The organism is Hymenobacter monticola (genome assembly GCF_022811645.1).
GTDB lineage: Bacteria > Bacteroidota > Bacteroidia > Cytophagales > Hymenobacteraceae > Hymenobacter > Hymenobacter monticola.
The window spans coordinates 1,947,182-2,062,524 of sequence record NZ_CP094534.1; the positions used below are offsets into that span (position 1 = coordinate 1,947,182).

General features: G+C 61.6%; 82 protein-coding genes and 1 tRNA gene (2 of these 83 running past the window's edge). 45 read left to right on the forward strand and 38 right to left on the reverse strand.

Annotated elements, in window-relative coordinates:
- Positions 1-849: the start of a DNA helicase RecQ gene (gene recQ, locus MTP16_RS08170; protein ID WP_243518001.1), read on the reverse strand. 1,356 nt of this gene lie to the left of the window's left edge; the window shows 849 of its 2,205 coding nt (coding positions 1-849); it begins with the start codon at positions 847-849; the stop codon falls past the left edge of the window.
- Positions 850-1,346: 497 nt separating this feature from the next.
- On the opposite strand from recQ, the gene MTP16_RS08175 reads away from it, so the two are divergent.
- Positions 1,347-2,282: a KpsF/GutQ family sugar-phosphate isomerase gene (locus MTP16_RS08175; protein ID WP_243520007.1), complete on the forward strand. Its 936-nt coding sequence runs from the start codon at positions 1,347-1,349 to the stop codon at positions 2,280-2,282.
- Positions 2,283-2,447: 165 nt separating this feature from the next.
- Complete coding sequence (locus MTP16_RS08180; protein WP_243518013.1) at positions 2,448-3,530, forward strand: mannose-1-phosphate guanylyltransferase; 1,083 nt, start codon at positions 2,448-2,450, stop codon at positions 3,528-3,530.
- Positions 3,531-3,757: 227 nt separating this feature from the next.
- Here MTP16_RS08180 and rlmB read toward each other — a convergent pair whose 3' ends face one another.
- Together rlmB and MTP16_RS08190 are read right to left on the reverse strand one after the other, a co-directional pair.
- Positions 3,758-4,831, reverse strand: a complete 1,074-nt coding sequence (gene rlmB, locus MTP16_RS08185) for a 23S rRNA (guanosine(2251)-2'-O)-methyltransferase RlmB (RefSeq protein WP_243518023.1) — start codon at positions 4,829-4,831, stop codon at positions 3,758-3,760.
- A complete protein-coding gene (locus MTP16_RS08190; RefSeq protein WP_243518024.1) occupies positions 4,768-6,063 on the reverse strand; it encodes a GWxTD domain-containing protein in 1,296 nt (431 codons plus the stop codon). Before MTP16_RS08190 ends, rlmB begins: the two co-directional genes overlap by 64 nt.
- A 273-nt stretch (positions 6,064-6,336) precedes the next feature.
- On the opposite strand from MTP16_RS08190, the gene MTP16_RS08195 reads away from it, so the two are divergent.
- The 4 genes from MTP16_RS08195 to MTP16_RS08210 all read left to right on the forward strand — a co-directional run bounded on the left by MTP16_RS08195 (position 6,337) and on the right by MTP16_RS08210 (position 8,713).
- Entirely contained in the window at positions 6,337-6,897 is a 561-nt protein-coding gene (locus MTP16_RS08195) for a DUF6252 family protein (RefSeq protein ID WP_243518026.1), read from the forward strand.
- Between the two features lie 187 nt (positions 6,898-7,084).
- Entirely contained in the window at positions 7,085-7,456 is a 372-nt protein-coding gene (locus MTP16_RS08200) for a hypothetical protein (protein ID WP_243518028.1), read from the forward strand.
- Positions 7,453-7,791, forward strand: a complete 339-nt coding sequence (locus tag MTP16_RS08205; protein WP_243518030.1) for a hypothetical protein — start codon at positions 7,453-7,455, stop codon at positions 7,789-7,791. The genes MTP16_RS08200 and MTP16_RS08205 overlap by 4 nt, the downstream gene beginning before the upstream one ends.
- A 430-nt stretch (positions 7,792-8,221) precedes the next feature.
- Positions 8,222-8,713, forward strand: a complete 492-nt coding sequence (locus MTP16_RS08210) for an REP-associated tyrosine transposase (protein ID WP_243518032.1) — start codon at positions 8,222-8,224, stop codon at positions 8,711-8,713.
- A 175-nt stretch (positions 8,714-8,888) separates the two neighbouring features.
- On the opposite strand, the gene MTP16_RS08215 is transcribed toward MTP16_RS08210, so the two are convergent.
- The 3 genes from MTP16_RS08215 to MTP16_RS08225 form a co-directional block, all read right to left on the reverse strand.
- Positions 8,889-11,897: a glycosyltransferase family 117 protein gene (locus MTP16_RS08215; protein ID WP_243518034.1), complete on the reverse strand. Its 3,009-nt coding sequence runs from the start codon at positions 11,895-11,897 to the stop codon at positions 8,889-8,891.
- 318 nt (positions 11,898-12,215) lie between these two features.
- On the reverse strand, positions 12,216-12,869 hold the full coding sequence (locus tag MTP16_RS08220; protein ID WP_243518038.1) for a T9SS type A sorting domain-containing protein: 654 nt from the start codon (positions 12,867-12,869) through the stop codon (positions 12,216-12,218).
- A gap of 250 nt (positions 12,870-13,119) precedes the next feature.
- Positions 13,120-13,929: a biotin--[acetyl-CoA-carboxylase] ligase gene (locus MTP16_RS08225; protein ID WP_262922666.1), complete on the reverse strand. Its 810-nt coding sequence runs from the start codon at positions 13,927-13,929 to the stop codon at positions 13,120-13,122.
- A 15-nt stretch (positions 13,930-13,944) separates the two neighbouring features.
- Between MTP16_RS08225 and rsfS the strand changes: the two genes are divergently transcribed.
- The 8 genes from rsfS (at position 13,945) to MTP16_RS08265 (ending at position 25,363) form a co-directional block, all read left to right on the forward strand.
- A complete protein-coding gene (gene rsfS, locus MTP16_RS08230) occupies positions 13,945-14,325 on the forward strand; it encodes a ribosome silencing factor (protein WP_243518041.1) in 381 nt (126 codons plus the stop codon).
- A 239-nt stretch (positions 14,326-14,564) separates the two neighbouring features.
- Complete coding sequence (gene ftsH, locus MTP16_RS08235; RefSeq protein ID WP_243518043.1) at positions 14,565-16,682, forward strand: ATP-dependent zinc metalloprotease FtsH; 2,118 nt, start codon at positions 14,565-14,567, stop codon at positions 16,680-16,682.
- An 82-nt stretch (positions 16,683-16,764) separates the two neighbouring features.
- Positions 16,765-17,415 carry a LutC/YkgG family protein gene (locus tag MTP16_RS08240; protein WP_243518046.1) on the forward strand — a complete coding sequence of 217 codons (651 nt, stop codon included), beginning with the start codon at positions 16,765-16,767 and terminating at the stop codon, positions 17,413-17,415.
- Positions 17,416-17,576: 161 nt separating this feature from the next.
- Positions 17,577-18,359 (forward strand): UDP-2,3-diacylglucosamine diphosphatase, encoded by a 783-nt coding sequence (locus tag MTP16_RS08245; RefSeq protein ID WP_243518049.1) that lies wholly within the window; start codon positions 17,577-17,579, stop codon positions 18,357-18,359.
- Positions 18,360-18,477: 118 nt separating this feature from the next.
- Positions 18,478-19,371 carry a hypothetical protein gene (locus tag MTP16_RS08250; RefSeq protein ID WP_243518051.1) on the forward strand — a complete coding sequence of 298 codons (894 nt, stop codon included), beginning with the start codon at positions 18,478-18,480 and terminating at the stop codon, positions 19,369-19,371.
- Positions 19,372-19,485: 114 nt separating this feature from the next.
- Positions 19,486-20,652 (forward strand): zinc-dependent alcohol dehydrogenase, encoded by a 1,167-nt coding sequence (locus MTP16_RS08255; RefSeq protein WP_243518053.1) that lies wholly within the window; start codon positions 19,486-19,488, stop codon positions 20,650-20,652.
- A gap of 148 nt (positions 20,653-20,800) precedes the next feature.
- Positions 20,801-21,910: an NHL repeat-containing protein gene (locus MTP16_RS08260; protein ID WP_243518055.1), complete on the forward strand. Its 1,110-nt coding sequence runs from the start codon at positions 20,801-20,803 to the stop codon at positions 21,908-21,910.
- A 927-nt stretch (positions 21,911-22,837) separates the two neighbouring features.
- Complete coding sequence (locus MTP16_RS08265; RefSeq protein ID WP_243518057.1) at positions 22,838-25,363, forward strand: S8 family serine peptidase; 2,526 nt, start codon at positions 22,838-22,840, stop codon at positions 25,361-25,363.
- 132 nt (positions 25,364-25,495) lie between these two features.
- Here MTP16_RS08265 and MTP16_RS08270 read toward each other — a convergent pair whose 3' ends face one another.
- Both MTP16_RS08270 and MTP16_RS08275 read right to left on the reverse strand, forming a co-directional pair.
- Complete coding sequence (locus tag MTP16_RS08270; RefSeq protein WP_243518059.1) at positions 25,496-26,305, reverse strand: M57 family metalloprotease; 810 nt, start codon at positions 26,303-26,305, stop codon at positions 25,496-25,498.
- Positions 26,306-26,464: 159 nt separating this feature from the next.
- Positions 26,465-27,274, reverse strand: coding sequence for a M57 family metalloprotease (locus MTP16_RS08275; RefSeq protein WP_243518061.1), 810 nt, complete (start codon positions 27,272-27,274; stop codon positions 26,465-26,467).
- A 387-nt stretch (positions 27,275-27,661) separates the two neighbouring features.
- Between MTP16_RS08275 and ricT the strand changes: the two genes are divergently transcribed.
- Together ricT and MTP16_RS08285 are read left to right on the forward strand one after the other, a co-directional pair.
- The gene (gene ricT, locus MTP16_RS08280; RefSeq protein WP_243518063.1) at positions 27,662-29,428 is read left to right on the forward strand and encodes a regulatory iron-sulfur-containing complex subunit RicT; all 1,767 of its coding nucleotides are present in this window, start codon (positions 27,662-27,664) and stop codon (positions 29,426-29,428) included.
- A 22-nt stretch (positions 29,429-29,450) separates the two neighbouring features.
- Positions 29,451-29,957 carry a gliding motility lipoprotein GldH gene (locus tag MTP16_RS08285; RefSeq protein WP_243518066.1) on the forward strand — a complete coding sequence of 169 codons (507 nt, stop codon included), beginning with the start codon at positions 29,451-29,453 and terminating at the stop codon, positions 29,955-29,957.
- 137 nt (positions 29,958-30,094) lie between these two features.
- Here MTP16_RS08285 and MTP16_RS08290 read toward each other — a convergent pair whose 3' ends face one another.
- Positions 30,095-30,289 (reverse strand): cold-shock protein, encoded by a 195-nt coding sequence (locus tag MTP16_RS08290; RefSeq protein WP_243518069.1) that lies wholly within the window; start codon positions 30,287-30,289, stop codon positions 30,095-30,097.
- A gap of 210 nt (positions 30,290-30,499) precedes the next feature.
- Here MTP16_RS08290 and MTP16_RS08295 point away from each other — a divergent pair, with 210 nt between their 5' ends.
- Positions 30,500-31,729 carry a hypothetical protein gene (locus MTP16_RS08295; protein ID WP_243518073.1) on the forward strand — a complete coding sequence of 410 codons (1,230 nt, stop codon included), beginning with the start codon at positions 30,500-30,502 and terminating at the stop codon, positions 31,727-31,729.
- Positions 31,730-31,813: 84 nt separating this feature from the next.
- Here the strand turns inward: MTP16_RS08295 and MTP16_RS08300 are convergent, their stop codons facing one another.
- Complete coding sequence (locus MTP16_RS08300; protein WP_243518075.1) at positions 31,814-32,791, reverse strand: hypothetical protein; 978 nt, start codon at positions 32,789-32,791, stop codon at positions 31,814-31,816.
- A 117-nt stretch (positions 32,792-32,908) separates the two neighbouring features.
- On the opposite strand from MTP16_RS08300, the gene MTP16_RS08305 reads away from it, so the two are divergent.
- On the forward strand, positions 32,909-33,505 hold the full coding sequence (locus MTP16_RS08305; RefSeq protein ID WP_243518078.1) for a DinB family protein: 597 nt from the start codon (positions 32,909-32,911) through the stop codon (positions 33,503-33,505).
- Between the two features lie 126 nt (positions 33,506-33,631).
- On the opposite strand, the gene MTP16_RS08310 is transcribed toward MTP16_RS08305, so the two are convergent.
- Positions 33,632-34,432, reverse strand: coding sequence for a porin family protein (locus MTP16_RS08310; RefSeq protein WP_243518080.1), 801 nt, complete (start codon positions 34,430-34,432; stop codon positions 33,632-33,634).
- A 196-nt stretch (positions 34,433-34,628) separates the two neighbouring features.
- Here MTP16_RS08310 and MTP16_RS08315 point away from each other — a divergent pair, with 196 nt between their 5' ends.
- Positions 34,629-40,856, forward strand: a complete 6,228-nt coding sequence (locus tag MTP16_RS08315; RefSeq protein WP_243518083.1) for an alpha-2-macroglobulin family protein — start codon at positions 34,629-34,631, stop codon at positions 40,854-40,856.
- Positions 40,857-40,985: 129 nt separating this feature from the next.
- Entirely contained in the window at positions 40,986-41,672 is a 687-nt protein-coding gene (locus tag MTP16_RS08320) for a hypothetical protein (protein ID WP_243518086.1), read from the forward strand.
- 270 nt (positions 41,673-41,942) lie between these two features.
- Here the strand turns inward: MTP16_RS08320 and MTP16_RS08325 are convergent, their stop codons facing one another.
- A complete protein-coding gene (locus tag MTP16_RS08325; protein ID WP_243518090.1) occupies positions 41,943-43,508 on the reverse strand; it encodes a family 43 glycosylhydrolase in 1,566 nt (521 codons plus the stop codon).
- Between the two features lie 760 nt (positions 43,509-44,268).
- On the opposite strand from MTP16_RS08325, the gene MTP16_RS08330 reads away from it, so the two are divergent.
- Positions 44,269-45,033 carry a hypothetical protein gene (locus tag MTP16_RS08330; RefSeq protein ID WP_243518092.1) on the forward strand — a complete coding sequence of 255 codons (765 nt, stop codon included), beginning with the start codon at positions 44,269-44,271 and terminating at the stop codon, positions 45,031-45,033.
- 56 nt (positions 45,034-45,089) lie between these two features.
- Here MTP16_RS08330 and MTP16_RS08335 read toward each other — a convergent pair whose 3' ends face one another.
- From MTP16_RS08335 to MTP16_RS08370, 8 genes are all read right to left on the reverse strand, one after another.
- Positions 45,090-45,767: a hypothetical protein gene (locus MTP16_RS08335; RefSeq protein ID WP_243518095.1), complete on the reverse strand. Its 678-nt coding sequence runs from the start codon at positions 45,765-45,767 to the stop codon at positions 45,090-45,092.
- A gap of 162 nt (positions 45,768-45,929) precedes the next feature.
- Entirely contained in the window at positions 45,930-47,255 is a 1,326-nt protein-coding gene (locus tag MTP16_RS08340) for an Ig-like domain-containing protein (protein ID WP_243518098.1), read from the reverse strand.
- Between the two features lie 73 nt (positions 47,256-47,328).
- Complete coding sequence (locus MTP16_RS08345) at positions 47,329-48,978, reverse strand: sensor histidine kinase (RefSeq protein ID WP_243518101.1); 1,650 nt, start codon at positions 48,976-48,978, stop codon at positions 47,329-47,331.
- Between the two features lie 42 nt (positions 48,979-49,020).
- Entirely contained in the window at positions 49,021-49,467 is a 447-nt protein-coding gene (locus tag MTP16_RS08350) for a hypothetical protein (protein WP_243518104.1), read from the reverse strand.
- A 12-nt stretch (positions 49,468-49,479) separates the two neighbouring features.
- Positions 49,480-50,532 (reverse strand): hypothetical protein, encoded by a 1,053-nt coding sequence (locus MTP16_RS08355; RefSeq protein ID WP_243518106.1) that lies wholly within the window; start codon positions 50,530-50,532, stop codon positions 49,480-49,482.
- A gap of 226 nt (positions 50,533-50,758) precedes the next feature.
- Positions 50,759-51,178 (reverse strand): ester cyclase, encoded by a 420-nt coding sequence (locus MTP16_RS08360; protein WP_243518108.1) that lies wholly within the window; start codon positions 51,176-51,178, stop codon positions 50,759-50,761.
- 221 nt (positions 51,179-51,399) lie between these two features.
- Positions 51,400-52,281 carry a helix-turn-helix transcriptional regulator gene (locus tag MTP16_RS08365; protein ID WP_243518110.1) on the reverse strand — a complete coding sequence of 294 codons (882 nt, stop codon included), beginning with the start codon at positions 52,279-52,281 and terminating at the stop codon, positions 51,400-51,402.
- Between the two features lie 89 nt (positions 52,282-52,370).
- Positions 52,371-52,823, reverse strand: coding sequence for a DinB family protein (locus MTP16_RS08370; RefSeq protein ID WP_243518112.1), 453 nt, complete (start codon positions 52,821-52,823; stop codon positions 52,371-52,373).
- A gap of 102 nt (positions 52,824-52,925) precedes the next feature.
- Here MTP16_RS08370 and MTP16_RS08375 point away from each other — a divergent pair, with 102 nt between their 5' ends.
- Entirely contained in the window at positions 52,926-53,348 is a 423-nt protein-coding gene (locus MTP16_RS08375) for an SRPBCC family protein (RefSeq protein ID WP_243518114.1), read from the forward strand.
- A 366-nt stretch (positions 53,349-53,714) separates the two neighbouring features.
- Positions 53,715-55,301 carry a T9SS type B sorting domain-containing protein gene (locus MTP16_RS08380; protein ID WP_243518116.1) on the forward strand — a complete coding sequence of 529 codons (1,587 nt, stop codon included), beginning with the start codon at positions 53,715-53,717 and terminating at the stop codon, positions 55,299-55,301.
- Between the two features lie 91 nt (positions 55,302-55,392).
- Here the strand turns inward: MTP16_RS08380 and MTP16_RS08385 are convergent, their stop codons facing one another.
- Positions 55,393-55,890 (reverse strand): hypothetical protein, encoded by a 498-nt coding sequence (locus MTP16_RS08385; RefSeq protein WP_243518118.1) that lies wholly within the window; start codon positions 55,888-55,890, stop codon positions 55,393-55,395.
- Between the two features lie 18 nt (positions 55,891-55,908).
- Positions 55,909-58,254, reverse strand: a complete 2,346-nt coding sequence (locus MTP16_RS08390) for a GH92 family glycosyl hydrolase (protein ID WP_243518121.1) — start codon at positions 58,252-58,254, stop codon at positions 55,909-55,911.
- A gap of 347 nt (positions 58,255-58,601) precedes the next feature.
- On the opposite strand from MTP16_RS08390, the gene MTP16_RS26085 reads away from it, so the two are divergent.
- The gene (locus tag MTP16_RS26085) at positions 58,602-58,805 is read left to right on the forward strand and encodes an HNH endonuclease (protein ID WP_394804943.1); all 204 of its coding nucleotides are present in this window, start codon (positions 58,602-58,604) and stop codon (positions 58,803-58,805) included.
- 42 nt (positions 58,806-58,847) lie between these two features.
- Here the strand turns inward: MTP16_RS26085 and MTP16_RS08395 are convergent.
- A tRNA-Arg gene (locus MTP16_RS08395) sits at positions 58,848-58,919 on the reverse strand.
- A gap of 125 nt (positions 58,920-59,044) precedes the next feature.
- Here MTP16_RS08395 and MTP16_RS08400 point away from each other — a divergent pair.
- Positions 59,045-60,478 (forward strand): site-specific integrase, encoded by a 1,434-nt coding sequence (locus MTP16_RS08400; RefSeq protein ID WP_243518123.1) that lies wholly within the window; start codon positions 59,045-59,047, stop codon positions 60,476-60,478.
- 219 nt (positions 60,479-60,697) lie between these two features.
- Positions 60,698-61,963, forward strand: a complete 1,266-nt coding sequence (locus MTP16_RS08405) for a hypothetical protein (RefSeq protein ID WP_243518126.1) — start codon at positions 60,698-60,700, stop codon at positions 61,961-61,963.
- A 765-nt stretch (positions 61,964-62,728) separates the two neighbouring features.
- Here MTP16_RS08405 and MTP16_RS08410 read toward each other — a convergent pair.
- The gene (locus tag MTP16_RS08410; RefSeq protein WP_243518129.1) at positions 62,729-63,004 is read right to left on the reverse strand and encodes a hypothetical protein; all 276 of its coding nucleotides are present in this window, start codon (positions 63,002-63,004) and stop codon (positions 62,729-62,731) included.
- A gap of 444 nt (positions 63,005-63,448) precedes the next feature.
- On the reverse strand, positions 63,449-64,789 hold the full coding sequence (locus tag MTP16_RS08415) for a Pycsar system effector family protein (protein ID WP_243518131.1): 1,341 nt from the start codon (positions 64,787-64,789) through the stop codon (positions 63,449-63,451).
- Between the two features lie 175 nt (positions 64,790-64,964).
- On the opposite strand from MTP16_RS08415, the gene MTP16_RS08420 reads away from it, so the two are divergent.
- From MTP16_RS08420 to MTP16_RS08440, 5 genes are all read left to right on the forward strand, one after another.
- Positions 64,965-69,101, forward strand: coding sequence for a metallophosphoesterase (locus MTP16_RS08420; RefSeq protein WP_243518134.1), 4,137 nt, complete (start codon positions 64,965-64,967; stop codon positions 69,099-69,101).
- Between the two features lie 330 nt (positions 69,102-69,431).
- Positions 69,432-70,751, forward strand: a complete 1,320-nt coding sequence (locus MTP16_RS08425) for a M43 family zinc metalloprotease (protein ID WP_243518137.1) — start codon at positions 69,432-69,434, stop codon at positions 70,749-70,751.
- A 715-nt stretch (positions 70,752-71,466) separates the two neighbouring features.
- Entirely contained in the window at positions 71,467-77,361 is a 5,895-nt protein-coding gene (locus tag MTP16_RS08430; RefSeq protein WP_243518139.1) for a CARDB domain-containing protein, read from the forward strand.
- Between the two features lie 203 nt (positions 77,362-77,564).
- Positions 77,565-78,128, forward strand: coding sequence for a YceI family protein (locus tag MTP16_RS08435; protein ID WP_243518141.1), 564 nt, complete (start codon positions 77,565-77,567; stop codon positions 78,126-78,128).
- 134 nt (positions 78,129-78,262) lie between these two features.
- A complete protein-coding gene (locus tag MTP16_RS08440) occupies positions 78,263-78,685 on the forward strand; it encodes a hypothetical protein (RefSeq protein WP_243518143.1) in 423 nt (140 codons plus the stop codon).
- A gap of 76 nt (positions 78,686-78,761) precedes the next feature.
- Here the strand turns inward: MTP16_RS08440 and MTP16_RS08445 are convergent, their stop codons facing one another.
- Together MTP16_RS08445 and MTP16_RS08450 are read right to left on the reverse strand one after the other, a co-directional pair.
- Positions 78,762-79,766, reverse strand: coding sequence for a fatty acid desaturase (locus MTP16_RS08445; RefSeq protein WP_243518145.1), 1,005 nt, complete (start codon positions 79,764-79,766; stop codon positions 78,762-78,764).
- A gap of 96 nt (positions 79,767-79,862) precedes the next feature.
- Positions 79,863-80,261, reverse strand: coding sequence for a hypothetical protein (locus MTP16_RS08450; RefSeq protein ID WP_243518156.1), 399 nt, complete (start codon positions 80,259-80,261; stop codon positions 79,863-79,865).
- 365 nt (positions 80,262-80,626) lie between these two features.
- On the opposite strand from MTP16_RS08450, the gene msrA reads away from it, so the two are divergent.
- Together msrA and MTP16_RS08460 are read left to right on the forward strand one after the other, a co-directional pair.
- Positions 80,627-81,301, forward strand: coding sequence for a peptide-methionine (S)-S-oxide reductase MsrA (msrA, locus tag MTP16_RS08455; RefSeq protein ID WP_243518159.1), 675 nt, complete (start codon positions 80,627-80,629; stop codon positions 81,299-81,301).
- Positions 81,302-81,453: 152 nt separating this feature from the next.
- A complete protein-coding gene (locus MTP16_RS08460; RefSeq protein WP_243518162.1) occupies positions 81,454-85,683 on the forward strand; it encodes a PAS domain-containing protein in 4,230 nt (1,409 codons plus the stop codon).
- Positions 85,684-85,857: 174 nt separating this feature from the next.
- Here the strand turns inward: MTP16_RS08460 and MTP16_RS08465 are convergent, their stop codons facing one another.
- Positions 85,858-87,036, reverse strand: coding sequence for a hypothetical protein (locus tag MTP16_RS08465; protein ID WP_243518164.1), 1,179 nt, complete (start codon positions 87,034-87,036; stop codon positions 85,858-85,860).
- A 465-nt stretch (positions 87,037-87,501) separates the two neighbouring features.
- Positions 87,502-87,693, reverse strand: coding sequence for a hypothetical protein (locus MTP16_RS08470; protein ID WP_243518167.1), 192 nt, complete (start codon positions 87,691-87,693; stop codon positions 87,502-87,504).
- 229 nt (positions 87,694-87,922) lie between these two features.
- Between MTP16_RS08470 and MTP16_RS08475 the strand changes: the two genes are divergently transcribed.
- The 3 genes from MTP16_RS08475 (at position 87,923) to MTP16_RS08485 (ending at position 91,180) form a co-directional block, all read left to right on the forward strand.
- On the forward strand, positions 87,923-89,104 hold the full coding sequence (locus tag MTP16_RS08475; protein WP_243518170.1) for a methionine aminotransferase: 1,182 nt from the start codon (positions 87,923-87,925) through the stop codon (positions 89,102-89,104).
- A gap of 168 nt (positions 89,105-89,272) precedes the next feature.
- Positions 89,273-90,355, forward strand: coding sequence for a tetratricopeptide repeat protein (locus MTP16_RS08480; protein ID WP_243518173.1), 1,083 nt, complete (start codon positions 89,273-89,275; stop codon positions 90,353-90,355).
- Between the two features lie 42 nt (positions 90,356-90,397).
- Positions 90,398-91,180, forward strand: a complete 783-nt coding sequence (locus MTP16_RS08485; RefSeq protein ID WP_243518178.1) for an amidohydrolase — start codon at positions 90,398-90,400, stop codon at positions 91,178-91,180.
- A 193-nt stretch (positions 91,181-91,373) separates the two neighbouring features.
- Here the strand turns inward: MTP16_RS08485 and MTP16_RS08490 are convergent, their stop codons facing one another.
- Positions 91,374-93,698 (reverse strand): T9SS type A sorting domain-containing protein, encoded by a 2,325-nt coding sequence (locus MTP16_RS08490; RefSeq protein WP_243518180.1) that lies wholly within the window; start codon positions 93,696-93,698, stop codon positions 91,374-91,376.
- Positions 93,699-93,799: 101 nt separating this feature from the next.
- On the opposite strand from MTP16_RS08490, the gene MTP16_RS08495 reads away from it, so the two are divergent.
- Complete coding sequence (locus MTP16_RS08495; RefSeq protein WP_243518183.1) at positions 93,800-95,107, forward strand: UDP-N-acetylmuramoyl-tripeptide--D-alanyl-D-alanine ligase; 1,308 nt, start codon at positions 93,800-93,802, stop codon at positions 95,105-95,107.
- 79 nt (positions 95,108-95,186) lie between these two features.
- Here MTP16_RS08495 and rfbC read toward each other — a convergent pair whose 3' ends face one another.
- The gene (rfbC, locus tag MTP16_RS08500) at positions 95,187-95,735 is read right to left on the reverse strand and encodes a dTDP-4-dehydrorhamnose 3,5-epimerase (RefSeq protein ID WP_243518185.1); all 549 of its coding nucleotides are present in this window, start codon (positions 95,733-95,735) and stop codon (positions 95,187-95,189) included.
- A gap of 49 nt (positions 95,736-95,784) precedes the next feature.
- Positions 95,785-96,897 carry a glycosyltransferase family 4 protein gene (locus MTP16_RS08505; protein WP_243518188.1) on the reverse strand — a complete coding sequence of 371 codons (1,113 nt, stop codon included), beginning with the start codon at positions 96,895-96,897 and terminating at the stop codon, positions 95,785-95,787.
- Positions 96,898-97,079: 182 nt separating this feature from the next.
- Between MTP16_RS08505 and MTP16_RS08510 the strand changes: the two genes are divergently transcribed.
- The 4 genes from MTP16_RS08510 (at position 97,080) to MTP16_RS08525 (ending at position 100,969) form a co-directional block, all read left to right on the forward strand.
- On the forward strand, positions 97,080-97,367 hold the full coding sequence (locus MTP16_RS08510; protein WP_243518191.1) for a c-type cytochrome: 288 nt from the start codon (positions 97,080-97,082) through the stop codon (positions 97,365-97,367).
- A gap of 175 nt (positions 97,368-97,542) precedes the next feature.
- Entirely contained in the window at positions 97,543-98,877 is a 1,335-nt protein-coding gene (hflX, locus tag MTP16_RS08515) for a GTPase HflX (RefSeq protein WP_243518194.1), read from the forward strand.
- Positions 98,878-99,072: 195 nt separating this feature from the next.
- Positions 99,073-100,194: a DUF6268 family outer membrane beta-barrel protein gene (locus tag MTP16_RS08520; RefSeq protein WP_243518197.1), complete on the forward strand. Its 1,122-nt coding sequence runs from the start codon at positions 99,073-99,075 to the stop codon at positions 100,192-100,194.
- A 31-nt stretch (positions 100,195-100,225) separates the two neighbouring features.
- Positions 100,226-100,969, forward strand: coding sequence for an REP-associated tyrosine transposase (locus MTP16_RS08525; protein WP_243518199.1), 744 nt, complete (start codon positions 100,226-100,228; stop codon positions 100,967-100,969).
- 153 nt (positions 100,970-101,122) lie between these two features.
- On the opposite strand, the gene ppk1 is transcribed toward MTP16_RS08525, so the two are convergent.
- Together ppk1 and MTP16_RS08535 are read right to left on the reverse strand one after the other, a co-directional pair.
- Positions 101,123-103,210: a polyphosphate kinase 1 gene (gene ppk1 / locus MTP16_RS08530; RefSeq protein ID WP_243518201.1), complete on the reverse strand. Its 2,088-nt coding sequence runs from the start codon at positions 103,208-103,210 to the stop codon at positions 101,123-101,125.
- A 215-nt stretch (positions 103,211-103,425) separates the two neighbouring features.
- On the reverse strand, positions 103,426-103,920 hold the full coding sequence (locus tag MTP16_RS08535; RefSeq protein ID WP_243518203.1) for a SixA phosphatase family protein: 495 nt from the start codon (positions 103,918-103,920) through the stop codon (positions 103,426-103,428).
- Positions 103,921-104,145: 225 nt separating this feature from the next.
- Here MTP16_RS08535 and MTP16_RS08540 point away from each other — a divergent pair, with 225 nt between their 5' ends.
- The 3 genes from MTP16_RS08540 (at position 104,146) to MTP16_RS08550 (ending at position 107,021) form a co-directional block, all read left to right on the forward strand.
- Complete coding sequence (locus MTP16_RS08540; protein WP_243518205.1) at positions 104,146-104,664, forward strand: hypothetical protein; 519 nt, start codon at positions 104,146-104,148, stop codon at positions 104,662-104,664.
- Positions 104,665-104,688: 24 nt separating this feature from the next.
- Positions 104,689-105,102: an HNH endonuclease gene (locus MTP16_RS08545; RefSeq protein WP_243518207.1), complete on the forward strand. Its 414-nt coding sequence runs from the start codon at positions 104,689-104,691 to the stop codon at positions 105,100-105,102.
- A 245-nt stretch (positions 105,103-105,347) separates the two neighbouring features.
- Positions 105,348-107,021 (forward strand): DUF262 domain-containing protein, encoded by a 1,674-nt coding sequence (locus tag MTP16_RS08550; RefSeq protein ID WP_243518209.1) that lies wholly within the window; start codon positions 105,348-105,350, stop codon positions 107,019-107,021.
- A gap of 223 nt (positions 107,022-107,244) precedes the next feature.
- Here MTP16_RS08550 and MTP16_RS08555 read toward each other — a convergent pair whose 3' ends face one another.
- Positions 107,245-107,811, reverse strand: a complete 567-nt coding sequence (locus MTP16_RS08555; RefSeq protein WP_243518211.1) for a hypothetical protein — start codon at positions 107,809-107,811, stop codon at positions 107,245-107,247.
- Between the two features lie 371 nt (positions 107,812-108,182).
- On the opposite strand from MTP16_RS08555, the gene MTP16_RS08560 reads away from it, so the two are divergent.
- Positions 108,183-111,092, forward strand: coding sequence for a TolB family protein (locus MTP16_RS08560; protein ID WP_243518214.1), 2,910 nt, complete (start codon positions 108,183-108,185; stop codon positions 111,090-111,092).
- A gap of 179 nt (positions 111,093-111,271) precedes the next feature.
- Here the strand turns inward: MTP16_RS08560 and MTP16_RS08565 are convergent, their stop codons facing one another.
- The 3 genes from MTP16_RS08565 to MTP16_RS08575 all read right to left on the reverse strand — a co-directional run.
- A complete protein-coding gene (locus tag MTP16_RS08565) occupies positions 111,272-112,603 on the reverse strand; it encodes a Gfo/Idh/MocA family protein (protein ID WP_243518216.1) in 1,332 nt (443 codons plus the stop codon).
- A 273-nt stretch (positions 112,604-112,876) separates the two neighbouring features.
- A complete protein-coding gene (locus MTP16_RS08570) occupies positions 112,877-113,710 on the reverse strand; it encodes an alpha/beta fold hydrolase (protein WP_243518220.1) in 834 nt (277 codons plus the stop codon).
- A gap of 524 nt (positions 113,711-114,234) precedes the next feature.
- Positions 114,235-115,343: the 3' portion of an NAD(P)/FAD-dependent oxidoreductase gene (locus tag MTP16_RS08575; protein ID WP_243518222.1), read on the reverse strand. It continues 226 nt past the right edge of the window; 1,109 of the gene's 1,335 nt are visible here — the last part of the coding sequence; its start codon lies beyond the right edge, outside the window; the stop codon is at positions 114,235-114,237.

Here is a 115,343-nt window from a genome sequence, read left to right on the forward strand (position 1 = left end):
CTGGTTGTCGATGCGGGTTTGCTGGTCGAGGCCGGCGTGGTAGGGGCGGGCGCGCACGTCGTTCACGCGCAACAGCTCGGCAATTTCCTCCACCTTCTTGCGGCTCAGGCAGTAAATGATGCCGGCCTTGCCCTTGTGCTGCTTCACGTACTGAATCAGCTGCTTTTTGGTGTTGTGCTTGGCGCGCACCTCGTAGTAGAGGTTGGTGCGGTTGAAGCTGGTTTTGAACACCGAGGCATCGTCCATGTGCAAGTTTTTCTGGATGTCCAGCTGCACTTTGGGCGTGGCCGTGGCCGTGAGGGCGATGATGGGCACGTTGCCGCCCAGGTTGTCGATGATGCCGCGAATCTTGCGGTACTCAGGCCGGAAATCGTGGCCCCACTCCGAGATGCAATGGGCCTCGTCGATGGCCACGAAACTGATGGTGCTTTTCAGCAGAAACTCAATGGTATCGTCTTTGGTGAGGCTTTCCGGGGCCACGTAGAGCAGGCGCACCTCGCCGCTCATCACGTCCTTTTGCACCCGCTTCATCTCGGTTTTGGTCAGGGTCGAATTGTACACTTGCGCATTTACCCCAAAGGCGCCGAGCTGGTCGACCTGGTTTTTCATCAGGGCGATGAGCGGCGAAATGACGATGGCCGTGCCCGGCAACACCAGCGCCGGCAGTTGGTAGCACAGGCTCTTGCCAGCGCCGGTGGGCATGATGACGAAGGTGTTGCGCCCCGCCAGAATGTTTTGAATAACAGCTTCCTGTGTCCCTCGAAACTGGCCGTAGCCAAATACTTTCTTCAGTGTGTGTTTCAAATCGGTCGTCAGGACCGGGGATTCCTGGAGGGCAGCTGTTGACATAGCTTGTAAACTCAGATGAGAGGTGCTTGAAAGCACGGTTCTTAACGAAGATAAGCAAGCCGATTGGTTTTTATCGTGAAAAATGGTGTTTTTCTTGAATTGCGGCCAACAATTTCGCAACACGAAATGCCACGCCCTACAAGCAAAAAAAGCAAATGCCAGAACAACAGTTAATTCAGGGTAGCATACGAATCAGCGCCGTTTCGGCATCAGTGCAAATTAGAACGACGTAGGGGCGGGGCCTGCCCCCGCCCGGGCGGCCGCGCCGTCTCAATGATTTCGTTTAACGATGGGCGGGGGCAGGTCCCGCCCCTACGTCGTTCGGCGAGGACACGAAACAACTTTGCTCGGGGCCTACCCCCACGGCTAAGGTTCTATGCCCGAATTTTGCGGCCTCATCCACTGGTTTGCTTATGTCCGTGTCTTCCGAACCCCTCCACTCATCAGCTCCCGCCGAAACCACACCCCCGGCCGATGTGCTGCGCATTGCGCGCCACGTGCTACACGAGGAAGCCGCTGCCCTGCACGACGTGGCCAACGCCATTGCCGCCACGCCCGATTTCGAGCGCTGCGTGCAGGCCATTCTGCAGCTGAAGGGCCGCGTGGTGGTCACGGGCATCGGCAAAAGCGCCCACGTGGCCGGCAAAATGGTGGCCACGCTCAACAGCACCGGCACGCCGGCCCTGTTCATGCACGCCGCCGACGCCATCCACGGTGACCTGGGCATGATTCAGCCCGAAGACTTTGTCATCGCCATCAGCAAGAGCGGCGACACGCCCGAAATCAAGGTACTGGTGCCGCTGCTGCGCCGCAAGGGCGTGCCGCTGGCCGCGCTGGTGAGCAACGCCGAGTCGTACCTGGGCCAGCAGGCTACCTACATTCTGCACGCCCCGGTGGCCAAAGAGGCCTGCCCTAACAACCTGGCGCCCACCACCAGCACCACCGCTGCCCTGGCCCTGGGCGATGCCCTGGCCGTGTGCCTGCTCGAAAGCCGGCAGTTCACCGCCGCCGATTTTGCTCGCCTGCACCCCGGCGGCACCCTCGGCAAGCGCCTCTACCTGAAAGTAGGCGACCTTAGCCGCCAGAACCAGCGCCCCCAGGTGCGCGAAGACGCGCCGCTGAAGGAGGTGCTGCTCGAAATCTCGGGCAAGCGCCTGGGTGCCACCGCTGTGCTGAATGCCGAGGGCGCGCTGGCCGGCATCATCACCGACGGCGACCTGCGCCGCATGCTGGGCAGCTTCTCCGACCTGGAAAACCTGCGGGCCCGCGACATTCTCACGCCCCGCCCTGCCACGATTGACATCGAAGACTTCGCCGCCGAAGCCCTGGCCCGCATGCAGCAGCGCAACATCACGCAGCTGGTGGTGACGGAAGTGGGCACGTTTGCCGGCTTCATTCACCTGCACGACTTGCTGCGCGAAGGGCTGGTATAAGAACGTGTACCGCGAAGCTCCTGCTTCGCCTCGCGTTGGAATCGTCAGGAATCGTAGGCGCGAGGCGAAGCAGGAGCTTCGCGGTACTCGTTCAACGCGAGTTCAACGCGAGGCGAAGCAGGAGCTTCGTGGTACACGTTCGGCTCCGGCCTTATCTTTGTCTTAATGAATTCCACCTACCTCGTCGTAATGGCTGGCGGCATCGGCAGCCGCTTCTGGCCTTTTAGCCGCACCCACCACCCCAAGCAGTTCCACGACGTCCTGGGCGTGGGCAAGTCCATGCTCCAGCTTACTGTGGACCGGTTTGCGGGCGTGTGCCCGCGCGAAAACGTGTTCGTCGTGACCAACCGCGACTACACGCAGCTGGTGCAGGAGCACCTGCCCGACCTGCCCGCCGACCAGATTCTGGGCGAGCCCATTGGCCGCAACACGGCCCCGTGCATTGCCTACGCCAGCTACCGCATTGCCCAGCGCGACCCCAAAGCCACCATCATCGTGACGCCCGCCGACCACGCCGTGCTGCGCGAAGACGAGTTTCGCCGCCTCATCCGCAAGGCCGTGGACGCGGCCCGCGCCAGCGACGTGCTCATCACGCTCGGCATTCAGCCCTCGCGTCCCGACACCGGCTACGGCTACATCCAGTACATGGACGAGCAGAGCCTGCCCGGCGGCGAGCTACACAAGGTGAAAACTTTCACCGAGAAGCCGAATCTGGAAATTGCGAAGATGTTCGTCGAAAGCGGCGATTTCCTCTGGAATTCGGGCCTGTTTGTGTGGCGGGCTGATGTCATCATCAACGCCTTCCACCAGTACCTGAGCGATATCTCCGAAGTATTTGAGGAAGGCGCTGCTCAGTTGGGCACCGCTGAAGAAGAAAATTTCATCAGCGAAGCCTACTCGCGCTGCCGCAACATCAGCATCGACTACGGGGTGATGGAAAAGGCCGACAACGTGTACGTGCTGCCCGCTGACTTCGGCTGGAGCGACGTGGGCACCTGGGATTCGCTGCACCGCATCGGCGAACGCGACGAGAACAACAACATGGTGAGCGGCGACGTGCTGCTCTACGACACCACCGGCTGCGTCATCAAAACGCCCTCGGAACGATTGGTGGTGGTGCAGGGCCTAGAAGACTTCATCGTGGCCGAATACGACAACGTGCTGCTCATCTGCAAGCGCACCGAGGAGCAACGCGTCAAAGAGTTCGTGGCCGACGTGAAGGCGAAGAAGGGCGCGGGGTATAACTAAGTTCGTCTGGTCCCCGGCTGTTATTGCGAGGCCGCAGGCCGTGGCAATCCGTCCTGTCAAAACCAGACACGCTCTTTTACCAGAAAGCCCCGGTACCGCAATGGTGCCGGGGCTTTCTGTTGGCTTTATCACAATTCGGGGTTGGTCGCGGTTGAGAAGACGGATTGCCGCGCTCCACTGCGTTTCGCTCGCAATGACAGACGGTGCCGCGCCCCTGCGAATGACAGCTACGCCTGCGCCACCCGTTGCCGGGCCACTTCAAACAGCATGATGCCGGCGGCCACGCCCACATTCAGGCTTTGAATTTGCCCGGTCATGGGTACTTTCAGCTTCACGTCGGCCAGGTTCAGCAGGTCGGGCGAGATGCCGTCTTCTTCCGAGCCCATGAGCACGGCCACCGGGCCGCTGAAATCGACGTCGGTGGAACCCACGGCCTCTTCGGCTTTCTCGGTACAGGCCACCACGGTGATGCCCGACTGCTGGAGGAAGCGGATGGTTTCGTGCAGGCTTACCTCGCGGCACACGGGCAGGATATTGAGCGCGCCGGCTGACGTCTTGAGGGCGTCGCCGTTTATTTGGGCGGCGCCGCGGCTGGGCACCACGATGGCTTGGACGCCCAGACATTCGGCGGTGCGGGCAATGGCGCCAAAGTTGCGCACGTCGGTGATGCGGTCGAGCAGCAGCAGGAAGGGCACTTTGCCTTCCTCAAACAGGCCGGACACGATGTTGTCGAGCGGGGCGTAGTCGATGGGCGACACGAAGGCCACGGCGCCCTGGTGGTTTTTGCGCGTCAGGTTGTCGAGCTTCTCCACGGGCACCATCTGCACCTGGATGCCGGCCTCGCGGGCGGCGGTGGAGATGTCCGTCACGAGGCTGTTTTTGGTGCCGCGCAGCAGGAAGATTTTCTCCAGCGTGCGGCCGGCGCTCAGCGCTTCCAGAATGGGGCGCAGGCCAAACAGCATGTCGATGCTGGACGCCTGGGCTGGGCGGCTTTCGTAGCGGGGCCGGTCCTGGCCGCCGCGCGGGCCGCCTTCGCTGCGCTCGCGGAAGGGCGGGCGGCTGTCGCCCCGGTCGGAGCGCGGGGCGGGGCGGTCGGCGCCGAAATCGTCGCGGTTGTCGGAGCCGCCGCGGCCGCGGGGGCGGGCGGGGCGGTCGTCAAACTCGTCGGCCCGGCGGTCGGGGCGGAACTGCTTGGGCGTCACGGGGCGGTTGGCGCCGTCGTAGAAGCGGCGGCCGGCTACCGGGCGGGCAGGGCGTTGGGGGCGTTCGGGCCGGTCAGGGCGGTCGGTGGGGTTCTCCATTTTTCAACGGCGGCATACCAGGGCAGTTCGTACTCGGGTCGGCGCACCAATTCGTAGTAATCAGGGGCAAAGGTACTCGGCCGGGACCGGAAGCTGTAAGTTATGGAGCCGCCGTCGATGTTGCCGTCGGGATAGTACCACCGTTCTTCGCCGTCGGGCAGGCGGCGCACGCTGGGCGGCGGCCCCAGCACCACGTACAGCAGGCCTCTATCGGTGAGCCAGCCGGCCTTATGAGCGGCAAATAGTTCGTTGGCCGCCATCACACGGCCGTAGTAGCGGCGGATGAGGTCTTTGCCAAGCTGCTGGTCGCCCCGCGCGATGTCGAGCCAGAACTTATCGACGGCGCGCTTGGGGTTGGGCGCGTCAGTCAGCTTCTGGCGCTCCTGGCTGGTGGTGAGGTAGCGCAGGGTCTCGATGAGCTCGGCGGCGGTGGTGAGCTCGGGGTAGAGGTTGGGGGCCACCAGCACGGCCAGCACGGGCGGCCGGGTGCTAAGCGGGCCCACGCGCAGGGCGTACAGGCCGGGTTCCGGGAAGCGCAGGGGCTGGCCGGGGCGGAAGGCAGCCGAGTCGAGCACGGGCAGGGTGCGCGGGCCGGCGGGCATGGCGGCCGGGTTGGTCATGGGCGGCAGGGCGGGGGTGGGCGTCACGGCGTAGCGCTTCCAGCGCACGGGCTGGTAGAGGCCGAAGCAGTCGACCCCAAACGACTCGCCGGCCTGCACGTAGCGCCGCAGCAGGGGCTGGCCCACCGAATCGACGAGAACGAAGGGGCGGGCCAGCACGGCCTCGGTGAGGCGTAGCCAGGCTGTGGTGGTGGGCTCCTGGTAGTCTTCCTTGGCATCGGGCGGGGCGGTGCTAAGCTGCAGCACGGTGCCCGCGGGCAGGCGCGCCGCGGCCACGCAGAAGCTCAGGCGCACGCCGTCGGGGAAGGGGATGGGGTGCTGGCGGCGGCGCGGCACGCTGTCCTGCCACAGGGGCGCGCGGGCTTCGTAGCCGGGCCAGGCCACGAGGCGCAGGGCGTGGCCGGGGCCCAGGCGGGCAGGCGGGGGCAGGCGCAGGTAGAGGCGCAGGCTGTCGCCCTCGCGGCGGGTGTCCACGTCGAGGCGGGCCACGTCGCGGTAGAGGCCGGCGAAGTCGGGGCGCGGGGCCTGGGGGCGGCGGGCCACCGTGGCCGCCAGCGTGACCCAGAGCAGCAAACCCAGGAGGTTGAGGCCGGAAATGCGTTTTAAAGTCATGAGGGGGAAGGAAGGCCCGATGAAGGTAGCCAATCTAGCGGGCAAACGCCGCCGGGCAGCCATTGTTGCGGCCGGAAAGTCCTTTTCTGCGCCGTGCGAATGCGCCGTAACAACCGAGTAAATCATCAAGCACCACTGCTAAAATCAGCTTTGCAGTGATTCTAAATGTCTGATTTGTATGAATGTTTATTTGCTTATCCCCAACGACCCGCTTACGTTTGAGCAGTGCCCACTTGGCACCTGCGGTACCCCGGATTCTAACCTTCCCCAGCCATGAAAAAACAATGCTTACTCCTTGCCCTGCCTGCCTTCTTGCTGGCCGTAGGCTGCAAAAAAGACGACCCCAACGATGGCTTGCCCCCGGCCACGCAGGAGGGCAAGAACACAGGCGGCTGCTTCGTCAACGGCGAGCGGTTCATCGCCACCGAAACGCCGGGTAATATCCTGACCAACCCCATTCCTCCTTTAGGAGGTGGCTTTGCGTTTGACAGCGTCTACTATGTTACACTGAAAGGGATGTACCAAGGGCAACGGGCTACCTTGATGCTCTTTCTAAGGCGTCGTATAACTGGCACTTACCAGTTCAATCAAAATACACCTTATTTCCCTCAGGCAGTTTCATCGCAAGTGTTGAATCACGCGACACTCACGACTGCTGGCTCAAGCGGCGAAACATACGGTACTAGCGCCCAACACACAGGCCAAGTTGTACTGACTAGAATGGATTATCAAGCAGGTATCTCGGCCGGCACTTTCGATTTCACAGCGGCCAGCACCTTCGACCCGAGCAAAACCGTCACCGTCACCAAAGGCCGCTTCGACCGCAAGCAGTAGCCAGAATGACCTTTAGCCGCAGCCGCCCGACGTGCGTTGGGGCGGCTCTTTTATGCGCAATTCACGCTGTCGGCAAAGCACCCCAACCCGCCCCTTGTAAGCCCAACTTTTCCCGCTACTTTGCCCCGGCATTGGCCGGCGCGTGCCGGCTGAAAATCATTTCCTTACTCATTTCATTGTTTACCCCATGAAAGACTACCAGACCGACAAGTACGAGAACTTTTTCCTCCACCTGAAGGTGAGCCACGAGGGCCTGGTGAAGTTCGCCGATTTCACGGCCACGGCCGTGGCCGCGCCGGGCACCGATGCCCTCATTGCCGGCCACGGCGCGGCCCTGACCACCGCCGTGGCCGGCCTGCGCACCGAACTGGTGACGCGCAAGGGCCAGGGCGGCGGCAGCCAAACCAGCACCGGGGCCGAGGGCACGGCCTACGCCGCGTTCAAAACCTTCGTGCAGGCCACCGACAAGAAGGTGCTGGCCGGCTACCACTACGACCACCCCGCCGAGCGCAGCACCTACTACCCCGACGGCCTGGGCGGCCTCACCGATGCCCCGTGAAGGAGCGCCTCACCCGCCTCACGGCCTACACCGAGGCCCTCGAAGCCAGCCCCGACGCCGCCGTGAAGGCCCAGGGCACCCCGGCCCGCGCCCTGCTCAAAAAGTACGAGAAAGCCAGCACCGCCAAAACCCAGGCCCGCACCGCCCTGCAAGGCACCCTCGACGAGCTGGGCCCCGCCGCTGTGGCGGTGGCCGAGGCCCTGTGGGACGTGCACCTCGCCGCCCTCTACGCCCACCGCCGCCAGCCCCTCACAGCCCGCAAGTACTTCGACTACGCCAGCCTGCCCAACCGGGTGTATCCCAAAAAGCAAACCGCCGCTGCCAAAACGGCCTGAGTTGCCCACAATAGGCCCGGCAGTGCTGCCCGGTGCTTAGCGGACTTCCGGAATAGGCCCGGCAGTGCTGCCCGGTGCGTGTCGGGTAGCCGAAATGAGTAAGGCAGCGCTGCCGGGTGCTTGGCGAATAGCCGGAATGAGTATGGCAGCGCTGCAGGGTACTGGGCGGCCTGCCGGCGCGCACCCGGCAGCGCTGCCGTAGCACGGTAGTAGCGCGAACTTTGTAGTTCGCGTGCCCCGCGCCGTTCGCATATCGTTCGATTATCGTTCAGCCACGCGAACTACAAAGTTCGCGCTACTACCGTGCTGCTAGCACGCTACTACCGCCATGAAAAACCCGGCTTACTACGAGCGCAACCTGCCGCATCGCCTTCCGCCGGGGGCCGCCGTATTCCTCACGTTTCGCTTGGCCGACTCGCTGCCCGGCTAGGTGCTGACACGCTTGCAGATGCAATTCAGCGCGAAAGAAACCGAGAGCGCCGAAAGCAGCTATGCCCAGCAGCGCCGCTATTTTGGCCGGTTTGACGCGCTGCTGGACCAAGCCGTTCAGGGCCCCACGTGGCTGCGGCAGCCCTTGGTGGCGGAGCTGGTGGGGGCCTCCCTGCGCTACTGCCACGGCAAGGCGTACCAACTGGTATGCCATTGCCTCATGCCGAACCACGTCCACGCGGTGGTTTTGCTGCTCGATGAAGCCGTACCCCTGGCCGAAACCCTGCAACGCCTGAAAGGATACACTGCCCTGCACGCCAACCGGCTACTGGGCCGCACCGGCCAGTTCTGGCAGCGCGAAACCTACGACCACATCATTCGCAGTTCAGAAGAAATGGCCCGCGTCATTGCCTACGTGGTAAACAACCCGGTGAAAGCGGGCCTGGTCGAGAGTTGGGAGCAGTGGCCCTACACGTACTGGCCCGAAGAGTAGCACGGTAGTAGCGCGGTAGTAGCGCGAACTTTGTGGTTCGCGTGGCTGAACTATAAGCGAACGATATGCGAACGGCGCGGGGCACACGAACTACAAAGTTCGCGCTACTACGTACCACGAAAAAGGCCGGCCCGCACTGCGCGAACCGGCCTTTACTCATTCACTCATTCACCGCCTACCGCGGGTAGTACTGGCTCATAAGCGTGTAGGCCTTCTCGGCGCGGGCCTTGTCGCCGGCCGCGTCGGCGGCGCGGTACACGCTTTGCAGGCCCAGCAGGTAGCCGCGCATGTCGTCTTCGAAGAGGCTGCCGTCGGGCTTGGTGCTGTAGTAGGCCAACATTTGCTCCGAGCGGCGCGTCATGGTGTCGAGCAGGTCGTCGGCCTTCTTCTTCTCGCCGCCGGCTACCAGGGCGGGCACCAGCTGCGGCGAGTAGTAGTCGTAGGGAATGGCCGCGTCGGGCATCAGGGCCAGGCACTTGTCGGCTACCTCCTTGGCTTTGGCGGTGTTGCCATCGGCCAGGTATGCGTTGGCCAGGCGGGCGAATTTGTCGCGGTAGTTGGCCGGGAAGCGCAGGTTGTTCTCGTCGTAGAAGATGCTGGCGTCGGTCAGGCCGCGGTAGCTGAACTGCTTCATCAGGCGGTCGTAGGTCAGGTCTTTCTCCACGTAGCCCTCATCGGCGCCGCGCGGGTCGTAGTTCGGGTCTTTCAGCGGCAGCAGGCGGTAGGCCATGCCCTCCAGCTGAAAGTAGGGCTGCAGGTTCATGTAGTCCTGCGGGGCCACGGTGCTGCTGAAGTAGATGGGCCGCTGCCAGTTGTTGGTGGCAATCATGTCGAGAATCACCAGGTTCTTCTTCTCGATGGCGCGCTTGCCCATGCTCCATTCCATTTGGCCCACCAGCTGCTTCTCCCGGTCTTTGGGGATGATGCCCAGGCGTTTCACCGCCGCCGTATCGATGGGCAGGAAGAAGTTGGGAGTGGGGAACGAGTTCATGCTCGGGCCGCCCTCCTGGTACTGCACCTGCAGCAGCGGGTTGTTGGAGGCGATGAGCTGCAGAAACTGCTTCAGGTTCACGCTCTGCACGGCCGGGTTGGCGGCGTAGGGCAGCATGTCGTTGGTGCCCTGGGCGTAGGCCTCCGGCCCCATGCTGATGGGGAAGGGCTGCGACTTGTAGGCGCGGCGCTTCATCTGGGCAATGTACCAGTCGGTGTTCAGGTACGAGAGCACGGCCACGCGCACGTCGGTGCGCACGCCCTCCACCTCCTGGGCGTACCACAGCGGGAAGGTATCGTTGTCGCCGTTGGTGAACAGGATGGCGTTCGGGGCGCAGGAGTTCAGCAGGTTCTTGGCCGAATCCACCGAGTTGTAGCGGTCGGAACGGTCGTGGTCGTCCCAGCCCTGCGCCGCCATGATGCCCGGAATGAGCAGGCCCGCCGCCAGGGCCAGACCGGCGCGCAGCCCGTCGTTTTTTACCACCTTGCCAAACAGCTCGGCCAGCCCCAGCACCCCGAGGCCTATCCAAATGCAGAAGGCAAACGTGGCCCCCGTGAAGGTGTAGTCCCGCTCGCGCGGCTCGCGCGGCGGCTGGTTGAGGTAGAACACGATGGCCAGGCCGGTCATGATGAAGAGCAGGCCCGTCACCCAGGCGTCCTTGCTGTCGCGGCGGCTCTGGAAAAACAGCCCGATGAGGCCCAGGATGAGCGGCAGCGCCAGGAAGTTGTTGTGCGCCGGGCTCTCGCCGATGCGAGCTGGCAGTGTGCCCTTGCCCGGGCTAAACGGCGTGACCACGCCCGCCTGCTGAATGTCGGACTCGCGGCCCACGAAGTTCCACATGAAGTAGCGCCAGAACATGTGCCCCATCTGGTAACGGAACAGGAAGCCCAGGTTCTGGCCCATGGTGGGCTTCACGCCGTCCTGGATATCCACCCACTTCTTGTAGTGGGCAATCTGGTCGGGCTCGTAGCTGTAGAGGCGCGGAATCAGCATCTTGTCCTCGTCGGCGTAGGTGTACTCGGGCTGCGGGGGCAGCTCCTTGTACTTGCCGGTCTTGGCGTCACGGGCGTAGCGGGGCGCGCCCGGCTCCGAGCCGTTGGGCTGGGCGTTGAACTGCGGGCCGTAGAGCAGCGGGCGCGAGCCGTACTGCTCCCGCTTGAGGTAGCTCACGAAGGAGAGCACATCCTCGGGGTCGTTTTCGTTGATAGTGGGCTTAAACGAGCTGCGAATCGGCACAATCAGGTAGGACGAGTACCCAATCAGAATGAACACGAAGCAGAGCATCGACGTGTTCAGCAGCTGGCTGCGGCGCTGGTAGGAGAGGCGGAAGCCAAACCAAATCAGCCCGATAAACACAATCAGGAAGATGAACAAACCCGAGTTGAAGGGCAGGCCGATGGTGTTCACGAAGAACACCTCGAAGCTGCCCGCCAGCGTGGGCAGGCCCGGGATAATGCCCACCAGAATGGACCCCACGATAATCATGCTCACCACCATCACGATGATGCCGCCCGTGAACGACGGGTTGGCCGTGCGGCGGTAGTAGTAGATGAAGCCCAGCGCGGGCAGCGTCAGCAGGTTCAGCAAGTGAACGCCGATGCTGAGGCCGATGACGTAGGCAATGAGCACAATCCACTTGTCGGAATCGGGCTCGTCGGCGTGGCCTTCCCACTTCAGCATCAGCCACACCACGGCCGCCGTGCACAGCGCCGACATGGCGTAAACTTCCCCTTCCACCGCGTTGAACCAGAACGAATCGGAGAAGGCAAAGGCCAGCGCGCCCACCACGCCCGCGCTCAGAATGAGGAAGCTCTGGCCTTGGCTGGGCTCAATGCTTTCGGCCTTGAGGTTGCTGTTGCCCACGGCCTCGCGCAGCACCAGCTTGCGGGCCATGCGGGTGATAATCCAGAACAAAAACAGCACGGTAAAGGCGCTGCTCAACCCCGACAGGGCGTTGATGAGCACGGCCACCTTGGTCACGTCTCCAAACGAGAACAGCGAGAACAAGCGACCCAGCAGCAGGAACGTGGGCGCCCCCGGAGGGTGCGGCACCAGCAGCTTGAAGGAGCAGGCAATGAACTCGCCGCAGTCCCAGAACGAGGCCGTGGGCTCCAGGGTGAGCAGGTAGGTGACGGCGGCAATGGCAAAAACCAGCCAGCCCACGAGGTTATTCAGGCTTTTAAAAGAACGCATACAATCGAATGAGGCACGCAACGCCGGCCGTCGGCAGCAAGCCACGACCGGAAAAAGGGTAGGGATTTAATATGGAGCAGCACGTCATGCAGAGCGCAGCGAAGCATCTTGCCCGCAGTCACCATCCAATCAGCAGAATTGCTTGCGCAGTAAAGATGCTGCGCTGCGCTCCGCATGACGTTCTAGGGTATTCACTTAAAGGGCAAAAGTAGGCAACACGAGGTTGCACTTGGCACGAATCCGGGAACCGATTCAGCCCAGAAACACAAAAAGCAGCCATTGGCTGCTTTTCGGTTCTCGATTTCAGCAAGGAAACCGCTAGTTCTGCAAGACGAGTCGTTTCGTGCTCACCACTTTGCCGTCCACGAGCAAGCTGTATACATACAGTCCGGCGTGCAGGTCGCTCAGGTCGAGGGGCAGGCCGGCGGCGGTCAGGTCGGGCTTGAGGGCCACGGTGCGGATTTCCTGGCCGATGATGTTGCTCAGGCGCAGCTTGTAGTCAGCGCCGGGCTTCTGGTCCAGCTTCACCGTCACGAGGCCGCGGCTGGGGTTGGGGTACACGCTCAGGCCGATGCCGGCCGCGGCGGGGTCGAGGGTGGCCGTAGTGGTACGGGCCACCACCGTCAGGACGCCGTACTGGCCCTGGCCGGGGGCGCCGTGGGACGTGCAGTGGTAGGGATAAATACCTACTGTGTTGAAGGCCGGGAGCGTGACCGAGCGGCTGGTAGCATTCATCTGGAAGGTAGCCCAGGCGCCGTTGTCCGACATGGTGGGGTGGCTGGACTGGCCCGCGTACGTGAACGTCACCACATCGCCCTGGGTGATGGTGCGGATGTCTGAGTCACCGTTGGTGTTGCCCGGGCCGCGGTACCAGTTGTCGCCCACCACAATGGTGATGTTGGCGGCCAGCACCGGCGCCAGCGGCATAGCCAAAATGGCGGCAACGGCTAAAACACGAGTAAAGAGTTTCATCAGAGAAGCAGAAAAAGAGTAAGGTGAAGCGTAAGATACGAGTCAAAAACCAGAAGACAAGCACCGTGCCGGGTTTGGCAACCAACGCCGGGCCAGTCGTTTCGGTCTGAGAGACTTCCGAAAAAGCCCAAAGTTGCTTGCGTCGGCAAAAACAACTCGGCAAAAAAGGCAGGCCGGTTGCCTCCATTCAAAATTATTTATCAATAAATTTGAATATACCCACCCGATACCAAAACGGCCGCCGGGGTTGCTACACGTGCCGAATTTCCTGCAAGCCAAACCGGCGCAGCTCGTTGCCAATAGCCACGGCCAGCCGTCCATCTTCCTCCACGCCCACAATTTGGCCCTGCACTTCCCGCTCTTCTACCAGAAACAAATGCGTTTCCTGGTACCGGTACAGCGCCTGCAGGTAGGCCTGCCGCACGGCGCCCACCTGGCCGGCCCGCAACTGCAGGTAGCGCCGCTCCAGGCATTCGAGCAGGCGGGCCGTCACGGCGGCGCGGTCGTAGACGCGGCCGGTAATCTGGCTCAGCGAGGTAGCCGTGGGCACGGCAAAGGCTTGTTGGTTGACATTCAAGCCAATTCCAATGATGCTATATTGAATCTTTGGGCCGCTGAGGGTGTTTTCAATCAAGATACCGCCGAATTTCTGGTCGCCGTAGTACAGGTCGTTCGGCCATTTCAGCTTCAGTTTCGGGTCGGGGCCCAGCAGGGTAGCGGCCCAGTCGTGCACCCCCAGTGCCACGGCCTGGCTGAGTTGAAATTGCTGCGCGGCCGCCAGAAACGTAGGCTGCCACACCACCGAGAGCATCAGGTTTTCGGCGGGGGCGCCTTCCCACTGGTTGCCGCGCTGGCCCCGGCCGGCCGACTGAAAGTCCGTAACGACGGTACAGCCCTCACTGGCCCGGTTTTGGACTATCATGGCTTGCGCCTCCGAATTGGTGGAGGGGCAGGCCGGCAACCAAACCAGTTGCTGGCCCGTGAACAGGGTTTGCGGGGTGACAACCACGGCCTTCTTTCGCGTTTCGTAACTTCGTAGACTTTCGGCTGCAAAGCTCATACCTAATACCACAATATGAAAAGCACGTTGGTCCGGCAGGATTCGGACACATTGGCAGATTTGGTCATCCGCGGGATGCAAGACAAAAAAGCATCCGACATCGTGGTGCTGAATCTGAAAGAATTAAAAAACGCCGTTGCTGATTATTTCATCATCTGCTCGGCCAATTCCGATACCCAAATCGAAGCCGTGGCGCGCTCGGTGGAGGAGGAGATTGAAAAGGTAACCGGCGAAAGCCCCTGGCAAACCGAAGGCCGCACCAACCGCGAGTGGGTGCTGCTCGACTACGTGGACGTGGTGGTGCACGTGTTTCTGCGCGACCGCCGCCAGTTCTACGCCCTCGAAGAGCTGTGGGGCGACGCCGACATCCGCTACGTGGAGGCCGAGCCGGCGTAAGGAAAACGCCTGTCATCCTCATCTGGCGTCCGCGCAGCGAAGGACTTTATCACGTTACAACAAATCGTTTCAACGTGATAAGGTCCTTCGCTGCGCGGACGCCAGATGAGGATGACAGGCGTTAAAAATCCTCCTGCCTAAAATAAAACCGCCGCTGCTACGTCTTCTGCCTGGCCGAACATTTGCTTCTGAGGCGGTGTTAGGCCAGTAGTTAAACCTGATTCTAATTAGCTATTTTCATGTCGGATAAAAATCCCAATAACAGCAAGAAAAAGAAGCCCCTGACCCCGGCGCCCAACCCGCGCCCAGGGTTGCAGCTGTGGGTGCTGGCCGGCTTGCTGGTGTTTGTGTTCGGGGTGTTCGTGATGAACAGCCTGAATGCGCCGGCCAAAATCAACCAGCAGCGCTTCGAAACCATGCTTGCGGCCGGCGAGGTGAAGGACATCACCATCGTCAACGAAAAAGTGGTGGAGGTGACCCTCAAGCCCGAAGCACTGGCCAAGCCGGAGTATCGCCAGGAGCTCACGCGCCGCACGCCGTTTGCCGCGGCCGGCACGGGCGCTCAATACTTCTTTCCCATCGTCGACGCCAAGCTGTTTCAGGAAAACCTGGACAAGCTGCAGTCCAACCTGGCGCCCGCTCAGCGCCTGCCGCTCAACATCGACTCCCGCTCTAACCCAGCCGAATACTTCTGGAACGGCGGCTTTATTGTGTTGATGATTCTGGGCTTCTGGTTCCTGATGCGCCGCATGGGCAGCGCCGGCGGACCCGGTGGCCAGATTTTCAACATCGGCAAAAGCAAAGCCGCGCTGTTTGAGGGCGGCGACAAGGTGAAAGTCACCTTCAAAGACGTAGCCGGCCTCGAAGAAGCCAAGGAGGAAGTGCAGGAGATTGTGGAGTTCTTGAAGAACCCCAGCAAGTTCACCATCCTCGGCGGCAAGATTCCGAAAGGCGCACTGCTGGTGGGCCCTCCCGGCACCGGCAAAACCCTGCTGGCTAAAGCCGTAGCCGGTGAGGCCGACGTGCCCTTCTTCTCCCTGTCGGGCTCCGACTTCGTGGAAATGTTCGTAGGGGTAGGCGCGGCCCGCGTGCGCGACTTGTTCAAGCAAGCCAAAGCCAAGGCGCCCTGCATCATCTTCATCGACGAGATTGACGCCGTGGGTCGGAGCCGTTCGCGCGGTTCGGTGCCCGGCGGCAACGACGAGCGTGAGAACACCCTGAACTCGCTGCTGGTGGAAATGGACGGTTTTGGCACTGATTCCGGTGTCATCATCCTCGCCGCCACCAACCGCCCCGATACCCTGGACTCTGCCCTGCTGCGTCCGGGTCGTTTCGACCGCCAGATTAGCATCGACACGCCCGACATCAACGGCCGCACCCAGATTTTCCAGGTGCACCTCAAGCCGCTCACGCTGGGCCCCGATGTGGACGCCAAGCGCCTCTCGGCCCAGACGCCGGGCTTTGCCGGCGCCGAAATTGCCAACGTCTGCAACGAGGCCGCCCTCATTGCGGCCCGCCGCGACAAGAAGTTCATCACCAATCAGGACTTCACCGACGCCATCGACCGCGTGATTGGTGGCCTGGAAAAGAAGAACAAGATTATCAGCCCCGAGGAAAAGAAAATTGTGGCCTACCACGAAGCCGGCCACGCCATTGCAGGCTGGTTCCTGGAGCACGCCGACCCGCTGGTGAAGGTGAGCATTGTGCCGCGCGGTGTGGCCGCCCTGGGCTACGCGCAGTACCTGCCCAAGGAGCAGTTCCTCTACAACGTGGAGCAGATGACCGACGAGATGTGCATGACGCTGGGCGGCCGTGCCGCTGAAGAAATCGTGTTTGGCAAGATTTCGACCGGCGCGCTGAGCGACTTGGAGCGCATCACCAAAACGGCGCAGTCGATGGTGGCCATATATGGCATGAACTCCAAGCTGGGCAACATTTCTTACTATGACTCGAAAGGGCAAAACGAGTACGGTTTCTCGAAACCTTATTCCGAAGCCACGGCCCAAATTATTGATGAGGAAATCCGCCACATCATCGAGCAGGCTTACATCCGCACCAAGGAGTTGCTGACCGAGCGTCGGCACGAGCTGGAAGTGGTGGCCAAAGAGCTGCTGGAGAAGGAAGTGCTGCTGCAAGACGACCTGGAGCGTCTGGTGGGCAAACGTCCCTTTGAGTCGCAGACGACCTACCAGGCCCACATGTTGGGCACCGACCGCAGCGAAACCGCCAGCGAGGTGAAAGGCGAGCACGCCGCCGGCGGCTTGCTCAACGACCTGCCCGAGCTGAAGCTGCCGGGCATCGACGACAACCGCAGCAACGAAGCCCCCGCCGCCAGCGGCAGCGCCGTAGCGGGTTAACTGCTCCGATTGGTTTTGAGAAGAAAAGCCAGCCCTTTTGCGGGGCTGGCTTTTTTATTTTCCCCTCCGGTACTTTTGCTGCATGTCTGAATCTTCCCGCGATGCCGTGTTGGCCCGCATCCGCCAGGGCCTGGCAGCGGGGCCGGCGCCGTTGCCGCCCCGGCCCGACTTCACCACGCCCGTGCACCCGCCGCTGAACAACCTCGACCCGGTGGTGGCCTTTGCCGAAAGCTTCCAGCGGGTAGGAGGGGAGTTTTACTACTGCGAGTCGCTGCCGCACCTGGCGGCGCAGGTGGCAGGCTTCCAACAGCGGCAGCAGGTGGGCGTGCCCTACGTGTGGGAGCCGGAAATGCAGGCGCTGCTTTACAAAGCCGGGGTGGCGTTTCGGGCCGATGAAACCGAGTTTATTGAGAAAGCCGACCTGGGCCTGACTTCCTGCGAGGCGCTGGTGGCGCGCACGGGCAGCGTGCTGGTGTCGGCCGCCACGGCCAGCGGGCGCCGCCTGAGCATCTACCCCGACCAACACTTGGTGCTGGCCCGGCCCAGCCAGGTAGTGGCCGAAATCGGCGACGCGCTGCAGTTGATGCAGCGCCGCTACGGTGCGCAGCTGCCCTCTATGGTATCGCTCACCACCGGCCCCAGCCGCACGGCCGATATCGAAAAAACGCTGGTGTTGGGAGCACACGGCCCGCGCCGCATTGCGCTGTTTTTGCTGGAAGAGGAAGCAGAGTAGTCTGCCATTGCGAGGCGGAGCAAAGCAAGCCGTCCTGTCTGAGGCAGATACTTTCTTTTGTAACAAGCTTATTTTGTTGCAAAACTTTATCACATTTTAGGGCTGGTCGCTGAGAACAGGACGGATTGCTTCGCTGCGCTCGCAATGACAGTTACCATTACATGAAGCAACCCCATACCCTGCCCGACCTTGCGCTGCCGCCCGGCAAAAAGGTGTACTTCGCCTCCGATTTTCACCTGGGTGCCCCCGATGCGGCGGCATCGCTGGCGCGGGAGCGGCGCATTGTGCGCTGGCTGGATGAGGTGGCGCAGGACGCGGCGGCCATTTACCTGTTGGGCGACTTGTTCGACTTTTGGTTTGAATACAAGCACGCCGTGCCGCGGGGCTTTATCCGGCTGCAGGGCAAGCTGGCCGAGCTGACGGATGCGGGCATGCCCATCACTATTTTCACCGGCAACCACGACATGTGGATGTTTGGCTACTTCACGCAGGAAATGGGCATCCCGGTACTGCGCCGGGAAGTGTCGCAGCGCATTGGCAACCAGCTGTTCCACATCGGGCACGGCGACGGGCTGGGGCCTAAGGACTATAGCTACAAGGCTCTGAAGCAGGTGTTCACCTCCAGCATTGCGCAGTGGTTGTTTGCGCGGCTGCACCCCAATTTGGGCATCGGCCTAGCCAATAAGTGGAGCCGCCGCAGCCGCATGCAGGCCGGCAAGGACGACACCAAGTATTTCGGCGATGAAGAATGGCTGCTGCAATACTGCCGCGAGGTCGAAACCCGTTCTCACCACGACTACTACGTGTTTGGCCACCGCCACCTGCCGCTCGACGTGGAGGTGGGGCCCGGCAGCCGCTACATCAACCTCGGCGAATGGGTCAATTATTGCAGCTATGGTGTATATGATGGCAACAAGCTGGCTTTGCGGCATTTTGAACAGTGAGGTAGAGGCGCAACATGTTGCGCCTCGTCGTTCGCGCCGTTTCGGTATCGTTGTGGCGTCACCGCTCACACGTCACCGTTCAACGAAGAGGCGCAAAATATTGCGCCTTTACTTCGTATTGGCTTTACTGTTTGCCGCCACTGCTCACGCCCAGGTCACCGTTCCTTCCGCCGCTTCCACGGCTCCTGCTTCGCAGCAAGTAGTCTCGCCCATAACGCCGGCGCCAATACCTCCGGCCGACGCTAGCCCCGCCGCTACCGCTGCGCCCTGGAAGCTGCTGCGCGACATCAAGCTGCGCAACCCGGGCGCTGCCTCGCTGGACCGGCGTGGGGCGCTGTACGTGGCCGATGCCGACAACAACCTGCGCCAGTACGGCCCCGAGGGCCTGCCCCTGAACACCTACGCGCCCACCCAGCCCGGCCACGCCGCCCAGGTAGAAGCCTGGAACGTGACCACCACGCTGGTATTCAACGACGACCGGCAGCAGCTCGTGCTGCTCGATAGGTTTCTGGCGCTCATCGGCGAGGTGCGGCTGGCCGACTACCTCGAGGGCACCGTGCGGGCAGCCACGCTCGCGCCCGACAACCGCATCTGGCTGCTCGATGAAAGCAACCTTGTGCTGCGCGCCTTCGACCCCAACGCGTTGCGAATGGTGCAGAACACCCCGCTCGACTTGCTGATAGGCCGCTCCCGGCCCGACTTCCGCTTCCTGCGCCAGTACCAGAACAACATTTACCTGGTGGACCGCAGCACGGGCATCTACGTATTCGACAACCTCGGCAATTACAAGAAAAAGCTCCCTTTCACCGGGCTCAGCTTCATTGGCTTCCGGGGCGATGAGCTGTACTACCTCGATGCCGGGGCGTTGCACTTCTTCCACCTCTACAACCTGACCGAACGCCGCGTGCCGCTGCCCGCCGGCCTCGACCCGGCGGGGGTGCGGCAGGTGCTGGTGGGCGAAACGTACGGGTATATTTTCACGGCCGCCGGTGTAGCTGTCTATCAGCTATAATACCTGAGCATAAGGCTGAGATTATTTGAGGAAGGTGGCAGGCAGCGGTAACCCCTGGGAAAGTGGGGCCGTTAGGGAAGGAAGTTCTTCCTTTCCACTTCCAACCTCCTTTTCATGAAAGCTCTACGCATTCACGGTGCCCGCGACGTGCGGGTCGACAACGTTGACGACCCCGAAATTCAGGACTCGCGCGACGCCATCATCCGCGTCACCAGCACGGCCATCTGCGGGTCCGACCTGCACATCTACAACGGCAGCATTCCGCAGCCCCGGCCCATGACGCTGGGCCACGAGTTTATGGGCATTGTGGAGGAAGTGGGCAAGGGCGTGAAAAACCTGAAGCGCGGCGACCGGGTGGTGGTGCCGTTTCCCATTGCCTGCGGCCACTGCTTGTTTTGCGACCACGACCTGCCCGGCCACTGCGAAAACTCCAACCCCGAGCACTACGGTCCCGAAGGCGGCCTGATGACCGAGAAAGGCGGTGCCCTCTTCGGCTACACCGACCTCTACGGAGGCTACGACGGCGGCCAGGCCGAGTACGCCCGCGTGCCCTACGCCGACTACGGCCCCCGCAAAGTGCCCGACAACCTGACCGACGAGCAGGTGCTTTTCCTCACCGACATCTTCCCCACGGGCTACTCCGGCATCGACTGGGCCAACGTGAAGGGCGGCGAAACGGTGGCCATTTTCGGGGCCGGCCCGGTGGGCATCATGGCTGCCAAATCGGCCTGGCTGCGCGGCGCCTCGCGCGTGATGATTGTGGACACCCAACAATACCGCCTCAACCTGGCGGCCAAGGCTGCGCGCGCCGAAGGCATCCTGTGGGAAAGCCACGACCAGGTGGTGGACGAAATTCGGAGCAAAACCCGTGGCTACGGTGCCGACGTGGTGGTGGAAGCCGTGGGCTTTGAGCCCGACCGCAACCTGGCCGACCGCGCCAAGGCCGTCATCAACATTGAGAAAGGCTCCGACAAGGTGATGCTGGCTTGTTTCAGCGCCGTGCGCCGGGGCGGTTTCGTGTCGATTCTGGGCGTGTATTCCTCGCCCTACGACAACTTCCCCATCCACCAGATTTTCGACAAAGGCATCATCATCCAGGCCGGTCAGGCCCCGGCCCACAAGCACATCGACCGCCTGCTCAAGCACGTGTCGGACGGCGACGTGCGCCTCGACGACATTATTTCGCACCGCCTGCCGCTTTCGCAGGCGCCCCACGGCTACGACATCTTCCGCCACAAAAAAGACAACTGCACCAAAGTGGTGCTGAAGCCGGGAATGTAGACCCGTTGGTTTAATTGGGTTAAGTATTAGAAACGCCCCGGCCAAGACGGCCGGGGCGTTTTTGTGGGCGATAGCGCCGGTTTGTGGAGCAGTTCAAGACCTTATATTCGTCTCTGCTGCTCCGTTGCAGCCAATTATTCTTGTTGCGTTGCGTCGTTTTTCCTTTGTTTCTTCTGTCTTGGCTGCGGGGCTGTTTGGCGCCCCGGCCACCTCGTTTATAATGGCGCCGCCGGTGCCGCTGGCCCCGGCCAATGGAGGTGTGGTGACCACCCTGGCCGGTGGCACGCACAAGAACACCGACGGTTCGCCTTACTACGGCGGCTTCAGCGACGGGCGCGGCGGCGCGGCCGAGTTTCGCGTACTCAAAGGCTTGGCGTCGGATGGGCGCGGTACCCTCTACGTGGCCGACTATCGCCGCATTCGCAAGGTGACGGTGGCCACAGGCGAGGTGAGTACGCTAGCCGGCGGCAAAGACGCATTTGGCGACGCCGACGGCGTAGGCACAGCCGCCCGCTTCGGTAGTTTAACGGGTATGGTCCTGGACCGGCAGGGCAACCTTTACGTGGCCGACGAGGAAAACGGCCTTATTCGCAAAGTGGTGGTGGCCACCGGGGCCGTGACCACCCTGGCGGGCGGCAACAAGGAAGCCCACGGCGAGCAGATAAACGGCCGCGGCCGGCGCGCCAACTTTTACAAGCCCAGCGCCTTGGCTTTGGATAACAACGGGACCCTCTACGTGGCCGATGCCGAAGCCAATGCCATCCGCAAGGTGGTGGTGGCCACCGGCGAGGTAACCACCCTGGCGGGCCGCGGCTCGCACGAGAGCCGGCACCACGACGGCATTGGCGCCGACGCCACTTTCGATAAACCCAATGGCCTGGCGCTGGACGGGCAGGGCAATTTGTACGTGGCGGAGACCGAGCGGATTCGTAAAATCGTGCTCGCCACGGCCGAGGTGAGCACCCTGGCCGGCCGCGACCGTTACGACGACTTTAACCCGATGCCCGAAGTGCTGCCCCACGGCCCCATCGCCGTAGATGCAAACGGCGACGTCTATTTTGCTGCGTTCAGGGGCGTGATAAAAATCGCGCTGGCCGCCCGGTACATGGATATGTTTGTGGGCAGCAAAACCGAAGGCAATGCCGACGGCATCGGGGCCGCGGCCACCTTTGGCTATGTGAACGGAATGACCGTGGACAGCCGCGGTACCTTTTACGTGACCGACGGGAGCAACCACAGCGTGCGCATGATAAAATAGGGGCGGCCTTTGCCGCGCTCGCGGAGCTTGTTCCGTCAAAGCCTGGTGGCTATGGGCCCTAAAAAAATCCCGGCCGGTTTGGTTGTTGCGTTTTCGTGGGCAAGGGTGCGGCGCGGTTCTGGCATTCAGCCTTCTTGTAATTAGCCCGCTTGCCGCAGCGGCCGCAGATTTGGCCGGAAGCCCGGCAGCACCAGCTCGCCGCTCACGTCGCGGTTGAAGCCGGGCGCAGTCGCTGTGGTTTAGTCAGGGCGGCCCACCCAACGACGGCGACCGATGGCCCATGGACCCATGACCGGCGGCTATTGCCTTAGGGTCAGGCGACGTGCTGTTGGTCAAAAGCTTACCCAGTAACCAATTGTATAAGATAGCGCCGCCCTGCCAGTCGCTTTCTTCGACCCGGCGGGCCTGGTGGTGGCAGCCACTGGCGCCACGGGCATGGTATGTGTGAGCGAGCCCGGCAGCGGCTGCATCTGCCGCGTCACGCTGAGCGGGCGGGTCGCCATGCAGGCCGGCACTCGGGCCGTTTTCCTTATTAACTCCGACGATATGCTGGAACTGCCGTTGAATGGCCTAACCGGCGTAGCCGTCGGCCCCGATGGTGCCTTTTACGATACCGACATGGCAACCGCTGTACCCGCATCATCCATTAGCGCCGACACTGCTACGATGGGTTTCCATCACTTCCCGGGCTCAGTCAACGGCAGAAGATGGGAAGTATGCGAGGTGTTTGCTGGTTATCTTTGAGTTTAAGCATTTGAAGCTGTTTTTCTGTCCCATTTCGTTTACCGCATGAGGCCAAAAAAGGACAATTTTGTTGCCTGCCGGAAGGTTGTTGGACTGCCGCCAAGCTGCTGGACATTAGCACTGCTGCTTTTGCCGCAGCTACTCACGGCCCAAACCCCGAGCCCGATAAATCGGTCCTTGCCCTTGGCTAAACTTGCCCCCAACCTGCAAACGGCTCCCGATGTACCGCGCCCCCTGCGCGTGCGCGTGACCAACGGGCCGGCCTTCCGGCAATGGGCGCACCAGCACCAGCCCGCTGCCCGGCTAAACCAGCTGGGCCCTGACGGCAGCACGCTTACCGTGGTCGGCCTTACGGCGGCCCAACTGGCCGCCGCGCCCGGTGTGGAATTCGTGGACGTGGCCGACCGCCGCGCTCACGAGGAGCGCCGCCTCAGCAACTCCGATATATCGGTGAATGCGATTTCGGCGGTGCACGCCCGTTTTCCTGGCCTTACTGGGCAGGGCCTCACCGCTTCGGTGAAGGAAGGCGCCTTCGACCCCGACGACATTGACCTGAAAGGCCGCGCCGTGAACCCCAGCACCTTTGCCAAGCCTGCCTCCGACCATGCCACGGCCATGGCCACGCTGCTGGGCGGAGCTGGCAACTCCGACGCGCTGGGCCGGGGTGCGGCCCGGGGCGTGCGCTTGGCCACTTCCGACTTCGCCCGCCTGTTGCCCGACGATGCCACCCAGCTCACCCAAGCGGGCATATCGGTGCAAAACCATTCCTATGGCGTGGGCATCGAAAACTACTACGGGCTTGAAGCTCAAGCCTACGACCAACAAACCCAGCAGCTGCCCGGGCTGTTGCACGTGTTTTCGTCGGGCAACGTGGGCACCGCGGCCAGCGCCAGCGGCCCCTACCAGGGCTTGGCTGGTTTCGCCAACCTCAGCGGGCAGTTCAAGATGTCGAAGAACACCCTGACCGTGGGCGCCACCGACCCCAGCGGGCAGGTGGCCGCCCTCAGTTCGCGCGGCCCGGCCTACGATGGCCGCCTCAAGCCCGAGCTGGTGGCCTACGGCGAAGGCGGCTCTTCCGAAGCGGCCGCGCTGGTGTCGGGCACCAGCATCCTGCTGCAGCAGCAGTACCGCGACCAGCACGCCGGCGCCCTGCCGCCCGCCGCCCTCGTAAAGGCCGTCCTCCTGAATAGCGCCGATGACCTGGGCGCGACCGAAGTTGACTACGCCAGCGGCTTCGGCCAGCTCGATGCGCTGGGGGCGGTGGAAACCATGCGCGCCGGCCGCTTCTTCAGCGGCAGCGCCGCTCAGGGCGCCGACCAGGTGTTCCGCCTTGTGGTGCCTGCCGGCCAGCAGCAGCTAAAGGCGACACTGGTGTGGAGCGACCCCGCTGGCGCCGCCAATGCCGCCACGGCCCTCGTCAACGACCTCGACCTAGAGCTGGTGGCCGTGGGCACTGGCCAGCGCTGGCTGCCCTGGACGCTCAGCGCCTTTCCCCGGGCCGACTCGCTGGCGCGTTCCGCCCGCCGCCGCCCCGACCACCGCAACAACGCTGAGCAAATCACCCTCAGCCTGCCCGCCGCGGGCTCCTACGAGCTCCACGTGCGTGGCTACGCCGTGCCGCAAGGCCCACAGGCTTTTAGCTTGGCCTATGAGTTCAGTGCCCCCAGCCTCGTCTGGACGCGGCCCGTGCGGCCCGACAACCTGCGCCCCGGCTCCGCTGCGCTGCGCTGGCAATGGAGCGGACCCGTCGGCACCACCGCCCGCCTCGAGTACCGCCCCGTGGGCCGGCCTGGCTGGCGCGTGCTGGCTTCATCGGTAGCCCTGAACTCGCTCAGCACCACTTGGGCAGTGCCCGACACCGCCACCCTGGCCCAGTTGCGGCTGGTGAGCGGCGGCAGCGAGTTCGTGTCGGATACCTTCACCATTGCCCGCTCCCCGGCCCTGCAGGTGGGCTACGCCTGCCCCGAGGAGGCGCTGTTGCAGTGGCCGCGCCTCCCGGGCGTGGCCCGCTACCAGGTGTACCAGCTAGGCTCGGCGTATCTGGAGCCGCTGCTGCAAACGGCCGATACGGCCGTGGTGCTCGGCCGCGCGCAGCTGTCGGCGCTGTACTTCGCCGTGGCGCCCATTGTGGGCGGGCGCGTGGGCCAGCCGGGCCCTACCATCAACTACACCACACAGGGCACCGCCTGTTATTTCCGCTCGTTCCTGGCCCGGCAGCTGGTCGATGAAACCATTCGCTTCGATGTGGTGCTCGGCACGGTGTACGGGTTGAAAACGGCCACGCTGGAGCGTCAGCGGCCCGATGGTAGCTTTGAGGCCGTGCAAGCCATCAGCCCGGTCATCCGTCCCAGCTTCGCCTTCACCGACCAGCCGCCGACCGCTGCCCGTTACCGCTACCGCGTGCGCCTCGACAACCTGGCCGGTCAGCAGTTCTACAGCAACGTAGAGGAAGCCTTCCTGCTGCAAGCCGGGCGTGTGCAGGCTTACCCCAACCCCGTGGCCGCTGGCCAGCCGCTGCAGTTGGTTTCCAACGCGGCCGGCGCGGTCACGGTTCGGTTCTACGATTCGCTGGGCCGCTTCCAGCGGGAAGCCACGGTTGAGGGACAGGTTAATATGCTTGAAACCGATGGCTTGCGTCCCGGCCTCTACCTGCTGCGTGTGCAGACGGCGAGCCAGGCCACGCAAATCATTCGGGTGGTGGTGCAGTAGGGGCTCCCCGGCTGGTTGGCCGGGGGCGTGCTGCCGGCGCTGTCCCTGAAGCAGCTGTTACATAAAAACTTCCAAAGCAAAAAGCCCCGGCTCATACGAGCCGGGGCTTTAGCTTGGCGCTACTAACCGCGGTTAGTAGATGTAGTTGAGGGCCGTCAGGTCGTTGGCGGTGAAAGGGCGGTTCACGCCGTTGCCCACGCAGGCCAGCATCCAAGAGTTGGGCTCGGCCGTGGAGGGCGTGCCGGGGATGAGCACGGCGCCCACTGTGCTGGCGCCTTCGTTGGCCTTGCGCCCGCCGCAGCTGTACTGGCGGTTGTAGTAGTCGGTGTGGCGCATACCGATGCAGTGGCCCATCTCGTGCGCCATGATGGTGGCGATGTAGTTGGTGTTGGTGCTGTTAATCACGCTGGGCACCAGCGTGAAACCCGGCGCGGGGTTGCCGCCGCTGGGGAAGCCGCCCGACTGCCCGAGCACGCCCGGGCCCAGGTCGGCCGAGTACTTCACGGGCAGGTCGGCGGTGCCGGTGGTGATGCGGGTGAAGTGCAGCTGCAGGTTGGCGTTGTTGTAGCGAAGAATGGCCTCGTCGATGGCCGCTACATAGGCCGCCGGAAATTGGCTCGACAGACTCACCGTCAGGGTGCGCGGCAGGCCCGTCACCAGGTTGGTGGTGCGGTACTGCTCCTCGTCGCCCACGCGCAGGGTGCCGTAGCCGGGGGCGCTGGCCAGCATTTCTTTGGTTAGCAACATGTCGCCTTCCACCACGAAGCCGCCGTCCACGGCGCGCACGTCGTCGGTGCCGAAGCCCAGGGCTTTAATCTGGCCCAGCACCTCCGTCGAGAGGTCTTCAGCCTTAGAAACGGACTCTTTTTCTTTCGAGCAAGAGGAAAAAACAAGTGCCGAAGCGAGGCAAAGGCCAGCAGCAAACAGATTTTTTGTCATCATAAGAATGGTAAGAAGAATGTGGGTATTGTGAAAATTCAATGACAATATACAAAAATATTTGTGAAAATATCATCAATTGCCATGAAATGCTGTGGTAATTAAAAGGGGCTTGACGCGTACTGGTCAAGCCCCTTTCAAGGATGGTACTACCAGCCAGAGCTAGTAGATGTAGTTGAGGGCCGTGAGGTCGTTGGCGGTGAAGGGGCGGTTCACGCCGTTGCCCACGCAAGCCAGCATCCAGGAGTTCGGCTCAGCCGTGGAGGGCGTGCCGGGGATGAGCACCGCACCCACCGTGCTGGCGCCCTCGTTGGAAGCGCTGCCGCCGCAGCTGTAGGCGCGGTTGTAGTAGTCGGTGTGGCGCATGCCGATGCAGTGGCCCATCTCGTGCGCCATGATGGTGGCAATGTAGTTAATGTTCGAGCTGTTGATGACATTGGGCACCAGCGTGAAGCCCGGTGCGGGGTTGCCGCCGCTGGGGAAACCGCCCGACTGGCCCAGCACGCCCGGGCCCAGGTTGGAGGAGTACTTCACCGGCATCTGGGCGCCCGAGGAAACGCGGCGGAAGGTCACCCGCAGATTGGCGGCGTTGTAGCGCCGGATGGCCTCGTCGATGGCCGACACATAGGCCGCCGGAAACGAGCTGCTGATGCTCACGGTGAGCACGCGCGGCAGGCCCGTTACCAGGTTGGTGGTGCGGTACTGTTCCACGTCGCCCACGCGCAGGGTGGCGTAGCCGGGGGCGCTGGCCAACAGCTCCTTGGTCAGGAGCATGTCGCCCTCCACCACGTAGCCGCCGTCCACGGCTTTCACGTCTTGGGTGCCAAAGCCCAGGGCCTGGATTTGTGCTTTCACTTCTTGCGAAACGGCTTCGGGGGTAGCCACGGCCGCTTCTTCTTTTTTGCTGCACGATGCGACGGATAGAGCCGCGCCGGTCAGCGCAATGAGGGGGAGAAGTTTGAACTTGTTCATAGGATTTTTGTGGTGTGAAGATTTGGTGAAGGATGGGCGAATATATAGGGCGCCAATTACGAATTGTATTATATATTACAGTTGCGCTTACAAATAATTTAAGTAAAAGGCTATTTATGATGAATAGAGGCATTTATTCGATGCTTTTATTGAATAAAATGACAAAATTTTGTAAGTGTCAGTGTAATAAACTATTGTAATAATCATACGCGTTATGTTCGCGCGGTTGTTATTGAAGGCGCGCGGTGCCCGGCGGGACTGGTTTGCCCACCATCCAGTACTCGCCGGAAGAGCCCTGTACTAATTGTGTATCTTTGCTAGTAACCGAATTTTCGTGGAAAACCGGGCGCTGACGCCGTTTTCCCTCAACTATATATTCTCAGCCAGATGGCTTGTTCAACTTGTTCCACCGGTGGGGGCTGCGGCACCACCAAAGTAGGCGGCTGCGGCTCCAAGGGGGGCTGTAGCTCCGGCTGCACCCGCCTCAATGTGTTTGATTGGCTCCAAGACGTGGAGGTGCCCGACTCGTTTGCCGGGTTTGATATTGTCGAGGTGCGATTTAAAGGCGGCCGCAAGGAGTTTATGCGCAACGACTTGCGCCTGCCCCTCGTGACGGGCGACGCCGTGGTGGTGGATGCCGCCGGCTCGGGCTGGCACCTGGGCCACGTCTCGCTCAAGGGCGAGCTGGTGCGCCTGCAGATGCGCAAAAAGAAAGTGCCCACGGATTCAAAGGAAATCCGCAGCATCCTGCGCATTGCCACGCCCGACGACGAGGAGCGGTGGCAGGCCGTGCGAGACCTCGAAACCGGCACCATGTTCCGGGCCCGCGCCGTGGTGAGCGAGCTGCGCTTGCGCATGAAGCTCAGCGACGTTGAGTATCAGGCCGACCGTACCCGCGCCCTGTTCTACTACTCAGCCGAAGACCGGGTCGACTTTCGCGAGCTCATCCGCCGCTTGGCCGACGAGTTCCGGGTGCGCGTGGAGATGCGCCAGATTTCGCTGCGCCAAGAGGCGGGCCGCATCGGCGGCCTCGGCATCTGCGGGCGCGAGCTGTGCTGCTCCACCTGGCTCACCGACTTTAAAACGGTGAGTACCACCGCCGCGCGGTACCAAAACCTCAGCCTCAACCCCCAGAAGCTGGCTGGCCAGTGCGGCCGCCTCAAGTGCTGCCTCAACTACGAGCTCGACGCCTACCTCGATGCGCTCAAGGATATTCCACAGGTGCAGCGCCCCCTGAAAACCAGCAAGGGCGAGGCTTTCCTGCAGAAAACCGACATTTTCCGTCGCCGCATGTGGTTTGCCTTTAAGGGCGACAACAACTGGGTGATGCTGGACACGGCTCGCGTGCGCGAGCTGCTGGACATGAACAAACGCGGGGAGGTAATCGAAAGCCTGCTGCCCCCGCGCGAAGAAGCGCCCGAGCCCGAAGTATCGGCCATTGTGGAAGGCTCGCTCGACCGCCTCGACGACAAAATCAAATCGAGCAGCAAGCGCAGCAAGCGCAAAAAAGGCAAGGGCGAAAAAGAAGGAGCCGCCTCCAGCGAAGCCTCCGAAGCCCGCGCCCCCCGCGAAGGGCGCGAGCCCCGCGAGCCGCGGGCGCCTCGCCCCGAGCGCGAGCCACGCGCCGCCCAGGAGCCCGGCGCCGAACAGCCGCGCGAAGCCCGCGAGCCGCGTGAGGGCCGTCCGCCCCGCGAGGGCCGGGAAGGCCGCCCCGGCCGCGATGGTCGACGCCCGACCGGTGCCGCACCCGGCGGTCCGCGCCCGCCCGAGCAAATGACCAGCCCTGGCCCCGGCGACGCTGACAATCCCGTGCCCGCCCTGGGCGACGTGCCCGAGCAGCGCGGCCGCCGTGGGGCCGCCGCCCGCCCGCTCAACCGCCGCGGCGGCCGCGGGCGGGCCGACTCGCCGCGTGCCGACAACAAGGACGGTGGTGCCTCGCCTAACGCTGAGCCCCGCCCCGAAGGCGGCCGCAACCGCCGGCCCAACGCTGAAGGCGGCGAGCCCCGGCCCCGCCGCGAAGGCTCCGAGCCGCGCGCCGAGGGCAGTGGCGAGCGCCGCGAAGGCCGCGGGGGCCGCAACCGCCGCGGCGGCCGGGGCCCCGCAGGCGAAGGCGGCGCCCCTGCTCCGGCGGCACCCACGCCGGCCGGTTCTTAGCCCGCCGCCATCCCGTTATTGAATGCAAAATATCCGCATGAACCAGCGTTTTGCCCTCCATGCGGCCTTTGTGGCCGTGTCGCTCTGCGTGCTTTCAGCCTGCGACCCCAACCGGGTGTTTGAAAAGAATATCGACTTCGCAAACAACTCCTGGGACGTGCAGCAGAAGCCGTCATTTACCTTCAATATTGAGGACACAACGGCCGTCTACGACGTGCATTTTAACGTGCGCTATGCCTCGGTTTACGGGTATTACAACCTCTACGTGAAGCACTCCCTGACCGGCCCTACCGGCCCCGTAGGGCAGCCCGGCCTGCACCAGATGCTGCTGATGGACCCCAAAACCGGCGAGCCCAAAGGCAGCGGCACCGGCGATATTTACGACATCCAGTTTCTGGCCCTGCCCAAGCGGCATTTTCCCAAAACCGGCCAGTATACGCTGACCCTAGAGCAGTACATGCGCCAGGACCAGCTGCCCGGCCTCATGGCTATGGGCGTGCGCGTGAACAAGCACGTGGAGAAGAAGTAGTCCTGAAAGAGCAAACCAAAAAGCCGGCCTCGCAAAGTGCGAGGCCGGCTTTTTTTATGACTGCCAGGAAGCTGGCGCAACCTAAGGTTTCAGCTGCGCCCGACAGACTGGCGAAGCTGGTTTCGTGTTTGTTCTACTTATGCGATGCGCGTAACGTCCACGGCATTGGGGCCTTTCTTGCCGTCTTTGAGGTTGAACTGCACCCGGTCGCCCTCCTGGATTTCGTGGATGAGGCCGGTTTGGTGGACGAAGATTTCTTCCTGGGAATCGTCGGCGATGATGAAGCCGAAGCCTTTGGTGTCGTTGAAAAACTTAACGGTGCCGGTGAGCATGTGCGTGGGGTGTTGAAAATGAAGAGAAGGGCTCAGGGCCCGACGCTGGGCTGGGGCCTAGGCCAGGCAAAGATAAAAAGGGGAGGGCATCGGGCCGAAGCGGCGTGGCCTGATGAAGGGCCCGCGCGGCCATTGGCCCTCGAAAACAACCAAGTGCCCGGCGCGTATAGACGAGCAGTTTATTCCTCACCGATTCCCGCCCCGCTTCTTATGGACAACGAACAATTGAACCTGAACACCGAGCCCAACGACATCGCCGGCAACCGCATCGACGGGCCGGTGGGCAACACCGCTGCGCACCACACCGCCCCCGGCGCCGGGGTGGGCCAGCCCGGCGGGCCGCCCAAGCCCCAGCCGGCGCCCGGCGCTACCCCCGACGTGAGCAGCCCCGCCGCGCCGGCGTCGAGCGAGTCGTTGGCCGCTTCCGAAACCAGCGTGGGCCAGGGCGCTGTGGAAGCCGACCCGCAGCCGCAGGAAAACAAAGAAGCCAACCCTGAAGACCTGGCCCCGGAAGGCGCCTATGGCGGCAACTTCAGCAACAGCACCCAGGGCAGCTACCACGACCAGGCCCGCCGCGACAACCAGGACAGCGACGCCAGCCGCGGCGAGTTTGGCGCGCAAAACTTGGGCGGCACCACCCACGGCGGCTTCGGCAACCAAAACCGGCTGGCCGACTACGAGCCCTACAACTCGGCCGAAGACCAGTATTACGGTGGCCCCGGTGCCCCCGGCCCGCAGGACAACGCCTACCGCAGCTACGACGGCCGCGACGAACGGCCCGACCCGCGTACCCAATACGGCTTCGAAGCGGGTACTTCAATGGACCAGAATTTTGGTGCCGGCCGTGCTTTGCCTAACGATAACGGCTCGCCGCAAGGCACCGACAGCGCTTACGCCGATAACTACGGCACTACGTCGCTCCGCGGACAAGGCACGGTTACCGCCGCGCCGCAAGCAGGCGCTACCGTGCAGCCCGACCAGCGCAACCAAACCGAGAACTACATGCCCACGCCCGGCGCGCCGGCCGACAAGCAGCAGGTAGCCCCTCCGGCCGGCAATGCACCCACCGACCCAGAAATCAGCGGCCAGCGGCCCATTAGCAGCCAAGGGTACGGCGACCGGGGCAGTGAGCACCTGCGCGAAACACCCGATTTTGCTACCGGCGACGCGCGCAACGGCTACGCCCAAAACCCGGAAGCCAACAAAGGCGACTCCGGCCAGGGTATTGGCTCGCGCGGTGGTTCTTACAACGACGCCTACGACGACAGCCAGCCCGGCAGCAAAGCCGGCTCGCCGGCTCAGGGCGAGCAGCGCAGCGAAGACCGCGCCCAGAATTACGGCCAGGAAGCCCGGCAGGAAAACCGCACCGGCGATGCCAACGACGCCGACCACGGCTCGCCCCGCCGCAACGCTGGCCGCGACGGCGAAAAGGACGAGTAGGGAAGAAGGGAGTAAGGGAGTAAGGAGAAGCTTTGCTTTTGATGTAAGCAGAATCCCTTTCTTCCTTCTTCCCTTCTCTCCCTCTTACCGATGCACCTTCACCTTGATATCGTATTGATAGCGGGGCGGGCCGCCTAGCGGGATGGCGAAGAAGGGAAGGGCGGTGTCGTACTGGTCGGTCACGTACATCACCATGTCGTTGGGGGCGGGTTTGGTGGACGTGAGGCGGAAGTCGAGGCTGAGGCCGTGCTCTTTGTCGGCAATGGGCAGGGTGCTGCTGGCCCACACGCCGTCGCCGCTCATGGTGCCGGGTTGGCCATTTTTGGCAATGCTGAACACGTGCAGCGTAGCAGCGTTGTCCACGTCGAAGTTGCTTTGCTTGATGCTCACCACCTTGTCGTTCACGAAAGGGTAGAGGTGCACTGTGGTTTTGCTGGCCGTGGCTGGTAGGCGGAAGCAGTACTCGTAAGTAAACGCGTTGCCGCCCTCTACCGACACATTGGCCGTGGGGCTGGTGCTGAAGAAATAGCGGTACAGGTTGCCGTCGTTGCCGCTCAGGCCGCGGGCCACCAGCTTGAACACGCGCCCTTTGAACTCGTCCACCTGCTCACCCTCCAACGGGTTGAGCGGGCCGAAGGTGTACCACTTGCCGTCGTACTTGGCGTCGGCCCCGAAGGTCTGGCTTTTGAGCAGGCGGCCGGGGGGCGTGGGGGCGGTGGGGCGCGGGTCGCGGGCCTGCGGGCCGCTGAAGGTGCCGGGGCCCCCGTACAGGCTGAACGACGTGGTGGTGTTGGCCGGGCCCTTCAGGTCGTCGTTTTTGCCGCCGCAGTCGGGGTCCCACACCCGAATGTAGACGGGCGTGCGCTGGTTTTCGGGCACCAGGAAAAAGAACGTTTGGCTGAAATCGTCGTCGCCCCACTGCTTGTCCGATTGGGCGCCGAAGGTGACGAGGCTCTCCACCCGCTCACCGGGATTGGGCACGGCCTGGGCCGCGGCCCCACCTGCCGGGGCTGCCAGCAGCGCCACCACGGCACTCTGAAGAAAGAAACGGTGTTTTCCCATGCAGCCAAGATACCGGATGCTCGCCAATTGCCCGCCGCCAAAGCGGAGGTATTGCGGCGGCCATAGGCGGAATCGGTTGCTAAATTGTATGTTTACGGCTCGTTAGTCCCTGCGCCCATGCCTGCTGCCGTCCGCGCCACCGCTGATTTCTTTGACCAATTGACCAACGACCTGCTGGTGCTGCGTGTCGTGGCGCAGCAGCGTTTCCGCCCGTTGAGCGCCGAGGAGCTCAACCGCCGTCCCAGCCCCAGCCGCTGGAGCGCCGGCCAGTGCCTGGAGCACCTCAACATCGTGGGCGGCTACTACTTGCCCAGCATTGCGGCCCGCATTGCCAAGGCCCAGGCCCGCGGCTCCAAGCCCGCGCCCGTGGTGAAATCGGGCTACTTTGGCCGTCGGTTTATCGAGGCCATGCGTGCGCCGGCCAGCGTGAAAACCTACGAGTCGCCGCAGCGCTACGCGCCCACCGGCACCCGCCTGCCGCGCACGGTGGCCGAGGTGTTCAGCCGCCAGATTGACGAGCTGCTGCGCTTGGTGCTGCTGGCCCGTCAGGTAAATGCCAATGCCATCCGGATTCCGAACGCTATTTTCCCGCTGCTCATGTTCCGCCTCACCGACCAACTCGAATTCATGGTGGTGCACATTCAGCGGCACGTGGCCCAGGCCGAGGCCGTGCTGGTTGGCAATGGCGTGGCCAAGAGCGCCAGTGCGGCCTAAAACAAGCCCTGCCTGTTGCTCTCCTGCGCATTTATCGAAAGCGAAAACGAAGGACCTTATCGCGTTGGCTGTTGCTGCCGCGATAAGGTCCTTCGCTATTCTGGGAAAACAGGCATTGGGGTAAGCTTACTTGCTGCCCAGAAAGTAATTGGCCGATAGCTGGAAGCTGCGGTTGTTGATTTTGCCGCCGGTGTCTTTGCCATTCGGGTCGTTGGGGAGGATGTTCACCAGGCCCAGGCCGTAGCCGAGCTGGGCCTGAAAGGGCCCGACGCGGTAGCCCACGCCGGCGTTGAGGCCGGCATCGAAGCGGCGGAAGGTGGCAATGACCGTGGGGGTACTGGCCAGCCCGTTGCCCAAGGAATTCTGCGCCTTTTGGTTGTCGTTCTGCCGGTCGCCGTATTCTACTTCCAGCCCAATGGGGAATGAATTGGCCGCGCCGGCTTGCAGCACATCGGGGTCGTTGCTGGTGATAACCAGGGTGCTGGAGCCGCTGCCCCCCACCCCAAACGCCACGTACGGCCCGGCAAATAGCTGGAAGCCGTGGTCGGTGTCAGAAGTGTAGACCAGGTTGAGCGGGATTTCCAGGTAGTTGAATTTGGGCTTGGCGGTGTAGGTGAGGGTGGTAACGTAGGGAACGTTTGTGTTGTCAACGCCCGAAAGCTTCAGCTCGGCGCCTTTCTGGCTGAAAAGCAGCGAAGGCTGGAAGGCGAGCTTGCCAAAACGCATGTTGAGCGTGCCGCCCACCTGCAGCCCCGCCAGGGAGTTGGCTTCGTTGGAGAGAGCGGGCGGGATGTTGCTGTACTTGTAGGAGAACGTTGAAAGGTTGAGCCCGAGCCGGGGGCCGAACTCGATGGTGGCTTGCGCTTGGGCGGTGGTAGCCGCGCCCGCCAGGCCTGCCAGCAGCATTGCAGAGAAAAGGTTTTTCATGGAGTGAGAAAAATTGGAAAGGGTAAAAAAATAGAAAAAGCCGGCCTTGTGGCCGGTACACGAAGGACAAATGTACTGCCGCCGCCGGTCAGGATGCACCAACGAACCCAGGTCCGGAAATCGTCTGAAGCGTGTGCAATAAAGCCTGACCGGGCATCTTTATGGCCTCAACCTTCCCCCGCGTTTGTGCCAGCCTATGCGTTTTCTGCTTTTTGCCTGCCTGCTCCTGGTTATGACTTTCAGCGCCGACTCTGCCTCGACCCCGCCGCCCGGCCCCTACGCCGCGCGCTGGAAAAAAATTGACGCCCTGCTGGCCAAAAGCCAGACCGCCACGGCCGCGCCGCTGGTGGAAGCCATCTACCAGCAAGCCCGGAAAGAAGGCAACAGCCCCGCCTACGTGCGGGCGCTGCTCTACAAAATTCGCCTTCTGCAAGCCAAGGAGGAAGACGCCGACGAGCAAGGCATTGCTCTGCTGGAGCGCGACGTGCAGACGGCCACCTTCCCGGCCCGGCCCATCCTGCACTCGCTGCTGGCCGAGCTATACACGCAGTACCTCAACCAGAACCGCTACCGCCTCTACCAGCGCACGGCCGGCGCCACGCCTACCGCCGACGGCCAGAAAGCGGCCGACGGCGGCACCGCCCTCGCCACCTGGGACGTGGGCCGGCTGGGCGCGGCCATTGTGCGGCACTACCACCAGTCGGTGGAAGACGAGCCCCAGCGCCAACTCAAAACCACCCTCGCGCAGCTGGGCGAGCTGGCCGCTGGCGGCGACGCCGAAGGCCGGGCCCTACGCTCCACGCTCTACGACCTGCTGGCCCAGCGCGCCATTGAGGGCCTGCAAAACCAGGAGCTGTACGTGACGCAGCCCGAGCAGCAGTTTCAGCCCACCGACCCCAGGCTGTTTGGCAGTGCCGCCGAATTCGCGGCGCTGCAGCTGACGGCGCCTGCGGGCGACTCGTTGAACGGCCCGTTTCATGCGCTGCAGGTGCTGCAGCGCCTCACGGCTTCGCGCCAGCAGCTGGCGCCGCCGAATGCGGCCGCGCTGGCCGATGTGGACCTGCAGCGCCTCAACTACCTCCACCGCCTCACCCTTCATACCGACCTCGACGACCAGTACGCGCGGGCCCTGGCCCGGATGGCGGAAACGTACAAGGCCCTGCCCATCAGCACGGAATTTACGGCGCGGCTGGCAGAATTCTCCTGGGACCTCAGCCAGGAGAAGGGGGCGGTTAATGCCGCTGTGGTGGCGTTGAAAATGGCCAAAGGTGCCGAAGCCAGTTTCCCGAAGTCGCGCGGCGCGGCGCGGGCCCGGCAGCTGCGGGAAGAGATTGAGAAGCGGGAGGTATCTTTTTCGGCAAGCGACATCGTGCTGCCCGGCCAGCCCTGGCGCCTCGACGTGACGGCCCGGAACGTGACCAGCCTGCACGCCTGGGCCTACCGCATTTCGCTGAAAGAATGGGAAAATCAGCGGAATGGGTACGACCCCCAACACCGCACCGTGGCCCAGCGCTACGCCCGCGCCCTGCGGGCTGCCCCAGCCGCTGCCTGGACGGTGGCCGTGCCCACGCATCCGCAGGACTACAAGGTGCAGCACTTTGCGGCGGCCGGCGCGGCGCTGCCCCTCGGATATTACCTGGTCATCATCAGCAACGAGGCTGCGAAGCCAACCGAGCAGCGGCCCGGGGCGGTGACGGGCTACGGCTTTGTGGGGGCCAGCGCGCTGAGCGTGGTGCATCGGGGGGAGGCGGGCAGCAAAGCAGCGCAGCTGCTGGTGCTGCACCGGCAGCGCGGCGCGCCCGTGGCCGGCGCGCGGGCGCAGGCCACCTACCGCCGCTACGGCTACGAGCGGGCTTCCGAGGCCAAAATGCGGAAGGGCGGGATTCTGACCACGAACGCGGCGGGTGAAGTGACCCTGGCCGCTCCGGACCAGGACGGCGAATTCAATGCCGAATACCTAACGGCCGCCAAGGTGTGGCAAGGCAAAGACACCCTCAGCGTTTCTCAATTGCGAGCGGGCTACGGGGGGGCTGGCGCTGGGGAACAAGCCCAGCGCCGCGCCTTTCTGTTTTCTGACCGCGCCATTTACCGGCCGGGCCAGACGCTGTATTTCAAGGGCATGCTGACCGAAACGCTGCGGGCTAAAACCAGCCTCGTTACCAACGAGTCGGTGAGTGTGCGGCTGATTGACGTGAACGGCCAGACCGTGCAGACGCTGGATTTTACTACCTCGGATTTCGGTTCGTTCAATGGCTCGCTGGTGCTGCCCACGGGCTTGCTAAACGGCGAGATGCAGCTGCAGACCGACCACGGCAGCCTCAGCTTTGCGGTAGAAGAATACAAGCGCCCCACCTTTCTGGTCACGCTCGACTCCGTACCTGGCCGGCCGCAGCTGGGCCAGCCGCTCGCCCTCAACGGCCGCGCCCGCGCCTACGCCGGGCAGGCCACCGACGGCGCCACGGTCAGCTACCGCGTCACGCGCCGCGAGCTGTGGCCGCTGTTCGACTATGGCTACGGTGGGCGCTATGTACCCGGCCGGGGCCGCGAAAGCCAGGAAATTGCCCACGGCACCACCAACACCGACGCCGAAGGCCGCTTCAGCATCACGTTCACACCGCCGCTGGCGGCCAGGCCCACCGGCCGCCGCTGGGAGCCTGGGTATCTGTTTGAAATCACTGCCGACGTGACCGATGCCGCCGGTGAAACCCGTACCGGCACCCGCACGGTATCCATTGGCCACAATCCGCTCAACCTGCGCCTCACCGGGCCCGAACAAACCGATAAGCAGCATCTGGGCGTCTTCACGCTGCTGAGCACTAATGCCACCGGCGAGCCCCTGCCCGCTGCCGGCACCTTGCGCCTGCTGGCCCGCCGCTACCGCCCCAACCCGCCCGGCGTGCCCGGCCCTACCCCTGAAACGGAGGAAAATGAAGCCAAGCCAGAGCTGGTAAAAACGCTGCCTTTTGATACCAAAGCCAGTGCTGTGCTCGACCTAAGTGCCACGCTGGCCAGTCTGCCCACCGGCCGCTACCGCCTCGAAGCCCAGGCTGCCGGGGCCGACACGGCCGCCCGCGCCAAGCACGATTTCGTGCTCTACGACTCGCAGGCGGCCACTGTGCCCTTTGCCACCCCCGATTGGTTTGTGGCCCTGGCCGATACTGTGGCGCCTGGTCAGCCCGCTACCCTGTTGCTGGGCAGCAGCGAAGCCGACGCCCGCATCTTGCTCGAAGTGGAGCGCGAGGGCCAATTGCTGCGCTCCGAGTGGCTGACGCTACGCGCTAACGAGCAGCGCCGCCTGAGCATCGAGAGTGGCCCGGCCACGGCCCTGGGCCCGCTCTACATTCACACCATCCAGGTGCGCGACAACCGCCTCTACCGCCACGATGCCACCGTGCAGGTAGCAGAGAAGCCCCAGCCGCTGAGGCTCAGCATCGCCACTTTCCGCGACAAGCTGCAGCCCGGCCAGCGGGAAACCTGGCGCGTCAGCATCCGCCAAGCCAACGGCCAGCCCGCCAATGCCGAGCTGCTGACCACGCTTTATGACCAAAGCCTAGATGTTTTCCGGCCGCACCGCCTCATGGGGCTGGAATTTGGGCAGGGATATTATCCGGCGCGGTTTGGCTGGCAGGGGCAGTTTGGGGAAATGAGGTCGGATGTGCTACTCGGTATGGGGGACGCTATTGATTTGCCATCGGTGAGCTACCCATTTTTGCATACGTGGGAGGGAATGGGCAGCGTGGATAGAGATGAGGAATTCCGTTCGGACGATGGATGGTCTGCTGGAGGCGCACCAGGTGGCGCTGCCCCAAGAATGCGTATGCAGGCAAAGGCTGCTGCCGCTCCTGCTCCAATGGTCTCAGCAGCAATGGCTAATAGGGCAGACGGGGAAGTGCAGGTTTTGGCAGGCCGCACTTATGAAGTTGCTCCACCGCCCCCAGCAGCCGCGGGCGCCGCGCCCGACCTCTCCGCCGTGCCTACCCGTTCCGACTTCCGCGAAACGGCCCTGTGGCAGTCGGCCCTGCGCACGGATAAGAACGGCGACGTGGTGCTCGAATTCCAGATGCCCGAGGCCGTGACGCGCTGGCAGCTGCTGGCCCTGGCCCACGATAAGGAGCTGCACAGCGGCCAGCTGGCCCGGCAGCTCGTCACCCAAAAGGAAATCCAGATAACGCCCAACGCGCCGCGCTTCCTGCGGCAGGGCGACACCTTCACCTTCCCCGTCAAATTCTCGAACCTGACCGACCACGCCACCAGCGGCACTGCCCAACTGTTCCTGCTCGATGCGGCCACCGGCCAAGACATTACCGGCCAGCTACTCAAGGGTCCGGCGCAGCAGGCCGTGTCGGCCGCCGCGCACCAGAGCGCCGCGCTGGGTTGGGAAATCAGCCTGCCCGCTGACTTTGCGCCGGCTGCGGTAACCTACCGGGTGGTGGCCAGTGCGCAAGGCCTGGTGGCAGGCACTGAGTCGGATGGGAACAAAAAAGCCAAGCGCAGAAGCAAAAAGCCAGGCACCAACAACCAGGCACCAAGCACCAATTTCTCCGATGGCGAGGAAAACACCCTGCCCGTACTGCCCAACCGCATTCTGCTCACCGAGAGCCTGCCGCTGCCCATTGTGGGCCCCGGCAGCCGCACCTTCGAGCTGAGCAAGCTCACCAGCACCAGCAGCCCCACGCGGCGCAACTACAGCCTCACGCTGGAAATGACGGCCAACCCCGCCTGGTACGCTGTGCAGAGCCTGCCCTACCTGATGGAGTACCCCTATGAGTGCTCCGAGCAAACCTTCAGCCGCCTCTACGCCAACCTGCTGGCAGCTCAAATTCTGAAGGCCAACCCGCGTTTCAAAACCGTGCTGGCCGAGTGGACGCGGCAAGCCCAGAGCGGCACCGCGGCTCAGAAAAATGCCCTCGAAAGCAAGCTGGCCCAAAACCAGGAGCTGAAAAATTTGCTGCTGCAGGAAACGCCCTGGGTGCGCGATGCCCAAGGCGAAACCGCTCGCCTGGCCCGCCTCACCGAGCTGTTCGACGAAGCCCGCCTCAAGGGCGAAACCAGCCGCGCCCTGCTCAAGCTGCAGCGCATGCAGCTGCCCGGCGGGGCTTTTCCGTGGTTTGAGAAAATGCCCGAGGACCGGTACATCACCCAGCTCATCGTGGCCGGCTTTGGCAAGCTGAAAAAGCTGGGCGCCTTCGATGCCAGTCAGGACGACGTGGCCCGTGGCATCCTCCAAAATGCCCTGCGCTACCTAGATGCCGGGCTGGCCGACGACTATGCTCGCCTGCGCAAAATCAAAAACGTGAAGCTGGCCGACAACCACCTCGCCGACGAGCAAATCCAAGCCCTGTATGCCCGCAGCTTCTGGCCCCAACAGCGCGAGGCCGCCACGGCCAAAACCGCCTTCGCTTACTACCGCGAACAAGCCGCTAAGTACTGGCCCGCCCAAACGCGCTACCTGCAAGCCCAAACGGCGCTGGCCCTGTTCCGCCACGACGCGAAAGCCGCGGCGGCCGCTGAGATTCTGCGCGCCCTGAGTGAGAACGCCCTGCATTCGCCCGAACTGGGCATGTACTGGAAAGAAGTGCGCGGCGGCTACTACTGGCGCGAGGCCCCCACCGAAACCCAGGCCACCCTCATCGAAGCCTTCGATGAAGTGCGCAACGACCAGAAGGCCGTTGACGGGATGAAGCTCTGGCTGCTCAAGCAGAAGCAGACGCACAGCTGGGAAAGCACCCGCGCCACTGCCGACGCCTGCTACGCCCTGCTGCTGCGCGGCTCCGACTGGCTGGCGCCCACCCAGCCGCTGCAAGTCACGGTGGGCGGCCAGGCCGTGAAGCCCGAGGCGGCGCAGGCCGGCACCGGCTACTTCAAAACCAGCTGGCCGGCTGCTGAGGTGCAGCCAGCGCAGGGCAAAGTGACGGTGAGCAAGCCCGACGCAGGCGTGGCCTGGGGCGCGCTCTACTGGCAGTATTTCGAGGATATGGACAAAGTGACGCCCGCCGCCACGCCGCTCAGCCTGGAGCGCGAGCTGTACCGCGAAACCCGCACGGCTAGTGGCCCGGTGCTGGAAAAGCTCACCTCGACTTCACCGCTGAAAATCGGCGATGCGCTGGTGGTGCGCCTCGTGCTGCGCACCGACCGCGCCCTCGAATACGTGCACCTCAAAGACCAGCGCGCCGCCGGCCTGGAGCCCATCAGCCAGACCAGCGGCTACCGCTACCAGAACGGCCTGGGCTACTACGAGTCGCCCCGCGACGCGGCCACGAACTTCTTTTTGAGTGAAGTGCCCCGCGGCACTCACGTGTTCGAGTACCGGCTGCGGGCCAGCCAAGCGGGCGACTTTTCGGGGGGGCTGAGCCAGGTGCAGTGCCTGTACGCGCCGGAGTTTGGGGCCCACGCGGCCGGGGGGCGGCTGCGGGTGGCGCGGTAGTCGCTTGAGGGGCAAAATGTTGCCCTGAGATGCCGAAACGGCTCCTACAGCGTGTAAAACCGGTTTTGGCTTGCGTCGCCACAAGGTGGGGTGTAAATTTGCTTTCCGTTGACTCTATATTATTCGTACATGAAGCATCTGTTAGTCGTCCTTTTAGCCCTGCTTACGTGGAGCAGTGCCCAAGCCCAAAACGAGAAGCAAATCCCCGTTACGAAGCTCCCCGGCGAGGAAAACCTGAGCCTCCGCGAGCGCGCCGAGCGTGATTTTCTGATGCCGGTGCGCCGCAAGAAAATCGTAACCGAGGCCTCCAAAGCCACCGACGACAACAATACCGCCGCACCCGAAACCGACGCCACCGCCCACTACTCCGAAGCCACCGACGAATCGGCCACCGTCACAGCCCGCACCGCCCGCAGCTACGAGGCCAGCCACGCCGAAGCCCGCGCCGCCTCTCGCCGGGCCGCCGCCCGCCGCGAAGAAGCTCGCGCCGAAGCCCGGGCCGAGGCCCGCGCCGAAGCCCGCCGCGCCGCCCGCCACAGCAAGTCGAAATCACACAAGTCTTCTTCGCACAGCAGCAAGTCCAGCAAGTCGAAGTCGCACAAATCTTCTTCGCACAGCAAGAGCAAATCGAGCAAGTCGAAATCCAAATCCAAATCGGAGTCGCATTCGAAGTCCAGCAAATCGAAGGCGAAGAGCAGCAAAAGCAAGTCTTCCTCCAAGAAGAGTAGCGCTAAGAAAAGCTCCTCGCACAAGTCTTCCTCGAAGAAGAGCACGCCTTCGAAATCGAAAAGCAAATCGAAGAAGCACCGCCGCTAGTCGTTTCCGGATTGAATCAAACAGCAACGCCCGACACACCTGTGTCGGGCGTTGTCGTATCAAAAGAGGCGCAAGCTGTAGCGTGGACTCTGCGAGTCCGCGCATTGTTGGGATGTCAGCCCCTCGCTCCTGCGCGGACTCACAGAGTCCACGCTACAAGTCGTCCGGTTCCTCACCGCCCGGGTGTGAACTGGGGAGCAGCAGGGCAATCAAACAAAAAGCCCAGCCATTCGAATGGCTGGGCTTTTTGCCTTAAATGATGGAATCGACTTACCGCTTGTTGCGCACGATGAAGTTGTTGAACACGGCCGTGGTATCCTCGGCGCCTTGGGCGACGAGGGCTACGCGCACGCCGCGGTCCCAGGGGGGGAGGTAGGTGCCGTTGAGGGAGAAGCTTTCGGTGGGCAGGGGCTGCCAGGTGGCGCCGTCGGTGCTGTAGGCGAAGCGGTAGCGCTGGCCGCCCCACACTTCGAGGCGCAGCGTGAGCGTGTCGCAGGGCTCGATGTACACCTGGGCTAGGCACTGCTGCTTGCCGCTCTTCACGTGCCAGATTTGCACCTGGCCGTTGCCGGCCATCAGGGCCAGGGCGTTGTAGGGGTCGCCCACGGCGGCCAGGCCGGCGTAGGTGTCGACGGGCAGGTTGGCGAAGTCGAGGGTGGTGGCGGCTTTGTAGGTGGCGGCGTGGGTGCGGCGGCCCACGATGGTGCCCAGGCGCGAGGCGCTGGCCGCGAGGTGCAGCTGGCCGTCGCGCACGGTGGCGGCGGGCTTGGGCGCCGAGATGGGCCACTGCCACTCCAGGCCGAGGGCGTCGCCTTCAAACTCGTCGGCGATGTTGAAGCGCGACATGTCGGTGAGGGCGGGGGCCTGGGGGCTGCGGTTCACAAACTCGGGCCACTCCTGGGCGTTCCAGGTGAACTCGGAGAGGAGGCCCTGGCGGCCTACGAACTCGTGGCTTTCGGCGGCGTAGGCGTGGTGGAGCAGGAACCAGCGGCCGTCCATTTCGGTCACGGTGCCGTGGCCGGGGCATTTCCACACGTCGTTGCGGTCGAGGATGGGGTTTTGCTGGTGCTTTTCCCAGGGGCCGAGCAGGGTGCGCGAGCGGGCCACGCCGGTGGCGTAGTTGCAGCCCTTGCCGCAGCAGGAATTGCCGGCGAAGAAGTGGTAGAACCAGCCGTTGTGCCGCACCAGGGCCGAGCCCTCCACGAGGGGGCCCTCCCACTTCACGTCGTTGGTGAACAGCTCGGTGGCTTCGCCGATGAGGGCGGTGCGGTCGGCGTTCAGGCGCTGGGCCCAGATGGGGGTTTCCTGCTGGCAGGAGTTGCCGTCTTCTTTCCAGACGAGGTAGAGGTCGCCGTTTTCATCGGGCATGGCAAAGCCATCGATGGAGCCGGCTTCCTGGCCCACGAGGGGGCCGTGGTCGCGGTAGGGGCCGGCCGGGTGGTCGGCGCTGGCCACGGCAACGCACAGCATGCCGCCCTGCTTGCTGCGGGCGGTGTAGTACAGATAGGTGCGGCCGTTTTCCTGGTAGAACTCGGGCGCCCAGAAGTTGGAGCTGGCCCAGTCGGGCTGCTTGTCGGGAAAGACGTGGCCGACCAGCTCCCAGTCGAGCAGGTTTTTCGAGGAGAAGATGGGGAAGATGGCGCCCCACTCGGCGGTGGTGGCGCTGGCCCAGTAGGTGTCGCCGATTTTGGTGACGGTGGGGTCGGGGAAGTCGCCGGGCAGCACGACGTGGTCGTAGGAGGTGCGGGCCGGAAACGTTTGGGGGGCAGTGCCCAGGGAAACGGGGGCCAGCGGGGCGGTGAATTCTAGTTCGATGGACACGGTGGGAGGGTGCAAAGAGGATAGAAAAGAAAGCCGACGAAATGGCAAATGGCTTTCCAGGTTAGAAAGGTATAGGTTTGATTTGAAAACCACTGCCGAAGTATAACTTTTTGGGACGAGCCCCCTAAAATAATCGGCGAATGAATCGTTTCGCCAGGCGAAAAATTTACGGATTTATACGGGGTTCTGACCCCTGTAAACTGCGCCTAGTAATTGCAAAGGGCTATATACTGCCGACGGCGTGGTTGGGAAGTACGTAAGCAGATTTTGGGCTAAGCTGCCTTTTTCTATGGTGTATAAGTTGGCAAGAATTACACTTTGCAAAGAATGTGCAAGTGGTTTGCTTCACGGTTGGGCTTAAAAAACAGGGGGTGATGTACAAAAAGTAAGTGTTTTAGTGAGTGAAGGGAGTCGCAGGAAAAGCAAGGGGACGTTAAAGTGCCATATTGCGCGGGGGCGGGGGTATTTCTGAATGGTCAAAGGTGTTTGGGCAGTGGGCAAAGGTATTTTGCTGAAGGGGGCGGGTGTTTTGGCAATAGTGGAGGGTGTTTTAAGAAGCGGCGAGGGTGTTTTGAAAGGGGAGGAAGGTGTTTTGACAAGCGCGGGAGGTGTTTGAGGAAGGGGAGCGGGTGTTTGAATGGAGGCTGAAGGTGTTTTGGAAAGGGCGGAGGGTGTTTGGGATTGCGGGGAGGGTGTTGGCGGAGGGGCGGGGGTGTTTGGAAAGGGGAGCGGGTGTTTCGGCACGGGGGAGCGGGTGAAACCGTAACTTTGCGTTGTGCTTAACTACCTGTGCATTGGCGGCCGTAAGCTGGGGCTTACGACGCGGGCAGAGCGGTTTCTGTCGATTATCTACCCTAATCAGATGAAGCAGGACAAAGAAGACCAACTGGTGATGTGCGGCCGCGTGGCCGACTACGTGACCGAACACGAAGCCGACATTGCCGCCAGCGAGGTGGCGGCCGAGCAAGCGGCCGAGGTGGCGACGCTCTACGGCCAGGTGGCCGGGGCGCGGGGCGGCACCGCCCAACGCACCAAAAGCCTGACCGAGGCGGCGGACACGGCCAAAAAGGAATTGCTGGACCTGTTGCCGGCGCTGCTGGGCCCGCTGGGCCGGGTAGCCGCGCGCCTCAACGACGCCCACCTGCAAGCAGCCGTGACGCTGAGCAACAAGCAGCTGCGCAAGCTGCGGCCATTGGCGTTCATCGGGGTGGTGGGGGCGGTGCTCAACAGCGCGGCCCGGGCCGACGTGGCGCCGGAGCTGGCCAAGCAGGGCCTGACGGCGAAGGCGCTGGCGCCGCTGGGTACGGCGCTGAAGGCGTTTCGGACGGCGCAACCGGCCACGCGCAAGAGCATCGACGAGCGGGTGCGCGTAGGCGCGGCCCTGGAAGACCTGCTGGCCGAGCTGCTGGCGGAGGTGCACACCCTCGACGAGGACATGAAGGCCTTCAAGCTGCTGAACCGGGAGCTGTACGAGGGCTACTTGCAGGCGCGCAAGATTCTCAACTCCGGCGGCGGCGGGAAGCCGGAGAAGCCGGCGTAGCTTTCAGTAGCTTTGGAAATGCAGCCGCCCGCTTCCGGTTGGGGAGCGGGCGGTTCTTATTTTGGTAAATAGATTATTTTCCCTTGGTCGCCATTGTAGAAAAACGTGTCATCTTTCTTCGTGAAAATAATGTCTCTGTCGTAAGTTATTTCTAATGTTTGACTGTCAATCCAACGGGCGGATATGAACTTGCCCCGCCCCTCAAAATAGAATATTGAGCCACCATTTCCTGGCCCCCAGTAGATAGCAGAACCTGTCTGACTGTACGCCCCATTGATGTAGTGCTCACTTGCCTCAAATGACTTTTTATGGTCGGGTGCAGCAAGCTTAACAAGCTCCAGAGTAGTAAAATCAAACTTGGGTTTTGCCCTGCGCTTTGGTTTCTCCTTTTCTGTTGAGATTTTAATTAAAAACTTATCAAGAGCAGCTTTCCGCTTCTCCAAATACTTTATATCACTTCCTTCCCATGCTTCTAAGTCGCTGCCAGCTTCAATGATTTCTTTTACTTGCTTATAAAGTATTGGGTCAAGTGATTTGGTCTCCCACTGGGCTAATGCTAGCCCGAATAGGGAATTGTTTCTGTCGTCATAGTCATCAAAAGATTCTTTATAGTCCTTAACAATCTGTTTAGAAACTTCAATTGGGTCTTTCCCTTGATTATACAGGTCGAAGAAGTCTTGATAAATGTCAAGAAATGTGTCGTTGCCATCAATGGCTGTATTCCATGTTCCCATAAAAATTGTTTGGTTTAAAGTGATTTAAAGTAGTAAGCAGCTATTCTAATCCTATACTGGTCTCGTTCTCTTTATAAATAACAACGTCTACCCGCCTCCGCCACCCAAGAAACCCCAGCGCCAGCCGCTGCCCGTTGAACCGGCCGCGGGGTGGTGGAAACGCTAGGGCTTGGTGGTGAATTTTACCTCGTAGGTTTTGAGGGGGCGGCCATCGGCGGAGCGGAAGCCGCCGCCGTTGATGACGAAGCCGTAGGTGTGGCCGGGTTTCAGGGCTACTTTGTAGGTGTAAGATTTCTTGTCGGCGGAGAAGGCGCCGCGCCCCGCCATGGGCCATTGGGCTGCGCCGCCGGGGCCGTAGTCGGTGCCGGTGAAGCGGGCCATGGGAGCGGAAAAGTCGACGCGGATTTCGGTGGTGGCGGCGTCGAGCAGGCCGTCGGGGCCGGGGGCGGGGGTGAGGCCGACCACGACGGGGCGGCTGGCTTCGTAGGCTTGCAGCAGCTGGGCTTTGGGGGGCAGGTGGGGGTAGTAGCCCGACCGGCGCAGGAGGGCCTCCACGGCGTCGGCGTTGGTGTAGTCCAGCTCCAGCAGGTCTTTGACGGCTTGCTTCTTATTGGGGGCGCGCTGGTAGTAGGCTTTGCAGATGGCGTAGCCCATGTAGTAGCCCAGGTCGGGCACGTGGGCGGGGTCGTCGGACACCTGGTTGTAGAACCAGTTGCCGAGGTAGGGCGCAAACATGTCGGCCTGGAACTGCGCTTTGAGGGCGGGCTCGCGCCGGGGGCCCTGGGCCACGTAGGGCAGCTGCGGCAGCCGGCCGGTCACGAGCTCGGCCACGAAGTCGCAGGTGCCTTCGTAGAGGGCCTGGCCGAGGAGGTTGTTTTCGGGCGGGCCTTTCTCCTGGGTGTGCACGTATTCGTGCACGTTGAGCACCACGAGGTTGTCGAGGGGGTGGCTCTGGAAATAGCTGGCGCGGGAGGCGCGCACGTTGGCCGGAAACTCGGAAATGTCGGTGGCCGGGTCGCCCACGGCCAGCTCGGTGCCGATGAGCACCAGGCGGCCCTGGGTGGTGCCGCCCGATTGCAGCGCGCCGATGGTGTAGTAGATGGCGGCCGGGCGCAGGGCGGGGTAGAGGGCGGCGAACTTTTGGAGGTAGGGCCCAAGGGCCTGGGCCTTGGTTTTGACTTGCAGGGTATTGGGCCGGATGGAGTTCCAGAACCGGGGGTAGCGACGGATGGCGCTCACCCAATCGGCGGGGGCGTAGCCTTTCACTTCCTGAAAGGCTTTGAGGCCGGGCGTGGCCTTGGCGAGGTAGAGCCGGTTGAGGTAGTGCAGCTGCCGGAGGCTGTCGGTGGTGGTACGGATGCTGTCGTAGGCCACCCAGAAGTTGTCGAGGTCGGAGAAAAAGACCTGGGGCTTTGGGGCAGGCTGCTGGGCGAAGGCAACAAAGCAGCGGAAAAAGCTCAGGGGCAGCAGGCAGAAGCGTAGTTTCATGGCGCAGAGTTTTCGCCAAACTTAAGCCCTCAGATACTTACCCACGGTGTGCCGCTCTGCTGCCGCCGGGGCCTCAACTCACCGACACGGTGGCGGCCGGCAGGTTGATGGTGAACGTGGTGCTCACGTCCGGCTTGGATTTGACGGTGATGTGGCCCTTGTGCGTCTTCACAATATCCTGGCTGATGAACAGGCCCAGGCCGGTGCCTTTGGAGGTGGGCTTGGTGGTGAAAAAGGGCGAAAACAGCTGCTCTTGCTCGGCGGCCGAAATGCCCGTGCCGTTATCGCGCACCTGAATTTCGACGCCTTCTTCCTGAAAAACGGTGGCCACGGTGAGCACGGGCCGAAAGTCCGGGTTGCGCAAGGCCTTCTCGTGCACGGCGTACAGGGCGTTGTTGAGCAGGCTGGACAGAACCGCAGCCATCTCCGTGGGCACCAGCCGGACGGTCACGTTTTCCGGATTCTCGCCTGGCACCAGTTCCAGCGGCACTTGCCGGTACGCCTCGTCCAGCTCCTGCCGGTACGCTTCCAGCTGCTCCGCGACAAACGCGTTGGGGTCGACTTCCACGAAATCAGTCGACTTGACTTGCAGCAGCTTGTCCATGCTGCGCACGATGCGCGTGAGGCTGGTGCCGTGCTGCTTGATTTTGCCGATGTTGCTTTCCACCAGTTCCAGCAGGGGCACCGCTTCGTCCTGCAGGTGCTCATCGGTGGCGTAGGGCGCGGCGGCGAGCAGCTCCTGGCATTCGGCCAGCAGCTCGGTCGACACGTCCGAGAAATTGTTGACGTAGCTCAGCGGGTTCAGCAAGCGGTCGACCAGGCCCTTGGTGAGCTGGCCGATGGACGCCAGCTTCTCCTGCCGGATGAGCTGCTCCTGGGTGTCGCGCAGGTCGGCCAGGGTGCGTTTGAGGCCTTCGAGCAGGTCCTCCGTTTTTCGTTTCTCAACTATTAGTTCGCTGGTGCGGGCTTCGAGCTGCTGGCGCGTGGTTTCCAGGTCGGTCACCATTTTGTTGAAGGCCGTGCCCAGCTCGCCAATCTCGTCGCGCGAGTTGCTGTCCACGCGCTGGGTGAGGTCGCCGCGGCCCACTTTGGTGGCGGCGTCGCGCAGCTTGAGCACCGGCACCGAAATGTTTTTGGCCAGCACGAAGCCGATGCCAATGCCAATGCTGAACACCACAAAGCTGAAAAACAGCGAGGTGACGCGAATCTGCCGCTTGCTTTGCACGATTTCGCGGGTCGAGAAAGCCAACATGATTTCGCCGCTCATCATGGGTGTGCGGAAGGCGGTGCGCTTCACCACCGTTGAGTCGTTGGACGTGGCGTTGACGTCGACCTTTTTCGCTTCGGGGTAGGTTTTAAACACCGTGCGCGTGATGCGGTACCGGGTGTGGGCGGCGTTCCAGGTAGTGTCGGTCTGAAGCAGGCTCACAAACTGCAGCAGCGGGTCTTTCTTCACAAAGTCCATGGCCGTTTGCACGCCCTGGAAGTTCTGCTCGGTCATGGCGATTTTCACGCCTAGCGCCACGGTGTTGGCGTGGTTTTGCACGTCCTTGTTGAAGTTGGCCAGCAGGCTGCGCTCTTGAATAACGGGCAGGTAGAACAGCACAAAGAAGGAAAACAGCAGCACGATGCTCGTCACGGCCAGCCAGATTTTGGTCTTGACCGTGAGGCGCAAGTGGCTGATGACGCGCAGGATGGACGGGTGACGGAGGCTCTTTGCCATACCAGGCAGGTGCTGACGTAAGCGGATGGAGGCGGGCAGCCCTTACAAGAACTTTTTTCCCTCAACGGTGATGGTTTTGCTGTTGGGCACGGGCTGGTTGACCACGCCGATGGCCCCGGCGGTTTGGGCCACAAACTCGGCCAGCTCCGCTTCGGAGTTGAAGAAGTTGGGCGCGTCAGCTTTGCCCTGAAACACCAGCGCCAGCCAGTACTTGTTCAGCTCGTTGGCGCTCATGTTGTAGATTTTTTTGCTGGTGCTCTGGCCGATGGGTGTGGTGGTTTTCAACAGGGCAATCACCACCTTGCTGCCGTCGGGCCAGCGCAGCTTTTCGCCGCGCATGGTGGCCCGCAGCTGGGCCAGCTTCATGTCATTGGGCACCCCCTTGCCGTTGCCAATAATGACGAGGTTCTGGTCCTGCGCATGGGCCGGGGTGCGGCCTACCACAACGAGGAAAAGCAGGAACAACGTCAGTCGATAAATCCGGGCCATCTGCATCACGAATTAAAAGCCAACGGCAATTTGAAAGGTCACCTTGTCGGCGGTCGGGTACATGTGGCTTTTGGTGCGCTGGTACTCCAGCTTCAGCACGGCCAGGTAGCTCATTTCGTAGCGCAGGCCCCCCACGAAGGACTGGGTTTTGTTGTCCATGAAGTACACCTCGCGGTTGTTGGTGTACCGGATGTCGTCGACGCGCACGTAGGGAATGATTTTGTCGGTGACGCGCAGGCCCACGTAGGCGTAGGTGGCCATGGCCCGCTGCGTGCCCAGGCTGTCGGAGCGGTTATTCACCATGCTGGTTTCGGCCAGCAGCTCAAATTTTTTGGAGAAAACGGAGTCGTTGTAGGCGATGGAGCCCGTGAGAATATCCTGGTTGACGCGGGTGAGGGCCACCGGCGTCAGGCCGTTGCCGCCGTGGTTGTGGGCGGTGCTGCCCTTCGAGATGGCGTCGTGGTAGTACGAGGCGCCCAGGCGCATGCCGTCGCGGGGCTTCACGTGCACGGCCAGCGTGAGCGACTTCACGGGGTTGTTGTCGGCCACGTCGCCCGAGCCGATGCCGTTGCCCACCATGGCGTCGTAGCCGAAGCGCAGGGCGCCCAGGTTCTGGCCCTGCAGGCTCACGCCGGTGGTGTGGAGCGGGATAATGCCCGCGGCAAAGAGCAGCGGCCGGTCGATGGTGGGGAAGAACACCCGGCCGTGGTGGTAGGTGTCGTTCCAGTAGTTGATGGGCGTGTGGTGCTTGCCCAGCAGCGCGCTGTGGTTGCCAGCGTAGTTATACTTGAGAATGACGCGCTCGATGCTGACGTTGAAATCGGTGGGCGAGTCGGGCGAGAACTTGGCCACGGTTTCGCCCAGAAACGACAGGCGCTCGGTTATCGCGGAGGTGATGAACAAGTCCTGCTCGCCGAGACCAAAATTGACTTTGCCGTTCTGGTAATAGGCCAGCGCATCCACAAAGCCCCGGACTTGGGTGCGTTGGGCCTGGGCGCACGGCACGGCTCCCAGCAGCAGTCCCAGCAGTAGAAATAAGGGTAGAGAGTAGCGGTTTATTTTCATACGCGGCGCTTTCAAAGAAGTCGGAACTTGGAGGGGGCGAACTGGCCGCCTTCCCATTTGTAAGAAAGCGCAGCGCTAGTCGCAGCAATTCTAAGCTACCAGGGCATTCTGTTGCTAAGGTGCCAAAGGTACTGCAAGAAAAAGTTCTTTTAATGCTAAATCAGGTTGAGAACAGAGCCGCCCGCCTCGGGTGGGAGGCGGGCGGCGGTTGAGGGAGTAGGCGGGGCTAGTGGGCGGCCAGTTGGGACATCACATCGGCAAGGGTGGTGAGGCCCCAGTGGCCGATGAGCTTGCCTTCGCGCAACTGGTAGATGTCGATGACGTCGATGCTGACGGGCTGTTGGGTGGGAGCCAGGCCCAGCAGCTCGCCGGTGTGCAGGCCTTTTATGGCTTTGCGGGTAGTCACTTTGTCGCCCTCGGCCACCTGGTCGTGGATTTCGACTTGCAGGTTGCTCAAGGCGGGCTGCAGAATGTGCAGGAAGAAGTAGTGCATGCCGCCGGGGCCGGCGTCCATGCCGGCGGGGGCGCTGTGGTTGAGGAAGTCGGGGGCCAGCAGCTCGTTCAGGGTGGCGACGTTGCCCTGGGCGATGCCTTCGTGGTTGAAGCGGCGGATAATGGCTTTGTTTTCTTCGGGGGTGATGCTCATGGCAGCAGCTTTTTTAGGGGTGAAAAAGAATGCTGCAAAATTGGGCGGTGGGGGAAGGGGCGGGTTAGGGCGTTTCGGTCAAAAGGTGTGGCGGGGCGGTCAATGTAATAGGACGGTCTATTTGGTTATCTGTCATCCTGAGCGTAGCGAAGGACCTTATCACGCCGGAACGAACTGCAGTTGTTCATTAGGCACAGACGTGGTAAGGTCCTTCGCTGCGCTCAGGATGACAGAGGTGAAAAAGCCACCAGCCCTTGCTGCTTGAACTCCCGGGGCGAGACGCCGAAGGTTTTTTTGAAAGCTTCGGAGAAGCTGGAGTGGCTTTCGTAGCCCACTTGCTGGTAGACGTCGCTGGGGGACTGGTGCTGTTGGTGCAGCAGGGCGGCGGCGCGCTGCATGCGCTGCTGCAACAGCCATTTTTGGGGCGGTTGGCCGTAGAGGGCGGCAAACCGGCGCTGAAACGTGGACACGCTCATGTGGCAGAGGAAGGCCAGCTCCTCCACGGTAATGGGCCGGGTGAGGTGAGTTTCGACTACCTGGCGCAGGGTGAGCTCAGGCGGGCGGGTGCGCGGGTGACGCAGGAAGGTGTGCAGGCCCTCGGGGGTGGTGTGCAGCAGGTAGAGCAGCAGTTCTTCGAGCTTAAGCTGGCTGATTTCGGGGCTGAGGGGCGTGGGAGCGGCCAGCAGCAGGCGCAGCGATTCGAGGTAGTTGCGGATGAAGTCGTCTTTGCCGAAGGTGACCAGGGGCGCGCCGGAAGCCCCGGGGCGCGGCAGGCGGGCGGCGTGGCGCAGGTAGAAGTCGTCGAGCACCTGGTTGCTGAAGTAGAGCAGGATGCTGCGAAACTGGCCCTGGTCGGAGAGCAGCTCGCTGGTGAGGATGTTGCCGGCGGCCATGAGCAGGATTTCATCCTGATACACCGTGACGGTGTCGGCGGCCTGGATGATGGTTTTGCGGCCGTCGATGAGCAGGTTGAGCATGTTCCAGCTCAGCACAATCTTGTTCTTGACGGTGGGCTGCCGCGACACGTAGCTGCGGATGAGGACGCCGGTGGGGGCGGGGCTGCCCGCCGGCAGCAGGTCGTGGGGGATGGTGTAGGTGGTCATACGGGCGCTAAAAGTACCGCAAACGCGGAGCCGGCCGGTGGTGCCAAACGGAAATTTGAGACGCTGCCTGCTGCCAGCAAACTATGGTTTCAGTCGGCCGCGTCCAGTAGCCGGCGGTGGTAATTAATCTGGCCGAGGTGGTAGGCCAGGTGGGTGGCTAGGTGCACCAGGAAATAGCCGGTAGAGGTTTTGGCTTCCAGTACCTGGATGGGGTATTCAGCCTCCAGCTGGGCATCGGACAGGCGCGCCAGCACGGAATCGACCACGCCGATGGTTTCGGCTAGCTTCTGGAGCAGCTCGGCCCGGGGAACGTCGCGCAGGGAAAACTCCAGGTCGCGGTGCCGCACGTAGCCGGTGTGGCCCAACTCGGCCCCGATGTAGGTGTTGAGGTTGCCCACTAGGTGCAGGCAGAGGTTGCCGGCCGGGTTGCTGATGCCCGGCGCCGTGCGCCACAGGGTTTCTTCGCGGTGATACGCTTCGATTTCCTGTTTTAGCTTGTTCAGGTCGCGGGCGAAGAGGGTTTGGAGGGTGGCGATGAGCATAGCGGGCGCGGAGGGGTTAGGGCCATTCAACTGTTGGGCGCGGAAAGCTGTTTAGGAATTGCTTTATAAAGCAATGAATTCGACAACCTTGACAAACCGGTAATGAGCATTCCCTTGGTGACTGAGCACGTGTATGAGGCTCCGATTGAAAAAGTTTGGCAGGCCCTGACTGATACTAAGCAGCTACAGCAGTGGTATTTTCCGCAAGTGCAGCGCTTTGAGCCGGTGGTTGGGTTCCGGTTTGAGTTTGCCGATGATGGCTCACCCTACGGTAAAGCCTGGGTAGTAACGGACGCGGTAGCCGGGCGAAAACTGGCGCACACCTGGGCTTATAAGAATTACCCCGGCAGTTCAGAAGTTACCTTTGCCTTAGCCGAGCAAGGCGACAAAACCACGCTCACGCTCACGCACACCGGCCTGGAAAGCTTCCCGCAGGACCCGCACTTTGCGCGGCGGAGGTTCGAGGACGGCTGGGCCCAGATTCTGGGCAGCAACCTGAAGGATTACCTGGAAAGGAATGGCTGACGCTGTGGAAACGGAGCTACTGGTTGTACGACGGCCATATCCAGGCCCGCAAGGTTCTCAACTCCGGCGGCGGGAGCGGCAAGGAGAAACCGGCCGCGGCCTAAGTTTCGGCCGGGTTGGAAATGAAGCCGCCCGCTTCCGGTTGGGGAGCGGGCGAGGCATGAAATTTGAGCTACTGCCTAACTGCTCATTCCAGTATTCGGCTTCCCTATGTGTTTTTTTATGCAGTTGTGCCAGAAGGCGGCCTCTTTGCTGGTACTGATGCTTGTGGGCCTAACGGCCGCTGGGCAACCGGCTCCCACCTGGGACTGGCTCACGCCACTTCGAGGTGATGGTATTAGGAGCCGCAATATAGCTATTGATGCCGTGGGCAACTCTTATGTTGCAGGCACATTCGGTGGACAAGCCGTTTTTGGAATAGCTACGCTAACTAATCGGGGATGGAGCGACGCATTTGTGGCGAAATACGATTCCCGCGGCACGTGTTTATGGGTGCGGCAGATAGGAGCAACAGTGCCGAATCCCGTTCAGTTTGGGCCAACGAATACCCCTTGGGGCATTGCTGTGGACTCCCAAGGCAATGCGTACGTAGTGGGCGACTGCAAAGGACGCACCTTGTTGGATAATATAGAAATCATCCCTGTCAATGACGGAAGAGTGCGAATGTTTTTGGCAAAGTACTCCTCACAAGGCACTGTATTATGGGCCAAATCGTACGACGCGGGCACGCCGGGAGGTGTAGCAACCGATACGGATGGCTCGTTATACGTGGCCCATACAGACGCATTGGGCAGCCCGATAGCTGCCGTTTCAAAAATTGATGAGCAGGGAAACATGCTATGGACCCGCGGAGTGCGTAACGGGGGATTAATAAATTATGGCGGGGGTGGGGGAGTGCATGTTAGGGTGGGGCCTTACCATGAAGTCTATTTGCATAGTAGTTATGTGTATGGCGCAAGCATTGACGTCGGGGCTTCGGGAAGCTCGCCTTTGTCGAATGCAGGGTTGTTAAATACAGGGATAGCCAATAAGGCCGTTTTTCTGGCTCGCTACACCACCGCTGGCACTCTCGATTGGGTTCGCACAGGGTATTCACCCGGTGAAACCTCTTACAATGCAGGGCTAGCGGTGGATAGCGCCGGCAATGCTTTCATTACTGGGTATACCATGTCGGGGGGAATGGTTTTTGGCAGCTTGGTGCTAGCGGCCCATGGGAATTGGGACACCTATGTAGTGAAATATGATGCGCGAGGGCAAGTGGTTTGGGGGCACCAGGAGGGCAGCGCACGACTCGATAGGGGAGTGGGCATAGCGGTGGATGAAGTGGGGAATGCGTATTTGCTGGGCACTTTCTACAGTGGATTGGCAGCCTTCAGCAACGTCACTCTCAACGGCGTCGCGTCGCAATACAACAACTTGGCCTTGGTGAAATATGACCCGCAAGGCCAAGCCCTGTGGGCCATTACGCAACAGGGCGCTGGCGACCTAGCGCCCTGGGGCCTGGCTGCGAACCGAAATGGCGACGTGTACGTCATTGCTGATGTGTGGAATGCTGCGCGGCTGGGAAGTCTCACAATGACCGTTTCCGGAGGGCCTTCTTCTGGTCACTTAGAAAGCTTGATTGCAAAGCTAAAAAGCAACTTGCCTGTCACTTCTTCCGGTGGTGAAACGGGTGCCCCAGGCGCTGGAATGGGGACGCCAACGGCTGAGGTGCGTATTCCCAACATCATCACGCCCAACGGCGATGGCCAAAATGACCAGTTTAAAACTCTGGGATTGGCAGCAGGCACGTGGCGTCTTTCGGTGTACAACCGCTGGGGAATGCAGGTTTTTGACACGCCGAATTACCAGCAGGACTGGCAAGCCGAGGGGATGGGAGCGGGCCTTTATTACTACGTTTTGGCAAATACCACCGGCCAAATGAGAAAGGGCTGGCTTGAGGTCAGGCGATAAGCTGCTTTGAGCTAGCCATACCCTATTGCAAGCCGCCCCAGCAACCCCTGCTGCGCCAGAAACGGCCGCGTCAACTGCTTACAGTAAGACATCAAGGGTATTTTAAACCAAGCTCATTTACTTCAATATCGACCTGCTTCCAATCTGAAGCATCAATGGTGCTTTTCGAAATATCTAATGGGTATTTGCCAAGCACTTTTACCCAGCTGATGCCCGGCATCAATTTGAACTTGTCAATAATGCGTCTATTGTAACTGCCTGGGCCAGGATTTTGCAGTTGAGACTCGATGGTTCTGTTCGCAGATTGACGGTTTTGATACATAATAGTATCCGTCGCCCAGTCGCCGCCCCAAACTAGGCCGTAGCGTAGGAGCGTGCTTATTGTAGCTAATGCCACAAAAGCGACAACTGATTTTCTATTGCTCCAACGAAGAAAAGCGCGGCCAAAATAGGTGATACCACAAGCGGCAACAGCAACGCAAAACCAGGCACTCAACTGTAAGCTGTTTAGTTCCAACGGTGTCAGCTCATCCAACAGTAGCAATGTTGTTGTTGCCAGGAATGCGGTCAAAAGCAGTTTGTTAATCATATCGTAAAAGCTCAGAACTTATTTTCTCAGCGCTTTTGCCCCCATCGTAAACACCAACGTGCCGCCTTTCGCCACGTCCTGCTGCGCCAGAAATGGCTGCGTGAGCTTTTGCCCGTTGAGGGTGACCGATTGCACGTAAACGTTTTTGGCGCTTTGGTTTTTGACCTGGATGGTGAAGGACTGGCCGTTTTCGAGGTGCAGCACGGCCCCGTGCACGAGGGGGCTGCCGAGGGCGTACTGACCCGAACCGGGGGCGACGGGGTAGAAGCCGAGGGCCGAGAAGAGGTACCAGGCGCTCATCTGGCCGCAGTCGTCGTTGCCGCCGAGGCCGTCGGGGGTGGGGTGGTACTGGCGGGCGAGGATGTTGCGGACCTGGGCCTGGGTTTTCCAGGGCTGGTCGGTATAGTTGTAGAGGTAGGCGGCGTGGTGGGCGGGCTCGTTGCCGTGCACGTAGCCCCCGATGATGCCCTCGCGGGTGATGTCCTCGGTTTCGGCGAAGAACGAGTCGGGCAGGTGCATGGTGAAGAGCGAATCGAGGTGGGGTACGAAGACGCGGTTGCCGCCCATGAGGGCGATGAGGGCCTTGGGGTCGTGGGGCACGGCGAGGCTGTAGTTCCAGGAGTTGCCCTCGATGAAGCCCTGGCCGTTGGTGCTGAGCACGTCGAATTTCTCGCGGAAATTGCCGTTGGCCAGGCGCGGGCGCATGAAGTTGTGGCGCGCATCGAACACATTTTCCCAGAAGCCAGCCCGCTTGCTGAACTCCTTTTCCAGGTCGGCGTGGCCGAGCTTGCGGGCCAGTTGGGCAATACACCAGTCGTCGTAGGCAAATTCGAGGGTGTTGGAGACGGAAGTGCCGCTGCGCTCGTTGGGCACGTAGCCCAGGTCGAGGTACTCGCCCAGGCCGTCGTACCAGCGGTGGCGGGCGGTGGCCACGCAGGCGGCCAGGGCGCGCTCGGCCAGGGCGGGCGGCACGGCGCCGTTGAGGACGGCATCGGCCACGACGGATACGCTGTGGTAGCCGCTCATGCACCAGTTTTCGTTGGCGTGGTGGCTCCACACGGGCAGCATGTGCTCGGGGCTCTGGTCGTAGTGGGCCAGCATGGACTGCACCATGTCGGCGTTGCGCTTGGGCTGGATGAGGTTGAAGAGCGGGTGCAGGGCCCGGAAGGTGTCCCAGAGCGAGAAGGTGGTGTAGTTTACACTCTTCTCTTTTTTTATTTTTGATAAGGGCGCATTGGGCGTAGGGCGGTGCGTGTTCTGGTCGACACCCTGGTATTCGCCATCTACATCCTCGTAAACAGTAGGGCCCAGAAAGGAATGATAAAGAGCCGTGTAGAAATTCTCTTTATCGGTCCGATTAGGCGTTTGGATGGTGATGCGGCTCAATTCTTCCTGCCATAGCTCTTGCGACTCGCGACGTATTTGGTCAAAATTCCAGCCCCAGATTTCATTATTAAGGTTGTAGACGGCCTTAGCCATGCTCACGGGTGAGAGGGCAAACTTGACCTTGATTTTTTCGCCCGCCACGGTGTTGAAATCGAAGTAGAGGCGCAGCTGGCGGCCGGCCTGCTCGGGCCAGTTCCTGCTTTGGTCGAAGCGGCCCCAGAAGCCGCGGTAGGTTTCCTTGGCGTCGTACTTGCGGGCGCCGTAGCTTTTGAAGGGCTTCGAGAACTGCATGGCGAAGTACTCGGTGCGGGTGCGGCCCCAGCCGGTAGTTTGGCGGTAGCCGGTCACGAGCGAGTCGTTTTCGATGCGCACGTAGCTCCACACGTTCTTGTCGGGGTAGTTATAGATGCCGGCCATCATATCGAGGATGATGTGCGCCGGCTCGGTGCCCGGAAACGTGTACTGGTGGAAGCCCACGCGGGTGGTGGCCGTAAGCTCAGCCAGGATGTTGTGGTCGTCTAGCTTCACCTTGTAGTAAGCCGGCTCGGCCACCTCGTTCTGGTGGGAGAAGCCGGAGCGGTAGCCGCTCTGGGGCCGGTCGGCGGTGCCGGGGTTGAGCTGCAGCGGGCCGGTCGTGGGCATAATGAGGAAGTCACCCAAATCGGAGTGCCCCGTGCCGCTGAAGTGCGTGTGGCTGAAGCCGACGATGGTTTTATCGTCGTAGTTGTAGCCCGCGCAGTACTTGTAGATGTCGGGGTTGTACTTGCCGTTCTGCTCGTAGCTGAGCGTATCGGTATCGGGCGAGAGCTGCACCATGCCAAAGGGCACGGTGGCGCCGGGGTAGGTATGACCCATCTTCTGCGTACCCACCATGGGATGGGCATACTGGACGAGGTTTTCGGGGGTGGCGGGAGCCTTTTGGGCGTTAGAAGTTGCGGCGAGGAGCAACAGGGGCAGGAGTTTCTTCGGCTTCTTCATGCAGGGCGCGGATGGGAGAGCAATATCCGGTAATTTCAGGCATGAATAACTGCCTGCACTGTGGCAATAGCACGGCCAACGCGAAGTACTGCTCCCGCTCGTGCGCCAACCGCGTAAATGGACATCTATTTCCCAGCCGTCGGCCCATCGCCCGCAGTTGTAAGCATTGTGGCGCGGCACTGTAAACCCGCCGCACCACCTGCGACAGTTGTAATCCCAGCTTCGTTGATTGGCAACAGGTGCCTCTACAGCAACTCAAGGCAAAGGCATTGCAGCAGTACGCGGCTCAAATTCGCAGCTTAGCGCGGGTAGCCTACCGCAAATCAAGCCGCCCCAAAGCATGTGCGGTGTGTGGCTACGACACTCACTACGAGGTTTGCCACATTAAGCCCATAAACGAGTTTATGCCTACTGACTTTGTCGCCGATGTGAACAGACTGAACAACCTCGTGGCGCTGTGCCCCAACCATCACTGGGAGTTTGACCACGGCCTGTTATCTGTCACTGTTCTGACCTCTGCAGAGGTTGGAAGCATGGGGCATGAGCAATGAAAAACCCGCTCTGCGCACTGCAAAGCGGGTTTTCAACCAATGTAGCCGCGACGAGAATCGAACTCATATCAAGCGTTTAGGAAACGCCTATTCTATCCGTTGAACTACGCAGCCATTATAAATTACTGTATTTCAACAACTTACAACGTTTTATTCTTAAACTATTGTTAACAGAATGAAGGGTAAGCGTTAACATGTTAACTTTGGTGGGCACCCCAACAAGCTCAAAATCGTTAAACATGGCAACTTTACTATCTTCCGATGTCGTTCTTTGGAAACGCAGCAAATCTGACAGCAAAGGTACGGTAAGCCTACGTGTCACGAAAGGCAAGGCACGTAGCTACAAATCCCTATCCATCACGATACCGGAAGCGGATTGGAACGAGCGGACGCAACGAGTACGTGCAAGCAACGCCGATGCCGACGAGTACAACGCCACTATCACGCGCAAGTTGGCTGAACTCGCAGCGGTGGGCAACGAAACCAAAGATGTAGCCAATGCGACGGGGGACTTTCTGAGCTACTGCGAAAGCTTCATTTCGTCGCTCAGCAGCCTTGGCACTCGCAACAAGTACACGACTATCCTGAACAAGCTGCGCGGGTTTCTACGGTCACGAAACGAACAAAGCTTGCCCTTTGCCGATGTCAACCCCGAATTGATACGCCAATTGCAGCAGTACCTATTGAAGCAAGTGACACGAAACGTAGCCAACAACTACATGAAGGTGTTCAACCGTTTCCTTAAGTCAGCAGTCAAAGAGCGTAAGTACAACTACGATGTCAACCCGTTTGTGTCCATTGACTACACCAACGCCCAAAAGAACCGGAAAACGCTGTCAGAGCGTGATATAAAGGCTTTTCGTATGGTAACCCTACCCGACCGCCTACAACGGGCACAGCGGGCGTTTATCGTGCAATTGTTGGCACAGGGAATGCGCGTATCTGACCTATTGCTACTGCGGTGGTCAGATATCACGACGGACGGTATTAACTACACGATGTTTAAGACCGGCAAGGAAATGAATGTCCATTTAAATGACATTCTCGTTGCCTTATTGGTCAAACAGGCAGAAACATTGCCGGTATTCAAGCAACATCGGTACTTACAGAAGCTTACCAAAGAGCTTGCCCACGAATACACCGCCGCTATCAATGCCATTAAGCTGAGCTATGATGCTGACTTCATCGGCAAAAACGCTCTTAACATGCGAGACTTTAAGAACGTTCCCGAAGTGGAGAATTATTTGTTAACGCTTGATACACTGCGAATTAATCAGCGTATTGCTATGTTGGACATAGCCAAAACCAAACACGCCAACGAGTTCGTGTTTTCGTTCCTGCAAACATCTGACTTCCCAACCCACGTCACCTCTATTAATATCGAAGAAAGCCAATATAAGAAAATGCACAGCGCCAAGATTGTATACAACAGACACTTGAAAGAAATTCAAGCTCTTGCAAAGATTGAGTTTCAGATAACAAGTCATGCCGCCCGACACGCCTACACCAACCTACTGCTGACAGACAAGGACGGATACGATGTTTATGACATCAGCCGGGCACTTGGTCACAGCAGCCTCAAAGTGACAGAGAGTTATATCGGCTCTTTCTCAAAATCTCACGTCGGCAAGATTAATGAAGCCATTGCCAAGCGGTTAACATTGTTGGAATAACTGACCGTATCGGTAGATAATCTGAATTAACCGAATCAATGGCAACCCTTGACGCTACGGTGTCAGGGGTTTCTTTTTGTCTGAAAAATCATTATTACTGTATATCATAATGTTAACAATTTGGTAATGTAGAAGCCAAAAACAAAGGGGAAAAATCTGATAGATACTTATAGGACATGGACGTTAAAAATTCATGCCATATAAAAATAATCTTATGATATGCCCCCGCAACCCATCAAAAACTATGTACCCGTCATTGATACGTTACATTTAAACTTAACCAAAGACCTTGCGCCAAATGCGTTCGTGTTAACGTCTCATAACCCAACTGATTTACTGTCAGTTAATCGGCACAACGCAGAAGCCTTATACCATTCCGATGGATACTCATTGGAACGGGTTGAGCAACGAAACCAACATTTTCATTTGGTGTACACTGCCAAGGTCAACGGCAACGCATTCGGTACCCTATACCTTGACCGCAAGTCACCTTTCGGCAATCAGCAGCATCTTATCCCGTTCCATCTGTATAACAGCACGTTGTACACGGAATGGGTGCCGACGTTGACCAATTTCATGGCAGCTTTTGAGCTTACCATCAGCACGTTTGCGCAGGTACATATTGCCTTGGATACGAATCAAAACGCTGTTAATCAGTTTTATAAACTTCAAGACAGCCCCGCCTTTGTAATGAATCACGGTCGGCAGTTGTCCGACAAGGTGAAGACCGCAGGAACCCGACAAGCCGGTGGGCAACGTGAAGACGGTCTTTATATCGGCTCAGCCAAATCAGCCAAGCAGACAGTCATTTACAACAAGACCAAAGAGATAGCTGACGAATCCGACAAGCACTATATCACGGCTCACCACGTCGCAAACGGTCTTGGCGGTGCCGATGTTTACCGGATAGAATTGAAGCTCAGCAACGATGTTTTGAAGGACTATAGACGCCTCTTTGTCAATGAAGACGGTGAAGCTCTCAGCAATCACTTGATGAAGCGTCAGACACTTGAAGACATGGCAGTGTCAACGTATCAACCTGTTACTGCCTTCCTCGGCACAGCATTGGACTACACCAAGTTTACCAACCCGGCTTACCTCTCGTCACTGTTTGCACTCTTTACCAATTTGGATTTCAGGCACAAAGACAACCGGCACATCAGCCGTTGCACTCGTTTTGCCTTCATTGATTTTAATAGATACCAAAAAGAAACCATTATGCAAAAGATTGAATATAAAGATAGTATGACGAACAACTTCCGTATCCAAAAGCAGAGCCTTGAAACCCAAATAGACCTGTTCAAGCGAACGGCAAACCCTGTGCTATTGGAAGCTGCTGCTGCTTATGCTGCTGAGTATCGTTTGCAGTCCCACCTTGCACACCTTATCAAGCTGTATAACATCGGCGACGTGGTGACCGCTCACTTGCCCGTTGGATACTTTGACAACACCACTATACAGCACCGCATGAATTTGGCACTATAACAACCGACGCCAAAAATTCACTGTAAGCCTTTAAATCATCTTGCTTACAACGACTTATACGATTCCGGCTGATTCCATTTTTGTACTGCTGCGGGGGCACAGTGCGGGTGGTTTCGGTCGGTTTCTTTTTGTGGGAACGTGCGACAATACCACGTCATTAACTCAGAAAACCAACCAATCAACTGCGTTTTTAAGAGGGTTGGTGAACAGTCTTATTATCAATAGATTACAACAATATGATGCAAATACTTCTGATAGTCAACTGATTATATAATGTTGAATATTGGTTTAAGTGTTCAACTGCCTCTGTCACTGAACTATAATTGTAAAACTCAATGAATGGCATGGAGTAAGCCCGCGCCGGTAGGCAGCGGCGGGCGTAACGAGCCGCAACAAGTGATACAAGGGACAGAGAGCGTAACACCGCAAGCACACAATAAACGCGTGACGAATAGCCTATTACGATTGACTTCCTTGTACTTCGTTAAATATCAAGTAATTGCCTCTTGGAAGGCTGCATGTTTGAAAAAAGCAGGCACCCAACCAAGCAAATACTGTGAACAATAACAAAGACCGATAAGATTTACTTATCAGTCCTTATATCTACGGTAACGCGGAAACGAAATGAAGTGTAATGGAAGTGGATTGGAAGTCATGCGAAACGAAAACGAGCAAGATGGAAGTGAAGACAGGCAAGACCGAAACCATTGGGCACAAAAAAACCGTCACTTGATAGTTACGGCTTTAATGTTGTGGTATAGCGGACTACTCGTCTGTCTCCACTATTTCAGCAAGTATTTCAAAGGTGTCCGTGTCGGGTTCAAAGACATATGCTGCTATATCCTGCATAAATTCCTTTGCTTCATCTTCCGAACTGAACAGGAAAGTTTGGTCAAGTTCGGGACGTGAGGTAAAGATTTTGACCGTCGTTTCCATACCGTTTTGCGTGTCATGCTGTCCAACGGTGGGCTGCATCCCAACTACATGGGCGATGTTAATCAGTATAGGCGGGTCTTGATGAATGAATCTGAGGAAAGGCATTTGTGTGAGTTTGGGTGAACACGAAAGGTACGAAGCAAGGTCGTGTATTGCCGTTGTAAAACCGCCGCCGTTAACCAAAGACCGCCTTCGCTCCCATGAGGGAGCGCAGAAACCGCGCCCACGTGCATTATGCAATATTTTACGGTGGCTCTGTCCCGGTTTCTGTCCCGGTTTTACTCAGTTTGTCCCGTTCTCGTGTCGGATACGGTCAGCCAAGCGAAGCATCTACACCCCTCAGAGTATTGTCAATCTTGAATATTGACGACGTTTGCTAACGTTCGGAACCCAAAATTACACTCGTTAACGCATATGTTAACATTGCTTTGTTAACACACTTAAACAACTGACAATCAAAGCATCAAAGAGTGACAGTATACAGTAACGCCTATTCTATCCGTTGAACTACGCAGCCGTAGCGCAAAGATAAGAACAGACGCCCGAGCCCTACATCTTATACAGCAGCGCGATGCCGAATGACAGCGCCGTCAGAATGAGCCCCACCATGAAGATGGTGTAGCTCGTGCGCAGCAGGCGGTACTTGCGGGTGAGCACCTCGCCGAGGTAGTAGATGTCCGTCACCATATTGGTGTAAAGCATGTCTTTCGTGCGCATCAGCTCGCGCATGCCGCCCTGGAAATTGTCGAGGTTGAGCTTGGTGAACTGGCCGAAAAACAGCAAGTTAACGCGGCGGTTGGTGGCGATTTCGGGGCTTTTCTTTAGCCAGGCAAAGCTTGTTACGTCGGGCTGAGCCGAGAGAATAGCCGTGATGACCGAACCCAGGGCCGTTACCAGCAGAATGCTGATGGGAATGCCCAGCACCGGGTTGCCGCTCATCATGGGGCCCAGGGCGCCGGCCTTGCCCATTTTGGCGCCCAGGTAGGTGATGATGACCGACATGAGCACGGCGTTGAGTTGTATCATCATGCTGGCCTTTTTGTCGGCCATGTCGCTCAGCTTCATGTGGTTCGAGTACATGGTGCGGAACATGGTTTCAATGCCCCGCTTGGGCTCGGCAAAGGTGTCGGTTTTTTCCTTGTTCTTTTTCTTCTCTTTCTTCTCGCGCTTTTTGAGCTCGTCGCGCTGGTCTTCGATGTTGTCTTTGAAGGCCTTTTTGTAACGGTCCTTGCCGGCATCGGAGTGGTACTTGTGGGCCAGCATGAAGTTGAGCTGCAACTCGGCCCACTCAGGGTTGGAGTAGGTTTTGCCCAGTACCAGCTCCCACTCGGTGCGCAGCAGCTCGGCGCGGGAGCGGAAGTCGTCCTGGGCCAGATTGCTCATATCGGCATCCACCAACAGCTTTTGCAGCTCGGTTTCGGGCTTTTCGTCGCGGTGCGTGGCCTTTATCATGTCCTGCACCTGCTGCACGCGGCCGGCGGGCACACCTTGCTCAGTCAGCCAGGCGCCGGCGCGCTCCATGCTGCGGAACTCGTGGCCGTCGTACACGTCGAGGTAGCCGGCATCGTGAAACCAGGCGGCCAGCAGCAGCAGCTCGGTGTCGTCGGGGCTGAGGTCCGCGGCCGGGGCCAGGGCGCGGGCTTCCTTCACCACCATTTCGGTGTGGCCAAGGGAGTGGTAGGTGAGTTTGGGCGGCAGCTCACGGCCGAAAAGGTCGGTGATAAAGGCTTCGGCTTCTTTCACCAGGGGCGAGGCCTTGGCTTTGGGCGGCTTGGCGTCGGCGGGCGTCGCGGCGGCGGGTGGCGCGGGCGCGCCCAGGGTGGCGGGGGAGGCGCCGGCGGCGGCCGGAGTGGGGATGGCCTCGACGGCTTCGGGGGCAATGTCTTTCATAAGGAGGGAAGCGACGGGCGGTTCGGTAAGCCGGCTTTCGGGCTTTCAACGCGAAGCGGCGGCCGGAAGTTGAAACCCGGCCTTAACCGCACTGCGGCGCTTTGCGTAACGGGCCCTACCGGAGGCGACTGCCCCAGGCTTTCGCGCCGCTATTCCGCTTTCAGTACCCCCTTACATGACCTCATTTCGCCGCCTTCTTTTTCTGCTTGCCTGCTGCCTGCCGTTGGGGGCATATGCTCAACCGGCTCAGCCAGCTAAGTCCAAGACCGTCAAGGAACCCAAGCCGCCCAAGGAAACCCAAAAGGAGATTCCCTCGCCCGGTGAGTCGGACCAGAACCCGCACAATAGCCGCCCCAACTACCGCAAAACCGGTGTGAACTGGGAGCGCAACACCCCACCCGATTCGAGCCGTATCCGCTACCGCGTGTTCCTCATCGGCGACGTGGGCAACCCCATTCTGCCTGAGAAAGGTGGCGAGCCCAGCCTCAACTACCTGCGCCAGCAGATTATGAAGGCCGGTAAAAATTCCACAACCATTTTCCTGGGCGACAACATCTACAACTACGGCATGCCCGAGGAGGGCGCCTACGACCGCAAGGTGGCCGAAAAGCGCCTCACCGCGCAGCTCGACATCTTTCGCGGCTACCCCGGCGAGAAGTACATGACGCCCGGCAACCACGACTGGATTCAGGGCAACCCCGGTGGCCTGGAGCAGGTGAACCGCGAGCAAGCTTTTGTGGAAAACTACATGATGAAGGATTCGACGGCGTTCAGCTACACCGGCGACTTCTTCGTGCCCCGCGACGGCTGCCCCGGCCCCTTCGAGGTACGCGTGCAGGACGACCTGGTGCTCATTGCCCTGAACTCGCAGTGGTTTGTGACGGCGCCCGCCAACCGCCCCTCGGGCCGCGACGGCGGCTGTGGCGCCGAAAACGAGGACGACGTGTACGCGGCGCTCGAAGAGGTGATTACCCGCAACAAGGACAAGCACATCATGGTGTTTGCCCACCACCCGTTGTTCAGCGACGGCATTCACGGCGGCTATTTCACGCTGGCCGACCACATCTTCCCGCTCAGCATTGTCTTCAAATACGCCTTCATTCCGCTGCCCGTCATTGGCTCCATTTACCCGTTTGCGCGCAAGTACGGCGGCATCAACCAGGATATTCCGCACCCCGCCTACCAGGCTTACCGCAAGAATCTGCTGGAGATTTTCGGCCGCCACCCCAACGTGGTGTACGCCGCCGGGCACGAGCACAACCTGCAGTACTACAAGGAAGGCAGCTCGCACTTCATCGTGAGCGGCTCGGGTTGCAAAACCCAGCACGTGAAGCCCGGAGACGGCGGCGGAGCCATTTTCTCGGACAAAGAGAAGGGCTGGGCCCAGGTGAACTACTACGACGACGGCCAGGTGTGGACCGAGTACTTCATTCCGCAGGGCAGCGGCACCACGGCCCGCCGCGTGTTCCGCACGCCCATGTACGCCAAAACCACCGGCGCCATTGCCACCAACCCGGCGCAGCCCGTGTCGGAAACCGCGCTGACGACCACCAACGGCGTGGCCGGCGGCAAGGAATTGCCCCAGACCAAGGACGAAATCAAAGAAAACGAAAAGGACAAAGAGAAGAAGAAGGAAAAGGAGGCCGAAGTCATTGCCAAAGCGCCCATCCCCACCCGGCGGCCCGACTACCGCGACAGCAGCGTGACCGTGGCCATCAAGCCCGAATACGACCGGCACGGCCGCTTCCACAACTGGCTGCTGGGCGAGCACTACCGCAAGGAGTGGGCCACGCCCGTGAAGTTCCGGACCCTGGACCTGGCCAACGACAAAGGTGGCCTGATGCCTTACAAAACCGGCGGCGGCAAGCAAACCGCTTCGCTGAAAGTGCGCAACGAGGCCGGCTACCTCTACACCCTGCGCGGCATCGACAAAGACCCCGCCGCCGTGCTGCCCGAGCAGCTGCGCACCGGCCTGGCCAAGGCCGTGCTGCAGGACCAGATTTCGGCCCAGCACCCCTACGCCTCGTTTGTGCTGCCGCCGCTGGGCACCGCGGCCGGCATTCTGCACACCAACCCCGAGCCCGTCTACATCCCGCAGGACCCGCTGCTGGGACAGTACTACGCCCAGTTTGCCAACCTGCCCGCCGCGCTGGAAGAAGACGCCAAGGACAGCCAGGACAACGTGGCCAGCCTGGGCTTCGCCAAAAACCTGGTGAGCACCGACAAGATGCTCTCCCGCCTCATCGACGACAACGACAACCAGGTAGACCAAGTGGCCTTCGCCCGCTCGCGCCTCTTCGATATGTGGATAGGCGACTGGGACCGGCACGAGGACCAGTGGCGCTGGAGCGAAAGCAAGGACAAGGACGGCGACCGCCGCTTCGTGGCCGTGCCCGAAGACCGGGACATTGCCTTTTTCAAGGGCGATGGCGTGCTGCCCTACCTGATTTCGCGCAAGTTTGCGGTGCGCAACTTCCAGAACTTCGGCTACGACTACGCCGACTTCCGCGGCCTGAACCAGACCGGCATGAGCAACGACCGGGTGTTCATGAGCGCCGTGACGCGCGAGCAGTGGATAGCCCAGGCCGAGTACATGAAGAGCCACCTCACCGATGAGGTGATTGAAAAAGCCTTCCGCGAGAAGTGGCCCCAACAGATTTTCGACCTGCACGGCAAGGAAATTATTGCCAAGCTGAAAAGCCGCCGCGACCTGCTGCCCAAGCTGGCCGGCGACTACGCCGACGTGCTGGCCGAAATAGTGGAAGTGCGCGGCTCGAAAAAGCGCGAGAAGTTCACCGTGGAGCGCCTGCCCGGCAACAAAACCCACGTGGTGATGCGCAAAATCAACAAAGAGGGCAAGCTGACCAAGGTGCTCTACGACCGCACCTTTGATGATAAGGTGACTGACGAGGTGCGCCTCTACGGCATCGACGGCAAGGATGTGTACGACGTGCGTGGCGACGTGAAGGACGGCCTGAAGCTGCGCATTATTGCCGGCAAGGGCCGCGACAGCATCCGCACGGCCGACCGCGTGGGCGGCCTGCTCCACAAAACCCAGATTTACGACGCTGACACCGGCAATGTCATCAATGCCAGCTCCGAAGCCCGCCTGCGCCTCGAGCCCGGCTACGAAGTGAGCCGCTACGACTACCCGCACCGCTTCGACCTCAAGGACTACCGCCTCGACTACGTGGGTCCGGCCCTGTACTTTGGCTACAACATCGACGACGGCGTGCTGGTGGGCGGCGGCGTGACGTACCGCCACTACGGCTTCCGCCGCGAGCCCTACTCCTGGGAGCAGACCATTGCTGCCAACTTCGCGCCGGCCCGCTCGGCCTATAACATTCGCTACACCGGTCAGTTTACACGCATTTTCAAGAAGACCGACCTGCACATTGCGGCCCAGTACTACGGCCCGCAGCTGCTCTACAACTTCTTCGGCATTGGCAACAACACGGCCAATTTGGCCAGTGAAGACGAGCGCAGAGGGCGCGTGACGGTGCGCTCGGTGAACGGTGCCTACCGCGTGCGCTTCCAGCGCCTCACCATCGCGCCCACCTTTGAGCGCAAGCTGTTTACCTTCCTCAAGTTCGGCATCGGCCCGCAGTACGACCAGTTCCGTGTCGAGCAAGACCCCATCGGCTCGGTTATCAAGGACAGCCTGACCAACCGCAACGGCGACCTGACCTACGAGAACCGCCGCTTTGGCATCCGCGCCTCCGATTTCCAGACCAACCAGTACCTCGGCGGGCTGATGTACCTCAACCTCGACGCCAGCTCCTCGGCCAAGAACCCACGCATCGGCCTGCGCTGGTACAACGAGTTCCAGTACAACTGGCAGCTCAACAGCGAGAGCCTGAGCTTCGGCCGCGTCAGCACCGAATTCCGGGCCTACCTCACGCCCAACTTCCCCTTCCACCTCACTTACGCCGGCCGCATCGGCTACCAGCACAACTTCGGCGACTACCGCTTCTACCAGGCCAACACCCTGGGCGGCACCACCAACCTGCGCGGCTACCGCCGCACGCGCTTTGCCGGCCGCACGGCCGTGTACGCCAACTTCGAGCCGCGCCTGGAGCTGTTTTCCTTCAACGCCTACCTCTTCCCCGGCAAGTTCGGCATCATGGGCCTGGCCGACGTGGGCCGCGTGTATTCCGACAACGACACCGGCACCTACAAGGGCCTCAACGCCTTCCACAGCGGCTTCGGCGGTGGCATCTACATCGACATTCTCAAGCAAGCCGTCATCAACGCCACTTACTCGGTAGGGGAGGAGAAGCTGGTTTTCGTGGGTTTCGACTTCCTGTTCTAACCCCGAAGCGGTGCGCCGCAAAAGCGCCCATCGCCGGTAGCTGCCCGTTGCAGCCGCCGGCGATGGGCGCTTTTTTTTGATAAACCGGTGTGCGAAATTTTGGCCTTTCGTTTTTCAGGATGAATGTGGCTTCACAATGCGTGCGGCCATTCTGAATTTCGACAAGTGTAATAATTAATTCGATTTTTTACAATAATATACACACAAAAGGCTACATAACCCAAGGATTTGCAATAGAAATAAATTTGCTTAATCAAAATCTTTGGCTAGTTTGGCCGCTCAGAACCCCACATTTTTCACTCCTTTCCCTAATCTATTTCCCACAGCTACATGAAAAAAACTTACCTCTCCGCGCTTGTCCTGTTGGGCAGCGCTGGTTCCCTGATGGCCCAGGGCGTGGCCAACCGCGTGGCCCCCTCGGTTAAAGACGATGTCACCCCCGTCATCCTGCGCCGCTCCTGCGCCGCTCAGGACGTGCTTCAGGCCCAGCTGGCCGCCGACCCCGGCCTGGCCAGGCGCATGGATGCCATCGAAGCCCAGACGCAACGTTTCGTAGCAGCACGGGCTGCGGCCCAGCTGCGCGGGGGCAATACCCCCGGCGGCTCTACGGGCGGCACCACGGCGCTGCTCAGCGGCACGGTCACCATCCCGGTGGTGGTGCACGTGGTGTACAACACGGCGGCCGAAAACATCAGCGACGGCCAGATTCAGTCACAGATTGACGTGCTGAACGAGGACTTCCAGAAGCTGAACGCCGACCGCAGCAATCCTTACCCCTACTCGGGCCTGGCCGCGGCGGCGCCCGTGCGGTTTACGTTGGCCAGCGTTGTGCGCAAAGCCAGCAAAACCCGTTCGTGGAGCACCAACGATGCGGTGAAGAACTCCAAGCGCGGCGGCGACGACGCCTGGGATGCCACCAAGTACCTCAACCTGTGGTCGTGCAACCTGGGCAATGGCCTGCTCGGCTACGCCCAGTTCCCCGGTGGCGCCCCCGCCACCGACGGCGTGGTGATGCTGTACTCGGCCTTCGGCAGCCGTGCCAAATGGCCCACCGGTACCTACAGCAGCCCCTACGACCTGGGCCGCACCGCCACCCACGAGGTGGGCCACTGGATGAACCTGCGCCACATCTGGGGCGACGACGGCGGCGCCTGCACCGGCTCTGACCAAGTGGGCGATACCCCCAACCAGGGCGGCGAGAACTACGGCTGCCCGGCCGCCGGCAAGTCCTCGTGCACCAATGCCTCGACGGGCGGCGACATGTTCATGAACTACATGGACTACACCGACGACCGGTGCATGTTCATGTTCTCGAAAGGCCAGGCCGACCGCATGACGGCCGTGTTTGATGCCGGCGGGGCCCGTTCCAGCTTCGCCACGGCCAGCGGCGCGCTGCGCCAGACCGCCACGGCTTCGACCATCTCCGTATTCCCGAACCCCGGCCGCGAAGCCGTGAGCCTGACCTTGCCGGCCAACGCCGACGCCGCCCGGTACTCGGTGCGCGTGTACGACATGAGCGGCCACGAGATGCGCCAGGCCCGTTACGACGGCCAGGGCCAGCTGCAAACGGAAGCCCTGCCCAAAGGCCTCTACTACATCAGCATCAGCGACGGCGCGAACACCTCGCGCCAGCGCTTCGAGAAGGAGTAGACAGCCTGGTTTTTAATTAAGCCCCAAGCTCAACGCCCTGCCCAACCGGCAGGGCGTTTTGTTTTTAAGGTTTTTTTGGTAAAAGGAATACTAGCGGGTTGAGCATGTTGGGGCTGAGCAGGGGCTACACCACCATCAGAAAAGTAGGCAGCGCCACGCAGCAGCACCATGTGTAGCCGCTGCTACTTGGTATCGTTGGCTATACCAGAAAATGCCTTAGAAGCCCTTGCCCTAATGCTGAGCTTTAGCCCCTTTGAATAGCGGCGGGAGCTCAAGCGCCTAAATAGCACCCCGCGGAGGCAAGAAGAATTTGGACGAGGGGCGAATACGGTCTAAGGCTTTTAGCGACCCTTTTTTGCTGATGCCACAAAGTTGTAGGAATTGAAAATCGAGCTGCTGATTCATCAAATATTCATCATTTTTTTAATCATAACCCCCCTTTATGGAAAATTTGCCAGATAACAGAATGAGACTATTGTTATTAAAATGGAGTTAAAAGGACAATAAATTACGCTTTTGATAAATTTTTAGTAACTATGATGTGTCGATTTATGGAAATTGCAAAACGTTGTATTGCGGTTTTATCAGCGGCATTTCTTTTCACCTACTCTCACAATTTATGAACACAAATACTTTACTGTCGACGGCAGACCCCGTGGCGCACCCGCGAACGGCCGGATTTGCAGGGAGATGCCTGACCTTATTGTTGCTGCTGTTGCTGCTCGCCCCGGCCGCTTTCGCCCAGCTCTCCGGCACCTACACCATCAACAGGAACGCGGCCACGGGCGGCACCAACTTCGCCAGCTTCACGGAAGCTGCCGCCGCGCTAAACACTTCGGGCATATCGGGTAGCGTGCGCTTCAACGTGCTGAATGGCCCTTACACCGAGCAGTTTTCGCTGGGCCAAGTGGCCGGCGTGAGCGCCACCGACACCATCGTGGTGGACGGCGGGGCCGCCAAGCAAACCTTGAGCTACACCGGTACCTCGGCCCAGCCCGGGGCGGTGTTGCTCAACGGCACCGACCGCGTGACGCTGCAAAACCTAACCATTGACGCCTCGGCCGGCGCTACCTATGGGGTGGGCGTGCTGCTGGTGGGCCAGGCCGATAACAACCGCGTGGCCAACTGCGTGGTGATGGGCCCGGCCACGTCCACGTCGACCACCGCCAACGCGGCCATCGCGGCCAGCGGCGGGGTAACCTCGGCTACTTCGGTGGGCAATGCCAACAACCTGCGCATCGAAAACAACTTGCTCAGCGGTGGCTATTACTGCGTGATTGTGAACGGGGCCAGTGCCACGGCCCGCAACACGGGCCTGCGCGTGACGGGCAACGAACTCCGCGACTTCTATGTGTATGGCCTGGACGTGGAAAACCAGGCTGGCGCGCAGCTTATCAACAACAACATTCACCGGCAGAGCCGCACTGCGGTGGGCGCCTTCTACGGCGTGTACCTGAATGGCTGCGCGGGCACGGCCGTGGAACGCAGCCGCATCCACGACAGCTTCACGGGCAACCCGGCCAGCAGCTCGATAGCCTACGGCATCTATTTCACGGCCTCGGACGGTACGGCCGGTGCGGAAAACGACGTGGTAAACAACCTGGTGTACAGTTTCAACGGCGCGGGCACTGAGTACGGCTTCTATAATAGCAGCTCGGACTTTGCCCGCTATTACTACAACACCGTTTCGCTGGACAACCAGGCGGGCACCGGTGCCACCCAGACCACCTACGGCTTCTACCAGACCACGGCCGCTACGGGCATTGACTTGCGCAACAACGTGATAAGCGTGACGCGCACCGGCGGCACGGGCAGCAAGTATGCGCTGGGCTTCATCACGACCGGTTCCACCATCACCTCGAATTACAACGACCTGTACGTGGGCACGAACGCGCTCAATTTCACCGGTCGCTACGGCACCACCGATTACGCCACGCTGGCCAACTGGCGCACGGCTAACAGTGGCGCTTTCGACCAGAACAGCGTGCAGGTGAACCCCGAGTTTGTGGGCACCACGCTGGTGCCCTCGGCCAGCCCCCTCAACGGCACGGCCACGCCGCTGGCCCGCGTGCCGCGCGACTTCACCAATGCCCTGCGCAGCGCCACGGTTCCCGATATGGGCGCCTACGAATTCACCCCCGCCAGCAACGATGTAGCGCTGGAGAGCATCGACTCGCCAGCCGCGCCGGTGGCTGTTGGGGCCCGCACCGTGACGGTGACCATCCGCAACAACGGCCAGGTGGCGCTGAATACCGTGCGCCTGGAATACACCCTGAACGGCGGCACGCCCGTGGCTCAAACCTTCACCCTGACGCCGGCCCTGGCCGCCGGCGCTACCCGCGCCCTGTCGTTCACGACGCAGGGCGCCGTGGTGGCTGGCTCCAACACGCTGACCGTGACGGCCAGCCTGCCCAACGGCAGCGCCGACGCCAACCCCGGCAACAACACCCAGACGGTGACTTTTTACCCGGCGCTGGCGGGCACCTACACCATCAACAAGAACGCGGCCACGGCCGGCACCAACTTCGCCAGCTTTGCAGAGGCGGCAACGGTGCTGAACGCGGGCGGCATATCGGCCAGTGTGCGCTTCAACGTACTCAACGGGCCCTACAATGAGCAGTTTTCGCTGGGCCAGGTGGCCGGCGTGAACGCCACCGACACCATTGTGGTGGACGGCGGCGCCAGCAAACAAACCCTGAGCTATACCGGCGTGGTGGCCCAGCCGGCGGCCGTGCTGCTCAACGGCACGGACTACGTGACGCTGCAAAACCTGACCATTGACGCCTCGGCGGGCGCCACCTACGGCGTGGGCGTGCTGCTGGTGGGCCAGGCCAACAACAACCGCGTGGCCAACTGCGTGGTGATGGGGTCCAGCGCGGCCACTTCCAGTACCGCCAACGCGGCCATTGCCGCCAGCGGCAGCGTCACTTCGGCTTCGACCGCCGGTGATGCCAACAACCTGCGCATCGAGAACAACGTGCTCAGCGGCGGCTACTACTCTGTGGTGGTGACCGGCTCCAGCGCCACGGCCCGCAACACCGGTCTGCGCGTGACCGGCAATGAAATGCGTGACTTCTACGTGTATGGAGTGGACGTGGAAAACCACAGCGGGGCACAAATCATCAACAACAACATCCACCGCACCACCCGCGCCGGGGTGAGTACCTTCTACGGGGTGTACCTGGTGGGCGTGACGGGCACGGCCGTGGAGCGCAACCGCATCCACGATTCCTTTACGGGCAACACGGCCAGCACCTCCACGGGCTACGGCCTGTACATTTCGGCCGACGGCACGGCCGGGGCGGAGAATGACATGGTGAACAACCTGGTCTACAACTTCAACGGCTCGGGCACCGAGTACGGCATTTATAACGTGGGCTCAGACTATGCCCGCTACTACTACAACACGATTTCGCTGGACAACCAAGCCGCCACGGGCACTACCCAGACCACCTACGGCTTCTACCAGACGACGCTGGCCACGGGCATTGATTTCCGCAACAACATCGTGAGCGTGACGCGTACCGGCGGCACGGGCAGCAAGTACGCGCTGTACTATGTCACCGCCACCTCCACCATTACTTCTAACTACAACGACCTGTACGTGGGTACCGGTGCGCTTTACTTCACCGGTCGCTACGGTACCACCGACTACGCCACGCTGGCCAACTGGCAAACCGCCAACGGCAATGCCTACGACCAGAACAGCGTGCAGGCCGACCCGCAGTTCCTGAACCCCGCCAGCAACCTGCAGCCCACGGCCAGCTCCCTCAACGGCGCGGCCACGCCGCTGGCCCGCGTGCCGCGCGACTTTACCAACGCCCTGCGCAGCGCCACGGCTCCCGATATGGGCGCCTACGAATTTACCCCGGCTACCAACGACGTGGCCGTGGAAACCATCACCTCGCCCGCTGCCCCGGCCACGGTCGGCGCCCGCACCGTGACGGTGACCATCCGCAACAACGGCCAGGTGGCGCTGAACTCCGTACGCTTGGCGTTCACGCTGAACGGCGGCACGCCCGTCACCCAAACCTTCACCCTGACGCCGGCCCTGGCCGCCGGGGCCACCCGCAGCCTGTCGTTCACCACTCAGGCGACGCTGGTGAGCGGCGCCAACCAGATTTCGGTGACGGCCAGCCTGCCCAACGGCGGCGCCGACGGCAACGCCACCAACGACACCCAGACCGTGACTCTGTACACGGCACTGGCCGGTACCTACACCATCAACAAGAACGCGGCCACGGGCGGCACCAACTTCGCCAGCTTCACGGAAGCCGCCACCGCGCTGAATAGCTCCGGCATCACCGCTTCGGTGCGCTTCAACGTGCTGAATGGGCCCTACACCGAGCAGTTCTCGCTGGGCCAGGTAACCGGCGTAAGCGCCACGGATACCATTGTGGTGGACGGCGGCGCGGCCAAGCAAACCCTGCGCTATACCGGCGTGGTGGCCCAGCCGGCGGCCGTGCTGCTCAACGGCACGGACTACGTGACCTTGCAGAACTTGACCATTGACGCCTCGGCGGGCGCCACCTACGGTATCGGCGTGCACCTGGTGGGCCAGGCCAACAACAACCGCGTGGCCAACTGCGTGGTAATGGCTTCGGGCACGGCCACCTCCAGCACGGCCAACGCGGCCATTACGGCCAGCGGCAGCGTCACTTCGGCTTCGACCGCCGGTGATGCCAACAACCTGCGCATTGAAAACAACGTGCTCAGCGGCGGCTACTACTGCCTCATCTTGACGGGCACCAGCGCCACGGCCCGCAACACCGGCCTGCGCGTGACGGGCAATGAAGTGCGCGACTTCTACCTCTACGGCATGGATGTGGAAAATCAGGCTGGCCCCCAGATTCTGGGCAACGACGTGCACCGCACCACCCGCGCCGTGGTGAGCACCTTCTACGGCATCTACCTGAACAGCGTGGTGGGCGCGGCTATCGAGCGCAACCGCATTCACGACCCCTTCACGGGCGACCCCACCGATACGGGCACGGCCTACGGCCTGTACTACACGGCATCGGACGGCGCGGCCGGCACCGAGAACGATGCGGTGAACAACCTGCTCTACAACTTCACGGGCTCGGGCACGCAGTACGGCATCTACAACAGCAGCTCGGACTTCGCCCGCTACTACCACAACACGATTTCGCTGGACAACGCCTCGGGCGGTTCCACCCAGACCACGTATGGTTTCTACCAGACGACGCTGGCCACGGGCATTGATTTCCGCAACAACATCGTGAGCGTGACGCGCACCGGTGGCTCGGGCAGCAAGTACGCGCTGTACTTCGTGACGACGACCTCGACTATCACCTCCAACTACAATGACCTGTACGTGGGCGCGACCGGCTCTTACTTCACCGGCCGCTACGGTACCATCAACTACGCCACCCTCAGCGACTGGCGCCTGGCCAACGGCGGGGCCTACGACCAGAACAGCGTGGCCGCCGAGCCCCGCTTCGTGAACCCCGCGCAGGGCAACTACCGCCCCAGCACGGCCCCGCTCGACGGCGCCGGCACGCCGCTGGCCCGCGTGCCGCGCGACTTTGCCGGCGTGCTGCGCACCAGCCCGCCCGACCTGGGTGCCTACGAGTTTGTTCCCATCTCCGACGACGTGGCCCTGGTCAGCATCGACTCGCCCAACACCACGGCCGTGCCCGGCGTGAACCCGCTGCAGGTAACCATCCGCAACAACGGCGCCACCCCGCTCACCTCGGTGGTGCTCACCTACTCGCTGAACGGCGGCACGCCGGTGTCGCAAACATTCACGGGCCTCACGCTGGGGCTCAACGCCACCCAGCAGCTCAGCTTCACGCCGGGCCTGAGCGTGCCCCAGCAGGGCACCAATACCCTGACCGTGACGGCCAGCCTGCCCAACGGCAACCCCGACGGCAACGCTACCAACAACACCCTCACCATCACCTTCGACCAGCCCACGCCGCTCAACGACGAGCCCTGCAACGCCGTGGTCCTCACCAACGGTGTCACCACCACGTCGAGCAATACCGGAGCCAGCACCAGCGCCCAGAACGGCATCAACTTCCCGAACTGCGGCGGCGGCCAGCTGCCCCGCGACGTGTGGTTTACGTTCACGCCCACTGCCACGAACATGACGCTCACGCTCACCGGTGCCCCCGCCGGCACGGTGCGCGTATACAGCAGCCCGAGCTGCTCGGCCGGGCCGTTCAACCTGGTGCAGTGCCAGGGCAGCGGCACCGCCAACACCAGCGTGGGTGCCGTGGCCGTCACGGGCCTGACGGTGGGCCAAGCCTACTACGTGGCCGTGAGCGGCTTCGGCTCCTCCGATACGCCGGGCACGTTCACCATCACGTCTTCCGTACTGACGAGCACCCGCGCTTCGCTCAGCACGGCTCTCTCGGTGTATCCTAACCCCAGCGCTACCGGCCAGCTCACGCTGCGCCTGGCCGCCGGCACGGCCGGCACCGGCACTGTGGAGCTGCTGAACGCCCTGGGCCAGGTAGTGAAGCGCCAGCCGCTGGCCGGCACCGCCGAGCAGCAAGTACTGACCCGCGGCCTGGCCACTGGCCTCTACACGCTCCGTGTGCAAGCCGGTACCGAAGTGCTGACCCGTAAGGTGGTGCTGCAATAGCCGTTTGCCCAGCACAGTTACAGAAATCCCCGACCAGTTGGTCGGGGCTTTTTTGTGCCGAATAGCGAAAAGAGTATCGACGGCCTTTGAACTTAAAGCAAGGAAAAGCGTTGGGGAAAAAAGATAATTGATGTACATACATTTTATGTACAAACATTCATTATCTTTGTAGCATCAACCCCAACTTAAAAACCCCAAACGCCATGTCTGAAATCACCGCTCCCGCCGCCACTGCCACCGCCACCAAATGGACGCTGGACCCCACGCACTCCGAAGTGCAGTTCAAAATCAAACACTTGGTTATTTCCACCGTCACGGGTTCGTTCAAGTCCTTCCAGGGCACCATGGAATCGGCCGGCGAAAACAACTTTGAGAATGCCCAGGTAGAGTTTTCGCTCGACGTGGACAGCATCGACACCAACCAGGAGATGCGCGACGGCCACCTGAAAGGCGAGGAGTTCTTCGACGCAGCCAAATTCCCGACCATCAAATTTGTGTCGACCTCGATGGTGAAAGACGGCGACGGCTACAAGCTGACCGGCAACCTCACCATGAAGGACGTGACCAAGCCCGTGACCCTGGAAGCCGAATACGGCGGCTCGGCCGTGGACTTTTACGGCAACACCAAGGCCGGCTTTGAAGTGACCGGCAAAATCAACCGCAAGGAGTTTGGCCTCACTTGGGGCGGCATCACCGAAGCCGGCGCCATTGTGCTGGGCGACGACGTGAAGCTGATTGCCAACGTGCAGTTTGCCAAGCAGGCGTAATTGCAGCTTACTAGCGCATAATAAAGCGGCGGCTTCCTCGGAGGCCGCCGCTTTTTTTGTGGGCCGTGCAACGCCGGGCGGCAGCTGGCGGTCAGGGCCATGATTCCGAGTTGTCCTCTTTAACAATATTTCTCATGTTTCGACTTTCTTCCGCGCTCGGCTTGGCGGCGCTGCTGGCCTGTTCATTTACCGGTTGCAAAAACAGCGCGGAAGACGAGGTGCCGCCCATGCCCACCTGCTTTTCGGGGGTGGTGCTGGGCGACCGGTGCTGGGACGGCGTCCTGATTCAGGTCGACGGCCGGTTTCCGATTGGCAAGTCCATTCAGTCGTTCACGGCCCCGGACAGCCTGGGCAATACCAACGTCATTGCCGCCACCAACCCCGCCAGCTTCGGCACCCTGCTCAAGCGGGGCCAGCGCGTGTACTTCACCAGTGACCCCAACGCCGCCGACCAGCCCATTCCGCGCTTTTGCCCCGCCATCGGTGCCCCCTTTCCCATTCCGCACATAGTGCTGACCAGCGTTTACGGCGTGCCCTGCGATATTCCCAATCGTTAGGCGGCCGCGCTCTGGCATCGGGCACAAAACGAAAAAGGCGCCCCGCTGGGGGCGCCTTTTTCGTTGAGAAAAGGGGCTAGGCCGAGAGCAACTCCTTATCGGGCACGCTCTGGTCTTTGAGGGTGGCGGTGCCGCGCTCCTTGCGCATGATGCGCGAGTAGAGGCTGATTTCCTGGTCGAAGAGGAAGCGGAAGAAGAGCCTGGTGTAGCTGGTGTGGGCCAGCAGCGGCTCGTAAAATTCGGGAGCCACGCTTTTGAGCTTGGGCAGGTTGTTCCACGGAATGCTGGGCATGTCGTGGTGCTCGTTGTGGTAACCCACGTTCATGTTGATGCCGTTCAGGCGGCCGTAGTAGGAGTAGGTTTCCTGCTCGGGGCTGAGGGTGAGGTAGTGCTCCTGAATCCAGCGGGCGCCCAAGGGGTGCAGGCCCACCGAAAACCAGAAGCTCAGAAACAAGTACAGCAGGGCCGTCCAGCCGAAGAAATACACAATGGCCACGTCAAAAGCAATTTGGGCCACGATGTTGGCCGCCACGTACTTGTCGATGGTGGCCACCTCGCGGCAGCGCGCCGTGCGGATGACCTGAAACACGGGGAAGAAAAACAGCCAGATGGCCTTGCCGACGCTGTAGTTGCGAATCAGCTTGGCCTCGTACCAGTCGGGCAGGTCGGCGTCGAGCTCGTGTACGCCCTGAAAGACGTGGTGCTTGATGTGGAAATTCTTGAAGCTGATGGCCGTGGGAAACACCGACGGGAAATTGGCCAGAATGCCCGTGGCCACGTTCTTCCACAGCCCTTTGAACACCAGATTATGAGCCGCCTCGTGAATGACCACAAACAGCGTGTGCGAGAAAAACGCGCCCACCAGGTAGGCCACCGGAAGGGTCCAGTACCACGCTTTGTCGCGCAGGAAATACGCCAGGCCCACCTGCGCCAGCACGCAGCCCAGGCCGATGAGGAAGGTGACGGGGTTGCGCGTCATCAGCTGCTTCACCTCGGGGTGGGCCTTGATGATTTGGCGGGTGCGCACGCGGTGCGGCTCGGTGGCCGTGACGAGGGTGAAAGCAGTGGGAGCGGAAACCATAGGAGCAGGGCAAACGGGCGCGGCGGAAGGCTGCCGCGCTTGGGCCTATCGACAAAAATACGCCAAATAGGTTCCGCTCCGTACGCGGCGCGGCACTTACATCTGCCGCAGCCAGACCTTGGCGGTTTCGAGGTCGTCGAAGGTCGAAACGACCGGGTAGGCACCGGTGAATTGCAGCGTGAGGTCGGTGGAGAGGCGGCTGTACACATTGGGCGAATACACCCAGGCGAAGTGCTGCAGCCCCGCCGCCGCCATGGCCGGAAACCACACCTTGCCGCCCCATTCGGCGGCCTCGCTCCACATGCTCGTCACTCGCGTGTTGTCGTTCAGTACTTTGTGGCAGCGCTGCTGGCTCATCAGGCGCAGCATTTCGGTGGCGCCGTGCTGCACGCTGGCCAGGTCCTGGTCGCCGTTCCAGTCGGCAAACAGCCACTCTTCCAGATGGTCGTAACTAATGCTGATATGAGGGAGTTCAAGTAACGTTTGCAAAGACATAGCGGAAACAGGAGGGCAGTGCCGCCTGCTACGGTAAATACGTAGTAAAGGATGCCAACTAAGCGCGAATTTAGGCGCATGGGCTTCCCAGGGGTTGCCTACCAAACGCTTTCACTTGCGGCCGTAGGCCGGAATAAATACGCAGCCCGCCGCCGGCTGCTGCTCAGGGCCAACTGAAATTCGCTGCTTTCCAGCCACCCTTTTTAACTTTCGGTTTAGCTTATTTCAGGCGCGCTCAAAAGCCGCCGACAGCTCCATTTCGTATAGCCTGAAGCCGAGCGGCAGCCCGGTGTAAGGACGAGGCCGCTCGGGCGTCTACCCGGCCGAAACCCGTCGCTCCGACCTTATTGAGTTTATTCATTGCCATGAACAACCGACTGAAATCTTTCGCCAGCGTCAGTTTGCTGGCTTTTGCCGCGGCCTGTGGCACGCCGCAGCCGGCCGATGCCCAGAACCCGCCGCGCTCCACGGCCGGCTATGCGCCCACCAACCTCACGGGCTTGGCCGTGGCCACCTTCGCCGGCGGCTGTTTCTGGGCCCAGGAAGAGGCATTTGAGCAGATTAAGGGCGTGAAGCAAGTGGTGAGCGGCTACGCCGGCGGCACCAAGGCCAACCCCACCTACGAGGAAGTGGCCGACAAAACCACCGGCCACACCGAAACGGTGCAGATTTATTACGACCCCAAAGTCATCGGCTACCAGAAGCTGGCCGACATCTTCTTCACCGCCTCGCACGACCCCACCCAGCTCAACCGCCAGGGCAACGACGTGGGCCCGGAGTACCGCTCGGCCGCTTTCTACCGCACGCCGGAGGAAAAGAAAATTCTGGAAGCCACCATTGCCCGCGTCAACGCCTCGAAGGAGTATTCCGGCAAAATCGTGACCGAAGTGGTGCCGTTCCAAAAGTTCTGGCCCGCCGAGGACTACCACCAGGGCTACTACCGCCTGCACCCCGAAAACCCCTACATCACCCACGTGTCGGCGGCCAAGGTGGAGCACGTGCAACGGGCTTTCCGCAAGGATTTGAAAAGCCCGCTGTAGCCGTTGGCGCTACCTGTTTTCTGGTTTTTGCCTCACGCCCCGGCTTTCTTTGGCCGGGGCTTTTTGGTGGGCAGCGGGATGGGCCTCCGGGGCCTTATCTTTGAAGGTGGAAGCGGCATATACCGGCTTCGTATGCCGAGTTTCGCCTTCTTATGTCCTCCCCCGCTGTTCTGCCCGCCCTGGATTTTGAGCTGCTGTTTGCCGCGCTGCCTGCCCCGCAAGCCGTGCTGGCCCCCGACGGCACGGTGCTGGGCTTGAACACGGCCTTGGCCCATCTGCTGCCACCTGAAGCCGCCGCGGCGCTGCCCGGCCAGCCCCTGGCGGCCCTGCGCACTGCCGCTGAAGCCACCGGCGCGGTGCTGGCCGCTGCCCCGGCGTGGGAGGCCGGTCTGGCGGCCGCCCGGGCCGGCGCGCTCCAAACGCTGCCGCCTGCCACGCTGCCCGCCGCTGCCGGTGGGTACTGGGAAGCCGTGCTGCAGCCCGTGCCGGCCAGCGGCGAGCCGCGCTACCTGCTCTTGCGCCTGCTTGATGTGACGGACCAGGTGCGCGGCCAGCAGGCCGCGGGGTCGGAGCACGAGCAATTCCGGTTTCTGGCCGAAAACCTGCCGCAGTTGGTGTGGATTACTTCCGGCAACGGGGAAGTGGAGTACACCAACCAGCGCTTCATCGACTACACGGGCCAGGATGTGCTGCTGCTGGACGATGCGGGGCGCACGGCCTTATGGGATGAAATCATTCACCCCGAGGACTTGCCCAGCATGTACGCGCGCTGGGGCGAAGCCCTGGCCTCCGGCGAGCCGTTCGACATCGAGTTCCGGCTGCGCGGGACCGACGGCAAGTACCGTTGGTTTCTATCGCACGTCATGGCGCAGTTTGGGGCCCACGGGCAGGTGCGGCGCTGGTTTGGGGCCTGCACCGACGTGGACGCCCGGCACCGCGCCCAATCGCAGGTGGAGCAGCAGCAGGCCCACATGCAGCGCATTCTCGACCATTTGCCGCTCACCATCAGCACCATGTCGGGGCCGGAGCTGACCTTCAGCTTTCTCTCGGCCAAGGCCAAAGAAAGCATGGGCACGCGCGCCGGAGTGGGCCGCAGCGTGGCCGACAGCCTGCCCGAAGTGGCCGCCCAGGGCTACGTGCAGCTGCTGAACCAGGTGCGCGAAAGCGGCCAGCCCCACTTCGGCTTCGAAGAACCCACCGAACTGCTCGACCCGGCCACCGGCGTGCCGCAAACGCACTACAACGACTACGGCTACGTGCCGCTGCGCGACGAGGACGGCGGCACCAGCGTGCTGGCTTACGGCATCGACGTGACCGAGCAGGTGCTGGCCCGCCAGCGAAGCCAGGCCCTGCAGGCCGACGCCCGGGCCGCCGACCAGCGCCTGCGCCGCGTGACCGAAAGCCTGCCCTCCATCACCTTTATCAGCGACCAGGAAGGGCAGGTGCTCTACCTCAGCCCGCAGTGGTACGCCTACACCGGCACCACCGCCGACGACGACTTGGACCGCGCCTGGCAGGCCTGCCTGCACCCCGCCGACCAAGCGCGTGTGGCCGCGGAATACGCGGCGGCGCTGGCGGCCGGCACGCCCTGGCGCTACGAGCTGCGCCTGCGCCGCCACGACGGGCAGTACCGCTGGTTTGTGAGCCAAGGCGTGCCCGAGCCGCTGGAAGAAGCCCAGGCCGCTGGCCGCCTGCGCCAGTGGTTCGGCTCCGACCTCGACATTCACGAGCTGCACGAAACCCAAGAGCGGCTGGAAGCCAAGGACCAGCAGCTCAGCCAGATTCTGGAGCAGCTGCCGGCTTTTGTGGCCACGCTGGCCGGGCCCGAGCACCGCTACTCGTTCTTCAACCCGGCCTACGCCCGGCTGGTGGGCCAGCGCGCCCGTCTGGGCCAGCCCGTGGCCGAGCTGCTGCCCGACCTGGCGGAGCAAGGCCTGGCCAAGCTGTTGGACCACGTGTACCAAACCGGCGAAACCCAGGTGCGCCAGGAGTTGCCCTTGCGCCTGCGCAACCCCGGCCAGCCCGAAACCGTCATCTATGTCGACCTGACTTACCTGGCCCTGCGCAACGAGTACGGCGAGGTAGAAAGTGTGCTGAGTTTTTCGAAAGACGTAACGGTGCGCGTGCAGGCCCGCCAGCAGGCCGAGCTATTGACCGCCGAAATGCAGCGGCGCGACGAGCAGGTGCGCGCCCTCACGGCGGCCGTGCCCGTCTTTATCTTCAATTTCGACCCGCAGGGCGGCATCACCTACACCAACCCCTACTTCTACGAATACACCGGCCTGGACCCGGCCACCCCGCCCAACGATGCCTGGCAGGTACTGCCCGCCCCCGACCGGGCCCGGGTGGGGGCGCTGGCCCAGGCCGCCATGGCCCAGGGCCAGCCCTGGCAGGCCACCTTCCGGGTGCGGCGGCGCGACGGGGAGCCCCGCTGGTTCCAGACCAAGGCCCAGCCTTACGTCGATGCCGACGGGCAGCTGGCGGGCTTCAGCGCCGCCACGGTAGAGGTGCACGAGCTGCAGGAACGCACCGAGCAGCTGGCCCGCAGCCGCACCGATTTTGCCACCCTGGCCGACAACATGGCCCAGCTGGCCTGGATGGCCGACGCCACGGGCTACATCTTCTGGTACAACCAGCAGTGGTACGACTACACGGGCTCCGACTTTGCGGCCATGCAGGGCTGGGGCTGGCAGCAGGTGCACGACCCGGCGCTGGTAGACGGCATCAAGGCCCGCTACGAGGCCGCCGTGGCATCGGGCCAGCCCTGGGAAGACACCTTCCCGCTGCGGCGGCACGACGGCGAGATGCGCTGGTTCCTGAGCCGGGCGCGGCCCATCCGCGACGAAGCTACCGGTGCGGTGGTGCGCTGGTTTGGCACCAACACCGACGTGACCGAGCTGCGCGGCCTGCAAACCCGCCTCAGCGACAGTGAAGAGGAACTGCGCATTCAGGCCGAGAGCATTCCGCAGCAGGTGTGGACGGCCCGGCCCGACGGCACGGTAGACTTTTACAACCACCGCACCGCGGCTTACGTGGGCCAGTCGATGGAGAAAGACGGCGCGGCACACTGGCTGGAGTTTGTGCACCCCGATGACCGCGCCCTCATGCAGCAGCGCTGGGCGCAGGCCATTGCCAGCCAGCGCTACTACGAGGCCGAGTTTCGCCTGCGCCGCTACGATGGCGAGTACCGCTGGTTTCTGGGGCAGGCGCAGGCCCGCCGCGCGCCCGGCGGCCAGCTGCTGAAGTGGTACGGCACCAACACCGACGTGCACCAGCTGCGCCTGCTGCAGGAGCAGGTGCTGGCCAGCCAGACGCGCTTCCAGCAGCTGCTCGAAACCCTGCCCCAGATGGCCTGGACCTCGCGCCCCGACGGCAGCGTGAGCTACTACAACAAGCGCTGGTACGACTTCACGGGCGGCACCTTTGATGAGCTGCAGGACTGGGGCTGGGAGCGGTTCATTCACCCCGACGACCTGCCCGGCACCCTGCGCCGCTGGCAGCACAGCCTCAGCACCGGTGAGCCTTTCGAGGCCGAGCACCGCTGGCGCGACCTGCAGGGCGTGTACCGCTGGTTTCTGGCCCGGGCTGAGCCCATCCGCGACCAGTCGGGGGCCATTGCCGTGTGGGTGGGCGCCAACACCGACGTGCACGAGTTCAAGCAGATACAGCACCAGCTGGAGGAGCAGAATGCCCGCCTGCTGCGCACCAACGAGGACCTCGACAACTTCGTGTACACTGCCTCGCACGACCTCAAGCAGCCCATCAACAACATGGCGGGCATCTTCGAGGAGCTCACCCGTACGGCCTACTTCCGCGACCCCGATGCCATCAAGCTCATCAGCTATTTCGAGCGGGCGCTGGGCCAGATTTTTGGCACCATCGACGACCTGACCGCCATTGTGCGCGGGCAGCGCCAGCAGCAGGAGGTGCCCGCCGAAGCCGTGGCCCTGGCCCCGCTGGCCGCCGAAATCATCAACAGTCTCCAAGACCAGGTGACGCAGCTCGGCGCCACCTTCGAGCTCGACTTCGACACCTGCCCCTCCATCACCTTCGTGCGGCCCAACCTGCAAAGCCTGCTCTACAACCTCATCAGCAACTCCCTGAAGTACGCCGACCCCGAGCGGGCGCCCGTCATCCGCCTCAGCTGCACCCCCGATGCCGTGAGCGGCCGCCCCATCCTCACCGTGGCCGACAACGGCCTGGGCATCGACATGGAGCGCTACGGCGACCAGTTGTTTCAGCTCTTCCGTCGCTTCCACACCCACGTGGAGGGCACGGGCATGGGCCTGTACCTGGTGAACCGCATCGTGCAAATCCACGGCGGCCGGCTGGAGGTGAGCAGCGCGGTGGGGGAGGGCACCACGTTCCGCATTCATTTGTAGGCACCGGGGCGGGCCTAATGGGTCTGTCATCCTGAGCGCAGCGAAGGACCTTATCACGCCTGAAGGTTCTGAAGTAACAAGGTCCTTCGTTGCGCTTAGGATGATGAGTATGCGCCAATCAAAAGGCCGCCCCGCAATGCCGGGCGGCCTTTTTTAATAGTCGGTTGCGGCCGCCTACGGCCCCTGCACCAGCAGGCGGGCCGTGGCCGCGGGCTGGCCGGGCGCCTGCACGCGCACCGCGTAAAGCCCGGGCGGCAGCCCCGCTGGCAGGGTGAACTGCCACTCGCCCCCGGCGGCGCTGGCGGCCAGTGCGGCCACCGGGCGGCCCAGCGCGTCGAGCAGCTGCACCGGTGCCGTGCCACGGGCAGGCCCGGCCGGCACCAGCCGCACCGCGCTACCCGGCGTTGCCGGCTGCGGGTAGAGCGCCAGCGCGGGCCCCGCGCCCGCGCCGGCGCGGGCGGCCGCGACGACGGGGATGACCTGGCTGCGGCAGGGCCGCTCGAAGTAGGCCAGCCAGGCCGGTTGGGCCAGTAGTCGCCCGCTCCCGTCGCGCTGCGCTCCTTGGCCAGCAACTAGAATGGTGCTGTCGCCGGGCAGCAGCTGCCAGGTCCGGGGAAAGGCTTGGGTCAGCACCTGCGAGCAGTAGGTGTCGCGGCGGGTGAGGCGGCCTTGAGCGCTTAGGTGCAGCACCTCGAACTCGTTGGGCGCCGGGCGGGGCGGGTCGACCAGGTAGGTGAGCACGCGCAGGCTGCCGTCGGCCGCTTCCTGCACGGCACTGGTGTAGCGGACGGGGGCGAGCACGGGGCCGGTCGGGGCCGGGGTTTCGATGAGCGTGCGCCAGACCACGTTCAGGGCCGTGTCGAGCCGGGCCACGAAGCCGTGGGTGCGGGCCCGGCCCAGCGAGTCGAGCAGCACCTGCCCGGAAACGGCGTAGCCGCTGCCGTCGCGCAGGCGCAAGGCGCCGGCCGAGCCGAACATCTTCGTGTCGGCAGCGCGGCCGAAGGGCTCGACCCAGCGGGCGCGGCGGAACCGGCCGCCGGAGTCGACCTCGATGGCGTAGAGCTGGAAGTTGGCCGAGTCGCGCTGGGCGTCGCCCAGCAGCCACCAGCCCCGGCGCGGCGCCTCCACGATGCGCCGCAGGTAGGCGTAGCCGGTGGTGGCGGGAAACTGGGCCCCGATGCGGATGACGGGGTTCGGGTAATTGCGCTGCCAGCGCAGGTTGCCGGCCGTGTCGAGGCACGCCAGCGAGTAGTGCAGCACGACGAGCGGCTGTCCCGTGCCGCTGTTGTCGCCGAGTCCGGCAATGTAGTAGCGCCCGTCCCGTGTGGCGGCACTCGTTGGCAGTTGGTCCACGCGCGCCCGTGGGCTCTTGCGCGTGCGAACCGTGTCGCCGTTACCGGTTGCCCAACTGTAGAGTCCAGTGTAGCCAATCCGATTATTAGCGGTTTGGGCCCCGTAGGAAAAAAAGCCGCTACGCCAAGGAAAACCTACTCGTCCTCCTGCTGCGTTGTTGAAGCCACGTTGCCAGAGCAATTGGCCCTGCGAAGTGTACTTCGCCCAATACCCTGTTACCGAGCCGTATGCGCCAACGGTTATTGTTTCGTTCTGAACTAGGAAATTGACGTACTGGCTGCTCACGTTGAGTGAGTTGGGGTTTCCGTAGAGGTCGGTCCGCTCCCAGCTTCCGGCTCCTTGTCCGTGGACCAAACACGGCGTCACCGCTGCCACTAACAGCAGGACACAAAATAGCAATTGTCGCATAATGATGTAGTTCAAACCCTACTTCTTGCATTAAACGAGAAGCCGGGGTTTCTTGCCTTAACGGTTAATCAGAACCTTGCGCGTGGTGGCGGGTACGCCATCGACTAGCAGCGTGGCGACGTACTGCCCAGGCTGCAAGGCTAGTACATTGATATTAGACTGATAACGGCCCTTCCTATCAGCCGACAACGTTTTCTCCAGCACCACCCGGCCGCTGAGCAGGTCGTTTTGAGTAATAGCATGTTCCATAGAGACAGAGAAAAGTGGTGGTAATTTGTTGAGTTCGAAGTAGCAAAATTCAATCCATTACCTGCCTGCTTTCTTGCTGATGAAGCAGGTAGGTAATGGATTGTTAACAGCTAATGTCCAGAAAACACAGCGCGTTGCTTCTGCTTTCACTTTCAGCTAAACCGTCGGGTTCTCCGGCGAACGGCCACCGGTGCTTTCTTTGCCAAACCCCACCCGTCTTCCCGCGCCCATGACCAACGCTTCCCCAATCGCAACCGTGGCCCTGCAATCCAAGCTGCCCGATGTCGGCGTCAGCATCTTCTCCCAGATGACGGCACTGGCCCAGGAAACCGGCGCCATCAACCTGGCCCAGGGTTTCCCCGACTACGACCCGCCGCAGGCGCTGCTGGAGGCCCTGGCCCGCCACGCCCGCACGCCTGGCTACCACCAGTACGCGCCCATGCCCGGCCTGCCGCGCCTGCGCGAAGCCATTGCCGCCCAAGTAGCCCGCCTGCAGCCCGACGCGCCCGCGCCCGACGCGGCCACTGAAATCACCATCACGGCCGGCGCCACCGAGGCGCTGTACGCCGTGCTGGCGGCCGTGGTGCGCCCCGGCGACGAGGTGCTGGTGTTCGAGCCGGCGTATGATTTGTACGGGCCGGCCATCCGGCTGCAGGGCGGGGTGCCGCGCTACGTGCGCCTGCCCGCCCCGCACTTCCGGCCCGACTGGGACGCCGTGCGCCGGGTGGTGTCGGCCCGCACCCGGCTGGTGATGGTGAACACGCCCCACAACCCCAGCGGCTCCGTGTTCACGGCCGAGGACTGGGACGCCCTGGCCAAATTGCTCGACGGCACCAACGCCCTCGTACTGAGCGACGAAGTGTACGAGCACCTGGTATTCGACGGCGCCCCGCGCTTGAGCGCCCGCCAGCACCCGGCCCTGCGCGAGCGCAGCTTCGTGCTCTCGTCCTTCGGCAAAACCTACCATGCCACCGGCTGGAAGGTGGGCTACTGCATTGCCCCGCCGGCCCTCAGCACCGAGGTGCGGCGGGTGCACCAGTTTCTCACGTTCTCGGTGAGCACGCCCACCCAGCACGCCCTGGCCGACGCCCTCGAAGCCGACCCCACCGACGCGCACGCCCGCGGCCTGGCGGGCTTCTATCAGGAAAAGCGCGACCTGTTCCGCAGCCTGTTGCTCGACGGCGGCTGGAACCTGCTGCCCGTGCCCGGTGGCTACTTCCAGCTGGCCCGCTACGACGCCTTCTCGCCCGCCGGCGACCTGGCCTTTGCCCAGTACCTGGCCCGCGAGAAGGGCGTGGCTGTGGTGCCAGTGTCGGCCTTCTACCACGATGGTTTCGACGAAGGGCTCGTTCGGTTTTGCTTCGCGAAGGAGGCGGCTACGCTGGAAGCGGCCGCGGCCCGGCTGCGGTAGACAAGAAGGGTTAAGGTGTGGTTTAGCCACGCTGTGCACAAGACAGCGGCGAAGCATCTTTACCACGCAGCGTTTTTCTAACGGTAGCTCATTTCAGAACAGCTTCAACAGAAAGTAGGTGGCTGAAGGCTGCGGCGCTGTACTTTGGCGCACTCATTTTCCTTCCTTATGTCGAAACGCTTACGCTTGGCCAGCCTGGTGCTGGCCCTTGGTACCAGCCTAGCCGCCTTTGCCCAAACCCCGAAACAGGATGCGGAAGTCAAGGGCGTGAATGCCATTCGGCTCATGGATGAGGGCAAGCTCGATGAAGCCATCAGCCTGCTTCAGCAGGCGCAAAAGCTCGACCCGGCCCGCTCCGACTACGCCTATGAGCTGGGCTACGCCTACTATCAGCAGAAGAAATATCCTCAGGCACTGGAGATGCTCGCACCGCTGATAAAGCGGCCCGATGCCAGCGACCGCACGTTTGAGCTGCTCGGCAATGCTTACGACGACAATGGCAACCCCCAAAAAGCCATTGAAGCCTACGAAGCCGGAATGCGCAAATTCCCAGCTTCGGGGCGGCTGCCGTTGGAGCTGGGAATTGTGTATATGGGGCAAAAAGACTACGACAAAGCCATCGGCTATTTCGAGAGCGGCATCCGGGTAGCGCCTCAATTTTCCTCTAATTACTACTGGGCCTCCAAGCTCTTCTGCAGCTCGTCGGAGGAGGTGTGGGGCATGATTTACGGCGAGCTGTTTATCAATTTAGAGCCCGACAGCAAACGCACCTTCGAAATTAGCCAACTGCTGTACGACACCTACAAAAGCGAGATTAAATTCGCCGGGGCCGACACGGTGAAAGTGAGTTTCAGCAAGAACAGCATGATTGTGCCGGCGAAGGGGGAAAAGCTGAAGCTGCCGTACGGGAGCATGGTGTACGAGCCGGTGATGCTGATGTCAACTATTGGAGAAAAAAGCGTGAACTTGGACGCGCTGGACCGCATTCGAACCAAGTTTGTAGAGAATTACTACCGCCTGCCGGCAAGCAAAGACGCCCCCAACGCATTGTTCGATTACCAGCGCCAAATCAAGCAAGCCGGGCACCTTGAAGCCTACAACCACTGGCTGCTGCTGGCGGGCGACGAAACGGGATTTTCCCAGTGGAAAAAAGCTAATCCGGAGAAATGGAACGGCTTTCTCGGATGGTTTGAGGGCCATCCTCTGCAACTCGACAGCAAACACCTATTTTATCGGGCGCAGTACCAGTGATGCGTCGTTTATAGTATCCGCGGTTACGCTCCGCATTTCCCCATGTCCGACCTCACCGTCTCCTTTCTGCAAACTGAGCTGCACTGGCACGATGCCGCCGCCAACCGCGCAGCCATAGCCCAGCAATTGGCCGGCCTCGCCCGAGCTACTGACCTGATTGTGCTGCCTGAAACGTTCACCACGGGCTTCAGTATGGAAGCCCGTGCACAGGCCGAAACCATGGCCGGCCCCACCGTGGCCTGGCTGCGGGAGCGCGCCGCCGCCCACAATGCCGTCATCACCGGCAGCGTCATCATTGAGGAAGACGGGGCTTACTACAACCGCCTGCTGTGGGTGCGGCCCGACGGCAGCCTGAGCTACTACAACAAGCGCCACCTCTTCACGCTGGCCGGCGAGCAGCACACCTACACACCCGGCCAGGCACGGCTGGTGGAAGAATGGCGCGGCTGGCGCATCTGCCCGCTGGTGTGCTACGACCTGCGCTTTCCCGTGTGGAGCCGCAACCTGCCCGCCGCGCCCTACGACCTGCTGCTGTATGTGGCCAACTGGCCCGCCGTGCGCCGCACCGCCTGGCGCACCCTGCTGCGCGCCCGGGCCATCGAGAACGTGGCCTGTGCCCTCGGCGTGAACCGCACCGGCCACGACGGCTCCGGCCACGAATACAGCGGCGACTCCGCCCTCCTCGATGCCAAGGGCACTTACTTGGTGGAAGCGCACAGCCAGAACGGCCTCTTCACCCACACCCTCAGCCGGGCCGAGTTGGATGACTTCCGCAACAAGTTCACCGCCTTGCAGGACGGAGATGCGTTTGAGCTGCTGGGGTGAGTTGACGCCGACTGTCATTGCGAGGGCGCAGCCCGTGGCAATCCGTCCTGTCAAAACCAGACACGCTCTTTTACCAGAAAGCCCCGGCACCGCAGTGGTACCAGGGCTTTTTAGTGAGCTTGTCACATTATCGGGCTGGTCGCTGAGAACAGGACGGATTGCCACGGGCTGCGCCCTCGCAATGACAGTTATCTTACTGCACGGCCAGGCGCTGCACGGCGGCAGCACCGTCGGCACCCACGGCGCGCACCAGGTACACGCCAGGGGCGAGGCCGCTCAGGTTTAGCACATGGCGGCGCTGGGCGGTGGCGAGGGTCTGCACCGCGCGGCCGCTGAGGTCGAACACGGCGAGGCGGGTGGGCTGGGCCGTTTCGACGGTGGCCGTGGCGGTGGCCGGGTTGGGGTAGATGCTCAGGGCCAGGGCCGCGGCAGCTTCGGCGCGGGTGGCCGTGGTGGTGCGGTTGATGGTGCCGAAGCCGAGCAGGCCCCCGGCCTGCGTGCCCACCAGCAGCTCAGGGGCGCCGTCGCCGTTCAGGTCGGCGGCGGCTAGGCCGTAGTGCGCGTATGAGTCGAGCCCCAGCCGGGTGGGTTCGTAGGTGGCTTTGAGCGGGTTGTAAACCAAATCGGTGCGCTCCGTGAAAAGGGTGGGGCTCTGGGCGCGGTAGTTCGAGAACAAGCGCAGGTAGCCCGAGGCGTCGGCCGTTACGAGGTCGGGCAAGCCGTCGCCGTCGAAGTCGGCCACAGCAGGGGCCAGGTTGAGGGGACGGGCCCCGCTGGCGTCCCGAATTCGGCCAAAGTCATTGTTCACCAGCACAAAGGCGCTGTCGAGCGGCCCGCGGCCCCGGTTGCGGAAGTAGCGCAGGGCCATGCCGGGCTCGCGTATCTCGTTGGTGCCCATGAGCAGGTCGACGTAGCCGTCGTTGTCTACATCGGTGAAATAGGGCACGTCGCCCTGGCGGTAGGGCAGGATGCCGTCGGTGAGCGAGGGATTGGTGGGCGGCGTGGTGGTGGTATTCCCCTGCGCCTTGAAGTACTGGGCGGTGGCCGGGTCGTACACGGCGGGCTGGCCGGCCCGGGCCGTGTTCAGAATGTAGTATACCAGGTTGGTACTCTGGCCCCAGGCAGCATAGGCCAGGTCGAGGGCACCGTCGCGGTTCAGGTCCACCAGCATGGGCTTGAGGCCCTGCAGGTTTCGGGCCGACAGGCCCAGGTAGTCGCGGCTCACGAGCTGAAACACCGGCCGGGCGCGGGTGCCCACGTTGCGGTAGTAAGCCAGGGCGGCGCGGTACACGTTGTTCACGCGGTCGGCGTGGTTGCCGATGAGCAGGTCGGGCAGGCCGTCGCCGTCGATGTCGCCCAGGGTGGGCGCGGCGCCTTCGCTCACGTCAATCATGGTGTTTTGCAGAAAGCCGCCAGCCTGGTTGGTGTAGGCGGGCGCACCGGTGGCCGCCGAGTTGGTGAACAGCTGCACGTTGTTGCGCATGCTCACCTGGTCGGCCTGATTGGTCAGCATGTTGGGCGCCACCACCAGGTCCGGGGTGCCGTCGAAGTTGGCGTCGAGCAGGTAGCCGGCCGGAAACACCGGCACCCGCGCCGGCGTGGCCGCCGACGGAAAGCTGGCCGAGATGCCCGCCTGCGTAAGCAACGGCGCGGCCGCGGTGCCTTGGTTGAGCAAGCGGGCCAGTTCGGGGCAATTGTCGCGGCCGTCGAGCAGGTCCTGGTCGCCGTCGCCGTCCAGGTCTACCAGCAGCAGGCTGTGGCCGCCGGTGTGCGTGGTTTTGCTAGCCGTGAAGCAGGTGGCGGTGCCGATGCCGAACTCAGCACAGCTGCCGCAGGCCCGCAAGTCGCCCCACTGGGTGGCGGTGCGGGTGAAGGTGAGGGCGCTGCCGCAGGTGCCGGGGCTGGTGTTGATGTATTGCTCGATGACGACGGACGCCACAAAGTCGTAGCTCATGATGTCGAGCTTGCCGTCGCCGTTCACGTCCTGAATGGCCGGCAGGTTGTAACCCCCGATGTTGAGGTTGGCCGTGCCCGTGAAATTGCCCGAGAAGCGCAGCTGGCGGGTGGCGAGTTGGAAGCTGGGCCGTCCATTCACCAGCACGTTGCGCAGCACGGCAATGTTGCTGCCGTTGGTATAGGTAAAAATGTCGGGGCGGCCGTCGCAGTCGTAGTCGCGCAGCAGCACCCAGTTGCGCAGGCTATCGGGGAAAATGGATTCGTACTGCGGGGCGTACTGCCAGCGGCGGCCGGCGGCGGCGCCCGGCGCGGCCACGTTCAGAAAGGTGTAGACACGGCTGCTTTCGTGGTCGAAGGCGAACAGGTCCTGCTGGCCGTCGTTGTCGAGGTCGATGTGGCTGAACTGGGGGGTGTTCAGGCCGCCGGCCCAGGCATTGGCCAGGGTGTCGGCGCCTTCCACCACCTTGGCCACCGCCCGGTATTCAAAACCGAAGCGCGACTGGGCCTGAGCCGCGAAAGAAAGTGCCAGCAGCGCCAGCAGAAAAGTGTAAGAACGAAGCATAAGCAGCAGGTGAAATGGATTGAAAAGAAAGACCGCCCCGTGCGGTACAAAAATCGCGCCCACCTTTGCAGCAAGTTACACCCGGTCATCCGTTTCCGTTCATGCCCACGCCGCTTTATTCCCAGTATCTGGCCGCACACGGCCTCGTCAGCACCGACTCGCGCCAGGCCCAGCCCGGCACCCTGTTCTTCGCCCTCAACGGCCCCAGCTTCCGCGGCGCGGCGTTTGCCCCGCAGGCGCTGGACAAGGGTGCCAGCCACGCCGTGGTCGACGACCCGGACCTAGCCGCCGCCGACCCCGCCCGCTATACCTTCGCCCCCGACCCGCTGCTGGCCCTGCAGGAACTGGCCCGCGAACACCGCGAGCAGTTTCGGATTCCGGTGCTGGCCGTGACGGGCTCCAACGGCAAAACCACCACCAAGGAGCTGCTCACGGCCGTGCTGGCGCAGCAGTTCCGCGTGCTGGCCACCATTGGCAACCTCAACAACCACATCGGCGTGCCGCTCACGCTGTTGCGCCTGCGGGCCGGCGAGCACGACTTTGCTGTAATTGAGATGGGCGCCAATCATCAGGGCGAAATCGCGGCGTACTGCCAATGGGCCCAGCCCACCCACGGCCTCATCACCAACATCGGCCTGGCCCACCTCGAAGGCTTTGGCGGCCCCGAGGGCGTGGCCAAGGGCAAGGGCGAGCTGTTCGACTACCTGGTCCGCACCGGCGGCACGGCCTTCGTGAACACGCTGGACGCGCGCCTGCCCGGCCTGGCCGCCGCCGTGCCCACCCGCCTGAGCTACCCCGGCCCGGCCGACAGCTACCCCGCCACCCTGCTCGCCGCCGACCCCGCCGTGGCCCTGCGCCTGGCCGATGGCACCGACGTGGCGGCCCAGCTCACCGGCAACTACAATTTTCCTAATCTGGCCGCCGCGGCCGCCGTGGGCCTGCACTTTGGCATAGCCCCAGCCAAAGTAGCCACCGCCCTGGCCCAGTACAACCCCCAAAACAACCGCTCGCAACTGATGCGCACCGGCCGCAACAACGACCTCGTGCTCGACGCCTACAACGCCAACCCCAGCAGCATGGCCGCCGCCCTGCGCAGCTTCGCGGGCCGCCCCGGCGCCCTGGCCGACAAGGTGGTGATACTGGGCGATATGTTCGAGTTGGGCGAGGCCAGCGCCTCGGAGCACAGCGCGCTAGGCAAGCTGCTGGCAGAGCTAAGCTTTGGCACGTCTATCGTCATTGGCCCGGAAATGGCCCAGGCCTGGAACCGGAGTAACGTGGCTACCACGTTGCACTTCCAAACCAAAGAAGCTGCCACCGACTGGCTCAAAACCCAACCGCTAACCAACCGCCAAATCCTGCTCAAAGGCAGCCGTGGCATGGGCTTGGAGACACTATTGCCACTTCTATAACGGCAGACGGGACAAGCACGAATAAGAACGTGATGCTTCGCTGGCGCTCTGCATCACGTTCCGGTTATTCTTTATACCACTAAAACGGGCTGTCCAGTTCTGCCAGGGTGGGCAGCACGGCGTCTTTGGGCGAGATGATGGGCTCGTGCACGCCCCATTCGATGCCCAGGGCCGGGTCGTTCCAGAGCAGGCCGCCTTCGGAGCTGGGGGCGTAGTAGTCGGAGCACTTGTAGAGAAACAGCGTGTCTTCTTCCAGCGCCACGAAGCCGTGGGCGAAGCCGGCGGGCACAAACAGGATGTTGCCTTGGGCGGCGCTTAGCTCCACGGTGGCGTGCTGGCCGTAGGTGGGCGAGGCGCGGCGGATGTCGACCACCACGTCGAGGGCGCTGCCTTGGGCCACGCGCACTAGCTTGGCCTGCGCGTGGGGCGGGCGCTGGAAATGCAGGCCGCGTACCACGCCCGGCTGCGACTTGGATTGGTTGTCTTGCACCCACGGCAGGTCGGCGGGCAGGCCCAGCTCCTGCATCAGGCGGGCGCTGTAGGTTTCGTAGAACACCCCGCGCGGGTCGCCAAACAGACGGGGCTGGAATTCGATGAGGCCCGGCAGGGCGTGGGATTTTGCTTGCATCGGTGCAAAGGTAGGCGGTTGGTTTGGCCGGAGCCGGGCCCGGCAGGCGTTATTTTTTCACGGCGGCCACGGCCGCGAGGTACTTGTTGAGCACAATTTGCTCGTCAAACTTGGTTTCGGCCAGGTAGCGGCTGTTCTGGCCCATGCCGCGCAGGTCGGCGTCGCTCAGGCGCAGCACCTGCAGCATTTTGGCGGCCAGGTCTTCGCCGCTGCGCACCTGGCAGAGGTAGCCGTTGCGGCCATCCACCACGGTTTCGCGGCAGCCGGGCACGTCGGTGGTCACCACGGGCTTGCCGCAGGCAGCTGCTTCGAGCAGGGTTTTCGGGGTGCCTTCGCGGTAGCTGGGCAGCACCACGCAGTCGGCCTGGTGCAGGTGGGCGGCCACGTCGTCGGAGCGGCCCAGGTATTCGATGTCGCCGCTTTTCAGCCACTCCTCAAACGTGGCGCGGGGCACGCCCACGCCGCCGGCCTCGTCGAGCCCACCCAGCAGCTGAGTGCGGGTGCCCGGCACGGCTTCCCGAATGATTTTGGCAGCTTCAAAATACTCCACCACGCCCTTCTCATAGAGTACCCGCGCCACCATCAAGAACACGAACGGCTGGTTGCGCCGAAACTCGGCAGCGGGCCGGAACTTGTTGGTGTCGATGCCGGAGCCGGGCAGCAGGTCGGTGATTGCCGGGCGCACCAGGCCATTGTCGAGGAACAGCTGCCTGTCGTCGCCGTTCTGGAAGAAGATTTTGGCCGGGAAGCGGAAGGCGAAGCGGTACAGACCCAGCGCCACCTTGCTCACGAAGTTCTTGATGATGAACACCGTGCCCAGCCCGCTCACGTTGTTGATGCTGGGGATGCCGGCCAGCTTGGCAGCGATGCTGCCGTAGATGTTGGGCTTGATGGTGTAGTGCAGCACCACGTCGGGTTTTTCCCGCTTGTAAATCTGGTAGAAGCGGCGCGTGAGGGCGGCGTCTTTCACCGGGTTGGTGCCCTTGTTTTCCATCAGGATGGACACGTAGCGGCAGCCCAGTTCGGTTTCGAGGCGCTTGGAATAGTCGTCGGGCGGGGCAATGGCCAGTACTTCGTGGCCGGCCGCCTGCAGAGCGCGCACGAGGCTGGCCCGAAAATTCCAAATATTCCAGCTGGTGTTGATGACAAGGGCGACGCGCAAGGTGGTGGGGTAGTGGGTTGGTGAATTGGTGGAGTAGGGCCGGTGTTTTGGGCCTTCTCAACGCAAAGGTCGGGGCTATGTTCCTGTTTCAGGTGCGGCGTCGGAACAATCCACCAATCCACTACCCCGCCAATCCACCATTCCTCCGGTACTTTGTGGCCCGATTTTGTGTTAGGCCCGTTATGATGTTTCGTTTCCCTCTGCTTCTTTCGTGGCTGCCGCTGCTGGCCCAGGCCGGCCCGCCCACGCTGCCCGGCCAAGCTATTTACCAAAAAAACTGCGCCCGCTGCCACGGGGCCAACGGCAAGCTGGGCCTCAACGGCGCCCACGACCTCACCAAAAGCAACCTCAACGCCTTCGGCCGTACCTACATGGTTACGAAAGGCATGGGCAAGATGCCTTCCTTCGAAAAGGTGCTCACGCCCGCCCAGGTGCAGCAGGTGGTGGCCTATTCGCTGACGCTGAAGTAACCGCGGCTCTCGTGCCTCTTCAGGCTCCCCCTCTGCCTTTGGAGAGGGGGCCGGGGGGTGAGGCGCCCGCCAGAACGAAACCCGCGAGATGTCCCGGCTCCATTCAGCATGACGTTCTTTTTGGCTGAATTTGCGTTTACACTCTCAGCCATCCACCCAACACCAAGCACCAACTATGGCAACTTCCCAATCCGGCGGCCGCAAGCACACCAACAGCACCCGCCACATCGGTGCCACCGATAACGTGAAAGGCCGCGCCGGCCGCATCCTGGCCAAATCCGCCGACAACGGCACCTACGAAACCGCCAAAGAGCAGGAAACCGCCGTGCTCGTGAGCGTGCCCCCGCGCCGGCAGTCGGAAGCCCAAACCACCGAATACCTCGACGAGCTGGCGTTTCTGATTGAAACCGCCGGCGCCACCGCCACCAAGCGCTTTGTGCAGCGCCTCGAAAAGCCCGACATCCGCACCTACGTGGGCGAGGGCAAGCTGGCCGAAATCAAGGCCTACGTGCAGCACGAGGGCAGCAGCATGGTCGTGTTCGACGACGACCTGTCGCCCTCGCAGCTGCGCAACCTCGAAGCCGAGCTGCTGGTCAAAATCGTGGACCGCTCGCTGCTCATTCTCGATATTTTTGCCCTGCGGGCCAAGTCAGCCACCTCGCGTACGCAGGTGGAGCTGGCCCAGTACCAATACCTGCTGCCCCGCCTGACGGGCCTCTGGACGCACTTGGACAAGCAGCGCGGCGGCGTGGGCATGAAAGGCCCGGGCGAAACCGAGATTGAAACCGACCGCCGCATCGTGCGCGACCGCATTGCCTTCCTCAAGGAGAAGCTCGAAGACCTCGACAAGCAAAGCCACACCCAGCGCAAAAGCCGCGGGGGCCTGGTGCGCGTGGCCCTGGTGGGCTACACCAACGTGGGCAAGAGCACGCTAATGAACGTGCTGGGCAAGGCCGAAGTATTTGCCGAAAACAAGCTGTTTGCCACCGTGGACGCCACCACCCGCAAGGTGGTGCTCGACAACCAGCCCTTTTTGCTGTCTGACACCGTTGGGTTCATCCGCAAGCTGCCCACCAAGCTCATTGAGAGCTTTAAGAGCACGCTCGATGAGATTCGGGAGGCCGACCTGCTGTTGCACGTGGTCGACATCTCGCACCCCGGCTTCGAGGAGCAGATTCAGGTGGTGAACGACACGCTGGCCGACATCGGCGCGGCCGACAAGCCGGCGCTGCTGGTATTCAACAAAATAGACCAGTACAAGCCCGACGACGCCCAGCACGACCCCTTCGGCGAATTGCAGGAGGCCGAGGCCGAAGAAACCGCCGCCCCGCGCCCACCGCTGGCGCAGCTGCAAGCCACCTACATGGCCAAGCTGCACGACCCGGTGGTGTTCGTCTCGGCCCAGGAGCGCACCAACCTGGAAGAGCTGCGCGAGCTGGTGGCCAAGCGCGTGGCCGCCCTGCACCAGCAGCGCTACCCTTACCAGAGCGCCGGCTACGGGCAGGAGTAAGCGCGGCTCTGCCTTTGATAAATCTTTTTGAGAAAGGCCCGTTTGTCAGCAAGCGGGCCTTTTTGTTTTCTGGTTCGTTTTCTGGCTGCGCGGGCCAGGCCTCATTTTTTCTTCGTCTGATAACCTTGACCGTTGGCCGAAGCGGAGGTTTTCGCGTAAGGGAGCGAACCGGGCCGGACATGCCCGGTTTGCCTTATGTCTTCTTCTTTTATGCTTCGGATTGGGCTGCTCTCGGCCGCGTTGGTGAGCGGCGCGGGTGCGGCGCGGGCGCAGGTACAGGAGCGGGTGTACCCGCCGGCCGCGCCCGTGGGGGCCGACAGCACCGCCGACCGCCAGACGTTTGCCAACCCCTCGGTATTGGGCATGGGCCCGAGCAAGGGCCTGATAGTGCGCTACGAGCGGATGCCCCGGTTCGGGGTGTCGTCGTCGGCGCAGGTGCAGGGGCTCAGCGACTTCAATACGGAAGCCACCAAAAACGCGCGGCTGTCCATCAAAGGCTACATTCCGGCCTGGAACCGGCCCCACCTCAAGGTCATCGTGGGCCTGAGCTACGAGCGGGAGGAGTTTCAGTTTGAAAAGCTACCGACCACCTACGAGCTCTACGACAACATCGAAAACAAGGGCCTGAAAAGCACGGCCGTGCAGGTGGCCGTCATTCGGCCGGTCGATGACGTGCACTGGTACCTGGCCCGCGTGAAGGGCGAGCTAAGCGGCGACTACACCTCCGACCAGCTCACCAAATCGGACTATTCGCGCTTCTCGGCCGAGGCCATTTATGGTTGGAAGCGCAGCCCGAACTTCTCGTGGGGCGTGGGCTTTCAGTACGGCTACACCTTCGGGCGCCTGAGCATCTACCCGGCCGTGATATACAACCGCACCTTCAACAGCCGCTGGGGCATTGAGGCGCTGGCGCCGGCCCGCATCACGCTGCGCTACAACGCCAACGAAAGCTCCATTTTCTACGCCGGCTACACCGTGGACGGCTACAACTACATCGTGAAGCTGAACCGGGCCCCGCTCGTTCGTAAAAACGCCGACGGCAGCCCCGACCTGAGTAAATCCGTCCTCAACTCCCTGGAGCTACGCGAAACGGAAGTGAAATTCCGCCTGCGCTGGGAGCGTGAGCTGCTCAGCTTCCTGTGGATGGGCGCCGAGGCCGGCTACCGCTACAACTACGCCTTCGACGCCTTTGACCGCATCAACGGCGACCGCGAAAAAATCATCGACTCGCAGCTCAACGGCGCCCCTTACGCCAGCCTGGAGTTGTTCATCACCCCGCCGCGCAAGCTGCTGGAAAAGTCTGGCGTGCGCCGATAGCACGAGTACCCCGAAGCTCCTGCTTCGGCCCGTGAGAACGATACGGGCCTGCGCCGCCTGGCCCGAGTACCCGAAGCTCCTGCTTCGGCCCGCTAGAGCGTCGTTGTTCTGGCGGGCCGAAGCAGGAGCTTCGGGGTACTCGTTCTATTTTAGCACGGTGGACCTCACGTATTATCAGCGCTACCTGCCGCACCAGCTGGGTGTGGGGCAGTCGTACTTCATCACGTTCCGGCTGGCGGGCTCGCTGCCGCTGGAAGTGCTGGCGCGTTTGCGCGAAGAGCACATTTTACTGGAACGCGAGGCGGCGGCTCACCGGGCCGCCGGCCATCCCGATAAGCCTTACGACCGCCAAAAGAGGTGGTTTGGCCATTTCGACGCCTCGCTCGATGCTGCCACTGCCGGCCCGGCCTATTTAAACCAGCCGGCCATTGGGCTTACCGTGGCGCAGACATTGCAGTTTTACCACGAGCGGGGCGCCTATGTGTTGTTGGCGTATTGCATCATGCCAAACCATGTGCATCTGGTTGTACGCTTGCCCGAAGAAGCGCCGCTACTCGCCCGCACGCTGCAACGCATCAAAAGCTTTACGGCGCGGCATATCAACGAAGCGCATTGCAGCAATGGACGGGTGTGGCAGCCGGAGAGCTATGACCACCGCATCCGCAGTAGTCGGGAACTCCAGAACGTGCTGGCTTACGTGGTGAATAACCCGGTGAAGGCCGGTTTGGTGGCCGAGTGGCAGCAGTGGCCCTACACGTTCCTGCACGAGTCGTAACAACGTGTACCCCGAAGCTCCTGCTTCGGCCCGTCAGAATGTTCTAACGGGCCGAAGCAGGAGCTTCGGGGTACTCGCGCTGGCGGCGCAGGCCCGTATCGTTCTCACGGGCCGAAGCAGGAGCTTCGGGGCACTCGCGCTGGCGTCATCGTTCTAGCGGGCCGAAGCGGAGCTTCGGGGTACGCGGGCTAGGCGTCGCTTCAGACCCTTCAGCCATGCATAAGTTGCTTCCTGCGCCCGCAACGGTTTTTCGCCCTCTGCCGCCGCAATGAACTTGTTGTCAAAGTCCCGCGCCTTCACGTTGTCGTGGCGCTGGAAATCGAGCAGCTGGCGCACCTCGGCGCGTAATCCTTCATCCAGGATGGGGAAGGCCACCTCCACGCGGCGGTCGAGGTTGCGGGTCATCCAGTCGGCCGAGGACACGTACACTTTTTCCTCGCCGCCGTGGCCGAACACGTACACGCGGCTGTGCTCCAGGTAGCGGTCCACGAGGCCGCGCTGCTGGATGTTGGCGCTGCACTCGGGCAGGCCCGGCACCAGGCGGCCGATGCCGCGCACCAGCAGCTCGATGCGCACGCCGGCCTTGCTGGCTTCGTAAAGCTTGCCAATCATGGCCGCGTCTTCCACGGCATTCACCTTGAGGATGATGTAGGCGTCCTTGCCCTTTTTGGCTTGTTTGATTTCGTAGTCAATCAACTCGTTCAGCCCCGTGCGCAGGCCGAAGGGCGCCACCAGCAGGTAGTGTAGCTCGGGCACTACGCTTTGGTTGTGCAAATACTCAAACACGGCGGCCGACTCGCGCGTGAGGCGCTCATCGGCCGTGAACAGGCCGTGGTCGGTGTAGAGGCCGGCGGTGCTTTCGTTGAAGTTGCCGGTGCTGAAGTAGGCGTAGCGGCGCGTGGTTTCGTCGGCTTCGCGGCGCGCAATGAGCAGCAATTTGCTGTGGCACTTGAGCTCGGGCGGGGTGAAGACGACGTTGGCGCCGGCGCGTTTCAGCTTGTCGGCCCAAAACAGGTTCGATTCCTCGTCAAACCGCGCTTTTAGCTCCACCACGGCCGTCACCTGCTTGCCGCGCTTGGCGGCTTTGAGGAGGGCCTTCACCACGGCGCTTTTGCTGGCCACGCGGTAGAGCGTGATGCTGATGGCCGACACGGCGGGGTCGTCGGCGGCTTCGCGCAGCAGGCGTGTCACGTAGTCGAAGCTTTGGTAGGGGGGGTGCAGCAGGTGGTCGCGCTGCCCGATGGCGGCGAGCAGGCTGCCGGTGCGCGGCAGGGTGGGGTGGGGCAGGGCCGGCCACTCGGGGTAGTGAAAGGCCGGCTCGTCGAAATCAGGAAAGCCGAAGAAGTCGCGGAAGTTGTGGTAGCGGCTGCCCTCCACCAGCTCCTCGTCGGTGATGCCGGTTTTCTGCTTGATGGCGCGCAGGGCCTCGGCGGGCATCTCGGGGTCGTAGAGCAGGCGGGCCGGGAAGCCGGTGGTGCGCTTGGCCAGGCTGCTGCGAATTTTCTCCATCAGGTCGCCCGATACTTCTTCTTCGATGTCCAGCTCGGCATCGCGCGAAAGCTTGATGGCATTCACCGTCACCTGCTCATAGGCCGGAAACAGCTCGGCCGCCCCCACGCGAATCACGTCGTCCAGAAACAGCACGTACTTTTCCTCGCCTTCGTCGGGCAGGCGCACGAAGCGGCCGCCGTGGCGCTTGGTGGGCAGCTCCATGGTGAGCACCCGCTCGGCTTCCAGCTTGGCCTTGCGGTCGTGCGGCTGGCGCAGGAAGAAGGTGAGGTACACGGCCTGGTCCTTCAAAAACAGGTGGTGCAGGGTGTCGTCGAGCACCACGGGCGAGAGCAGGTCGCGCACCTTCTCGCGGAAGTAGCGCAACGTCCACTCGCGTTGCTTATCGGTCAGCTCGGCCTCGCTCAGCAGGTGGATGTGCTGGGCGTTGAGCGCCGGCAGTAGTTGCTCCCGAAACGTAGCGCCAAATTCTTCCTGCTGGCGGCCCACTTCGGCCAGCACCTCCTTCAGCACGCGGCGCGGGCTTTCGCCCAGCTTGGCGCGGGTTTTCTTCTTGAGCTTGGCCAGGCGCCGCAGCGTGGCCACGCGCACCTTGAAAAACTCGTCGAGGTTGCTGCTGAAGATGGCCAGGAACTTGAGGCGCTCCAGCAGCGGCACGTTGTCGCTCTGGGCTTCCTGCAGCACGCGGGCGTTGAAACGCAGCCAGCTCAGGTCGCGGGAAAGGGCTTTCATAGGGAATCGTTGTCATTGCGAGTGGAGCGCAGCGGAACGCGGCAATCCGTCCTCTTAAAACCAGACACTTTCTTTTGCGACCAACTCATCTTATTGGCCACCCGCCTTTACGGCTGCGTTTATAAAAAGGCTGGTCGCGGAAGAGGGTGTCTGGCATTGACAGGACGGATTGCCGCGTTCCGCTGCGCTTCACTCGCAATGACAGGCGTTATTCTCTATTCCACGTTCTTCGGGTAGTCGTAGAAATAAAACTCGGCGTTTTGCTTGCTGGCTTCTTCCCACTTGTCGGTGGCGAAGTGCAGGCACACCACGGCCGCCGTGGGCAGCTCGTTGAACGAGGTGGGCGACAGCGCATTGGCCGTTTCGGTGATGGTAGGGTTGTGGCCCACCAGCAGCACCGACTCGGCCGTGTCGGGCAGCTCGTGGATGATGGCCAGCAGGCCGTCCACGTCGGCGCCGTAGATGCCGGGCTCCACCGCAATTTTATCGTGCGGGTACTGCATCTCGCGGGCCACCAGCACTGCTGTGCTCATGGCGCGCACGGCGGGCGAGCTCACCACCAAATCGGGGCAGATGCGGCGCTTGGCCAGGGCCTTGCCCATGGCGGGCGCATCGTCGCGCCCCCGGTCGTTGAGCGGGCGCTCCTGGTCGCTGAGCTCGTCGAAGCTCCAGCTGGATTTGGCGTGGCGAAGGAGATAGAGGGTTTTCATGGGGCGAAGCTAACGGCGTTTGGCTTACCGCCACCATTAGGAAAAGGTTATCCGCCGAGCCGTATGGCCCAAGTACCCCGAAGCTCCTGCTTCGGCCCACCAGAACGGCAACACCAGCGCCGCAAGCACGAGTACCCCGAAGCTCCTGCTTCGGCCCGCCAGAACAACGACGCTCTAACGGGCCGAAGCAGGAGCTTCGGGGTACTCGTGCCATATTGCTTGCCCATGCTCCCCACCTACCTCCGCCGCTTCCAGCAGCTCCGCGTGGCCCGCAGCCGCCAGCACGGCGAAGCGCCCTACAAACCGGCCCTGCTGCTGGCCGTGCTCGAAGGCATCGCCGACGGCTCCATCACCGGCAACCGCATCGCCATCACGCCCGAGCTCATCGCCGCCTTCAAAGCCATCTGCACCGATTTGGGTACCTCGGCGCTGTTCCCGGCGGCCAACTTTGCGCTGCCCTTCTACCACCTGCGCTCCGACGGCTTCTGGCACCTGCACCCCTGGCCCGGCCTCGACATCCTGCTCACCCGCTCGGGCTCCATCCGCAGCTTCGGCCACCTGCGCGACGTGGTGGCCTACGCCGCCCTCGACGCCGACCTCTGGCAGTTGCTGCAAGTGCCCGCCCACCGGGCCGCCCTCACGCAGGCCCTGCTCACGCGCTACTTTCCGCAAACGCAGGGCCGCTACCGCGCCCGCGCCGGCGAGCAGGCCCTGGCCGACATCCGCCGCCAGATGCTGGAATAGCCCGCCGCCCGCTACCGCCGCCACGTGGCGCCCGCCGACGAGCTCGACCTCACCGTGCGCAGCGGCCTGTTCAAGCGCGTGGTGCTCGACGCCTACGACTACACCTGCGCCGTGTCGGGCCTCAAGCTGCTCAGCACCCGCAGCAGCCCCGTGCCGCTGCTCGACGCCTGCCACATCGTGCCCTGGGCCGTGAGCCACGACGACACCATCTCGAACGGCGTGGCCCTGTGCCCCAACCTGCACCGTGCCTTCGACCGCCACCTGTTCTGGATTGACGCCGACTACCGCGTGCGCCTGGCCGACGACTTCGGCGAACTCAGCGGCGGCGACTACGGCGTGCGCCGCTTCGAGGGCCAGGAACTGCGGCTGCCCCAGCGGCCGGAGTGGTGGCCGGGGCGGGAGAATTTGGCGAAGCAGCGGATAGGTGTTAGTCCTTGAGTATTATCGGTCCGTTATTGAGTGACTGTTCTGTCTGAGATTAAAATTCGTTTGACCTAACGAATACATGGGTCGAATTTGACGGACCTGGGTTTCTAAAGATTAGTTACATTTCGATTGATTTTGCTAAGCGCTGGAACCGCTTGGCATGTATGCTTTCTGTGTCGTTTCTTACGTTGTCTTTATGATGGTCTGCATAGCTGCTATCCAAGACAGAATGTTCAATCGCAAAAAAAAGTGCTTATATGGCTACTACTAAAAAAATTGATGGTAAAGCGTACTCTATTGGAGAGATATTGAAGAAAGGAGTACAATATCGCGTGCCAACGTATCAACGTGATTTCGCTTGGTCAGTTGACGAAATTGATACTCTATGGAACGATATAATGAGAGGTATAGACGATGAAAAAAAAGAGTATTTCATTGGCGCAATAGTAACAAGTAGAACAGAGGAGCCTAAAAAGAGAGATATAGTTGATGGGCAACAGAGGCTTGCTGCCTTATCCATGATTTTTGCTGCTATTGCTGATGCATGGAAGATGCGTAGCGACCAATCACGCGAATCTCTTGTGAAGAATGAATTTCTTGGAGATGTCGATAGAAGAACATTGACGATAACGCCTAAACTCACTCTCAATGAAAATAATGATACTTTCTATCAAGCATGCGTGATTGGAGGAGAAATAGTTGAGGATAAGGATAAGAAGGCTCTTATATCTTCTAACAAGTTAATTCTTGCAGGTTACGGACGAATTAAATTTCTTCTTGAGGAGTGGATAGCTAAAAATCCAGAGTCGTTTAAAGAAAATCTTATAATTCTGGAAGAGTTTATATCGGAGAGTATTTATGCTATTCTTATCGAAACGGGAGACGAGTCGGATGCATACGTAACATTCGAAACTCTCAATGGACGAGGTATCGAATTGGCTACATCAGACCTTGTCAAAAATTTTTTATTCTCGAAGGCCGGCTCTAATATTGATAAGTTTAAGAAAACATGGAATGAAATATTATTAATTATCGGAAGCGAGGGTCTGACTCAATTTATCCGATATTTCTGGAATGCTTATTACGATGTTGCTAGAGAAAAGGAATTGTATAAAAACATCAAAGAGACAATAAAAGAGACGTCTTCTGCTAAATCTATGATTGATAAGTTGAGGACTGTTGCTGTTTACAACGATGCTCTTTCAAATCCTGAACATCCATATTGGTCAGAATTTTCAAATGAATATAAACAATACCTAAATGCGCTCAATCTATTCAAGTTCAGTCAGTATAAGCCAATAATGTTTGCTGCTATGGATTTTATGAATCCAGTGGATTTAACAAAGGTATTGAAAGTAATAATGGTTATATCTTTCAGGTATACAGTTATTTCAGGGCTAAACACTGGAAGTCTGGAGCGAGTATACCCAAGCGCTGCGCTTGCTATAACTGCTAATCGAAAAATACGCCCTAAAGGTGTATTCGACCTATTGAAATCTGTCTATGTAGATGATTCTAAATTTGAAGCTGATTTTGCGCAAAGATTTTTTAATAAGGACAGTATAGCACGTTATATATTGAAGGAGATAAACGATTCATTGTCTGGCAGTGAATCGGCTGCTAGTGCTAAAATCACTGTGGAGCACATATTGCCTAAGAACCCAAACTCAGACTGGAAAAAGTATTTGGGAGGTATGAAATCCGATGAATTAGTGTACCTCATAGGTAATTTGACTCTTCTTGATGGTGCTAAAAATAGAGAAATAGGTAATAGTACTTTTGAAGTAAAAAAAGTAAAGGCATTCAATAAGTCTGTTCTTAGTATCAATGATAGTATTAAAAGCCAGCTTTATTGGTCTAATAAAAGCATCATTGAACGTTCAGAATCACTTGCAAAAACAGCTGTAAAAATATGGAGACTGGATTACTAGATAGATGGTAAAATCCAAGAAGCCCCGGCCGCACACGCAGCCGGGGCTTCTTTTGCTTCTGCCTCCTGCCAGTGGGGGCGGGGCGTCGCACAAGGAAAATAGAACTTCTCCAAGTTCGCCGCCAGCCCTGGGGCCGCCCCTGAGAAGGCAGTTTGTTCGTTCTGCCTTCGTTCCTCGTTCGTTCGGGCGGCAGCCGGGCCGGCGGGCGCCGGAGTTGCACTATTTACAGGGTGCGGGTTTTGCTCACGCTGTGGCCGGGGTTGTCGGTGGCCGACACCGTGATTTTGTCGCCGGCCAGCGAGGCATTGCGGGCCGTAGCCGTGTACAGCCACTGGTTGGGGTCGGCCTGCTGCTGGGCGTCGCCCTCTTCCACCAGGCTGCCGTCGCTGTTCTCAATCTTCACGTGCACGCTTTGCACGGCGTGGTCGTCGGTGGCCGTGATGGCGATGAGGTCGCCCACCTTGCCCGTGTACTGGCTCAGGTCCACGTCGCCGATGCTGGGCGCCTGCATGAAGTCGCGCAGCAGCACGTTATACACGCTGATGTCCTGCGCCCGGGCCTCGTCGGCGTACTCGGCCTGCACGGCCGGGTCCTGGCTCTGGCCCTTGGCGTAAATCACAGCCTGCTGAAACCGCTCGCGCTGGGCCGTCTGCCCGGCCGTGGGCGGCCCGCTGGGGGCCTGCGGGGCCACGCTCACCACGGTGCCGCGGCTGGTTTGCCGGAACACCAGCTGCCCGCCCAGCGTGCCGCTCAGTCCCTGCGTGACGATGTTGTTCTTAACCTTTGCCATAAAAGTGTTGGGGGTTTTGGGTAGAGAAACGCCCGGCCGTCGAGTCGGGCCACTGGCAAGGTAACGGAATATTTTAATAAGTAATATACAGCAGGTAGCGCCGCCCTAACGTTCTGTATAAGAGCAGCAGTTGGCGCATCATCGCCAGGCCGGGCGCAGCCGAGGCATATGGCGCGAACGTAGCGCCTCACCCCCTGACCCCCCTCTCCGAAAAGGGAATGCGACAAAGCATTCTTCGGGGGCACCGGTCTTGCTTCTTGCGTCGTCAGGCTCCCCCTCTCCTTTTTCGGAGAGGGGGCCGGGGGGTGAGGCGCCCGCCAGAACGAATGGCATGCCGTTCTTTAGGCTTCGTTTCTGAATCCGGATTTCTCATGCGTCGTTTGTTGCTGCTGGGCCTGTTGGCGGCCGGTCCTGCCTATTCCCAAAGCCTGCCTGTTCTTTCCCAAAACCCGCCGGCCTTGCGCTGGCGCGAGGTGCGCACTCCCCACTTCCGGGTGCTCTACGCGGGCGGCATCGACACGGCGGCGCAGCGCACGGCCGCCCGCCTGGAGCAGCTGCACGGGCCCACCTCGGCCACGCTGGGCGTGAGCCCACGGCCCATCTCGGTGGTGCTGCAAAACCAAACCACGGTGCCCAACGGCTTCGTGACGTTTCTGCCGCGCCACGCCGAGTTTTTCACCACGCCGCAGCAGGGCTTCGGGCTGGGCACCGTCGACTGGCTCGACGGGCTGGTGGTGCACGAGTTCCGGCACGTGGGGCAGTTTGAGAAGGCCCGGCAGGGGGTGGGCCGCGTGCTGGGCCCGCTGCTGGGCGATGGCGCGCTGGGCGTGGCCGCCGTGGGCGTGCCGCAGTGGTTTTTCGAGGGCGACGCCGTGGGCACCGAAACGGCCCTCACGCGCAGCGGGCGCGGGCGCATCCCCAGCTTCAACGTGGGCCTGCGGGCCAACCTGCTCTCGGGCCGCCGCTACAGCTACCAGAAGGCCGTGAATGGCTCCCTGCGCGACAACGTGCCCGACTGGTACGTGCTGGGTTACTTCATGACCTCCTACCTGAAGGCCCACCACGGCGCCGACGTGTGGTCGCGGGTGCTGGACCGGTACTACCGGTTTCCCTTCTACCCGTTCTCGTTCTCCAACGCCATCAAGCGCACCACCGGCCTGCGGGTGGAAGAGGTCTACGAGCGCAGCATGACGGAGGTCGACTCGCTGTGGATGCGGCAGCACACGGCCGCCGCCAGCCCCACCGAGCCCCAATTCATGGCGGTGAAGCCGCTGCGCCAGGAAGACCTGAGTCCCGTTTTCACCCAGTACCAATACCCGCAGTACCTGACCGACAGCACGGTGCTGGCCCTAAAAACCGGCTTCAACGACATTCCGCATTTCGTGCGCCTGAGCCGGAGCGGGAAGGAAGAAAAGTTGTTCACGCCCGGCCAGCTCAACATCCCCGAAATGCTGTCGGTGAACGGCGGCAAGGCCGTGTGGCCGGAGTTCCAGCAAAACGCGCGCTGGGGCCAGCGCATTGCCTCCGAGCTGAAGGTGCTGGACTTGAAAACCGGCCGGCTCACCCGCCTCGGGCGCGGCCAGCGCTACACGGCCGCCGCTCTCTCGCCCGACGGCCGGCGCCTGGTGGCCGTGCACGAAACCCCCGAGTATCATCACGAACTGGTGGTCCTAGATGCGCAAACCGGCGCCGAGCTACAAGTGCTGCCCAATCCGCGTAATCATATTTACGTCCAGCCTCGCTGGCACCCAGACGGCCGCCGCCTTGTGGCCGTGTTGTTGGAGGCATCCGGTAAATCCATCGTTGTCATCGACCCCGCCGCCAGTACAACAACTTATCTACTGCCCATAGCCAATGTGAACCTAGCCAACCCGCAGCCCTGGCGCGGGTTCGTGCTCTACAACTCCTCGCAAAGCGGCATTGACAATCTTTACGCCATGAGCGCCCACACCGGCCGCACATTCCGCGTCACCTCGCGCCCGTTCGGGGCATACCATGCCGCTGTGGCGCCCGACGGCCGCACGCTGGCCTTCCATGATTACCGGGCCACCGGCGCACGGGTGGTAGAAATACCGCTCGATTCAACCACCTGGACTCCGGTTTCTAGAGCACTTAAAGAAGTGCCAGGGCCCTACGCCGATACGCTTACGGCCCTAGAACCGGCCGGGGCACAGATGGCCGCTCTCCTTAAATGGCCATACGCAAACAAAGCTAAGGTTGGTTTGCCCCGGGAGAACTACGGAGTGCGGCGCTACTCGCCGCTGGCACACGCCTTCAACCTGTTCAGCTACGGTGTGGTGCAAAGCCCGAGCGGCAACGCGGTAGCCGTGGGCCTGCGCTCGCAGGACTTGCTGAATACCACGCAGGTATTCGCCGGCCTGGGCTACGACCAGGTGGAGCGCACCTTCAACGTGACAGGGGCCCTGAGCTACCAGGGCCGCTACCCGGTATTCGACGCCGACGTGACCTACGGCGGGCGCGACGCCGCCATCATCTCGCAGGGCCGCAGCTACCGCGACCAGTGGCAGTACACGCGCCTCTCGGCCGGGGTGCGCCTGCCGCTTAACCTCACGCATTCCAAGTACCTGCAGGCGTTGTCGGTGGGCACCTACTTCCTGCACGAGGAAGTGTACGACTACCAGCTGCCCACCCGCCGGGCCACCGAACCGTCGCCCACTGCCGCCCTCAACGCCGTGCAAACCACCCTTAGCTACGTCACGCAGCTCAAGCGCAGCCTGCGCAGCGTGGCGCCCAAAAGCGGCGGCACCTTCCTTGGTACCTGGCGCACCACGCCCTTCGGCCGGGGGCTCGAAGCCACGCAGTGGGCCGCTCAGGCCAGCGTGTTTCTGCCCGGCCTGGCCCGCAACCACGCCATCCGGCTGCGCGGCGGCTACCAGTGGCAGGACCAGTCGGCCGGCGCGCGGCTCTACCAGTTTGCGCCCGCCGTGTCGTTTCCGCGCGGCGAAGGCTACACCAGCTTCGACCGCCTGCGCGTGGGCAGCTTCGACTACTACCTGCCGCTGGCTTTCACGCACTGGGAGCTGGGCCGCTGGCTCTACATCCAGCGCCTGCGGGCCACTGTGTTCGGCGATGTGGCGCAGGGCGACGCCATCCGGGGCCTCGATTACCAGGTGAACTACCAGAACGTGGGCGTCGACGCGCTGGTGCTCTTCAACGTGCTGCGCCTGCGCACGCCCATCGAGGCCGGCGTGCGGGTGGTGTACAGCTCGCAGCTACGGCAGTGGCTGGTGCAGCCGCTTGCGTTTGACATTCGGTTGTGACGCCTGTGGCTTCCTCCTAATGAGGAACGAGGAATTGGGGACGCTTGTCATCCTGAGCGCAGCGAAGGACCTTCTCACGACTGAACGGCTTGCAGCAATTCAATCGGCGCAGGCGTGAGAAGGTCCTTCGCTGCGCTCAGGATGACAGACGTAATATTCTTCATTAACCCAAAGGCGTTTTACGCCCGAATAACCTGCGGCTTGAGCGTCGTTAGCTCCCCAATCTTCACCGGCTTGCCCGTGTCGATGCTGTGGCGGGCTGCTATGCCCACCAGGCAGGACATGGCCCCGTCGCGGGTGCCGGCCGACTGGCGGTAGGGGTCGGCGCCGGGCTGGAAAATTTGCTTGCGCAGGCGTACATCGCCGCCGCCGTGGCCTTCCTCGTTGTTGGGAATGCGGATGATTTCGCGCTTGCCGAAGTTGGGCGTGAGCTGGATTTCGTCGAAAGCTTCCTCATCCCAGGTTTGGCGTTCCTTAATCCAGGCTTCGAGGCGGCCCTTGGTGCCGTTGAAGGCAATGCGGTAGCCCTCGTAGGGCGAGTAAGTGGTGAGTGAGTAGCTCACCTGCACCTGGTTGGCGTACTTAATTTGCACGGCCATCTTATCGAAGATGTCGATGTCTTCCTTCCACACGCAGCCGTCGCGCAGGTAGCCGTCGTACTTCTCGTTATCCACGTAAATCTTGGTCAGGCGCGCGTCCTTGGTCACGTCCCAGTAGAACTGGCACTTGTCCTTGTGCGGGCAGGGGCGGCAGTGGGTGTGGCGGAACGAGTTGTTTTTGCCGTAGAAATTTAGCTGGCCGTTGGCGTACACTTCTTCGGGGTCCGAGTCGAGCCACCAGTTCAGCAGGTCGAAGTGGTGGGTGGCCTTGTGCACCAGCAGCGAGCCGCTGTTCTGGCGCAGGCGGTGCCAGCGGCGGAAATAGTCGGCCCCGTGGTGCACGTCGAGGTACCAGTGGAAATCGGCCGAGGTGATGTTGCCGATGACGCCCGCGCGCAACAGCTCAAACAGCTTCTGGCGATGCGGCGAGTAGCGGTAGTTGAAGGTCACCTTCACCTTCTTGCCGGTGCGCTTTTCGGCGTCGATGATTTGCTGGCACTTCTTCTCGTCGGTCGTCATCGGCTTTTCGGTCACGATGTCGGCCCCGTATTCCATGCCTTTCACGATGAACTCGTTGTGCGTGGCGTCCACGGTGGTCACGATGAGCACGTCGGGCTTCACCTGCTTCATCATCTTATCGAAGTCGGTGAAGGTGGGGCAGTTCACGCCCAGCATCTTCCGGCCGGTTTCTACGCGGCCGGGGTTGATGTCGCAGAGGCCCACGAACTCCATTTTGTCGCCGTGCTCCTTCAGCACGTCCACGCCCCACATGCCCAGGCCGCGGTGGCCGGTGCCCACCATGGCCACGCGGGTTTTCTTAGCTGGCGCCAGGGCCGAAGCCAGCGCATTATTAGTAAGCAACGAGCCTGCCAGGGCGCTGCCGGTGAGCTGGGCAAAAGTGCGTCGTTTCATAAGCCGCCGAAGGTTGAGTGGGAAAAGTTAGCCCGTGAATTTGCCGGTCTTTCCGCTGAAAAGCACCATGCCGGGTCGGAAAGATTTGCGCAATCGTTCCCGGCGGCGGGCACAAAAAAAACCCCGCCGGTAGGGCGGGGGCTTGCAGGAGAAGGCAAGTCCTAAAGAGATGGTACTGGTTCTGCCAGTTTGTAGCGTGGACTCTGCGAGTCCGCGCCTAATCGAACGATATAATCAAACGATTCTGGCATGCGCGGACTCGCAGAGTCCACGCTACAGCACCGTTTCGTGGTGCAGGAAGTGGTCCATGGCCGAGAGGGTTTGCTGGGGGGCGCTGAGGTGGGGGCAGTGGCCACCGGTTTCAATCACCTTCAGGCGGCTGTCGGCCAGCTGCTCGTTGATGTAGGTGCCCACGGCCAGCGGGGCGATGATGTCGTGGGCCGACTGCACAATAAGTGTGGGGATGGTGAGGAAGCCCAGCTCGGCGCGGGTGTCGGAGAAAAACGTGACGCGGGCGAAGTGCTTGGCAATCTCGGGGTTGGTGCGCACAAAGCTGTTGGTGAGGCCCATCACCAGCTCGGGGCTTTCGTTCTGGCCCATCATCACCGGCGCGAAGCCGTGCGACCAGCCGTTGTAGTCGCCTTCCATGGCGGCCAGCAGCTCGTTGATGTCCTTTTGCTCGAAGCCCCCGGCGTAGCCGTTTTCGTTGATAAAGCGCGGCGAGGGCGACACCAGCACCATTTTAGAAAACCGCTCGGGCTCGCGCACGGCCGCAATCACGCCTATCATCGACGCCACCGAATGGCCCACAAACACCACATCGTGCAGGGCCAGGGCGCTGAGCACCTGCAGCAGGTCGTCGGCGTGGCCGGCCAGGGAGCCGTGCTTGGCGGTGGGTTGGTAGGCGCTCTGGTCCGATTGGCCGGCGCCAATTAGGTCCATCAGCACTACCTGGTACTGGTCTTCGAAGTGCGGGGCCACGAGGCGCCAGTCGCTCTGGTCGCCGCCGAGGCCGTGCAGGAAGACAATGGTGGGCTTATTGGGGCCGGTGGCGCCGGAGATGGTGACGTGGCTGCGCTCCAGAACAGAAGTAGCGGAAGGATGCATAAATAGCAGTTCTTGGTTAAAGGAAATTTATTGTAAAGTGAAACCTACGACAAAGGTTAAAAAATGGATTGATTTAATGAAAGATAGACTGACAAGTAGCTACAAAAATAGTCTGATTGGGTATTATTATATCAAGTAATCAGGCATTAAAAATTTTTAATGCCGGGCAAAGCTTGGTATTATATTGGCGGTATTTTATGATTATTCAATGACGCGATATGGCTGGGTGGTAGCGGGCGGGCTTGCTGATGGTCGTCCGGTGACTAGGGGTCTATTCGCCGTTCCTGAAAAAGCTAGGCCGTGACTTTTGCCGAACAGCGCGGGTAAACGATTTCATCGACGCCAAAACCAACAACCTGGTGTGGCGCGGCTCTATGGCCGACCCCGCCCGCCTGGGCAAGCAATTCTCGGAAGCCGCCAAAGACATTCTGGAGAAGTTTCCGAAGGGGAAAGCGGGCTCCTGAGCCTTCGTTTGTCATTCAACAAAAAGGCCCGGCTTCATCAGCCGGGCCTTTTTGTTTAGTCTATACTATCGCCTTGCCCTCTTCCATGTCCGCTTCCACCAGCGGGGCCTTGGTTTTGCCGATGATGTAGCGCAGGCCCTTGTCGTAGCTGAAGTAGCTCCAGGTCCATTGCAGCAGCACCATCAGGCGGTTGCGGAAGCCGATGAGCGACACCACGTGCACCACGCTCCAGGCCAGCCAGGCAATGAAGCCGTCGAGGTGGTATTCCTTGCCGAAAAGCTTGATGTCGGCCACGGCGTGGTTGCGGCCGATGGTGGCCATGGCGCCCTTGTCGTCGTAATGAAAAGGCTCCATGAGCCGGTGGGTGAGGACGCGGTGCAGGTTTTCGCCCAAGCGGCGGCCCTGCTGCAAAGCGGGCTGCGCCACCATGGGGTGGCCGTCGGGGTAATCGTCGGTTTTCATCAGGGCGATGTCGCCGATGGCGAAGACGTTTTCGTAGCCCTGCACGCGGTTGTAGTGGTCCACAGCGTAGCGGTTGCCGGCCAGCAGGCAACTGGCGTCGAGCCCCTGCACGGGCGCGCCCGTCACGCCGGCCGCCCATATTAAGGTGCGTGCCACCAGCTTCTGGCCGGTGCTAAGCGTGGCCGTGTAGCCGTCGTACGACTTCACCCGCGCATCGAGCCACACCTGCACCCCAAACTTTTCCAGCGACTCCAGCGCCCGCGCCGAGGCATTGGCCGACATGCCCTTGAGCAGCACCGGCCCGCTCTGCACCAGGTGAATGTCCATTTCCTTGAAGTCAATTTCGCGGTAGTCTTTCGGAAATACGTGGGTGCGCAGCTCGCTCAGCGCCCCGGCAATTTCCACGCCGGTGGGGCCGCCGCCCACTATCACGAAATCGAGCAGGCTGTTGAGCTGCTCCATGTCGCCGAGCTGCAGGGCCTGCTCGAAGTTCGATAGCACCGTGTTGCGCAGCTCGATGGCATCTTCCACGCTCTTGATGGCAACGGCATTTTTAGCCATCAGCTCGTCGCCAAAATAGTTGGTGGTGGCGCCGGTGGCCAGCACCAGGTAGTCGTAGCGCACGCAGCCGATGCTGGTTTCCACAATCTGGGCCGCGGGGTCCACGGACTGTACCTCGGCCAGCCGGAAGTAAAAATTGTCCTGCT

Bases quoted from the DNA above. Each gene is read 5' to 3' on its own strand.
- MTP16_RS08385 (WP_243518118.1), bottom strand. From the start codon at position 55,890: ATGATTAACAAACTGCTTTTGACCGCATTCCTGGCAACAACAACATTG.
- MTP16_RS08470 (WP_243518167.1), bottom strand. From the start codon at position 87,693: ATGGAACATGCTATTACTCAAAACGACCTGCTCAGCGGCCGGGTGGTG.
- MTP16_RS08375 (WP_243518114.1), top strand. From the start codon at position 52,926: ATGAGCATTCCCTTGGTGACTGAGCACGTGTATGAGGCTCCGATTGAA.
- MTP16_RS08190 (WP_243518024.1), bottom strand. From the start codon at position 6,063: ATGACTTTAAAACGCATTTCCGGCCTCAACCTCCTGGGTTTGCTGCTC.
- MTP16_RS08240 (WP_243518046.1), top strand. From the start codon at position 16,765: ATGTCTGAATCTTCCCGCGATGCCGTGTTGGCCCGCATCCGCCAGGGC.
- MTP16_RS08520 (WP_243518197.1), top strand. From the start codon at position 99,073: ATGTCTTCTTCTTTTATGCTTCGGATTGGGCTGCTCTCGGCCGCGTTG.
- MTP16_RS08275 (WP_243518061.1), bottom strand. From the start codon at position 27,274: ATGAACAAGTTCAAACTTCTCCCCCTCATTGCGCTGACCGGCGCGGCT.
- MTP16_RS08485 (WP_243518178.1), top strand. From the start codon at position 90,398: ATGTCCGACCTCACCGTCTCCTTTCTGCAAACTGAGCTGCACTGGCAC.
- MTP16_RS08245 (WP_243518049.1), top strand. From the start codon at position 17,577: ATGAAGCAACCCCATACCCTGCCCGACCTTGCGCTGCCGCCCGGCAAA.
- MTP16_RS08270 (WP_243518059.1), bottom strand. From the start codon at position 26,305: ATGATGACAAAAAATCTGTTTGCTGCTGGCCTTTGCCTCGCTTCGGCA.
- MTP16_RS08285 (WP_243518066.1), top strand. From the start codon at position 29,451: ATGCAAAATATCCGCATGAACCAGCGTTTTGCCCTCCATGCGGCCTTT.
- MTP16_RS08360 (WP_243518108.1), bottom strand. From the start codon at position 51,178: ATGAGCATCACCCCCGAAGAAAACAAAGCCATTATCCGCCGCTTCAAC.
- MTP16_RS08405 (WP_243518126.1), top strand. From the start codon at position 60,698: ATGCCCCCGCAACCCATCAAAAACTATGTACCCGTCATTGATACGTTA.
- MTP16_RS08305 (WP_243518078.1), top strand. From the start codon at position 32,909: ATGCCTGCTGCCGTCCGCGCCACCGCTGATTTCTTTGACCAATTGACC.
- MTP16_RS08555 (WP_243518211.1), bottom strand. From the start codon at position 107,811: ATGGCAAAGGTTAAGAACAACATCGTCACGCAGGGACTGAGCGGCACG.
- MTP16_RS08400 (WP_243518123.1), top strand. From the start codon at position 59,045: ATGGCAACTTTACTATCTTCCGATGTCGTTCTTTGGAAACGCAGCAAA.
- ftsH (WP_243518043.1), top strand. From the start codon at position 14,565: ATGTCGGATAAAAATCCCAATAACAGCAAGAAAAAGAAGCCCCTGACC.
- MTP16_RS08510 (WP_243518191.1), top strand. From the start codon at position 97,080: ATGATGTTTCGTTTCCCTCTGCTTCTTTCGTGGCTGCCGCTGCTGGCC.
- MTP16_RS08560 (WP_243518214.1), top strand. From the start codon at position 108,183: ATGCGTCGTTTGTTGCTGCTGGGCCTGTTGGCGGCCGGTCCTGCCTAT.
- hflX (WP_243518194.1), top strand. From the start codon at position 97,543: ATGGCAACTTCCCAATCCGGCGGCCGCAAGCACACCAACAGCACCCGC.
- rsfS (WP_243518041.1), top strand. From the start codon at position 13,945: ATGAAAAGCACGTTGGTCCGGCAGGATTCGGACACATTGGCAGATTTG.
- MTP16_RS08540 (WP_243518205.1), top strand. From the start codon at position 104,146: ATGCTCCCCACCTACCTCCGCCGCTTCCAGCAGCTCCGCGTGGCCCGC.
- MTP16_RS08220 (WP_243518038.1), bottom strand. From the start codon at position 12,869: ATGAAACTCTTTACTCGTGTTTTAGCCGTTGCCGCCATTTTGGCTATG.
- MTP16_RS08200 (WP_243518028.1), top strand. From the start codon at position 7,085: ATGAAAGACTACCAGACCGACAAGTACGAGAACTTTTTCCTCCACCTG.
- MTP16_RS08440 (WP_243518143.1), top strand. From the start codon at position 78,263: ATGTTTCGACTTTCTTCCGCGCTCGGCTTGGCGGCGCTGCTGGCCTGT.
- MTP16_RS08180 (WP_243518013.1), top strand. From the start codon at position 2,448: ATGAATTCCACCTACCTCGTCGTAATGGCTGGCGGCATCGGCAGCCGC.
- MTP16_RS08390 (WP_243518121.1), bottom strand. From the start codon at position 58,254: ATGAAGAAGCCGAAGAAACTCCTGCCCCTGTTGCTCCTCGCCGCAACT.
- MTP16_RS08475 (WP_243518170.1), top strand. From the start codon at position 87,923: ATGACCAACGCTTCCCCAATCGCAACCGTGGCCCTGCAATCCAAGCTG.
- MTP16_RS08550 (WP_243518209.1), top strand. From the start codon at position 105,348: ATGGCTACTACTAAAAAAATTGATGGTAAAGCGTACTCTATTGGAGAG.
- ricT (WP_243518063.1), top strand. From the start codon at position 27,662: ATGGCTTGTTCAACTTGTTCCACCGGTGGGGGCTGCGGCACCACCAAA.
- MTP16_RS08410 (WP_243518129.1), bottom strand. From the start codon at position 63,004: ATGCCTTTCCTCAGATTCATTCATCAAGACCCGCCTATACTGATTAAC.
- MTP16_RS08460 (WP_243518162.1), top strand. From the start codon at position 81,454: ATGTCCTCCCCCGCTGTTCTGCCCGCCCTGGATTTTGAGCTGCTGTTT.
- MTP16_RS08445 (WP_243518145.1), bottom strand. From the start codon at position 79,766: ATGGTTTCCGCTCCCACTGCTTTCACCCTCGTCACGGCCACCGAGCCG.
- MTP16_RS08490 (WP_243518180.1), bottom strand. From the start codon at position 93,698: ATGCTTCGTTCTTACACTTTTCTGCTGGCGCTGCTGGCACTTTCTTTC.
- MTP16_RS08320 (WP_243518086.1), top strand. From the start codon at position 40,986: ATGAAGCATCTGTTAGTCGTCCTTTTAGCCCTGCTTACGTGGAGCAGT.
- rlmB (WP_243518023.1), bottom strand. From the start codon at position 4,831: ATGGAGAACCCCACCGACCGCCCTGACCGGCCCGAACGCCCCCAACGC.
- MTP16_RS08295 (WP_243518073.1), top strand. From the start codon at position 30,500: ATGGACAACGAACAATTGAACCTGAACACCGAGCCCAACGACATCGCC.
- MTP16_RS08365 (WP_243518110.1), bottom strand. From the start codon at position 52,281: ATGACCACCTACACCATCCCCCACGACCTGCTGCCGGCGGGCAGCCCC.
- MTP16_RS08255 (WP_243518053.1), top strand. From the start codon at position 19,486: ATGAAAGCTCTACGCATTCACGGTGCCCGCGACGTGCGGGTCGACAAC.
- MTP16_RS08195 (WP_243518026.1), top strand. From the start codon at position 6,337: ATGAAAAAACAATGCTTACTCCTTGCCCTGCCTGCCTTCTTGCTGGCC.
- MTP16_RS08300 (WP_243518075.1), bottom strand. From the start codon at position 32,791: ATGGGAAAACACCGTTTCTTTCTTCAGAGTGCCGTGGTGGCGCTGCTG.
- MTP16_RS08435 (WP_243518141.1), top strand. From the start codon at position 77,565: ATGTCTGAAATCACCGCTCCCGCCGCCACTGCCACCGCCACCAAATGG.
- MTP16_RS08370 (WP_243518112.1), bottom strand. From the start codon at position 52,823: ATGCTCATCGCCACCCTCCAAACCCTCTTCGCCCGCGACCTGAACAAG.
- MTP16_RS08495 (WP_243518183.1), top strand. From the start codon at position 93,800: ATGCCCACGCCGCTTTATTCCCAGTATCTGGCCGCACACGGCCTCGTC.
- ppk1 (WP_243518201.1), bottom strand. From the start codon at position 103,210: ATGAAAGCCCTTTCCCGCGACCTGAGCTGGCTGCGTTTCAACGCCCGC.
- MTP16_RS08215 (WP_243518034.1), bottom strand. From the start codon at position 11,897: ATGCGTTCTTTTAAAAGCCTGAATAACCTCGTGGGCTGGCTGGTTTTT.
- MTP16_RS08450 (WP_243518156.1), bottom strand. From the start codon at position 80,261: ATGTCTTTGCAAACGTTACTTGAACTCCCTCATATCAGCATTAGTTAC.
- MTP16_RS08340 (WP_243518098.1), bottom strand. From the start codon at position 47,255: ATGAAACTACGCTTCTGCCTGCTGCCCCTGAGCTTTTTCCGCTGCTTT.
- MTP16_RS08570 (WP_243518220.1), bottom strand. From the start codon at position 113,710: ATGCATCCTTCCGCTACTTCTGTTCTGGAGCGCAGCCACGTCACCATC.
- MTP16_RS08290 (WP_243518069.1), bottom strand. From the start codon at position 30,289: ATGCTCACCGGCACCGTTAAGTTTTTCAACGACACCAAAGGCTTCGGC.
- MTP16_RS08315 (WP_243518083.1), top strand. From the start codon at position 34,629: ATGCGTTTTCTGCTTTTTGCCTGCCTGCTCCTGGTTATGACTTTCAGC.
- MTP16_RS08420 (WP_243518134.1), top strand. From the start codon at position 64,965: ATGACCTCATTTCGCCGCCTTCTTTTTCTGCTTGCCTGCTGCCTGCCG.
- MTP16_RS08355 (WP_243518106.1), bottom strand. From the start codon at position 50,532: ATGAAAATAAACCGCTACTCTCTACCCTTATTTCTACTGCTGGGACTG.
- msrA (WP_243518159.1), top strand. From the start codon at position 80,627: ATGAACAACCGACTGAAATCTTTCGCCAGCGTCAGTTTGCTGGCTTTT.
- MTP16_RS08345 (WP_243518101.1), bottom strand. From the start codon at position 48,978: ATGGCAAAGAGCCTCCGTCACCCGTCCATCCTGCGCGTCATCAGCCAC.
- MTP16_RS08350 (WP_243518104.1), bottom strand. From the start codon at position 49,467: ATGGCCCGGATTTATCGACTGACGTTGTTCCTGCTTTTCCTCGTTGTG.
- rfbC (WP_243518185.1), bottom strand. From the start codon at position 95,735: ATGCAAGCAAAATCCCACGCCCTGCCGGGCCTCATCGAATTCCAGCCC.
- MTP16_RS08415 (WP_243518131.1), bottom strand. From the start codon at position 64,789: ATGAAAGACATTGCCCCCGAAGCCGTCGAGGCCATCCCCACTCCGGCC.
- MTP16_RS08310 (WP_243518080.1), bottom strand. From the start codon at position 34,432: ATGAAAAACCTTTTCTCTGCAATGCTGCTGGCAGGCCTGGCGGGCGCG.
- MTP16_RS08535 (WP_243518203.1), bottom strand. From the start codon at position 103,920: ATGAAAACCCTCTATCTCCTTCGCCACGCCAAATCCAGCTGGAGCTTC.
- MTP16_RS08425 (WP_243518137.1), top strand. From the start codon at position 69,432: ATGAAAAAAACTTACCTCTCCGCGCTTGTCCTGTTGGGCAGCGCTGGT.
- MTP16_RS08480 (WP_243518173.1), top strand. From the start codon at position 89,273: ATGTCGAAACGCTTACGCTTGGCCAGCCTGGTGCTGGCCCTTGGTACC.
- MTP16_RS08565 (WP_243518216.1), bottom strand. From the start codon at position 112,603: ATGAAACGACGCACTTTTGCCCAGCTCACCGGCAGCGCCCTGGCAGGC.
- MTP16_RS08225 (WP_262922666.1), bottom strand. From the start codon at position 13,929: ATGAGCTTTGCAGCCGAAAGTCTACGAAGTTACGAAACGCGAAAGAAG.
- MTP16_RS08335 (WP_243518095.1), bottom strand. From the start codon at position 45,767: ATGGGAACATGGAATACAGCCATTGATGGCAACGACACATTTCTTGAC.